The following is an 84,345-nucleotide window of genomic DNA, read 5'->3' as shown; positions in this document are numbered from 1 at the left end:
CATCAAATATAGCGACGAAGCCAAAAAGACTCAGCCCTGAGTATCAGTAAATCGTCACTAACATGTTCTTTTCACAAGAAGAATGAGCAATCGAAGGCTAACCCATTTACCGTCGCAAGTCTTGAGAAAAAGTTTACCGTCAATGAGTCTTCCGGTTTTGTACATAGATAAGCTCCTTTACGGAATAGAGGGATTGTTGATATCTTCTATTCGTTTATGTGCTTCTCAAAAGGAAAGGCAGGATTAAAACTGGTTATATTTTGGGTAGTCAGATACATCTTCCCTTTATGTAGGTTATAGAGAGGTTAATATCCAGATGCCAAACCTCTTGTTTCATCCTCAGCACGTTCTATCGCCTGAATCAAAGTCATCAAAGGTTTTTCAAATTTGTATTGAATGGCTTTTTCACACGTACCACCAGCAGCTTCCCACTCCCAAAACGCAATGATGTCAACGGGTTCAAGAAAATATAAAGCTAAGGCATTCACTGGATTTGCAGTGTACAGTTTCATAAACTCTTCGTCTAAAAGTTGATTATACGTAAGATATTGCTCTTGCATCGCTCTTAGGAGAAAAAGCGTACTTTCCTCGTTCACATTAACCATTCGATTAACAAAAGCATTTCGTCTTTCAACCGTATTCAGTATAATTTGTATAGCATTTCGAGTACGCGAAGCTTCAGAAGTAATACCAAGCATATTAATTAGATCATTAGTAGTGAGATCAGAATTATATGGGGCTTGCTCTATAATATACGTCCATTTATCGTCACTTCCATTTTGAAATACTCGAATAGCATCGGAAACGTTATAGCCAATCGTTTGCCATTTTCGATTAAGCACGTCAAAAATGTGAAAATAGTACAACTCTGTTTCTCCGTTGCCTACTTCCTGTCCCCAGACCTTTTTCATACGAACAATGTTTTTAATATCTTGTTTATTGAACTTTTCTTTTAAAATCATAGGTGTCATCTCCAGTTCTATTTTGGTAAAATGTCCATAGCAAAGCTAAGGGTGTTGTACATCATTGTTTTAGGATGATATGATATAGCTTAGCTTTATTTCATCAGTTCCTCTTTATATTTTTTCACTTTATCGTAAATATTTACGACTTATTATAAATAATATCATCAACCCTTTCATTATTCAACTGTTTTAACGTAATTATTTCCGACTTATTGGAATTAAATCATATTTTCTATGTCATCTGGTATTAAAGAAGGAGAATGATAAATGATTAGTTTTGAACCATTACAAATAACTTTGATTAAAAAGAAAATCTCTAAAATGGAGTTTATAAAACTAATGAATATCTCCCCGTCAACTGCCGCTAAAATGTGGCGTAACGAGTACATAGCTATGAAAATTATCGACGATATATGTAACAAGCTAGAATGTAATTTGACAGATGTCATTGAACATACTCCAGATGATAAATTGAATCAAAGTACTCAATAGCTACCCCCAAATTAAACGTCAAAAAGAAGCCCATAACATTAATCGGGCTTCTTCTTTATACATATCAAACTATCCTTAACTCAAGAGGCATTGGAAGAAGATTTAAAAGATTCCAGCCGATAAGTATAGGATACTCCGGCTATTTTAAAAGTGTCTCCGTCCTTCATTGCATACTCCTTGTAAGGCACCATCGCCTCTCCGTTCAGAACGGTTCCGTTCGTCGAGGACAAATCCTTGACGATGTGACCTTGTCCTTCTGCATCTATACAAAGCTCAATGTGAGAACGGGACGCTCCCTCCATATGTTCTACAAACTGGACCAATTGCGAGTCTCTTCCGATGAAGAAGCTGCCTGCAACAAATTGATCTGGCTGCAATCGAATGCGCTCGTCCGCTCCACTTCCTGGTGGCTTGCGCTCCAGACAAGCCATCGGTGCTTGCTGAACGTGTGGAATATGTACTGCCTGATCAGCACGGAGCAGCACCGTTTCCTGCCTCGATGTAGCATTTAGCAGCTCCGTCACACCAGACAAGGACTTATAATATGCCTCGCTGGTATCACTGGCTTCCAAATCATTTCTTCGAGACATACCTATCCCCTGTGGCTCGTGCAAGTCGTGACGTGCAGAAGCTTTATCTCCTTGTCCCGTATCCCGGCTACCCATATTTTCAGATTCCTGGTCAGGAAAAGACCAGCGCCAGCTTTCCTGTCCTTGATCACCTGAATCGGAAGATTGCTTATCCTTATTATGACGTCCTGCTACGAATCCGGTTAGCTTATCGACCTGATAACGGTCATTTTTCCGCTGTGCATGAGAAGCTTCACCGAGCCATTCCGAATCCAGTATAGGGACTGAATCAGCATAGGTATGCGGCGAAGCGTCCTTGCGCCCCCATTTTCCCGTCCAGCTCATATAAGCAACGGCTACGAGTACCAAGGTCAGCACAACGGAAATAACGAGCGGTACCGTATCTGGATGATCCAGATAAATATAGCGCCACACAATGGCCGAAGCGAGAAGACAGCCTAAAGCAATGTAAGTTTTATATTTCTGCAATGCTGGCTCCATTTCTCCTATTTTTACATCTGCCTCATCATTCTCCTGTGGCTTCACGGACGGCTTGAGCCGATTAATCCGTTTAAGCTCCTGAATCTCCTGTAGCGTATCCTGATCCTCATGCATTTTTTTCTGGATTCTCGAATCCCTTGAAGCGAAAAATTTGTATTCCTCTCCTAGCCCACTTCCTTCTTGACTCGCTGAATAATCACGCGTTGATGAATGACCGGATAAGGATTGATCAGCATAAGGAAACTCTTTTCGATATGCTGTTGAATGCAATCCATCACGCTCTCCCTGAACTCCCATTCGAGCATGAGTATCTCTACTGCGTGCTTCTCCAGCTTCGCCTTGAACGCTAACGCTGTCTGCACCGACCGTCATCCCTTGCAGCAGCAGCTCCTTCAGCGCCCCCGGATCAAATTCATTCCTGTCGCACAGTTCAAATATGCGCTGCATATGGTGTCCTTGAAAATGAACCACACGCGTCATCAAGCGAATAACCAATTGCTTAAATTGGCTCCCAGCCTGTCCTTCATACAAAACACCCTGCAAAGGGACATAGGTTAAACTGACGTTTTCCCTTGAGCCTGAACCGCTAATAAAAATATAATCCTCATGAAAAATAAATTGGCGCATATCCAGCATATACTGCGGACTACGATGGAGGGCATCCGCCACTTCAAAAAGAATCCTATAGAAATCGGAAGTCGATACTCCTCCTCCCTTCCATACCTGGGACAGCATACGTTGACCCGAAATATCGTAGTGCAGCTCCACCTGAAAATCGACTTCCTTGATTCTTAGCTCCAGAAGACCGGGAATCCGATTGCCAGTCATCATTCCGGTTTGCACGGAATTTAAATCATCGGTCTTAAGCCCGCCTTCCTTGTTCAAAATCATAAATGTCCCGCCGTTGCGGGCAAAATCCCTGCTTAAACCAAACAATTCATGACCTCCTTAGCATTTTTTCCCGATCTCCGTGAGTACCATAATATCTACCTAACCGAACCTGTTATGGCAAAAAGTAAAGATAAGCGCTGATCGCTCCCGGAATGACAGCGGTCATAAAAGGAAACCTGAGGTGTGCCTCCCTCCCGTTCGTCAGCGCCTTGCCGCTGCGAAACAGAAAAAATCCTCCTAAATTAAAAGCCACACGCCGCAGTCTCATCATGGTTTCCCGTCTCCACAGCAGGATCACCACGCCAATAATACCCGCGAAAAAAATCGAATATAGAGCCGATTGCCATGCAAAAGCAGCCCCCGTCCATGCTCCGATCAAGCCAAACAGCTTCACATCACCAGCACCGACAGCTCCCATCCAGTACAGAATCAACATGAAGCCGAATCCCGTCCCCAGTCCAGCCGCTGCAAATAAAAATCCATGCCAGCCCCCAAACACCGTATTAAATAGCAAGCCCACCGCCATACCGGGCATCGTAAGCTTGTTAGGAATTTTCATACTACGTAAATCCGTGACCAGCGCAATCGCCAGCAAAACACCACATACGATATACATCCACGTCAATGCAGTTCCCCCTTAATGATAAGCATGAAGCGTTCCAAACCTTTTTCATCGTTGTTATCTCTATCTACTCGCGTAATGCCTATACATCCGGTCATGATCCATCTGTGTTCCTCTATCCGTCCGCCGTCTTCTCCACCGAAAATGGAACCTCGATACGTTGTCCATCCTCCGTTTCGATCACAAAGCTCCATTGACCGGGTGTCGTATTTGTACCTACAAACCAGTTCCATTCAATAATCCCGTCCGCATCGGCAGAGGTCCAGCCCAAGTGTTGAGCCGTGCTTTGACCCGACTTATAAAGTACAGAAAGATTAGCAGACGTTCCAGGTTCCACCTTGGCCTTGATCAAATTGTATACACCCTTCACAGCAGGCTCAGGCTTGGCAAGCAGTTGTATGGAACCCTGCGCATCCTTAGCCGATGTAGCTCCTGTACCTGCTCCCTCTCCTGTATCTCCGATCCAAAGACGTTCCTCTGCCGCCGCCTGAAGCACAATGCTACGATACAGAAAGGGAACCTTCATCGGCAGCTCATAAGACAGCTCCACCCTAAAATAAGGGTCCTTAGTTCCCGTAAGAGACGGCACATGCACGCTCGTTACGTGTATACGGTCATACTCCAGAATGCTATCCTCTATAAAAGGCTTTAAGAGCGGCTTTAGAGCAGGATCAAGCACGGCTTCCGTCAAGCGTCCTCGTAGCTCCTCCATGGGCTTTTTGCCCCCCTGCACAGCGCTTTCTACCCAATCACCGATGGGAGGTGGCAGTTGGGCAGCAAATTGGCTTGCATATTCACTCACAGATAACTTGGGCAGCTCATCCAGCGGTTGGCGGACCGCATCTATTTTCGCAGATGCCGCATCCACAGCCAGAGACACCGGATAGATTTTAGCCGAGACTTGTTTAACCGCTTCTGAAGCGGTGGTCTGCAAGGCCGTAGATACCAGCGTCATCTGTACCATATAAATCAGAAAAATAATAAAAAACAGAAACAACGGCAACACCAGCGACGCCTCTAAAACGATACTTCCTTGTTCACGGCAACTCCGTCCACCAATCCGCTGTAAATACCGATTAATAAGAAAAATGCGCTGTTTTCGTAACATAGTACACACTTCCCTTAATGCTTTCGCCTTCCTCTGAGGCCAGTCCCAGCATCTTCATCACCCCAGGTAAAAACAACAGCCGCATCCCGTTTTTAACCTCTCCCCTTGCATACGTTTGCCGTTCGGCAGGATTGACATCTGTATTCAGGCGGATCAGGGCCAGCATACGAGACATTTTCCGTTCATTATTACTATGGAGCATGAGGAACAATCTCAAATGATCCTTGTACGTCATTCGAAATTTCAGAAAATCAGACAAAGGCACATACCCCTTCTGAGCCAGCATAATCATATCTTCAATCGCCTTCTCTACCCCATATAGAAGAGCTGCCGCCAAAACGACCAACGGATTGCCTTTGGAGCTATTTTTGACCAATCCCTCCATCGTACGAATGGCCAGCCTCATGGCAAAAATCTCGCCATAAGCGGAGGCCAGGTTTCCTGTCGGATTATGGAAACCGTACAGAATGTACTCGACTTCCTGATTATTCAACTCCAGTTGGTCTCCCAAAATTTGCGCTGCGTTTCCCACACTTCTGCCTGATCCGGCTAAACTGCCAAATCGACTAAAATTCACGTGATTAAAGTAAGAAAGCGCATATTCATTCTGGAAAAATTCATCCCCCAGTTGCGTCAGCAAGCCGGATGCTGCCCCGTATAGACCATCCATACTGTCCATGGATGCTCCTGCCGCATCATAGGTGTCATAGGACAAATCAGCCGATACAGACGGACTGGATGCAGACTGGTTAAAAGAAATACTTTCATTGTAATACTGCTCCAGCTTTTGAAATTGTCCGGCACCTTGCGTACCTTTGGAGAGCATTTCAATGATCTTATAGGCTTGCTTGAGCTTGTTCTTCGCCTCTTTTTCCATTTTTTTACGTTCTTTATCAGATCCACGTCGCATGTCCATTGTTCTGGCTTCATCATCGAGTACATTAGAAGGCCCCGACCAGGCATACGCATTCAAGTATTTATCCATTTCCTTGAGCGTTGAGATCACTTCTTGTCTGAACATATCTGTATTGAGATTCGGATCTGTATAAAAGGATAATGTGCGGATCATACTCGTTAATCTGTTGTTAACCGTATGAATAGCCGTTCGTTGCTCTTCTATAGTCGCTTCCATCTGGTCAAATTCCTTATCAGGAATCAATAAGTCGTCGGCCTCCTGCCTTGCGCTTCCTACAGACGGATCAGCACTGGAGGTCCCTCCACTCGGAGTAGGGGCTGAGGAAACCTCATCATACCCTGCATTGGCAGCCCTCTGTTTATATTGAGCAATGACTTGACGCATCTCTTCGTTAATCTGCCTGGCTTCATTCAACGGCTCCTTAGCCTCTACAAGCAGCTCATCGTGCTCTTCCCCAATGTTAGTCATGGCTTGGCCCAGACGATCAAGCGCCGATCTCGCCCTTCTCGCATATTTCTCGATCTGCATGATTTTAACGTCGTCTACACTCTTTTTATTATCCTCATACACATGAACATAATGCTTATATTGAGCGGCAATATCGGCTACAACCTCAAGTGAATCCCAAATATACTGATTAGGGATATACGCGCCCCTCTGTTTAATAATCCGTTTGCGAACCTCTTCCATATAAGCTCCTGCCTCACGCTGCTTCTCCAGCATGTCATCCAGCTTAGCCTCGCGTTTGTCATACAGCTTTTGCAGCCGTTTCAGCAAATCAACCGTATGGGAAGCCTCTTTCATATTCTGAGATAGCGGCTTCAGCTTTTCGAGCACTTCCACTGTAAAATCAACAGGCGCTTTATACTTCATTTCTTCTCGAATCTGCTCATTAAATATGGCATATCTACCAAGCTCTCTTTCCATATGCAAAGAGCTTGAATCCAGCTTCGTAGTCATAAGCGGCAGTGTGTCTGCCCGCGGCGTGCGCTTGGCGCTGTCGTTCAGCACTTTGACCATAATTTCTTCTCCGCTGCTCTCACCATAAGCAAACAGACCGTAATCCTGTTGCAATGTTGGATCATAGGCAGACATGACTGAACGAACCGCCGCATGGGTCAACCGTTCGGTTTGCACATGCAGCGCGGCAATTCGTGCATAATCAATAAAAACAGCAATAAAGCCGAACATGACCGCCATAATCAGAATCAAAAAGACCGTGACAGCACCTGACTCTCCATCCTTTGCATTACGTCCTTTTCCAAACACCCGCTTCCTCCCTTCCAGTCCATTCGCGTTCTCCGCTCCTTACGGACCGTTCTGTCCATATTGCGTCAATACTTGTCCTGCAACTGCCGGGTTTACCTTTTCCCCCGATCCTCTGCCCATAAACTTTGCTCCATAATATCGAGTCAGCTCCACCGTGCGAATCCATTCCACAGGCTCCACTACCCCTGAACTCATGGTCCCCTGCAAATCCGTCTGATCCAGAAACTGATTCAGCAAAGGCACTTTCACTATTTTATTCAACTCTGTAGTCACCTTACGGCTGATCAGACTGTTCTCATATGTCATCTGTCCCTGCATACCAGCAGGCATGCCTCTCTCAGCATTGGACAGCTTCTGACTAGGCAAATCGCCTCCCCCGCCACCACCGGGCACCTGCACACTTGCCCGATTATGAGCTCCAGCCCAACCAAACAAAGCTCCCAGCATCACATCATCCTTCAAGCGCCAATAAAGCGAATCCCGTTGTCCTTGGGTGAATGCGCCTGTACGCGGTTCCTTGAAGCTGTTATCCCAGCTATAAGCAGCTCGTTCCGAAGCAGTAGAAGCGACCTGCACCAAGATGGATTTTTGATATATGTACAGGCAAAAAAATAACATCACAAAAATGACCAGCAACAGTATAGGAAAGACGAGGGAAGCTTCCAAGGAGAAGCTCCCTTCTTCTTTGTGTGCCAAATTGCGCAGCATTATGAATCCATGAAGTCGTTACTCTTTTTATCCGCTTTTTTCAACAGACCTTCTACAATCTTCTTGATCTGATCCTTGAAAATAATTGCCACCGCAATCAGAATCGCGATAATCAAAATCATTTCCAACGTACCCAAACCGTCCTCATCCTTGTACAATTTACGAATACTGCCTGTTACTAATGTCATCATCGTTGTATTCCTCCTACATATTCATCATCATTAAAGCGGGAGCACCCACAAGCACAATAACCGTTAGCAAAATCAGCGCCATCGGAAATACCAGCTTAGATGAAGCCTGCTCTCCTCTTGTGCGGCTAATCGAAGTCCGCTTGCTCCACAACGTCTGGGACAACTCACGTAAAGCCATCACAAAATCGCTCCCGCCGCGTCTCATATTCAGCAACACCGTTGTCGTAAACACCGTCATTTCCTGAATGCCGCAGCGCTTGCTCAAATGCTCAAATGCCTGTTGAAAGGAATAGCCACTTTCCCATTCCCCCACTGTCTGACGCAGCTCCCGATACAACGGATGTACCGTATCCGCTCCTTTGCGCTCCACGCAATGAAGCAATGCCCGCTGTACCGTCTCGCCTGCGCCGACCAAAAGCATGATTTTACTCAGCAATTCAGGTAACTCCATTAAAATTTGCTGATCCCGCTTCTGTACCTTTCCGTGCAGATCCTTGACCAGCGCTATGGGTACCAGAATGCCCAGCCCCAATCCGAGCACCAGCCCGGTCGCCTCCCCGCCCATCATGAGCGATATTAAAGCTCCACCAGCGGCCATCATGTATCCATAACCCACCATCTCGGCCAGAAAAAGCATCGTTTTCTCCCCGCTGTTGCGCATACCGTACAGCTTTTGTACCGAGCGCTGGAGCTTAAACATCAGTAAAGGCAGTCTTTGGGCGGCACGTGAAGCATGGATCATGTGTACGAAAGGAACCGAGAGCCTTTGCAGCCGCAGTCCCTCCAGCTTCATATGACGAAAGCTCGCATACTTAGCAGCGTACATCCGGTTCAGCACCACCCAACCTCCCACTTGCAGAACCAGCATGACCAGACAAACCAACATCACCATGCCTATCTCTCCTTACACCTCAATTTTCATAATGTGGTTGATCCACACGAGACAGCCACCAAGCACCAATAGGCAAAAGGTAGACAAAATCATACCTGTCCCGCTGTATAGCGGCATCATGTAATCTCCCGCAGTCATGGTCATAAACAGTACAAACAGAAAAGGCGCCGCAAACATAACCCTCGATTCAAAACGTTTCTGCGCGATCATCACACCGATCTCTTGCTGAATTTCCAGCTTCTCCCCTATAACACTTGAAGCCCGTCGCACGACCTCCACCAGATCACCCCCGGTTCGTTTGCAAGCTGCAAACACGTCCGCAAAATTCGTAATATCCTCCATCTGCGCCCGATGAGCAAAATCCTGTAAAGCCGTCTCCACGGGTTGTCCAATTTCCAGACAGGCTGTAATAATGTTAAATTCAAAAATCAGATCATGATCTCCATCCGGGCTAAGCAGCCTTAAATCCTCCACGGCTTCACGAAAGCCGTTCTCCACCGACCTTCCCGCCGAAAGGGAAGACGAGAGCGAATATAAAGCCTGCTTGAATTGAATGCTTAAAGCCGACCTGCGCCGTTGCAGCAAATGCTGACGAAAATAACGTGGCGTCACCAAAGCCCCAGCAGCGCATAGCAACGACAATATCCATTGATGATAAAAAAGATAGCCGATCATCGCGAATAGCACGCCACTAAAGAGGATACACAAGCTTTTTTGCACAGGTGAAAGTGTATATACCGTATAGTCCGGCAGGGAAGTAGTCTGACTGGATGCTTGCTCCGGCTTCACAGCCGCTTTTCCTGGCTTCATACCGACGCTTCCCCCCTGCTCCAGCTTTCCGACTTCATCCCGGCCATTTGCAGCTTCAATGTATGCTGTAGACCTTCACCGCAACGCTCCAGCCCTCCGACGATACGTCCTTTACTTTCGCCCCGCTCCTGAAAACGATAGAGCGGATTAAGTATCACTTCACCGTTTTCAAAGCCAGTTACCTCACTAATTTCCAGCACCCGTCTGGATTTGTCTCGCAATCGTGACAGATGCACGAATATATCAATGGCCGAGCTGATCTGTTGTCGTACGACACCAAGCGGAAGATCAGCCCCGCCCAGTACCATCGTTTCCAATCTGCTGACCATATCGCGAATATTATTCGCGTGCCCCGTTGAAAGACTTCCATCATGTCCTGTGTTCATCGCCTGTAACATATCCAACGCCTCGCTTCCCCTGACCTCACCTACCACAATGCGATTGGGCCGCATACGCAGGGAGGAACGTATCAGATCACGAATCGTGATTTCACCCTTACCCTCGGTGTTGGCATTCCGTGTTTCCATGGAAACCAGATTAGGGACGGTTACAATTTGCAGCTCTGCCGAATCTTCAATCGTAATAATCCGTTCCGACGGCGGAATAAACTGGGATAATGCATTCAGAAAGGTGGTTTTACCGGAACCCGTACCCCCGCTTATAAAAATGTTGTACTTGCTGCGTACCAAGTCCTTGAGCATATGGGCGGCTTCTGCATCCAGCGCCCCCATTCGTATCAAATCATCCATCGTCATCGGACGCTCGGGAAACTTCCGTATCGTCATCGTCGGCCCTTTGAGAGCGACTGGCGGTAGCACAATATTTACGCGTGATCCATCCTTTAATCGGGCGTCGACAATCGGCGAAGACTCATTCACAATCCGGTTCACCCCGGCTACAATCGTCTGAATCAAATCCTCCAGTCGCTCACGGGATTCAAATTGATCGGGTGCCTGGATCACCTCACCTGCCCGCTCCACAAAAATTTCCCGGTGACTGTTAATCATAATTTCCGTAACCGTGGGATCATCAATCAACGGCTGGAGCACATCCAGCCCACGGAAGGAATTAAAAATTTTACGGACGAGCGCATGCTTTTCTCTGGAGGTCAAACCTGCCAGCTCTATGTCATGCAAAATTCGATTTTCAATATGCCGCACTAACTCTGCATCCCCTACTGAGGACGTGACGTCCAGGCCTCCCCGGATATCCGCTCGTAGTGCACGAAACCGTTCTTCATTCATGTTCATCGCCCCCCCCCTTAAGACCAAGCGGCGGGCGGCTGTGTTACAGTCTCCACATTCAGTAGCTCGCGGCACAGCTGGCGAATTTCCCGCTGATAAATCGGTGAACTAAGCAGCAGCTCACGATGCTGCATCTGCTTCCATGAAGGAATGTAAGGCAGCGCTCCGCTCAGCTCCATAAAGTCCCGAGGTAACGGATTGACCATAGTCCCCATATAACGGTTCACTACAAAACGGGTTTTGGTCAGCATGGCTTCAAGTCCTTCCGGCTGTGTGGCTTCCAGAGCATCCAGCCATAGACCGCACTTGTGCATACTCATTAAATCGTCCGCCAGCAGCCAAATCAGCTTATGGCTGGCTTTACACACAGCTTGAGCCCGGTCACCATTTTCAGACTCGCTATCTACGATTACGACATCATACTGTCCGCTTTCGGCAATCGTCCGAATCAGCTCTATCGCCTCATCACAGGTCATGTCCATCAGTTCCTTGCGGTTATTAACAGGCTGAAAGGTGTCGGCCTGAATTTCAGAACGACGCACACAATACGAAGTGACAGATAAGGGATTTCTCTCATACCCCGCTGCCTTGAGATCATAAAGCAGTCTGGACAGTCCCTCTCCTTCTGCTCCACCGGAACCCATGAACAACGAACTTGAATCCACCGTTTCCAAATTCAAATAAAAAACCGAATACCCCTCATTTCCCAACTGCTTGGAAATATTGAGCGCAGCCGTTGTCTTGCCCAGTCCGCCGGAGGCTGCAACCATGCCAATAATCATTCCGCCTTCCCGGCTGTTTACGCTCTGCTGCCCACTTGTCCGCTGTCTCGCCGTTTCCAAAATAAAGCCCACCAGTTCAGACAAGGGCTGATATTTTAATAAAGGTTGTCCGTATTCGCTCACCTGTTCCCCCTCGTGAAGCACAAGACAAGGGATATCAGAAGCCTCCCGATCTATCCAAAGACTCAAAAAAGCGGCTTCACCCACCACAACATCCGGCTTTTTCATTCCAGCCGTTTCCATCATGTATTGGCAAAATGCCTCAGGCTGCGAAAATGCCGTTACTCTCAGCCTTCTGGCGTACTCGCTTCCGTATACATAATTCAGCAGTGGCTCAATATAATCCCGACTACCTACAGCCAGAACCACTTTTACCGGAATCATGACGCTCTTCCCCTCCCCAAAAAACAACGCAAAAAAGCACCGTTCATCAAACCGTACAAACATACGGTTGGTGAACGGTGCTTCCGTCACGTGCAATCTATTTAATCGTAGAATAGCACAGCGCCTATTTTAGAGCAAGCATTTTTTATGTTAGAATTTCTTCACAATCCTTATGTAGCAAAAGGCGGGCATTCAAGCCCGCCTCCATTGCCTTAATCTTAGTAGAATTTGTGATGACAAGGACGATGACAGTGATGGTGACGATGATGACGATGTTTCCGGTGGTGATGTCCTTTCAGAACGCCACATTCTACATGAGTGAAACAACGACGCTTAACTTTAGGAACATACTTAACTGTAATCACCGTTGTTTTGGTAAGCTTCTTAAAGAAACGTTTTTTGGGCTTAGGAAAATGACAATGATGCGGACGATGTTTAAACATATTCAAATTCGCCTCCAATTCTTTGAGATAGAATATACTATGGAAGCACTGAACAATCGGAAACCAGCATCTGACTATTTATAAAAGGATTAGGCGATTCAATCCTCTTCCTCCAACTTGATGTCCGGATCATAGTCCGCCACGATCAGAACATCCATATGACGCGCTTGACGGAGAATTTGCGGGACGACCGCATCCTTTCCCCAACGGCTGCTTCTGGAGGACTGCCCCACAATTAACTGCGTCCCCATGTACCCTTCCACCGGAGTAATCAATATATCAGCAATCTTTCCCCGACTGGAAACAAGCCGGATTTCGAAGGTTCCTCCCAGACGGTGGGTTAGCATTTTCAATTGCTCCAGTCGCAAGTTTAGCTTCTCCGGTATGCTTATACCTACATGAACATAGGTCACGATCCACACCGCCTTCAAACGAAAAGCAATACGAAAGCCACGTCGAATCAGCCTTTCATCATTGTTACTAAGCGTCACCCCTACGAAGATTACTTCCTCTCTTCGCCACGGACCTCTAAGCGATTCGTGTCGATCCCACGATTCCAGCCGTTCGTCTACATCATCTGCCAATTCCCGCAGAGCAAGCTCACGCAGGGCAATCAGATTGCCTAATTTAAAAAAATGGCTAAGCGCCTGCTCCACTTTGACTGGATCGTATATTTTGCCATCACGCATACGCTGCTGCAACGATTTGGGAGCCACATCAATGAGCTGTACCTCATCGGCTAGCCGCATCATATGGTCGGGAACCGTCTCCCTCACCCGAATCCCGGTAATCTGCTCAACCGCGTCATTCAGACTCTCCAGATGCTGTACATTCATTGTGGAAATGACAGAAATCCCTTGTTCCAAAATCGTCAGTACATCCTCATAACGCTTGGATCTTGAACTGCCGGGAACATTGGTATGCGCCAGTTCGTCAATTAGGACCACCTCGGGATTGCGCCTGAGAATCGCTTCGGTATCCATTTCCTCCAAATGTACGCCATGCCGCTCCATAGTCTGACGAGGAACGGTATCCAGCGAGCCTACTTGTGCCAGCGTTTCCGCCCTTCCATGCGTTTCCAGCAGTCCGATAACAATATCAATCCCGCTTGTCAGCAGATCATTTCCCTCTCTGAGCATCGTGTACGTCTTGCCGACACCAGGAGCAGCACCAATATATACCTTGAGCCTGCCGCGCCGGATTTTGGCAGCCTCAGCCTGCGCTTCCTCATCGCTCAGACGATGATACGGATCATTGTCTCCCTCCTCCTGCCTCATCGTCGGCAAAATACGTTCGCCCTCCTGCTCAGCACGGTCGGCAATAAGCAGCAGATCCATATTTTTCATTCGCTTAAAGATTCCGTTTACCAGCGAGCCTCTGATCAGCTCCTGCCACCGGGTCTGCCGGGAATGTCCCATAACGATCCGGGTAACATTACGCGCCACCGCATAATGGATAAGCTGACGAGGCAATCTTCTGCGGGAAATGAGCGGGATTTCTTCAAATTCCGATCCTACCTTTTCAACCAGCTGCACAATTGAGCGCTTGAAGGCTGCCGATTCCTTGGACAGCTTGCCCTTCGGATCGACAAAGGAGGCCACCAGCATATCTCCGCCCAGTCTCTTGGCCACCTGCTCCCCCCTGCGTACATAAATGGACCCGTTCCAGTGATACTGGACAGGCACCAAAATACGCTCTGCGGCTCCTGACGCCCCGTGCAAACCCAATTCCTCCCGATGCCGCTCCAGTGAATCGTTCACATCCTCCGCTACCAATCGCAGAGCCAGCTCACGCAGCTTACCCAGATTCCCCCGATGAAACATCTCAGGATTGGGCGTATGCATGTACCCTTTCGCCAGCCGCTCCAAAATCGTTTCGGGTGTGACATCAATCAGACGAATTTCATCCGCCAGCTCCAGTGTATCGACAGGAACCGTATATTCTGCCTCTATCCCTGTAAGCTGATAAACCCAATCCGTAATCCCTTCCAGCTCATAGACATTGACCGTCGTAATGACGCTAATTCCTAGCTCTAGCAGATATTGAATATCCTCCAGCCGTGTTGGAAATGGGGCGCCTTCCCGGTTGCGATGTGCCAAATGATCCACCAGTACCACCTCGGGATTGCGATCCTCCAGTGCTTTCAAATTTAAATCCTTCTGCTCCACCCCATCCTGAACCCAATGGATACTGGGCACCCGCTCCAGTGTGCCTACCTGCTCCACCGTCTCACGCCGCTGCATGGTCGATACTGCACAAATTACAACGTCGATACCTTCATGCTGAAGCGATTGTCCTTCCAGAAGCATATGATACGTTTTGCCTGACCCACTGACCGCTCCAATGTATATTTTGAGTCTGCCCCGATGCAGTTTGTTTATGGAATCCAATATTTCCTCTGGTGATTTACGTTTAAAGCTCTCCATCTTTGTGCCTCCCTGCTACGTGACAGATTGTTCCTTCCGTTCTTGTATCGCTGTAATGAATGTACTCCCGTGTCCCCAACAATTCAAGATGCTCCGCTCCAGCTTGTGCAAAATAAGTCATACAGGGCAGCATACGCGCAAAAAAAACGCGCATTCAGGCGTTTTCTACCTGTCTGCACGCTATTTTAGGCACTCATAGATGATCGCTTTCTGCGAATTACTTGCTGTCTTCACGAACTAATCCTCGTTGCTGGAACAACTTTTGCCACACCACCCCATGGGACGGGGAGAAGAGGAAGGCCAACAGCAACAGCAAACCCGATACACACAGCATACATGCGGCAATAGAGGCATCCAGTACACTTGCTGTGTAAAAGCCTGCTACCGAACTGATCGCCCCCAACCCGACGCTGTACACAATCATACGGGATAGCTTCTCCGTCAGCAGATAAGCCGTAAGAGGCGGTACCACGAGCATTCCGACCACCAGAATCGCACCCACACTCTCAAACGATGCCACCGTCGTAAGCGAGACGAGACTCATCAGCAGATAATGAAAAAAAACAACCGGAATACCTAGCGAAGCCGCTAGTGCGGGATCGAAGGAAGTGATTTTAAATTGCTTGAAAAATAATCCTACCACGAGCAAATTAATCAAAAACATCGCACCCGTAATCCACACCGCTCTCGGACCGACATCTACGCCGGCTATCTCCAGCGTATTCCATGGCACATATGCAATCTCACCATATAGCACGTGATCCATATCCAGATGGACGTTGGAGGCAAACACGCTAACCAGCAGAACACCTATGGCAAACAGTGTCGTAAACACCACACCAATGGCGGCGTCACTTTGCAGACCGCTTTGCTGGAACAACTGAATCAGATACACCGTCAGGAGTCCCAATACCGCTGCACCAAACATCATCCACACTGAATCCCTAGACCCGCTGATCAAAAAAGCAATGACAATCCCCGGCAACACGGCATGGCTGATCGCATCACCGATCATGGCCATTTTCCGAAGCACGAGAAAGCAGCCAACCATACTGCATCCCCCTGCCACTAACATTCCCGTCAAGATCACATAAAAGGTACTCACAGCGCACGCTCCTTTCCATGGTGTGTAGCGGTTGCCTGCTCCAGATTTTTTCTGACGTTCAACCGAACGATAGCCTTGGAAATTAACCCGCGCTGCGGTGCAAAAACCAGACTCACACCGAACACCACGGTCGCGCACAGCACACACAACGGCCCTGTGGGCAGATTTTGCCCCAAAGCGCTAATGATTGTTCCACCGAAGCCCGCTATAGCACCAAACAAGCCTGAGAGGCACACCATGACACCCAGCTTCTCCGTCCAGTATCTTGCAGACACCGCGGGTGTAATCAACAGGGCCGCCATCATAATGACACCCACCGCCTGAATACCGGCAACTACCGCAATAACAATCAGCAGCATCAACAGCTTATCCAGCAAGCCTGCCGGAAAACCAAGTCCACGAGCAAAGCCGGGATCAAAGCTAAGCAGCTTAAATTCCTTAAAGAACAATATACAGATCCCGATCAGCACCACCGAAATGGCCGCCATCGTGTAGACATCAGACAATACCATCGCCGCTGCCTGACCAAACAGGAACTTATCCAATCCGCTCTGATTCCCCGCCCCGCTGTGCTGGATTTCCGTCAAGAGCATAATGCCAAAGCCGAAAAATACAGACAGCACGGCTGCAATCGCCGAATCGCTCTTGATTCGTGAGTACCGGGTCAGCGCACTGATGGCAAAGGTCGCAGCAATCCCTGCAATGGCGGCCCCGATCATAAATCCAAACACGGATTTTGTGCCCGTTATCATAAACGCTACACATACCCCCGGCAAAGCTGCATGTGCCAAAGCATCCCCCATGAGCGACTGCTTGCGCAAATACATAAAGCTGCCAATCACGCCGCTGCTTAAACCGAGCAAGATGCAGCCCAGCAAAATCCACTGCATATTCGGATCGGTCAAAAGCGTAGCCAAACTTGTCATAGCGCTCACCTCACTCCGAGTATCGTGCCGGAATTCGCACCTGTTTTGAGTATACTCAGACGTCCGCCATATGTACGTTGCAGATTGTCCTCGGTGAAAATATCTGCCGTTTCTCCGAACGCCATCAGATGCCCGTTCAGCAGCATGACCTGATCAAAATATTCTGTGACCGTAGACAAATCATGATGAACGACCAGTACGGTTTTTCCTTGCCGCTTCAGGTCTGTGAGCAATGAAATAATAGCTTTTTCTGTTGCAGCGTCTACACCTACAAACGGTTCATCCATAAAATAAAGCTGAGCGTCCTGCGCAAGTGCTCTGGCCAAAAAAACACGTTGCTGCTGCCCGCCAGATAACTGACTGATCTGTCTGTCCGCATAGTCGCTCATGCCTACCTTGTCCAGACTTTCCAGCGCTGCCTGACGATCAGCGGCTCCCGGCCGCTTGAACCAGCCAAGTCTCCCGTAACGTCCCATCATGACCACATCCAGCGCGTTCGTCGGAAAATCCCAATCTACCGACTCACGTTGCGGCACATAACCAACCTTGAGCAACTGCTGCTTATAAGGCTTGCCGTAAACCAACACCTCGCCCCTAAGCTTTGGTATTAGTCCCAGCGCAGCCTTGATCAGCGTGGACTTTCCGGCCCCGTTCGGACCAATAATACCAATCAGCTTGCCCTCCGGCACCTCGAAGGATATGTCAAGCAGAACGGGCTTTTTTTGATAAGCTACAGATAAATCACGAACCACAAGCGGTGAATGCCTCATGTGTTGCCTCCTCCTTTAATTAAGAGCTTTAACAATTGTATTGACGTTATGCTTGACCATACCAATATACGTACCGTCCTCCGTGCCCTCTTCACCCATCGCATCCGAATACAGCTCGCCGCCAACCTTGATCGTATGATCCTGCTGAGCCGCTCCCTGAATGACCGCATCTATGGCCTTTCTTGGAACGCTGGATTCTACGAATATAGCCTTGATTTTATGTTCAACCAAATAATCACGCAGCTTGGTCACATCCTGAGAGCCCGCTTCTGATTCTGTACTCATTCCTTGAAGCCCTTTCACTTGAATGCCGTAGGCATCTCCGAAATAGCCAAAAGCATCATGGGCCGTGACAAGCACACGCTGGGCTTCCGGTATGCTGGCAATCTGCTCCCGCGTGTAATCATCCAGCTTCCGCAGCTCAGCGAGATAGGCTTCTGCATTAGCCTTATAATCCTCAGCATGAGCAGCATCCAGCGCCGACAATTCATCTCTGACGGTTTCTACCGCAGACATCCAGTTTTGTACGTTAAACCAGATATGCGGATCATGCTCCGATCCCATTTCCGGGCTACCTGAGCGCAATTGATCCTGAGCCATATTTTTGGATACAGGTACGACAGGTTTTTGCTTGCCGATCTTCTCCAAAATGTCCTGCATTTTTCCTTCCAGATGCAACCCGTTATAAAAAATAATATCTGCCTGATCCAGTTTGCGCATATCTCCCTGAGAAGCCTTGTACAAATGCGGGTCAACGCCTGATCTCATAATGCCTGTGACCTCCACATGATTACCGCCTACCTTGCCGGCAATATCAGAAATCATGCCAATAGTAGCTGTGGCCTTTATTTTTTGCCCCGCCTCCCCAGCAGCTCCCTGCTCCGCCTTCTTACCATCAGTGCATGCACTTGCTGCAACTAAAACCAGGAACAATGTTCCTGCAATCAAAGCCCGACGCGGTACAGCCGCCTTAAACCGTTTATTCATGTTTCAATATCCTCCTCTATTTATATGCATTCAGGACAAAGTATTTCATGATGTAAATTATTTTTTCCTAATACTATATTTTAGAGTATACACTAAAATGTTTCCCTAAGGAAACATTTTAAATATAAAAGTCTATTTATCCTGTCAGTCCGTTCGATTTTAGCTCTCCGAATGTGTAATATATAGAAGATATCCAATCGTTACATGAAAGAACATATATAAAGAAGGTGAAGATCATGGAGCAAACAGAATGCGACCCTTACCGGAACAAGCATCAACAACATCGAACACGGAAAATGCTACTCATTTTTGTGCTGCTATGCTGTCTGGTCCCTCTCACTTCCTGTGCACGTGGGGATGTCCATGTAGACGTTCATCTGGATCAGAGCGTGGATATGGATGCTTCGTTCAGTGTGAACAATCAGACGCTGTTGATACTGAATAATCCCGGGCTGCTGGACCGCTTGGCCAAGCGGATTCAAGGCAACAATCTAAATGTCCAGCCACTATCTGAGCAGGGAAGAAAGGGTTATCAAATCAAGGGGCACTATCAAGGAGATTGGAGTGCAAGCGGAAAAAATCCCAATCAGGATTTAAATCTACCTGCGGGATTGGAATTTAAACGCACTGTGACCCAACATTTTTTCACAACGAATGTTGATCTTACGATGAAGCTCGATCTGCCACAAATGCTACCTGAGGAAGCACGGGGACTGAGTGACAAATTGGAGCAAATGAATGTGTTCGCACGTAAAATACTGGAGCGGCAGCTTGATCTTAATTTTAGCCTGTCCTTACCGATCCAGCCCGCTGCGAGCAATGCCGACAGTGTATCGGCAGACGGGAAGATACTACATTGGGATATTGCCCCATTAGAGCCTAATGAGCTAAAGCTATCCGTCAACGTACCCAATGTGCGTCATATCATATATGTAGCCGTTGCGGGCCTGATCCTCATTGCGGCAATTGTGATATGGCTGATCCGTCGTCATCGCTCCAAAAAGGGCTCTAATAAGGAAGCTGCTCCTCCGAAACCTGAATCCTGAACAGTTAAAAAAATCGTTGCCTCATTTCTGCTGGGGGGATCTGACATTGATCCTCCTCATCCTTGCCAAACCAGCGGTATCGGTTACGTGCCACCCAGCTATAGACTGCATTGCGTATAAAGCGGGGGACGAGGATGAAGACATAGGCCAGCGGATATGGAAAACGAAGATGTCTGGCAATCCGCAGAGCTGCGGTTGACCTCGTGTAATACATACCGCCTTCAATGAGTACGAACGTATCCAGCTTATCCGTTGACAATCCTCCTGCACGCAATAGTTTTTGTCCCTGCTCGGATTGCAAGGAACCAAAATGAAACGTCCCCTTCGGGTCACGCTTAATAATGAAGCGGGCCGCCCCCTGACAAAAATGGCATACACCATCCACCAACACAATTGAATAATCTTGCTGAGAAGGATTTTGATAAGCATCGTCAGATTGCTTCATAAATGCATTTCACCTCCAGGAAATAAACAAAAAAACGCCGAAATCATCCGACGCTTGTTTAACAATGTATAGGCTTTTACCTGTTTTGAGAACTAGCTCAATGCTTTCTCAAACAGCTGTTTCGATTTAATTTGCTCTAAAAACTCATCATGGAACTTATCCATACACTTACAGATAAAATCCTTATGACATACCGGGCAAGGCGTCGTTAGCAATCGACTGATATTCGTCAAGATCCACTCCGGATTACGTTGAGAAAAAACGCGGCATTCCGTTCCATCGGCCAAACTCATTTTAAACTCATAAAGCCCTTCTTTTTCGTTGCTGCCAGCCAGCGTGAAATTAACAATATTCGGTCTGTAAGACATCATATCACCCGTATTTTTCAAATTTGTTTCGTACCTGATGACCAGAATCACCTAAGCCATCTTAATGAATTTTGGCGATGATGTCAAATGGCCGCGGATCTCGACGAATCAAGGTCTATATGCAAAAGCCGCCGATCAATCAGCGTAAAACGTAGAGATGATGTGCTTCACGATCAAATGACGTTCAGCTCAACGTCAATATTGCCGCGAGTCGCTTTGGAATATGGACAAAAATCATGCGCCTGACGTGCCAAATCTTCGGCCTGAGAACGTTCAATTCCCGGTATTTTCACATCCAGACGCACTGCCAATTGGAAGCCGCCGTCGCTCGGGTCCTTACCGATGGACACATGACTGGTTACCTCAACGTTGTCCACTTTTACCTTGGCTTTGCGAGCAACATTGGCCAGTGCGCTCTCATAACAGGCGCCATAGCCTGCCGCAAACAATTGCTCCGGATTCGTAGCCTCTCCACCTGCGCCACCTAATTCCTTGGGCGTACTGAGCTTATGCTTCAAAACTCCGTCGGAGGAAGCGACAGAACCGTCTCTTCCACCATGTACCGTTGCTGATGCTGTGTATAATGCTTCCATGATTTCATCTCTCCTTCTTTAATATGTTTTACATTCTTCCGGGATCATCGTCATGTTAATAATGATTTCCTTCTCGTATGTACTTTAAACAAACCACACCAAATGAATCATTTGAAATATGGATGAAGGGAAGCTTGGTTTTTCATTATATCTATACAATAAGAATAATTTGCTTGTCCACACAAAAGTTGTACTAGACAAAAACTATTGTGAGTGTACAATATGGATAAAGCGATCATTATGTCACTAATAATATATTTCAACATGAATAAAGAAGGTGAAGCGTATGAGAAATACAAAAGGTAACTTGGCGGAAATCGCTTCACTAGCGGAAGTGAATCGTTCCTTGAACGTCCCGAAGAACGGCACGTGGTTTCGGAAATTCCTCGCCTTTGCCGGACCCGGCTATATGGTCGCTGTCGGCTATATGGACCCCGGCAACTGGGCTACAGACATTGCGGGCGGATCGAAATTTGGCTATACACTGCTCAGTGTCATTCTGATCTCTAATCTAATGGCCATCTTGCTGCAGGCTTTATCCGGCAAGCTCGGCATTGCCACAGGTAAAGATTTGGCTCAAATGTGCCGTGAAGCCTACAGTCGCCCGGTTGCGATCGGCTTATGGCTTCTATGCGAAATCGCTATTGCAGCCATGGATTTGGCCGAGGTCATCGGTTCAGCCATTGCACTCAAGCTGCTGTTCGGCATACCGCTATTGTATGGTGTCCTGATTACTGCCTTCGATGTCATGCTCATTTTATTACTGCAAAACAAAGGCTTTCGTGCTCTGGAAACGCTGGTCATTGTACTGATGGTGACGATTGCCGGCTGCTTTGGCATCAATCTCATTTTGGCTAAGCCGGAATGGAGCAGCGTGTTAGGTGGCTTTGTGCCGGACTCGCAAATCTTGACCAACCCAAGCATGCTGTATATCGCCATTGGTATTATGGGCGCTACCGTGATGCCCCATAACCTGTACCTGCATTCGTCCATCGTACAAACTCGTAAATTCGAGCAGACGTCAGCAGGCAAACGAGAGGCTATCAAATTCGCGACATGGGATTCGAGTATAGCGCTCATGTTCGCCCTGTTTATCAATGCCGCTATTCTGATCGTGGCCGCAGCCGTGTTCCATACCGCAGGAAAAACCGATGTGGCGGAGATCAGCGATGCTTTCTATCTGCTGTCGCCATTGCTCGGAACCACACTCGCGAGTATCCTGTTCGGGGTGGCGCTGCTCGCTTCTGGTCAGAATTCAACCGTAACCGGTACCTTAGCCGGGCAAATCGTCATGGAGGGCTTTCTCAGCCTTCGTCTCGCGCCTTGGCTGCGCCGTCTCGTGACCCGACTCATTGCTATCATTCCGGCGGTAATCGTCACAGCTATCGCGGGTGAGAAAGGGGCCGAAGAACTGCTGGTACTAAGTCAGGTAATTCTGTCCATCCAGCTTCCCTTTGCTATCATCCCGTTGCTGATCTTCACCAGCGACAAAAAGCGTATGGGTGAGTTTGCGAACAAAACATGGCAAAAAGTATTAACCTGGATCGTGACCGCCGTCATCATTGTTTTGAATGTGGTGCTTATCGTTCAAATCGTTTCAGGTCATTGAGAGCTAAGCAACACTTAATAAAATCAAAAAAAGGTATCTCACCAGCCAAATGGCTGCGGGATACCTTTTTTTGATCACTCTATTCCAACCTCTAGACTTACCACTTGGCAGGCTGTGCCTGCGTTTGTGCTTCAAGCGCGAGGTTCAGCTTGAGCACGTTCACACGTGGCTCACCGAACACTCCGGCACTGCGCCCTTCGGTCTGCTCCTGCACCAGTACCTTCAGCTTATCCTGCGCAATACCGGTCAAGCCGCTAATACGCGGGATCTGAACCTGTGCCGCCTGCGGCGAGATATGCGGGTCCAGACCAGAGCCAGAGTTCGTAATCAGGTCCACAGGAACCTGATTGATCGGTACATCCGGGTTATTTTTCTGCCAATCCGCTATGGAATCCTTGACCCGCTGTATCAAGGCCGGATTGGACGGTGCGTAATTACTGGAGCCTGAACCGGCCCCATTATAATCTATGCTCGATACCCTCCCCTGAAAAAATGCCGGATTCGCAAAGGACTGCCCGATCAGCTCGGAGCCGACTACCTGACCCTCGGCATTACGAAGCATACTGCCATTCGCCTGCTGCGGAAACAATACCTGTGCCACGCCCGTGCTAACCAGCGGATAAGCGAGGCCGCAAAGGAGGATCATCAGTACCGAGGTACGCAAGGCTACTCCTATAATGGTGCCTCCCCGCATCTCTTCTCTCTCCGGCTGTCCATTCGGCACAGCCCCCGTCTCTGGACGCTTGTTATTCCCCTGCCGGGCAGACCCGGCTTTTTCGTGGGCAGCAAATCTGCGTCCAGACATCATCCGATAAAAGCCACTCATGTTGCTCACCCTTTCCGCTTCCATTCAGTATCCAAAATGCACACCTTCACAGGCTGCGTTAAATCCACAAATGTACTAGCAAATCAATAGCTTTAATGCCAACAAACGGCACCACCATACCGCCCAAACCGTAAATCAGCAAATTCCGTCCCAGCAGACGATCCGAGCTCATGGGCTTATACTTCACGCCCTTCATGGCCAGCGGGATCAGAAGCGGAATAATAACAGCATTAAAGATCAGCGCCGACAAAATAGCAGATAGCGGAGAGCCAAGCCCCATCACGTTCAATGCGCTCATTTGCGGAATCGCCAGCATGAACATCGCCGGAATAATGGCAAAATATTTGGCAACATCGTTCGCGATACTGAATGTCGTCAATGCACCGCGTGTCATGAGTAGCTGTTTTCCGATAGCGACCACCTCAATAATCTTGGACGGATCGGAATCCAAATCCACCATATTGGCGGCTTCCTTGGCTGCAACCGTGCCACTATTCATGGCAAGCCCCACATCAGCCTGCGCCAGCGCAGGAGCATCATTCGTCCCGTCCCCGGTCATGGCAACCAGCTTGCCCAGCTCCTGCTCACGACGAATAACCGCAATTTTATCCTCTGGCTTGCTTTCAGCCACAAAATCATCCACACCCGCTTCCCGCGCAATCGTCGCAGCCGTCAGCGGATTATCCCCGGTACACATGATCGTATGGATACCCATTTCCCGGAGCTGATCAAACCGCTCCTTCATGCCCGGCTTCACCGTATCCTTCAAATAAATAATGCCATATATCCGATCATTCAGCGCGACAGCCAGCGGCGTACCTCCTTCAGAGGCCACCTGATTCGCTTTTTCCTCCAGATCGGCTGGGACGCTACCGTTTTGCGATAGTACCCACTGCCGGACAGAGTCCACCGCGCCCTTGCGTACCTTTCGTCCATCGGCCAGATCCAGACCACTCATCCGGGTTTCCGCCTTGAACTCGATAAAGGTCCCGCCTGCTGCCAAGGATTCATCCAGTGTGTACTCCTGCTTGCGCATCAACTCCAGAACTGAGCGCCCCTCGGGCGTCTCATCCTTCATCGAGCTCATCGCAGCCCACTTGACTAGCTCTGCCTCTTCTACGCCCCCTACAGGCACGAATTGGCTCGCCATCCGGTTACCGAAGGTAATTGTACCCGTTTTGTCCAGAATCATTGTATTGATGTCTCCAGATGCTTCTACCGCCTTGCCTGACATCGCCAGCACGTTAAACTGGGTGACCCGGTCCATACCAGCAATCCCGATGGCTGACAGCAGTCCTCCAATCGTGGTCGGAATCAGACAGACCAGCAACGAGATAAGCACGGGAACAGGCAAGTCAATGTTAAAATGACGAGCAATCGGTGCCAGTGTCACCACCACGATCATAAAAATAATCGTTAAGCTGATCAGCAGGGTATTCAGCGCAATCTCGTTCGGCGTCTTTTGGCGCTGTGCGCCTTCCACGAGCGAAATCATTTTATCAATGAACGTTTCGCCCGGTTCTGTCGTAATCCGCACCTTAATCCGGTCACTGACCACACGCGTCCCGCCGGTTACCGAGCAAAAATCACCACCCGATTCCTTGATCACCGGGGCCGATTCTCCCGTAATCGCCGATTCATCCACTGAGGCAAGACCTTCAATCACCTCACCATCGCTCGGAATCATCTCGCCCTGGGACACCATCACAATGTCACCCTTGCGCAGCTCGGTCGAGCTGACCACCTGAATCTCATCCCCGACAAGCTTATTGGCTTGAGTATCCTGCTTGGATTTTTTCAAAGAGGCAGCCTGTGCCTTACCCCGCCCTTCCGCGAGCGCTTCGGCAAAGTTAGCAAAGAGCAGCGTGAACAACAGAATCATAAAAACCGCCAGGTTAAAGCCCATTTCGTTACCCGTTCCAAAATAACCGGGGAACAGCAGCATCAGCAGCACGACCAATGTGCCGATCTCCACGACGAACATGACTGGATTTTTCATCATGATCATCGGATTTAATTTCATAAAGCTATCCTTGATCGCATGCTTCAAGATGCTTTTATCCAGCATGCGTTTGCGTTGTTCCTTCATGATCAAGCACCCCGTTCATTCATTCTCATTCTCATTTTCTTCTTCCTGTTCATCTTCTTCACATGGTCAAAAACTCAGCCACAGGCCCCAATACGATGACGGGCAAGAAGGTCAACGCACCAATCAGCAGCACAACCCCGATCAGAATCGCCCCAAACAGCTTGTTGTCTGTGCGAAGTGTGCCCGTCGTCACTGGAGTCGGTGCTTTGGCATTCAATGAAGCCGCTACAGCTAACAGTGCAACAATAGATACATATCGTCCAAAGAACATAACCACACCCGCTGTCGTGTTCCAGAATACGTTGTTATCCGCAAGACCCTCAAATCCCGAACCGTTATTAGCCGCAGATGACGCATATTCATATAACACCTGAGTCAACCCGTGATATCCGGGGTTCGTGACCGCATCGTATCCCCAATGACTCATAAAGGCGAGCGCAGTCGGCACCAAAATGAGAAACGGATGTACCAAAATGGCAATCGCGATCAGCTTCATTTCCTTGCCTTCTATTTTCCTGCCCATAAATTCCGGGGTCCTGCCGACCATCAATCCACATATAAACACACCCAGAATCGCATACATCAGCATATTCATCAGCCCGACACCCTTACCGCCGAAAATGACGTTCAGCATCATTTCGCCCAAAGCAGCCATACCGCCCAATGGAGTCAGTGTATCGTGCATGTTATTGACCGAGCCTGTCGTAGCCGCCGTCGTCACCGCCGTGAACAATGCCGATTGTCCGATGCCGAAGCGGACCTCTTTCCCTTCCATGCTACCCTGAGAAGCATCCACCCCCAGTGCCTGAATCAGCGGATTACCCGTTTTCTCTGATACGTACGTAATGGCTAGGAATACGAGAAACAGTACCATCATGGAGCTAAATATAATCCACCCCTGCTTGCGATTACGAGCGAATAGCCCAAAGGTATACGGCAGTGAAGCCGGCATCACCCACATCGCCAAAATTTCCAGCACATTCGTCCAGGGGTTTGGATTTTCAAAAGGATGCGCCGAGTTGGCCCCATAGAAACCGCCCCCGTTCGTCCCCAAGTGCTTGATTGATTCCAGCGAAGCAACGGGTCCCAAGGCCATTTGCTGCTGTGTTCCGCTCAGCGTCGTGATATCCGCCGCAGGCTGAAGCGTCTGCGGTACTTTCAATCCAACCAGCACCAGTGTAAGTACAAAGGCCAGTGGCAGGAAAATCCGTATAATCGCTTTGATAAAATCCTGAAAAAAGTTGCCCATTCCTTCTCCGCGCCGCGTCAATCCTCTCATAAAAGCCGCAGCAACCGAAAAACCGGAAGCAGCCGAAGTGAACATCATCATCGTAACAAACGCCATCTGTGTCAGATACGTAAGCCCGCTTTCTCCGCTATAATGCTGGAGATTCGTATTGGTCATAAAGCTGATCACCGTGTTAAAGGCCAGTGACGCCTCCATATTGCCGTTTCCAGTCGGGTTACCGGGAAGCAGTCCCTGCAAGCGCAGCAGCACATAGCTGATCGCTACAAGCACGACATTCGTAGCAATAAAGCTCATCACATACGTGGTCCAACGCATGCTCTCCAGCTTTTTCAATCCTATAACCTTATAAATCAACTTCTCCGTCCCGCCAAAGACTCGATCCGTCCGATTTGGTTCATTGGAGAACACATGATATATATAGGTGCCCACTGGTTTCACCAGGAGCAGCAATATCACAATCACAATTCCAATTTGCAGCAGCTCCATCATCTATTTCCTCCCTCAAAATACTCCTGCGTTTGGACAACAGACGGGTTCATCGCACCAGTCGAATGCACACGTTTGCGAAAGCCCGCTGACTCTGATGTTTCATCCATGATCTGCTGTCCCCCGCCCGCTTGATCCTGCTTAGCTGATTAGAACTTTTCAGGATTCAGGAGTGCGTAGATTAAATACACAAATACAATAGCCGTAAGCGCAAGCACAACCATCATCCCTTTCGCCCTCCTTTGGAGGTCTGCGCATCACACCAGCGTACAAGCATCAGTATCATTCCATAACTCACAGCCATCACCAGCAGCATGTATATATCCATCATGTTCATACCCTCCCGTATCCGTTCTTAATTCATCATTCTGACACTCTCGTAAAATCGCTATGCAACTAAATTCGCAAATTTTAATGTATACCAGCACACCGTAAGCGACTATCCGTTCAGCAGGAAACCCACCTCTCCGTTCAAAGTGTAGATCACATGGTCCGCTCCCAAACCTCGATAAATCCCTTGAGGATTACAGCCGTGTGTAATGACATAGATCGGATCTGCTGTCAGCGGCCGGCATATTTGCAGAAAACGGCACGTCAGATTCAAGCTGTTCTCGAACAAATACACGCAGCCAATTTCTTTTTTGGGAAAATTCCATTTCCCCGCTTGCATCGTATTGATGCGCACAACATGCTCCACACCCATTTTTTTGAGCTGTCGTTCCTCCTGAGCGCTATTCGTCAGAACCGCAAACGCCAGTTTTTTGAACATAAGCAATTTCACAAAATTTCTGCCCGTTTCATTTGGTGCAGTGACAATGATTAGCCGACCTTCCATCAGTAGCTCCTCTCCCGGTATAAAAAGACAACAAAAAGAAGCCAAAGGAAAAAGGCTTTCCTCCGGCTTCTTACGTAACCATGATAAAATAAACCATGGCTGCACACGGCGGTTTGTTGCCTCTCCCTGTACGCTTACGAGGTTAGCTGTCGGATTCGGACGTGAGAGTCGCCCTATTTCTGGCACTTGGCCAGAAAATTCACCCCATGAGACACACGGCCCTCTAAAAGCCGCATAGATCCCGTTTGGTTCCCCCGCTTTTGCAACTGCAAAATTCAGCGCTATAGACAATTCGTTGCTGCTTCATTCACTTCATTTGAAATTACGTCTTGAATCATACACCCGCGCAAGGAACACTGTAAAGCTCACCTGCGGGGTTATAAATCGGTCTTTAGAGCATAAAAGATTAATAACAGCGCTTACAACATAAATATTCTTCTCCCAGCTCCTTCAAGCTCGGTTTTTCATCTCTTTTCGAAAATGAAGAGGCATGTCAATATTGACGTATGGGGAGCGTTTTTTGTCCTTTATTTGTAAAAGAGAAAGAAAAAGTGCTGTATGCACCTGATAAACGGCGCATTACATCTATTTATAGGTTTGCAACTCTTCGTTAAATTTCTTACAATTTAATTGTAGAATATCAAATTAGGAGGAAAACCATGACCGTTTATGAATATGATGCACAAACCCTGCAAGGGAACGTAATTCCGTTGTCCACATACGAAGGAAAAGTACTGCTCATCGTGAATACAGCCAGCAAATGCGGGCTAACCCCCCAATACAAGGCGCTACAAGAACTATATGACCAATACCAAGAGCAGGGTCTTGAAATCTTGGGGTTTCCCAGCAATCAGTTTGCCAAGCAAGAGCCAGGTTCCAGCGAGGACATTTCGGAGTTTTGCCAGATCAACTATGGAGTTACATTTCCGATGTTTGCCAAAATAGATGTCAATGGCGATCAGGCGCACCTTTTATTTCGCTACCTCACCCAAACAGCTCCCGGCGTATTAGGCTCCAAAGCGATCAAATGGAATTTCACTAAATTTTTGATTACACGCGAAGGTAACGTATTTAAGCGCTATGCCCCACAGACAACTCCAGATAAACTGACGGGGGATATTGAGAAGCTTTTACAGCAAAGCTGACAGGCTATTTCATCACCTTCTCACAAGCAGCCGATCCAGGCAACTGCTCCTGCGGCTAGGAAAAAGGATATTTTAGTTCAGCTTATATAACAAAAAAAGCATCCAATCACGTCAAAAACGTGTCAGGATGCTTTTTTAACTGTGTCTTGCATGTAATGCGGTCGAGAGGACTCGAACCTCCACGGGCGTACGCCCACTACCCCCTCAAGATAGCGTGTCTGCCATTCCACCACGACCGCAAATTCTAATGTTTTGAGGCAACAGATTTATTATACTCCCTTGTATTCTATTTGTAAACATAAATACAACAATTATTTTAAAGTCATATAATATAACATGTAATAGCTATAAAAATATTTAATTTGACATGTCAGCACTATGAGTGTAAATATATATTACATAATATCTCTATTTTTTCTAAGTACTTTTCTGAATGCGCTTTTTAAAGTTATTTAATTTAACATGAACATTCTATTCCAAGGAGGCGAACCGCATTGCACAAAGGCAATCGTTTGCTGAACTACGCATTGCTGTTGGACCCTTCCCTGCCTGTCGGTGGCTTCACTCGTTCCTACGGGCTGGAGGAGCTGTTTCGCAATGGCCGCTTAACCTGTTTACAAGACTTGGAACACTATGTACGCACTGATCTGCTTCCTCAGTTCACATCCCTCGATGGCATGGCTATCAAAAGCCTCTATATCGCTGTTCAGCAAAATGATGGTTGGCGTATCGCCCTCATTGATAAAATGCTGCACGCCCAGCGCTCTTCCCTACAGCATGTGAAAGAGTCACGCCTATCTGGCCAACGCCTGCTTAAGCTCGCCAAAGCCTTGTACCCTTGGCTTGAATTTGACCAACTCGAAGCTACACTCATCCAATACAATGCGATTGGTACACTCGCAACCGTTCATAGTTGGATTAACGTTTCCCTTGGAAATAATGTAGAGCAGACCATTCACGGCTACCTTGCTGCGGCAGTGTCCTTCTGTGTCGAAGATGCTTTTAAGCTGCTCAATCCTCCTTCTGAGGAAAAGAACCCTGTTATTCAGCGAATGACCAACGAGCTGCTAGCCGCATGGAAACAATACAATGTCCCTGAGTCAGAGCCAACCGCATTTCAGCGCGGACTTCTGTATAGGCATTGGTCCAGCTCCTACATTACTCAGCCACCCTATATGAGCAGCAGCCACCAGCGCGGGTGAACTTCACTGATTCCTTCGTACGCCCTCGTTATACGCCTCCTGCATCCCCCTGATGCCTGTTTTCAAAATTCCAGCACCAATGCCAAAAGCACTCCCACCACTTTTTCCAGTGGCAGAGTGCTTTTTTTATCCGGAATACAACTGCAATTTCGCACAATTAACAGGCTTCAGATGGATCATCCAGACCATTCATCACTTAATTAAGTTATATTTTTATCCGAATTACGTATTTTAGATTGTAAAAACACGTATAAACGTGTATCATAGTTTCAGATGGTTAATTCTAACATGTTTACTGATGATTATTATAACACACCAATTATTCCGCAAGAATCCGTAAGGGGCGATTTCACTTGAACAACAAAATGCCTGTCACCTCCCTCGGGTGGGCCATCAAACAAAGGCTTGTCGAACTTCGGCTGGATCAGAAAACATTTTGTGAAACGCATAACATCCCGCCTTCACGCTTGTCCAATCTGATTCACGGCACCCGCAAAGCACAAAGGTACAGAAAACAAGTTGCTGCAATCCTCAACATTGACGATAACGATTATAAGGAGGCACCACCACTCTGAAACCAACGATGTGAGCGTCTTTCCAAGTATACGAGACGCTACAACATCGACAACCCAAATAAACTCGTCAATCGAACCCGCCAGTCCGTTTTACGTGTTTTCAACCTGAGTGATCTTTAGAGAGAAGATCATTCAGGCTGTGTTTTGTCATTCTCACCTTTTTGCTTACGATATTTCGCAAATTCCACATATTCTAATATGAAATTCTGTTCTTCTGTTTCCAGATCCTCTGCCTGGCTATTCAATGGCCCCATCACTCCAAAAAAATAAGCAGCCTTTTGCTCCTGAAGTACACCCTGACCAGGCTTGACGCCTTTCATTAACCAATCCAGCGATACATAAAAAAAGTCCGAAATCTGGATTAAATGCATCGTTCCCGGCGTTGTTTTTCCTCTTCTCCAGTCTCCAAGATTCCCCGAGCTGATTTTGAGCTTTTCACAAAACGCCTTCTTCGTCATTCCCCGATCCTTAATCAAGGCTTCAATCCGTTGATAAATCGTTTGGTCTCCCACAATTATCCCCTCCGACACCCTAACTTTTTATTGAACTGTTCCCAAATTTTAAATATCATTGCAAACATACTTATTCGGTAATCAATACTTTAATTCTGCACCCGTTTATTCTGTCATTGAATCTTCCTGATTTTTCTCTTTACGAAAGCGGGTAAATTCAATATACTCAAGTATAAAATCCTTTTCCGCCTCACTAAGCGATCCCCCCTGGCAATCCAGTTGCCCTGAAACTCCAAAAAAATAAGGGTCTCTCGACTCCCTCAGCGCCTCACCCTGCACATCGCGCCCCAACATGATCCAATCCAGACTGGCATTAAAAAACGAAGCGATTTCAATGAGTTTATTCGTGCCTGGCGTCGTTTTTCCTCTTTTCCAGTCCCCAAAGTTCCCTGTACTAATACCCAACTGCTCGCAGAACGCTTTTTTTGTCATTCCACGTTCCTTGATAAGTTCTTCAATACGTTGGTAAATAGATTGCATAGAAATTCCTTCCTCCCCAGCAGACTCTCAAATAACGATATCATGTCTCCTGTTCCCATTTCAAAGATCACGTGTGCCAAAATTGCCGAATTATGTATGTTGGCTTTCATTATACCACAATATACAACAAAAACCGCCTATTTTCCGAAGAAAATGGCGGCCCTCAGTCAGCTCGTGTACACCCATTACAAATTATAGTTGTCAATTTTAAGTAAAATCTGCTTCAATTCGTTCAGAGTTTCACCCAAGTGCAATAAATCTTCTTCTGGCAGAAGCACCAGTCTCTCTTGAATTTTATTGGAAAAGGTATGAAATACCTGTTCACAAAAAGCATCGCCTTCTTCTGTAATTGCCACGTTCACGACTCTGCGATCCGAGTCACACGAGTGGCGGTCAGCCAACCCAAGCTCCACCAGCTTGTCCAGCAAAGGAGTCATGTTCGGGCGTGAGACATTAAGTTGTTTGGACAAATCAGATACCGTAGACAAACGCACTTCTCGCAGCAACAGTAATGTCTGAAAGTTATTAGGCGACAAATGTAATGGGAAATCGAGCGGACCGTAGGCGAAAAATTTCTTCTTCACCATTGGAAACAAGCCCAAAATATTTTCTGATATATTCCCTAACAGCTGAGTGTCCATATTTTTCACCATCACTTCATCAGTTTATACTTATCATTCTATAACATTATGGCTTTATATTATACTATGGAATCATTATTTCTTCATAATAATCACTTTATTACATTACTGCACAAACAAAAAAAGCCTCTACTATGAGAGACTTTTCCGTTTATCCATTGATGCGGTCGAGAGGACTCGAACCTCCACGAGCATACGCTCACTACCCCCTCAAGATAGCGTGTCTGCCATTCCACCACGACCGCATAATAAAATATAAATGGTGAGCCATGAAGGACTCGAACCTTCGACACCCTGATTAAAAGTCAGGTGCTCTACCAACTGAGCTAATGGCTCATGCTGTTCATCCAAGATGTCCGCCATCAGACCTCAGGAATTTCCCTTAAGCATGTAACATGTAGTCCGTAAAGACAACAATGACCCGTAGGGGAATCGAACCCCTGTTACCTCCGTGAAAGGGAGGTGTCTTAACCGCTTGACCAACGGGCCGTATTTTAAACATCAACTTGGCGACAAGAAAGAGTATATCAAATAGAAGAATGTATGGCAATACTTATTTTAAAAAATGTAAAACAAGTAGTTTACCGAGAATTAAAACGCATTTTCACTTACGTAGAAATTATAAAGAGAGACTGCTCACCGTATCCTCAGAAAAACAAATTATCGGACAAATAGCTGCCGATATGGTTCGTGACGGGAATCGTATCATTCTCGACTCCTCCACCACTGTGCAAGCATGTGCCGAAAGACTCCATGTACAGGAATGCTCGGTCATTACCAATTCGATCAATCAGGCTGAGGTTCTTTCCGAAAAGGACGGTATGCTCAAGCACCAAATGATGAAACAGGCCGATCAGGTGATTATTCTTGCCGATCACTCCAAATTTGGAAAAAACCTTCCTTACCGCTTTGCCGATTTATACGAGGTGGATATCGTTATCACCGACCGCTTGCCAGACCCGGCCATGCTGGATGTTTTTCGCCGTTATGATGTTGAAATTATTGTTCCGTAAAGGAAGAAGTAGCATGAGACATAGAGAAGAAGACAGGAGATGGAGAAATGAAACTGTTTGCGATTGATTTGGACGGAACGCTGCTAAACGATGAAGGAAAAATAAGCAAGGTGAACGCTGACGCAATCCGCAAGGCACAGCAGCAAGGCATTCAGGTGACCATTGCCACGGGCAGAGCCGCTTATGATGCCTGGATCAAGCTGGAGGAAGCAGGACTTGTGGCTCCCGTCATCGGGGCAAACGGCGCGACCGTACACGATGCACATCGCCGCCAGCTAACCTCTACACCTATGGACCGGAATGAAACGTTTGAAGTGCTTAGCTGGCTGCGCGAAAACGATTTTTATTATGAGGTCATGACAGACCGCGCTATTTATTCTCCACAAAACGGTCATCAGCTGCTGGCTATTGAAATGGATCGCCTGCTAAGCGCCAATCCGGATATTTCGCTGGATACTCTGTTACATGCAGCCGAAAAACAATATGAACAGACCGGGCATACCCGTATCCCCTCGTATGAAGATATTCCGCTGGATGTAGAGATTTATAACGTGCTGTGCTTCTCCTTCGATCAAGCCAAGCTGAACCGGGGGCGTGAGCGTTACCGGGATTTTCCCGGCCTGAACATGGTCATTTCCTCAGACCGCAACTTCGAAGTCGAGCATAAGGATGCTTCCAAAGGAAACGCACTACGTTATCTTGCAGATTATCTGAGTATTCCCATGGAGGAAGCCGCAGCGGTAGGTGACAGCTATAATGATATTTCCATGCTGACAATGGTAGGTAAAGGCATCGCTATGGGCAATGCAAATGACGACATTAAGGCCGTCTGCTCTGAAGTTACCCTGACCAATGTAGAGAATGGCGTAGCACATACTCTCCTAAATATACTGGATCAACTTCCGAAGCCGACCTTGTAAACTAAAAATTCACATGCTGTGCCACTTTTCAGATCATCGTTATTTTCAGAATCGAATATAAACAAAAAAAGACGCTCGCAAGCATCATCCGATGCATACAAGCGTCCTTTTTCTGATTTGAAAAACCAACGGAGAGAGAGGGATTCGAACCCTCGCACCGCTTTCGCAGCCTAACCCCTTAGCAGAGGGTCCCCTTATAGCCACTTGGGTACCTCTCCATGGCTCCCCGAACAGGACTCGAACCTGTGACAACTCGATTAACAGTCGAGTGCTCTACCAACTGAGCTATCAGGGAACATTGCTGTAAATGTTCATACAGTATATTTAATTTACCATGATTCAGGGGGTTCCGTCAAGTGCCAGCAGACGAAGCTTACCTCCGCATTTGCCGCAGCGGTAACGCTGGGGGTTCATTTTACGCTTCCGCAAGTATTCCTGACTACATGAGGCGCACACCAGCTTGTAGCGATAGGGCTGCGGCTTCCGTTCCGCTCTCCCCGGCAGAGTTTGACAATGCCTGCTCCCTCCTACACGAGCCAACCATGCTTTGAAATCCGCATCTCGGTGCTGGTAGCCCATCCCGCGCAAATGCAAATGATAATGGCACAGCTCATGCTTAATAATTTTTTCCACCTCGGGCCGCCCGTAGGCTGCAAGCTGATGCGGATTAATTTCAATATGATGGCTTTTCATAAAATATCGACCGCCTGTGGAAGACAGTCGCGAATTAAAGCTGGCACGATGGCGAAACGGTACGCCAAAACTCTCCATTGAAATGTGCTCCACCCATTTCTGAAGCTCTTCATCGCTCATGGTATGGTTCATGGAATTGCTTATGGACTTGGACTCCATCCTTCCCCAATCCCCTCCTTTGCTCCATACTGCCAAGCATATTACAAAATAGCGTCCAAAGTCTAACCCTCAATTCATAAGCCATCCAATTGGTAAGCACACTTTAGGCACCCACCCCATATGCTAAACATACAGAAGTAACGCAGAGGAGGAGATTGGCTTGCCTCAATGGCTCAGCAACCAGCTTATGCGGGCCTTTTACAAAAAGGACCGGCGCCAGATCAAACTGTTGAATGACTGTTGGTTTTTTTATCATAAAGCACCGGGTGTAGAGTATGATGCCAACAATGGGTAGAGCTTCTGGACAGTAAAAAAATGAAAGCCGGAGTCTCCGAAGTGGTTCGGAAATTCCGGTCTTTGTTATACCCTAAGGCGATTATACGGATTTGTAGAGTATTATGCCTGCGACTGCGCCTCTGCCGGAGCTTTCATCGTCAGACCGACTCTGCCTTTTTTTAAGTCAACATTCAGTACCCACACGGTTACGTTATCACCAACGGATACGACATCCATCGGATGCTTAACGAAGCCGCTGCGCAGCTGTGAAATATGAACCAATCCATCACTCTTGATGCCGATATCGACAAATGCGCCAAAATCGATCACATTGCGGACAGTTCCCTGAAGCTCCATGCCCGGTGCCAGATCCTCGATCTTGAGCACATCCTTGCGGAATACAGGCAACGGCAGTTCGTCACGCGGGTCGCGACCCGGACGCTGGAGGCTGTCCAGAATATCCTTCAATGTCGGCACGCCAACTTCCAGCTTCGCGGCCAGCTCGTCAATGTTGGACACGTTCAGCGCTTCCGTCACAGCCTTGGTGCCCAGATCGTGGGCACTGATCCCCAGTTCAGCCAACAGGCGGTCAACGACGACGTACGATTCAGGGTGAATCGGTGTACGGTCCAGCGGATTTTCTCCACCCGGTATACGGATAAAGCCAACCGATTGCTCGTAGGTTTTCGCGCCAAGACGCGGTACCTTTTGCAACTGACGACGGTTGTTGAATTTGCCGTTTTCCTCACGGTATTTCACGATATTTTTGGCAATCGTCGCGTTAATGCCCGCTACATAGGACAGCAATGCCGAGGAAGCGGTATTCACATCCACACCGACATGGTTAACTGCCGATTCTACGACATCCTTCAAGCTTTCATCCAAATGCTTTTGTGACACATCATGCTGGTATTGGCCTACACCAATGGCCTTCGGCTCAATCTTGACCAACTCAGCCAGCGGGTCCTGCACACGACGTGCAATGGATGCCGCGCTGCGCTCAGCTACGTCCAGATCCGGGAACTCCTCCTGCGCCAGCTTGGAGGCGGAATAAACACTTGCGCCTGCCTCATTGACGATCAGGTACGCCAAGCTGCTGTCACCAATGTCTGCAATGACTTCAGCTACGAATTGCTCCGTTTCACGCGAAGCCGTTCCGTTACCGATGACGATCAGCTCAATGCTGTATTGGGCAATGAGCTGCTTGAATTTCTCGGCAGCCTCACGCTTCTTGTTGTTCGGCGGTGTCGGATACGTCACTGCCACTTCCAGCAGCTTGCCCGTATCATCTACGACCGCCAGCTTGCAGCCTGTCCGAAACGCCGGATCGACACCGAGCACACGGCGGCCCTTGATCGGAGCCTGTAACAGCAGGCTGCGCAAATTGCCGGCAAAGATAGAGATGGCCTGCTGCTCACCCTTCTCTGTCATTTCAGCGCGCACCTCACGCTCAATAGAGGGTGCGATGAGCCTTTTATATGCATCCTCAATGACGTTGCGCAGCAGCTCTTCCACGACGGATGAGCCTTTAATCACTTGACCTGCGACGTAATTGTGAATCGAATCGGACGCTACCTCCAGTCCGACCTTGAGAATGCCCTCACGCTCTCCGCGATTAATCGCCAAAATACGATGAGGCGGCATTTTCTTAGCCAGCTCACGATAGCTATAGTAGTTCTCGTAGACAGACTCTTGCTCTACATCCTTCGCTTCGGAGGTCAGCATGCCGTGGTCTAGCGTATATCGACGCACCCATTGGCGAATAGCCGCATCATCCGCTATATTTTCCGCTAAAATGTCCAAGGCTCCTTGTATTGCCGCCTCAGCGCTGTCCACTCCCAGTTCCACATTCACATAGGACTCGGCTTCTTTCAGAGCATCGCCCTGCGTCGACTGGCTCCAGATCCAGATGGACAACGGCTCCAGCCCCCGTTCCTTCGCCACACTCGCGCGGGTTTTGCGCTTTTGCCGATATGGACGGTACAGGTCCTCCACTTCCTGAAGCTTAACCGCAGCAGTGATGGCAGCCTGAAGGTCATCTGTCAGCTTGCCCTGCTCATCAATAATGCGAATGACCTCTACCTTGCGGTCCTCCAAATTACGTAAATACAGCACACGATCTTCAATTTCACGCAGCTGATTTTCATCCAGTTCCCCAGTCATTTCCTTACGGTATCGTGCGATAAAAGGAATCGTATTCCCTTCATCCAGCAAACTGATCGTCGTCCGGATTTGCTTGAGTGCCAGCGACAGCTCTCTCGCCACTTGTTTGACAATCCGCTCCTGGCGTTCTGCTTCGTTCGGCTCCTGCCGGATTTCCGTCTTCGTTTCCTCGTTAGACAAAGCTATCCCTTCTTCCTTACAACTCTTGTCTTTCATCATGTCTTTCATTATCACAAAAAAAGAATCAAAGCGCCAGCACGTAACGATGAGGCCAGGCCCAGCCTGCATTTTTCATCGGACACGCAAAAGGACAGCGCCCACGCGCTGCCCTTTTCCCGTTTCACTCGTCGTTCCAAAAATGCTAAAAATCAATCAAACCAAGACTGATTTGTAGCGAATCGCTCACTTTGCGCATGGTTTCTTCATCCAAATGGGTGATTTTGTCGGTAAGCCTTTGCTTGTCAATCGTCCGAATTTGCTCCAGAAGAACGACAGAATCGCGATCAAAGCCATGCGTCGCCGCGTCGATTTCCACGTGTGTGGGTAGCTTCGCCTTTTGAATCTGGGCGGTGATGGCCGCCACAATCACGGTGGGACTGAACCGATTGCCGATATCATTTTGGATGATCAGCACAGGTCTGACGCCACCTTGCTCGGAACCGACTACGGGTGAAAGGTCTGCAAAAAAAACGTCGCCGCGCTTTACGATCAATATGGATTACACCCCGCTAACTGTACGGCCCAAGGTGCTGTTTGCATCTTCCTCCGCATGAAAGGCTTCGGAGGCCATGGTCAGGTTAATTTTAGCCATCTCCATATAACCACGCTGCATGGCTTCACGAATGTAACGTTTCTTACGTTCGCCCACATACAGCTTCATGGCCTGCCTGATAAATTCACTGCGGTTGGAATTTTCCATGGCTACGATCCCGTCCACTTCCTGCAAGAGATGATCCGGCAAACTGATCATTATTCTTTTGGTGTTCTGCAAATTGGCCAACTTCTCTTCCACCCCCAAAACCTTGTCGCCATTGTACCATTATAACGTTATTCCCGGTAATTTATTCAAAACGGAATACAAGAGAATGTATATGATATTCGTATATCATCTATGCTGTATTCCATTATAAACTACGCAGTTCGTTTTCGTACAGGCGTTTGATCCCCGAAATACAAGTGTCAGCGGAGCCTGATGCGTCGTTTTGACAGTTACAGCGCTCTTTTCTTTCCTTTGTACATAATTTCGGGACGTTCTGCGAAAACTCCTGCTTTTATCCGGTAATTTGCGTCATGAAATTAATCCCAGCGGGTTGGAAGAAGCGAATTCACTCGAACGACAGGGATATTTCCCCGTGTATAAACACGCGGCACCCTGTGTGCGATCATGCAGATCACCTCATAGTGGATGGTACCCAGCTTGGATGCCAGCTCATCCGCCGCAATCGTTTCGCCGGACTGCTGGCCGATGAGAACAACCTCTTCGCCGATTTGAATTTCTTCCGCATCCTCTGCGAAAGATTGTAAGGATACCATACACTGGTCCATGCAAATGGTGCCGAGCACCGGGACGCGGCGGCCGCGTATCAACACTTCGATGTTCCCACTCAGCATGCGGGAGTATCCATCCGCGTAGCCAATCGGCAGTGTGCCAATTCGCTCTTCGTCGGAGGTCACGTACCGGGTGCCATAGCTAACCCCCCAGCAGGGAGGGAGCGTCTTGGTATAAACCACTGCCGTTTTCAATGACAATACAGGCAGTAGCTCAATGGCTTGCCGGTTAACCTCATCGGACGGATACAGGCCGTATATACTGATGCCAATCCGCACCATATTGGGGGAAAGCGCAGGGGTATCAATGGTGGTCGCGCTGTTGCCCGTATGTATAATGGGAATGGTGATGCCTTGTTCCCTTAGCGCCTCCGCCACGCCCTGAAACCGATTATACTGTTGCAGTGTATAGCTTTTGTCTTGTTCATCCGCGCGGGCAAAATGGGTGTACATGCCTTCCAGCAGCACTTGCTCCAACTGGTGAGTCTGCCGGACAAAGGCAACCGCCTCTTCTCCAGGCAGCAGGCCCAGTCGTCCCATGCCACTGTCTATTTTGATGTGCACCTTCAGCTTGCGTTCGCTTCCTTTGCGGTCCAGTCTACGGATACCCTCCAGCACTTCTTCACTGAACACAGTCAGTGTAATATCCTGCTCCCAAGCCGTCTGCACAGCTTCGGGCAGGGTATAGCCGAGTACAAGGATAGGCAGTCTGATCCCCGCCTGCCGAAGCTCCAGGGCCTCGTCCAGAAAAGCGACGCTCAAGTAATCCGCACCAAGGCGTTCCAATTCCTTGGATATCTCCACGGCACCGTGTCCGTAGGCATTAGCCTTGACACAAGCCAGCAACAGCTTATCCGCTGGCAATGCCTTACGGAAAGTCTCATAGTTGGCGCCAAGGTGATCCAGGTTGATCTCGGCCCGGGTCGATCTGTATTGTGCTTGCAAAATCCAGTCACCTTCTTCAATTGTTAGCCTGTAACATAGCCTCTTACCATTCGGAATGGACAAAATCCTTACTTCCAAAGGTTAATGGTAATGTTCAGAAACGTGGCTGTCAATGGCAGATGGCGTTTGTCAGCATCCTCCACAAAGAACATGACTCCCAAGCGAGAAGTGCACCCTCCTAGACCTTGGATGAATAAAAGACGGATACGGGCGGAAGCAGAGTAAAATACACTCTAAACCGTCTGCATCCGTCTATAAAGTTTTATTTACCCGATTGATCCTGTATAGAAGCGGCAATTTGTATCATTTCGCTCACAGGCAGGTCAGCACTGGTAATACGGAACTCTATACCGTCATTCATCCACGTCATCGTCTGCTGCTCGCTTCCCGCCAGAACGGCAAAGCTTCCTCCAATATCGACCAGTTCACCCGCAGCCAATGATACGGCCCGATCCTTCGGACGCGCCTCCACAATCGTATAGTTATACGTTCCACTATACCGCAGCATCACCGCATGTGTACCATTATCCTCCAGTTCTGGCGTATCCTTGATCTGTACTCCGGCTGGCGTATAGGACGGTTCGATCAAGCCGAATTCACCCATTACCGCTTCAGCATCATCCGTGCCTGTGGATGTCCCTGTGGCTGCATCTGATGCACCCGGGGTTTGCTGCTGCGTCTCTGTGTTGCCCGCTGTATCCGGCTTGGCCTCCGTATCCGTGCTGGACATTACACCTGTCATACCATCAATCGTATCTGTAGGATCTAGTTGCCCGCTGGAATCCACTGCTCCGGCTGAAGGCGTTCCTTCATTTCCCTTGCCTGTTTTTCCAGAAGCCATATTACGCTCCATATCAAAAGAGTCCTTGTCGAACTTCGTATCAAACGCAAATTGATCAAATTTCAGATCCACAACTACCTTGGCGTTCGCATCAGATACCTGTACCTGAGTGGGTGCATAGTTATTTTTGGACAGCCATATTTTTTGCCTTACCAGCGCGTGGCTGTTGTAGTTTGCCGCTACATCGAATACATAGGATTTATCGTCCGAAGCCAGCTGACGTGATGCATCGCCGATAATACTGCGAACCAGCGTTTCATACAAATATACCTGGCCCTGGTTGTTCGGCCAATCGCTTTTAAAGCGGAAGCTCTTATTCAGACTGGGCGTCAATACGAATACACCCTCATCATTTCGCAACACGATCTGAGTAACATCCTTTTTCTCGTTCGTCATGGCAATTCGGTAATAGGAGGGCTTGCGGTAGGAAATGTCCACCTTGTACTCCTGCGGCGTGTCGCCGGTATGCAGCGTCATCAAAGCTGTACCGTGGTAGCTGTTCAGGTCACTCACCACGTCACTCAAATCCTTAACCACATCGTCCGCGCTCTTCTTGCCGCACCCGGCCAGCAGCAGCGTTACACACATGACCATGGCAAGCATCCATGAAATCCGGCGCATATCATCAACCCCTTCAGCACATGTTTTAAATGAATTAGTACATGTCTATGAAGGACTTGTTCAATTTATGCAGACTGGCATGACAAGCTTAAACGTAGCTATTGCATTTCCTCCATCAACTCGATTACTTTTCTTATGATTAGCTCTTCTTCGTGACTAACCTTTTCTGTGGCCAACTGTGAAAGGTCTACATGCTCTCCCACACATACGGAATGGAGGGCATGTTTGAACATTTCCACATCGTTGGCATCATTACCAAATGCAATAAATCGTTGCGGCTCTACACCTAATTGTTGCAGGCCCGTCCATTTATTCACGCCTTTAGGACTGATATCTATAATATCTTCTTGCCCATGTCTATATGTAATGACGGGTAGCTGCTGAAGCTCTTCTATGAATAGCTGCGTATGAAGGCTGCGCAATATGACCACTTTTACGATCTCATTCAACTCATCTAAATGTATATTTTTGGCTCGCAGCTCAGGGTCCACATTCCGCCGAATAGGATGCTCGCTATCTCCTGAATAAACATAATCCCAACGGCCATCCATTAAATAATCTGCCTCGAATTTCTTGATTAGCTTGATGATATCGTCAGCTGTGTGTGGGTCAAAATGAATGGTTGAAATGATTTTCCCATCCTTGGAAACAAACGCGCCATTCCCGCCAACCATTGGAAAATACTGCATATGAAGCGGCAACACAGGCAACAAATCACGGATCGGTCTAGCGGATGCAAAGATAATTTCATGGCCTCTTTTTACAAGTGCGTCTAGAGCCTGTACTATCGCTTCACTCAAAGGCTTGCCGTGAAAACAAATGGTTCCATCTAAATCAAAAACAAATTTCACTGTGATCAACCTCCTCCTTTTTCCCTATCGTAGCAGTTCCCTGTATAATGAAAAGGACCGATGTCCAAAAAGGAGAAGACGATGAAATCCACTCAAGAGCAAGCTCTCATCGAATATTACATCTCACAATTTAATCTCACTCAAATATTTTCCTCCCCTGAAGCTCTTCCGATTCAGCTTCGTGTGTATGAACGCAATGAGTTTGTTTTAAAGGAGGGAGATGAATTGGACGGAATTTATTTTCAAGTGGAGGGTCGAACAAATCAACAAACGTTTCATTGAAACCAATCTAATGCAGAATCACAGATTTAAGAATGAGCTGTTAAAGCATCTCTCATATAAGCTCCTGACCTGTACAACCGCTTCACGAATAAATCTATTAGCTTCTGTAGAAGAGCGTTTGGCAAGCTATCTATTAACAACACAACTTCAGAATGAGTTTGGAAAAGAAATTCAGACACCGCATATACCTGAAATAGCTTCGCTGATCGGCACAACTGCCCGACATGTCAACCGTGTCATTCAAAAGCTATCTGACGACAATATCCTGCGTAAAGAACAGAAAAAAATCACGGTTTTGGATTGGGATCGTTTGGACGAGCTGTCAAATGGACTGCGATATGAATAAAGGACTGACGGTCTTCCGCCAGTCCTTTATATTGTAATGCTATAAAATCTTTTGTAGTACTATAGAAAAGCCTAGTAAAACATATGTAAGAAACAGTCCCATCTCAAAAGCCTCTTTCATTAAGAATGTATAAAAAAATAGGCGGTATCTTTATAGCTATATTAGTTGAGATAAAGATGTACATACGGCACAAAGGCGAACGCGATGAATCTGCCTTTGTACAAAATCGAATTGCGTGACCAAGTTTGTCCATTGAGTATTGGAGGTGCATCGCTTATCATTGCTTCTGTGATAATAGTTCTCATTCACAAAATAGTGAAGCCATCAATCATACGGAGGTTAACATGATTCATAAGAAATCCACTCGTCAATATACCAGCCTGCTCATCCTGCTCTCTCTTATGGCAGCGCTGCTGCTGGGATGCGGCACCCCGGAGAAACCTGCTGCAAGCAGTAACACAACAGCACCCACAGCAGGAACGACAGCAACTACCAAGACTCCAGTAGCTGCTACAATACGCTCTTATACAGACTATATGGGGCACACGGTAAACATCCCCACGACTCCACAACGCATTGCCTATTTCGGTGAAAACTATGGCGATCTGTTGGTTTTGGGTGTACAGGCTGTAGGCACATCCACTTCCATGATTGAGGGCAAGGTATATGAGAAGCAGGTTCAGAATGTAGCCGATCTGGGATTTCCGATTGATTTGGAAAAAGCATTGACGCTACAGCCTGACCTGATCATTACAGGCAATACAGACGAAAAGCAGTATGTAGCTCTGAGCAAAATCGCGCCTACGATTGTATTCGACACCTTCGCTCCGCTGAACGAGCGATTGCTGCACCTCGGAGAAATCGTAAACAAGAAAAAAGGTGCCGAGGATTGGCTTGCACAGTACAAAATCAAGGAAACCGAGATGTGGAGCAAGCTGCATGCCAACGGCGTCAAACCGGGAGAAACAGCTACGGTCTTCACCTACTATCCCGGTGATCGCTTGTTCGTGATGGGAAAGACAGGGCTGTCACAGATATTGTACGAAAAGAATGGCCTCAAGCCTACGGCCCCTGTCCAGAAAGTGCTGGATGAAGACCAAGGATTTGTGCAAATTTCACCTGAAGTGATCGGACAATACGCCGGAGATCGGATTTTCATACTCAATACCCCAATTGCTGAAGCCAAGCAATCTACTGAGCAGTTGATGAATAGCAAGCTGTGGCTCCAGCTTCCTGCCGTCAAGCAGGGACATGTGTACGCTCAGGATATTGGCAAGACCGAAAGTGATGCCACCACTCGGGAATGGTTGCTGGAGGAATTACCCAAGCTGATCAAATAAGAATGGGGAAGCATATCGACACTTGTTGATGTGCTTCTTTTTTGTTCATCCAAAAGGAGGTATACTTATGTACATATGATAACGATTCTCAATAAAAGGAGTGTTACACAGTCATGCAGCCTCAATCGCCCGTCTGTCCTCCCTCGCCCAGCTCGTTGCTTTTTCACTTTAAGGGGATTGAGTGGGTTCGGAAGCCTGCTGAAGTGCAGTCCTCCAGCCCTTCAGCATCTGCATTTACATCTTATTCACATGTGGTTCCATATCACTGCCTGCTTATGTTCATTGAAGGCACAGGTATGGTGGACATTGGACCGGAGCAGTATCTATTCCATGCGGGTCACGGGTATTGGCTGACTCCCGGTGATTCCTATCGGATCGCTCCCCTGAATGGAACTGTACCCGAATACTACAAGCTCATGTTCGAGGTCATCGTCATGTCATCGGAATCAGGATCAGACACGGTTCTGGCTGAAAATACAAATAGTACTTTTTCCATATATAAGGGTCCCCTCCTACCGGGGTCACGTGAGCATATCGTTACCTCTTCTTCCAAGTCCATTCGGTTGGCTGGAGAGCTATTCCATAGCGCCCATCAACCGGTACACCTGCATAATGGCATTTCTGAATTGAGGCAGCAAATTCTCTTTCAGGAGCTACTGCTATTGTGGCAGGAGTCGCATGTCAATATGGAGTATAAAGATCATTCTTGCCCGGCGTTGCCAGCATCAGTCGAGGGCACCATTACCTACATGGAGAAACACTATGAAAAGCCAATTACCGTCAAGCAGCTTGCCGAACACGCGAATGTTTCCATATGGCAATACTCGCAAATGTTTCGCAAAAGGACAGGAAAAAAGCCGCTGCATTACCTCACTGAGCTGCGCTTGAATCATGCCAAGCGGCTGCTGCGGGAATGCAAACGGCCTTTACGTGAAATTGCCCGTCAGGTTGGTTTCTCTGACGAATATTATTTTAACCGACGCTTTCGGCAAATGACCGGGATTCCACCGGGGCAGTATGCGCTTAACGTTCCCTGTTCTGTCCGCGTTAAGGATTGGACAGGCCACTATATCCATATTCCACGCCGCTCCAGCCGCATCATTTATCATGGGGAAACGATGGGTGATCTGTTCGCACTGGGGGCCAAAGCTATCGGCGGAAGTCTACGATTCAGTGAATACAGCGTCTATAAACATCGTCTAGCGAACGTTGCCGATGTCGGTCTTCCACTCGATACTCGCTTGACCCGTGCTCTCGATCCCGATCTGATTATCATCGCTAATTCGGATGAACAGGAATATGAGCGCATTGCCGGGATTGCGCCTACCGTCACCTTCAACTCCTTCGCCACGCTGGAGGAACGTCTGCGGACGCTCGGCTCCTGGCTTGGCAAGGAGCGCAACGCCGAACAATGGCTGTCTGCCTTCGCCGCCCGCAATCTGAGCATGTGGCAGCAGCTTGGCACAGAGATTACAGCCGGAGAAACGGCCTCCGTCTTCATCTTCGATCATGGTAATCGTCTATTTGTGATGGGGATGTCCGGCTTCGCGGCGGCTCTTTACCACCCGCAGGGCTTCCAGCCTGTGGAGCCGATCCAAAAGATACTCGACGAAGGACATGGCTTCGCGGAAATCGAGCCAAACCAGCTCCCCGATTACGCCGGGAACCGTATTTTTATGCTCATACCCACAGCCTCGGACTCCAAACGTACGCTGGAACGTATGCTGAACAGCACTCTCTGGCGCAGCCTGCCCGCTGTGCGTCAAGGCCGGGTGTATTTCGTAGAAGCAGACCGCTGGAATTGGAACGATGCCATGACCCGGCAAAAGCTGCTCACCGAACTGCCCAAGCTGCTCGGTGCTTCTTCTTAAAGCGCCGAGCATTTTTCGCAATAAAACTACATCAAGCCCTGAATGCTCCCATCCGGCTCCAGCGACATATGCTCAGCTGCCGGGGTTTTAGGCAGACCGGGCATGGTCATGGTGCTGCCTGTTTCCACGACCACAAAGCCTGCTCCTGCGGACAATGACACTCTGGACACGTGGATCGTGAAGCCCTCCGGTGCACCTAACAGAGACGGCTGATCTGAAAAGGAATACGGCGTTTTGGCCATGCATACAGGCAGTTGCCCGAAGCCAAGCTGCTCCATACCGGACAACGCTCGTTTAGCCGCTGGAGTATATACTACCTCTGCCGCACCATAAAGCTCCTTCGCAATGACACTAATTTTCGCTTGCAGATCAAGCGTATGATCATACAACGGTGCAAAATGAGCCTTGTCCTCTTGGAGCAGATGTAGCAGACTTTGGGCCAGCTTTTCTCCCCCTTGGCTTCCCTGTGCCCACACCTGCGATAGCTCTGCGGGTACACCCAGCTTGCCACACTCCGCAAAAATCAGTTCCAATTCGGCTTCGCTATCTGTTACAAAATGGTTGACAGCTACCAGTACAGGCACGCCGAATTTTTGCAAATTCCGTACATGCCGATTCATATTGGCTAATCCAAGCTGTAATTGCGCCAGATTTTCCGCGTCCAGCTCATTTTTAGCTACACCGCCGTTATATTTCAGCGCTTTGGCGGTTACAACCAACACAGCCGCATCTGGCTGCAAACCGGACTGACGGCATTTGATATCAAAAAACTTTTCTGCCCCCAGCTCAGCCCCAAATCCGGCCTCCGTCACGACAACCTCCCCTAGCTTCAATGCCAGCTTCGTACCGATCAGACTGCTGCATCCGTGCGCAATATTGGCAAAAGGCCCACCATGCACAATGACGGGCGTTCCTTCCAGCGTTTGCACCAGATTCGGCTTTAACGCTTCCCGAAGCAGCACAGCCATGCCTTCTACTGCTTGCAAATCCTCCGCCGTTACCGTTTCGCCCGCTTCATTATATCCGATGACCATTCGACCCAAGCGCACTTTGAGATCGTTGATATTCTCGCTCAGGCACAATACCGCCATCACTTCCGAGGCTGAGGTAATCAGAAATCCGCTCTCTCTCACTGCTCCATTACCTGTTCCCAATCCGGTTACTATACTTCGCAAACTCCGGTCATTCATATCTACAGCTCGTTTCCACATGATTCGTTCCGGCTTCAAGCGCAAAGCATTGCCATGAAACAAATGATTGTCAATCATCGCTGCCAGCAAATTATGCGCAGCCGAAATCGCGTGAATATCACCCGTAAAATGCAGATTAATATCCTCGGCCGGAACGATCTGGGCTTTTCCTCCCCCGGTTGCTCCTCCTTTCATGCCAAAGCAGGGGCCAAGTGACGGCTCTCGCAGCGCAGCTATGGTCTTGTGCCCCAGCGCATTCAGCGCCTGCGACAGTCCAATGGTGGTTAGCGTTTTGCCTTCTCCCGCAGGAGTCGGATTCATTGCTGTGACCAGCACCAGCTTTCCATTCGGATAGTCCTTCACCTGCTCCCACAGAGACGGATTCAGCTTCGCTTTATATTTTCCATACGTCTCCAAATGCTCTTCTTCGATTCCTGCTTCCTTGGCTACCTCAATAATTCGTTTCATGCTCGTTATGTACCCCCTGTTTTTAAGTCTGACCGATGGTGTCAAACACTGTATCGTTTTATTTTACCAAAGTGTAACGCTTTTTGCGCTGTGATTCATTTCATCGCAAGCTTTGCTTTCCTGTGAGTTGTAAAAAAAAAAGCATCCCCCGCCCAGATGGACTTTGGTGGATACTCACAGCTTAGGATTTCATCGTCACAGGACCATAGCCCTGGGATAACAGATCATTAATATGTAAGCGATTATAAAAAAACAGTAGATTCCCTTAAACATTCTCTAGTTTATAATGCTTTTCCAAAGCTTCTTTAAAAGCATCGACCGGATACTGGTATTGAACCGTTTTTAACACAATCCGGTTATTGCATTGGTTTTTTTCCAACTCGCATCCATGCTCCATATCCAGTTCCTTCATGACAAAAATAATCTCATCCAAGGCTACCATCACACTATAGCTGTTCGTCGTAGTAGCCAGCATCTGTGCGCCTTCCTGTGTGTACGCCTCTACAATTTGTTCATCAAAACCCTCACTGAGCATGAGCTCCTTCAAGGCTTGGACAAAAAGAGTTGGTAGATTTTTGTACTGCGCCTTTTTGATTCCGAACAGTGTGACACTCAAGCGGGATGCATCATGCATAAACACAATATTTTTTCTTCGATTAAGCAAAAACAAGTTGGCATGCCAACTATTCAAAGGCGGATAAATATCAACCTGTAGTGGTTCGACATCCCATTCCTTCAGCAGTTTTTGTGTTCCTCGTATGACAAACATCGTTGCTCTCCTTTATGACGGTCCTGTGCCGTAGCTCATGTTTCGATCATGTCCAAGCTTTCGTATAAGGCATGTCCCGGATATCATAACACTGTATTCCATATATCGGATTGTAAACTCTTTCAGTATAATATAGGAAGGTGGCGAATTTCCAGTAATTTGATTACAGCTTATGCTGGGTATGGAGAAAAAAATCTACTTCAGTGAAGGTTGCCGAGATGCTGGATGCCGATCCGCATATTTTGCCAGAAGAACATGCAAAGCTGCTATCCAGGATTCATCAGAAGACAAGCGAAGCAATTGAGCTGATTAGAAGCTTCCTTTGCGCTTGTGCAGATCGGCTTTGCCGTGCTGGGAATGCTCGTAGCTTATGCGGCCATCCACCGCATCGAGTACAAAGTTATTACCTTGTAATATGTCATTTTGTAAAACGCTTTCAAGAAATAAATGAAAACCACTGCTCGATGTACACATATTTTTCACTGGACTTCATTCTAAAACAGGTATATCCTATAGGAGAAATTAAAAAACGGAATAAGGATCTTCGGGGTAGGGTGTGATTCCCAACCGGCGGTATGGCTCATGGAGCTAAGCCCGCGACTCTGTATCTGGCAACAAGATACGGACTGATTTGGTGAGATGCCAAAGCCGACGGTAAAGTCCGGATGGAAGAAGATCGAAGCATGAACATGCCGCAAAGTGAATGAATGCTGTGTTATTGGTTATGCAGCAACTTCATTTAACTTGCATAAAGCGGCAAGTTTATTTGATCAACCCCCGTCTTGCATGGCTTATCGCCATGGACGGGGGTTTTTGTGCCACCGGTCCTGTATTCGCAAGGAGCTAATTGAGTATGAGTCAATCATCAACTGTACTAACATCCAAAGGTTTTGATCGTAGCTCCCACATGAAAAGCGGTTTTTGGCTAGTCGCGATTGGAGCAGCCTTGTGGGGCGCGGACCCGCTATTTCGCATTATTTTGCTTAAATCATTTACCTCTACACAAATTGTGCTGATGGAGCATGTGCTGCTCTTTATCGCCCTGGCACCAGTGCTATGGAAGCATCGCGAGGAGCTTAAGGCGGTACGGCTTCGTCAGATTTTGGCTATCTTGTTCGTCTCGTGGGGCGGTTCTGCTCTGGCCAGTGTGATTTTCACGATGGCACTCAGCAACGGTGATCTTAACGCTGTGCTGCTGCTCCAAAAGCTTCAGCCGTTGGTCGCTATTATTCTGGCCCGCGTTATATTGAAGGAAATGCTGCCGCGTAATTTTGGAATATTAATTGTCGTCGCTCTGTTGGGGACGTATCTGCTTACCTTCGGCTGGTCGCTCCCTTTTGGACATGTTCATGATTTCGTCCACGTCGGCAGCCTGCTTGCACTAGGAGCAGCGGTCCTGTGGGGCGGTTCGACAGTGATGGGAAGCTACTTGCTTCGTTCGATGAAATATGAGACGGTGACCTCCCTGCGCTTCATGGCGGCTCTCCCACTGCTGATCGTTCTCACCTCTGTGGAGCATGCACCCTGGAATATGCCTGCTGGCACATGGGCGGGCGCAGCCGTGATTATCAATCTGTTGTTGCAGGCGCTGCTCCCCGGTCTTCTCAGTCTGTTACTGTATTACAAGGGCTTGAGTACGACCAAGGCGTCTTATGCCACGATGGCAGAACTAAGCTTCCCGATGGTCGGCGTTGTAATTAACTGGATCGCTTTCCAGCAGATCGTTACGGTAGCGCAATTGACTGGCTTTATGCTTATCTGGATTACACTCTTTATGATTTCTCGTCAGCAAAAAAACGAATAGGTTCAATGTCCATTTTATCCCTCACCCAAGCCAAATCGAGAAGATGCTTTTGCATCTCCGATTTGGCTTTTTATGTATAATTATTTATATATATTATGATACTTTAGAACTATTTTTAGAAAAAAACGTACAAAACAAGCAGCTATTTATCTTTTCCCATAGATTACATCTATAAAATCCATCGGTTTTTGTCGAATAAAACAATGTAGTGATTATCAGACACAGAGGAGTAACAACTATGACTAATAAAGCAAAACAAACAGTTCCATGGTGGAGCAGGTTTCTCAAACAGTTCTATTTAATGCGGACAAAATTGATTGTATCTTTTTTGGCGGTGCTATTGATTCCAAGCGCTCTTATTGGATACTTTTCGTATCAGGGGGCCACAACGCAACTCACTCAGCAAGTGGCTGGTTCTGTGTACACGAATCTGTATCTGATCCGCAGCAATGTCAATCAGTATGTATCGCCCATTATGAAGGACCTGGACGTGTTTGCCACTGAAATCGAATCCAATTCCCTTGTTTCCAACCAGGAGGCCCTTCAGGCAAAATTGGATGTCATCGTCAAAGCCCATCCCGAGTTGGATGGCGCGTACCTCGGCAATACGAAAGGAGAATACGTTCGTTCGCCGAAAAAATCGACCGATTATGATCCCAAGGAGAGACCGTGGTACAAAAATGCGATGCTGCAAAAGGGTAAAGTATCCGTTGGTGCTCCAATTGTGAGCCCTACGACAGGAAATCTGGCGCTTGCTGTATCAAGAACGCTGGAGGATGGTCAAGGAGCTATTGCGTTGAGTTTGAATCTGGACAAAATGAATGAAAACCTCCAGTCTGTTAAGATTGGCGAACGCGGGGGACTTTTTATTGTCGATTCTAATCATAAAATTGTATCTGGAACTGGAGCAGCCTTTAACAATTCAGGCAAAAAACCGGCAGACACCATTGAGGGACTTCCCGAAGTAGAGAAAACCGCTCAAAATGATACCCCTTCCATATTACAAATGAAATTTATGAATAGAGATATGCTGGCCTTTACACTCAAGGACCCTGTCACCGGGTGGAACATTATCGCACTATCGGATATGGAGGATTACAGTGATGCTACCCAACCGATTTTGAAGCAAAGTCTGATTGTGATTATTATTTCCATACTGGTCGCTGCTGTTATCATCTTTCTCATGATTCGCTCTTTCCTGATCCCGCTGCGCAAGCTGCAAGCAGGAACACGTATCGTCCGTGACGGCAACCTTACCGCACGGGTCAATCTGTCCGGCAAGGATGAATTCAGTGAGCTTGCGCAAAATTTTGACCAGATGACACATGCATTGCATACGATGGTTTCCGAGGTCAACCAGACGTCATCACGACTCGCGTCCTCCTCCCTGATGATCAAGGAAAGTACGGAGCAAACGACGGAATCCGTACAGCATGTAGCGGAAACGGTTATGGAATCCGCAGAAAATGCCACCACCAGTGCAGAGGCATCCGAACAAACAGCCAATGCCGTTGAGGAAATGGCCAAGGGCGTCAGCACTATTGCGGAATCAGCAAGCTCTATTGTGGATTCGGTAGGACAGACTGAGCATGACGTAGCCAAAGGCAGCCAAATGATCGGCAGCGTACGCACACAGATGGACCGTATTTTGGAAGCTGTGACGCAAACCGCCAGCCTGATGGATGAGCTGTCACAGCTCTCTGACGATGCGAAGCAGATGAATAGCGCGATTGCTGCCATTGCCAAGCAAACCAACCTGCTGTCGCTGAACGCGTCAATCGAAGCCTCCAGAGCAGGCGAAGCCGGGCGTGGATTCGCCGTAGTAGCCATCGAGGTTCGCAAGCTATCGGAGCAATCCAAGGAAAGCGCGGATTCCATCAGCCAGATCATTACACAGATGCTGGATCTGATCCAGCGTTCCACGGCTACGATGAACGGTAATGTTCGTAACCAGGTGGGTGAGGGACTGCGTATTAGCCAAGATGCAGAAGGTGCCTTCACGAATATTGAGCGCTCCACATCTCATATTGTGGAACAGATTCAAAGCGTGTCCGCAGCCGCTGAACAAATTTCGGCCAGTACGGAGGAAGTTTCGGCTACTGTTACCCATCTGGCAAGCCTGTCCCGCAATTCGGCGGATAGCTCACAGACGACTTCCGCAGCCGTTCAAGAGCAAATGGCTGCGATGGAAGAAATCGCTTCTTCCTCTCAGGAGCTGTCCAATATGGCGCAGGATTTGCAAGATCTGGTGAAGCGATTCAAGATTTAGTTCCTTCAATACATCTGCACCTGTTCAACCTAAAAAAGCCTTCGTCCGTATACAAAAATGCGGGCGGAGGCTTTTAGTATGTTAGGTTATTGGATGGCATCTCAATAATTGGCTCAGATCCTCATCTGTCCGGTCAACTGGCGGCGTTTTTCCCCTTCCGGGTCATGCTGCACCGAGATGCCTTGATGAAAAATGGTCGTAGCACGCGATTCCCTGTCGTATACCGTCCATTCCCCTTCCGGCAGCACAGGCTTTCCGTCACGTGCAAAAGCAACCCATGCCTGCTGCATATCGTGAGCCAGTGTCCGCATAGAGGGATGAACGTCCAACCCCAGCTTGCCTAGCAGCTCCAGATTATCAAAAACAAACGCAATTTCCGCGCCGTGAACCGCTTGTCCGAATACAGGATGTCCCGGCAGCGTCCAGTCAAAACGGTACATCCACACCGAGGCATACACTGCTTGTGCAACCGCTAGAGCCAGCGCAGGCCGCCAGAAGAACAGATCGGTCAGCATCTGCGCTTGCCCCTCAATCGTAACAGGGAAAGGTTCCGTCAAATCGCCAACATCTGACATGCCCGTCATCATTTCCAAGGCCTGACTCGCCATTGACTTGTTCATCAGATGGGATTCCTTGCGAATAAAATAGGCACCCTCGTGCAAATTCGTTCCGATCAGAACGGATACCTGCTTGGCTGATCCTTTGGCAATCGCAGATAAGGGTACTTCTGGTAAGGTCACACCATCCACAACGGGTTGATAAAGCATCGCCAGCCCCGAGCCGATCATTTCATGCGTCTTGGCCATGGCAAGCATGAGCGCTTCCGTCGGTAGCGTAAACAATCGTTCCGGATGCAGGGTGTCCACCCCCAACTGCTGGAGATATGCAGCCGTGACTTGCTCCGCCTGTGAAGTCGGCAGCACCTGCGATGCTCCGCTTTGTAAAATAGCACGCTGGAACAGGCCCTCAGCGGCTGGCATGGCCAACAACGCGGCAATGCTCATGGCGCCCGCCGATTCACCGAACACCGTCACCTCGTCCGGGTTACCGCCAAATGCGGCAATATGGTCCCTGACCCATTCCAGCGCAGCAATCTGATCCAGCAGCCCTGCATTAGAGGTCAGTCCGTCACCCCGCGGAGTCAGGTGCAAAAAGCCCAACGGCCCGAGCCGATAATTGAGCGTAACGACGACAACATCGCCATTTTCCGCCATCCGTGCCCCGTCATATAATGGAATCATTCCCGATCCTGTTACAAAAGCTCCGCCATGAATCCACACCATCACCGGACGTCCCCTCGCAGGTGCCTCCGAAGCGGGCACCCAGACGTTCAGGTACAAGCAGTCCTCTGACTGCTCAGGCGGTTCCACCAGATTCCCGGTCATACTCTCAGCAGATGGCATAGGCTGCGGACAGATCGGTCCAAAGCTCGTCGCATCCCGCACTTCTTCCCAAGGCTTCAAAGGCTGAGGCGCGTGAAAACGCAATTCTCCCACAGGAGGCTGTGCATATGGGATGCCTTTCCATACATGATATCCATTCACCGTTTCCCCACGAAGCTGACCCAGGCGGGTATGTATTGTAATACTCTCCATAATGAAGCCTCCTTTAACTCTATTATACCCTTAGGCAGGGCCAAACCAAAATCGAACAAAACAAATCCAAAGTTTACAAAGCCAAACACAAAAAAACGCCGGGAACGCTTTTTACGCTCCGGCATTTTTATGGAAAGAAAAGAGGATAAACGATTAATCACGAACCTCTTCCTTCGGGATTAGCTTGTATATTTCTTCGCTTTCCATCGAATCAATCAGTCGGTCCAGCCACTTGTAATAGGCAACAGCCTGCTTCATTTTCAAACGATCCTGCTGGAGAACAGCCTTAAATTCCTCATATTCCCCGCCCTGCTCCAGCAATCTGTTCAGCTCCTCAATGGCCTTGCGCAGCACCAGCAAATTCGTTTCAACCGCTTTTCTCCATTTAATAGCAAAGAAGTCTGTGAACGTTTGATGCCAGTCATATTCGACTTCATACAAATCCTTGCGCGAGCCTTTACTCCACACCTTGTTGACCATTTTCAGATCCAACAGCGTTCGGACTCCAGTACTCATGCTCGTTTTGCTCATTTCCATTTCACGGCCCATTTCGTCCAGCGTCATCGGTTTATCCGCAAAAAAAAGCAAACCGTACAAATGCCCCGCAGACAGGGTGATCCCATACAAATCCATATTTTTACCTATAGCTTCAATGACACGTTTGCGAATTTTTTGCAGCGAAGCCTGCTGCTCATCACCTAACTGGTACAAGCTCATGCTTGCATCCTCCTAATTTTAGAGCATTTTGCCTAAGATCGTATGAACGACTTTTACCCGTAACCGATTGGCTTTGACACAACACATGAAATCTTTCAATAAAAAATGAAATGTTTCAAAAGCAAAGCCCCTGTCTATATTACAACAGCATGGGTCGTTCAAAATCATAATTCGCAAAATTGCTAATGATAGTAAACTTTTTAAATTATGGATATACATAAATCTTTTGCTTATGGTTATATTTCATTGTCTATTTTAAAAAAAGAGCTATCGGTTGTAAAGTTTCGGATGTTTGAGCATTCTAAAGAACGAAGGAGCATATGGTAGGAAACTTTGTACAGTTTTTACTGTACGTACTTTATGAACAGTTTTTTTGTTTGAAAAGTAAGTAATGCTTCTGTTACAATTAATTTTGTCATTAACCGTTCAGGATGTTCAAAATAATGATTTTTATACTTGATCCTTAATGCAATACGGGGTTAATACCAAGCAAAGTATAGAAAGAAGAGGTGTATGTATGACGATTTTGGAAGTCAAAAATGTCAGCAAACTCTTTGGTCCTCACGCAGAGCAAGGTGTTCCGCTCCTGGAGCAAGGCTGGGGCAAGGAAAGGCTAGCCAAAGAAAAACAAATTACCGTTGGTGTCAATAAGGCCAGCATGGAAATTAAGCAAGGTGAAATTTTCGTTATTATGGGTCTTTCGGGCAGTGGCAAGTCCACTTTAGTGCGAATGCTAAATCGCTTGATTGAGCCTACCTCCGGTGAAATTCTGGTCCACGGCAAGGATCTCCGCAAGATGAACAAAGAACAACTCCGCGAAGTTCGCCGTAAAACCATCAGCATGGTTTTTCAAAAATTCGCCCTGTTCCCACATCGGACTGTATTGGAAAATGTAGAATACGGCCTTGAAATACAAAAGGTAGAAAAAACGAAACGCCAGGAAAAAGCACAACAAGCGCTGGAACTGGTTGGTCTTAAAAACTGGGGCGATAAAATGCCCGATGAACTGAGTGGCGGTATGCAGCAGCGTGTCGGTCTGGCACGGGCGTTGGCTAATGACCCTGAAGTGCTTCTGATGGATGAAGCATTCAGCGCACTGGACCCCCTCATTCGCCGTGACATGCAGGATGAGCTGCTGGAGCTTCAAGATAAAATGAAGAAAACGATTGTGTTTATCACCCATGACCTGGATGAAGCGCTACGGATCGGTGACCGGATTGCATTGATGCGGGACGGATCGGTCGTGCAGATCGGTACACCGGAAGAAATTATGATCCAACCGGCTAACTCTTATGTAGCCCGCTTCGTCGAGGATGTGGATCTGTCCAAAGTATTGACGGCGGCTCATGTTATGCTTCGTCCAGAAACGATCACAATGGATCGCGGTCCACGTGTTGCTCTGGAATTGATGCGTGAACGCGGGATTTCCAATCTGTTCGTCATTGATCGTACCAAGAAGCTGTTGGGCGTTATCAATGCTGAAGATGCTGTCCATGCGCTGCGCAACAATTTGAAAATTGAAGATATTCTCATGACGGACGGACCGCAGGTTGCTGCTGAAACGGTCATTAATGATTTGTTCGAAATTACAAGCTCGGCCAAGGTCCCTCTGGCTGTGGTCGATGACAAACAGAAGCTGTTGGGTGTTATCGTCCGTGGAGCTTTGTTGGGCGCACTTGGCGGAGATGTAACCACCACGAAGGAGGTGAATGCCCTTGATACCGAAACTGCCAATCGCTGAGTGGATTCAGACTATTGTAGACTGGATGGGTATTCATCTGGCCGGATTGTTTAATGTTATCTCTTCTATCATTGAAGCTGTTGTAGGCTTTTTCTCTGGGCTGTTCATGCTTCCGCACCCTCTGGTGTTCATCGTGATCATCGGAATTATCGCATTTATGATCGGCCGGGTTCAGCTTACGCTGTTTACCGTCATTGGCTTCCTGCTAATTGACAATCTCGGCTATTGGAGCGAAACGATGAATACGCTCGGGCTGGTCATCACATCCGCACTCGTATCCATTGTCATCGGGATTCCGATCGGGATCTGGTGTGCATATAGCAAAACGGCGTCACGCATTATTACGCCTTTGCTTGATTTCATGCAGACAATGCCTGCGTTCGTATATCTTCTGCCTGCGGTTACCTTTTTCAGCCTCGGTGTTGTACCAGGCGTTATCGCATCTGTTATCTTCGCGATCCCTCCAACCATTCGCATGACGAATTTGGGGATTACGCAAGTGTCGGGTGAATTGGTCGAAGCCTCCGACGCATTCGGTTCAACCTCGGCGCAAAAGCTGTTCAAAGTACAACTGCCGCTGGCGATGCCAACCTTGATGGCTGGTATTAATCAGACAATTATGCTCTCACTGTCTATGGTCGTTATTGCTTCCATGATCGGTGCAGAAGGAATCGGTGCCGTTGTATACCGTGCCGTGACACAGCTGCAAATTGGTAAAGGTTTTGAAGCCGGATTGGCTGTCGTTGTTCTGGCTATCGTGCTTGACCGTTTCACGCAGAACCTGTTCAAACCAGCCAAAAGAGGCAAAAGCCGCGTATCCACCAAGCAAAAGGTATGGATTACCTCTGCGGTTACCGCTGTCATCCTGATCGCTGGCGCATCGCAATATTTTGTTGGATCGAATCCTTCTGCATCTGGCAAAGGAAACGCTTCTGCCAACCCGGTTGGCGAAGAAGTCGGTTACAAGATTATTGGAATTGATGCCGGGGCAGGGATTATGAAATCAACTGCCAAGGCGTTAAAGGACTACAATTTGTCCGACTGGAAGCTGGTAGAAGGTTCCGGTGCAGCGATGACTGCAACACTGGACAAAGCCATAAAAGCGAAAAAACCGATCATTATTACAGGTTGGACGCCACACTGGATGTTCAACAAGTATGATCTCAAATATTTGGAAGACCCTAAAAAATCTTATGGCGAGGCTGAGGGTATTCATACGATTGCCCGTAAAGGGCTGCAACAGAACGCCCCTATCGCTTACGAGTTTCTGAAACGGTTCAAATGGACACCGGAAGATATGGGTGAAATGATGGTTGCTATTCAAGGCGGAACCAGTCCTGAGCAAGCTGCCAAGGATTGGGCTGAGAAGCATGCCGATAAGGTGCAGGAATGGACCCAAGGACTGCAACCTGTCCATGGTGACATCTTCAAGCTCAGTTATGTGGCTTGGGATTCTGAAATTGCCAGCACGAATTTGCTGAAATATATTTTGGAAAACAAATTGGGCTACAAAGTAACCGCGTTGCAAGTTGAAGCAGGTCCAATGTGGACGGGTGTCGCCAGTGGTGATGTGGATGCTTCTCCGGCGGCATGGCTGCCACTGACACATGCAGATTACTGGGCTAAATACAAGGATAAGCTTGATGATCTCGGCGCTAATATGACGGGTGTCAAAACGGGCTTGGTCGTGCCAGCTTATATGAATGTTAAATCTATAGCTGATTTACAAGGCAACGAAACAGGTTCGACTGCTCCTTCTGCCGCTGCGGAGAACTTTGGCAAGGAGGTCGGATACCGTATTGTCGGTACCGACCCCGGTGCCGGTCTCATGAAGCTGACTGCCAAAGCTATGAAGGAATATGACTTGTCTGACTGGAAGCTGCTTGAAAGCTCCGGGGCTGCTATGACAGCTACACTGGATAAGGCGATCAAGGCCAAGCAGCCCATCGTTGTAACCGGCTGGACCCCTCACTGGATGTTTAACAAGTATGATTTAAAATACTTGAAGGACCCTAAGAAGGCTTATGGTGATAAGGAAGAAATTCATACCATTGCCCGCAAAGGCTTGAAACAGGATGCACCTGTTGCTTATGCATTTCTGAGCCGCTTCAAGTGGACTGCCGAGGATATGGGTGAAGTGATGATCGCCATTCAAGACGGTGCTGCTCCACAACAAGCTGCCAAGAGCTGGGCTGACAAGCATCCTGAGAAGGTAAAGGAATGGATCAAGGGCTTGCAGCCTGTCCATGGCGATCCTTTGAAGCTAAGCTATGCTGCATGGGATTCTGAAATTGCCAGTACGAATGTATTGAAATATGTATTGGAGCAAAATTTAGGCTACAAAGTGGCTGCCCTTCAGGTAGAGATCGGCCCCATGTGGACAGGCGTTGCAGGCGGGAGTGTGGATGCTACCGCTGCTGCCTGGCTTCCACTGACACATGCCGATTACTGGGCAAAGTACAAGAATCAGGTGGACGACATCGGAACCAGCATGACTGGCGTTATGTCCGGGCTTGTGGTTCCATCCTACGTACCCGTTGATTCTATTGAAGACTTAAAAACGCAATAATAATTCATTCAGCCAATACCATATACACTTAAAACCGAAAGGCAGATCAGGAGTAAAAACCTGGTCTGCCTTTTTAATATGCGTATTTAGTGACTCTTAGCCTTTTATCCTTTAAGTGTAACTCCCTCTTGCGTTGATATATCGGCATGCTGGTCTGCCGTCTGACGCTGTCTAAAGAATAGCGGATAGATCGCGAAGGATACCAGCAGACTTACACAGCCAATAACGCCCAACGCAATCGTATCCTTGAAGACATACGTGATATCCAGTCCTTTGAGCGTGATATTCCGTACAGCATCCAGATAATACGTCAGTGGCAATATTTCGGCAACCCCCCGCAAGAAGCCGGGCATCGCTTCCAGCGGCCACGTATAGCCTGACAGCATAAAGGAAGGAACGGCAATCAGCATGAGGGTTTGGGTCGCTTCCACTCTGGTCTTGGAAAAGAGGCTGAACAGGAACCCTAAACCGCACAAGGCAAAGTTAAAGGCCAGCGACACCAGAATCAGCGGCAGCACCTGCCCCCTGAACGGAATATCAAAGCTTAGGGCGCTAATACTGAATACAGTCAGCACATTAAAGGCTCCCGCCACATAATACGGTGTCAGCTTGGCAATAGCGAGTCGCCAAGGAGTATTTCTCCATGCGGCGAATCTCCCCCAAGTCCCTGCTTCCTTATCCCGCGTACAGGACAAAGCAATACCGAGCAGCAAGCACTGCTGGAGAGCCGCAGAAATGACCCCGAGAGGCATGAACAGCTTGTAATCATATACCGGGTTGAACAGCACTCTGGACCGGAACGGGATGGTACTCAGCGTCGAGGCGGCCTGATCGGCGTTCATTCCCTTTTGCTTCATGGAATTGACTGATACCCCGGCGCTCACGCTACTAATGACCTGATTGGCAATTCGGCTGGCGCTGTTGGAATACATCATGTTACTTCCGTCAATCAGGGTCAGCACGGGCGGGTTCTCCCCATGCTTAAGCCGGGTGGTGAAATTGTCGGGAATGACGATGCCTACCTTGGCTTCCCCGGTTTCCACCTGACGGACCACATCCTCCTGATTGGTGGCCTGCCGTGTAACGGCAAACGAATCTGTCGCATCGAACGCCTGAATGATCTGGCGACTGAGCTGAGAATTATCTCCATCATATACCGTGACAGGCATCTCGGTAATCCGCTGATGAGAATACAGGAAGCCGAACAAGATGGTATATACAATCGGTGTAATTACCAGAATAGCCAAAAAGCGTCGATCCCGGAAGATGCTCAGCCATTCCTCACGAAATACATCGCGGATACGAAGTCTTTCCTGCTGATCCTGCATATTACTGCGCCCCTTTGCCTGTAAACAGAACCGTGGAGCCTGTCGGAACCGAAGCCGCAAGATCCGGCAAGGCTATTTTAACGCCAAAGGAACGGACATCCTTATCACCGGAGCTTTGGCTCGGTTTTTGAATTGCGAAGTCGGCAGCCGATTCCAGCAAAATGACTTTACCTTTCAGCTCCTTTCCGCCCGACAGCAGTTTAACTTGTACAGTATCCCCTGCCTGGAGACCATTCAAAGATGTTTCCGGCACATAGAATTTAGCCCAACGCTGAGTCGAAGTTTCAATCGTATAGACCGGGAAGCCTGCGCTGGCCATTTCACCCAAGCTGAGCGATTTGGATTTTACAATACCATCCTGGGATGCGCGCAGTGTGGTGTAGCTCAAGTAGGTCTGAGCTTCCTGAAGGGCAGCTTCGGCCTGTGCTACCTGTGCATGGGCACCTGCAACCGTCGACTGTGCCTGCTCTACCGTGGATTGCGCCGCCTTTACAGCAGATTGCGCCTGTTCTACCGAAGCCTGCGCGGCTTTGACATCCTCCTGCTGCAAAGTAACCTTGCCTGCTCCTGCCTGTGCTTCCTTCACCGCAGCCAATGCCTGACGGTATTGTGCTTCAGCCGCCGTAATTTCTTCCTTGCGGCTTCCCTCGCGTACCATATTCAGTTGCTGAGATGCTGAATTGTACTTGGCTTCCGCCTGTTGATGGTCCAACGTCGCTTGATCCAATGAGGCTTGGGTTGCTGCCCCGGCTTCTTGAAGCTTTTTGGCACGCTCCAGATTTTTAGTGGTCAAATCCAGCGTTTCCTTGGCAGCCTTCACACTCACTTGTGCTTGCTCCAGCTCTTGCGGTCTTGCGCCGCTCTTGAGGGCATCCAGCTTCGCTTTGGCCGCAGCCGCAGCCGCTTGTGCCTGTTCGATCTGACTGGAGGAAGCCTGTGCAGTCACGCCGACTGCTGTGGTGCCCTGGCTCTTTTTGGCCTGAGCTGCACTCACGGTAGCCTGTGCCTGCCCCACTCCCGCTTGAGCCTGCAATACGCCAGCCTTCGCTTTGGACACATTACTCTGGGCTGCCAGCAATGCCGCCTGTGCCTGTTTCACCTTGTCTTCCAGCTCACGGCTTTCCAGATGGGCTAACACCTGCCCTTTTTTCACCTTGTCGCCCTCATTGACGAGCATCTGATCAATACGTCCCGCCATCTTTAAGCTGGCATTGAGCGTATCCGATTCTACATAAGCTGTTGGAATGGAAGAGGACTGATCCGCAGACAAGCTACCCCCCCCCCTTTGAAAAGCGGTCAAAGCATAAATCCCTATAGCGATTAAAACAATAAGTACGGCGTAAATCGTATATTTTTTAGCTTTCATGTTTTCATCACTCCATCTGTCTATTTATGATGCATACCCAGCGCATTACAAACAAAAATTTCAATACTCTCCCGAACTACCTGCAAGTTCATCGTTTCGCCCCAAACCATGGATCGCATCGGTGCAAAAATGTAAATACCAAATAAGCAATTTGCCGTCGTTTTCGCATCCAGCTTACTCGAAATTTTCCCGTAAAACTTACCAGAGTCGATCTCCGCTTCCATAAAATCAAAATAGTCAGCCAATACCTGCCTGATATTAAAATGCTGCTCCTGCGAAACCCATCCCTTGCTAACTAGCAAACGACAAAAATCCGGCTCTCTTCCAATAAACTCAACGTGTACTTGAATCAGCTTGTGAATCCTCGTTTCTACCTGATCCTTCGGAACCTGAGACATGGTTTCACGGATATCCTGAACAAAGCGCTCCATCCCCATCTTCAAAATATAAATGTACAGATCTTGTTTATTTTTGAAGTTGTAATACAGAGTTCCTTTAGCAATGCCGCATACCTTGGCGATTTCCTCCATATTGGTTTCATTGAAGCCACGCTCGGAAAAAGCCTTGAGCGCACCATTAAAAATAATTTCCTTCGTCTGGTTTTTCATGCTTCCTCCTTTTTTGAACTGACCGTCCAGTACAAAAATATGTATTCATTATAAGCCTATTTTTAGTTATCCAGCAATAGGAAATGTACAAAATAAACAATTTTAGACAGTTCGTCTAAACGGACGTTCTAAAAATGGGAGAATTCAGACATACAAAAAACAGACCGAACAAGTGAGGGGGTCACTTACTCGGTCCGTTATTTTATAAAATCGGCTGGTAAAGGGGTCTCGTATTAAGTTTACCAGCCGATTTTAAGGGAAGGCCGATTATTTTTTTACCGTTTGATTGTATTGCGCAATTTTGCCTGTAATCTCTTGTGCGGCTTGATCCAATGCCTGTTTGGGCTGTTGCTGTCCGCTCAAGACGGCCTCGATTGCACCCTCTACGATTTGACGCGCTTCCGGGAATACGCCCATCACTGCGCCTTGCGTAGCCATGGATTGCGCCGATGCGTGCAATTGGTCAACAGCGGTTTGGAATTGCGGGTATTTCACCATATTGTCCTTGAGTACCTGCTCGTCATAAGCTGCTTTGGTGATTGGGAAGTACCCCGTATTCACACTCCATTGTGCCTGTACAGCCGGGGAAGCTACGAATTTAATGAACTCCCACGCTGCTTTTTGCTGGGCTTCAGGCTTGTTGTTCATGATGTACAAGCTCGCGCCGCCTACAACCACGCCGCCTTCTTTCGCTTCGTTCGCTCTTGGTAGAAAGCCAGTGCCTACCTCGAATTTATCGCCCACCTGCTCCACAATATTACGCAGCGAAGCGGTGGAATCCAGTGTCATGGCAATTTGTCCTGCGGAAAAAGCTTTGGCAGTATCATCGGAGTTACGTCCCAGATTGGATACAACCTTTTCGTCGATCATTTTCTTCCACCAAGTCAGGGTTTTCACACCTGCATCCGAATTCAGCAGCGATTCCGTTGCTGCCTGATTGCGTCCGTTGCCATTATTCACATAATCCGCATTCTGATTAGCAAACAACTGCTCCATAAACCAGCCATAGATAGCGATGGAGGCACCGGATTTCCCGTCCTTGCTCAAGGCTTTGGCAGCCTTTTCGAATTCATCATAGGTTTTTGGAGGATTAGCCGGATCAAGTCCCGCCGCTTTAAAAGCATCCTTGTTATAGTACAAGATTGGATTCGATGTATTAAATGGCATTGCATTCAGCTTACCGTCAATGGTGTAATACCGCGTAATATTAGGCTCAAGCTGCGAAAGATCGAACTTGTCTGCATCAATAAATTGTTGTACAGGAGTAATCATCTTGGAGTCAATCATGAATTTACTGCCGATTTCATACACCTGAATGATGTCCGGGCCGCTGTTGGAGCCAAGCGACGCTTTCAGCTTGTTCAAGCTGTCATCATATTTGCCTTGGTATACTGGCTCTACCTGAATGTCCTTGTGGCTGGCGTTAAAGTCAGCGGCGATTTGCTTGATCGCTTTTTCGCCGTTACCGGACATGGAATGCCACCACGTCAGCTTCACCGGAGAACCTGCTGCTGCTCCCGCATCACTACCGTTGCTTGGCTTCTCAGCCGTCGTGTTATTGCTACAACCTGCTGCAACAACGATTGCAGTGAGGATAAGCAAGGTCAAAGCACTTTTCAGACGAAAAAATCTCATAATCTCTCTTCTCTCCCTTTGATTAAATGATTCTCGCATACAGATTTTCTTGCAATATTCTTTGGTGATAAAGCTCTGTATATAGGCTGCTTGCGCAGGTGTTACTGTACTTGTGGGCTTGTTTAGCCTTTAAGCGCACCCGCTGCCATCCCGCGCACCAACTGCTTCAGACCAAAGATCAACAGAAGCAGTGACGGTAAAATAACGAGGGCCGTACCCGCGAACACGAGGTTCCATGAGGTCGATTCCTGAAATTCGAGCATGGAAATTCCGATCTGTACTGTGCGCATATTCTCGCTATTCGTGACCAACAACGGCCACAGGTACGAATTGTACATGTTCAGGAACGAATATACAGCCAGTGTTCCGAGCGCCGGACGTGATAGCGGAAGTACATGAAACAGGAAGTAACGAACATGTCCACACCCGTCCATACGAGCCGCCTCGAACAATTCCTTGGGAAGCTGGAGAAAAAATTGTCGTAGCAGGAACGTTCCGAATGCCGTTGCCAAAAATGGAACCGTCAGCCCTTGATAGGTATCCAGCCAATTCCAGCTACGTACGGTCAGGTAGTTTGGAATAATGGTCACTTCCCACGGGATCATCATCGTCGCGACAAACATGCTGAAAATGAAGTTCTTCCCCTTGAATTCCATTTTGGCAAAGGCATAGGCCGCCAAGCTGGCTGTAATCAACTGACCGATCATGGTTAAGCCTGAAATGAGAAAGGTGTTACCAATGAACGCTGCAATCGGAACGATTTCAAATACGTCGGTAAAATTGGCCATATGAAAGGAATGCGGGAAAAAGCTCGGTGGATAGGCGCTTGCTTCCTTTGGCGACATGACAGCCATAAAAAACGTATAAATAACCGGATATAAAATCAAAGCAGCCGCAATCGTAAGCAACATGTACACGAGTGTTGAATTAAGCTGTCGTTTCATTGGTAATGCACCTTTCTTTCCACCCATTTGAACTGGATCATCGTAAGCAGCAGGATGACGACAAACAGTACAATTGCCTGTGCGCTACCCGTTCCGAATCGGAAATTAACGAAGGCCTCCTGATAAATGGAATACACGAACACATTGGTGCTGTTCACTGGACCGCCCTTGGTCAAAATGTTAATTTGAGCAAAGGACTGGAAAGCTCCAATAATGGATACGACCGTTACAAAGAAGATCGTTGGCGACAATAGCGGCATGGAAATTCGCCAGAACGTCACCAACGGGCCTGCCCCGTCCATTTTCGCACTCTCATACATGTCATCCGGAATCCCTTGAAGTCCGCTTGATAAAATAATGTAATTAAAGCCCAGATTCATCCAGATGGTCATGATCGCTACAGAGAACAATGCCCAATCCGGGCTGGTCAGCCACGGAACCGGATTGATATGTAGCAGGGACAGAACGTAGTTAAACATCCCCAGTGTCGGATGAAAAAGAAATTTCCAAATGACCGCAGATGAGCCGACCGACAGCACCATCGGCAGCGAAAAAGCGAACTGGAAGATACGCATCCCCCACAGCTTGCTATGTGTGAGTGCAGCCAGCACCAGCGCCAGTAAAATGCCTACAGGCACCGTCAGCAGCGCAAACAAGAGCGTAACCTTGATTCCTTGCAGGAATTGACCCGAGCTGAAAAGTGTAGCAAAGTTATCTAACCCAACATAAGCTGCAACATTTCCTGCGGGATCTGTAGAGTGCAAGCTGAGATAAACCGACTTGATCATCGGGTAAAACATAAATACAGCAAACAAAATGAGCGATGGAGCCAAAAACGTATACGCCAGCGCGTTTTCACGCAGTCTCTGAATTTTTAGCGACCCCGTGCGTATGCGAGCCTTAGACGAAGCCTGTTGCTGGCTCCTCGTCCTGAGTCCCATAGATTTGTTAAGCTCACCCAAAAAGGAGCGCCCCTTTCTTTTCAAACCAACCTCAGTAAGTGTATCGTTTTGATGTAATGGGAACATCAAACGGGCTGGAGCAGAATGTTAATGTTTCATGCATTTGTAAAACTCTTATTACCTGGGTAGCCGCACAATGGCACAGACTCCTGCATACGATACATCATTATACGAGTATGGAGGTCAGAGGCGAATGCCGTACAACACTGTCAATCCGCAAACCTTATATCAGGCCAGACCGGAATTTCAGACAGAGCTCAAAAAGGTCCGCGATCATCTGCATCACCAGTTGGATCCTTACGTCAATCACACCTTCCGGGTTCAAACAATGGATCATCATGTGTATGAAGGAAGAATTGTCCACATCGATGCGGATCACTTGTATTTGAGCGTGCCTCAGCCGCACCACACGCCCTCCCCAGGCATCCCTACCCCCTATCGTTCCTATGCCTACAGAGATGTCATTCTGCCGCTGGTGCTGTACAATCTGTTGGTGGTGACACTGCTGAGCTAACACTCGATCCATTTCGTCCCAAAACAAAAAACCTCCAAATTCGTGAACAGCCGAACCCTCGGCATATTACGAAGCTGGAGGTTTTTACGTATTTATTTTACATTTTGGACAGGAATTTAACTGAATTAGAAGCAGATAAATTTGGGGAACGAGGAATGGTATGTGCTCCTTCTTGGCAAGCTAATATGAGAAAACGTCAGAACGGAGAAGAAGCCTAATGAAATATAACCGATTACTGTCTGCAAGTATCGTTGTTTCGTTGTTCTGTGCCAGCTTTTGCGCCACACCCTATACCGAGGCCGCCTCGTATGCCTCCCCTGCACCAACAAAGGGTAGAGCCTATTATGAAGAACGTGGCGACATTGTATGGGAAGTTCCTACCCAGCGCAAGGTAATTGCCCTCACATTCGACGACGGACCGGATGAAAGCAAAACGCCCGCTATTCTGGATTTACTCAAGCAATATGACGCCAAAGCGACCTTCTTTGTCGTCGGTAGCCGTGTAGAAAAACTCCCTGACATTGTCAAACGGGAACGAAAAGAAGGCCATGAGGTTGGCAACCATACTTTCCACCATCCATCCTTCCATAATATTTCCCGAAACAAAGCTCTGTCTGAAATGGATCAGGGCCAAGCCAGCATTATTCAAGCAACAGGGGGAGAAACTCATCTTTTCCGTCCACCGGGTGGTTCCTATACCGACTCGCTCGTCAAACTATCTAAGGAAAAAGGGCTTAAAATAATTTTATGGTCCTGGCATCAGGATACCCTGGATTGGCGGAAACCCGGTGTACAACGGATCGCCAATAAGGTACTTCGTAATGCTCGCAATGGCGATATCGTCCTCATGCACGATTATGTATATAAAAGTACACAAACCGTTGAAGCCCTCAAAATCATTTTACCTGAGCTGAAAAAAAGAGGCTTTACCTTCGTCACCGTATCCGAATTGCTTGCCAATCACGAGACTCCTGAAGGACTTATTGAGGTGAATAAATGAAGGATGAGAAATAAATTCCAAGCCAATCCTTTCCTTTGAAATCATTGGCTACATAAAACGTTCTTCTTAAGGAAAATATATTTATGAATTACCAACTATCTCAAGGAGGCAATAACATGAAAAAAGCAATATTGACTGTAGCGTCCCTGGCTGTACTTCTGTCAGCAGGATCAATGGTATCTGCAGCACCCGCAATGGAAAAGCATGAACACAAAATGCATCAACATAAGGTTAAGGCTCATTCGAAACATGAACACAAGCTGCACGCCAAGAGCAAACATGAGAAAGTCCACAAGCTACATGCGCGTGAAGCTGCACCTGCCAAAATGATTGGAGAAAAAGGCATTCATACGAAAAGTATAAAAGCAAAGGCTACTAAACTTCCAAAAACAGGATTCGGTGGCGCGAGCGAGCAAATGAATTAGGGAGGGGTAAAAGGAGAGGGTTAGCTTGTTGACCCTCTCTCTTTCTTCATATGAACAATAAGTGGATTATTCGTATCATTGTGCTATTGATTTTGCTGGGTAGTACGAGCTGTTCATCTTCGGCTAAACCTCAAGGTAGCTCCCATGCTAACTCCAGCCAGACCCCGGCTAAGCGTGAAATTCAACAAACTAAAACGACGAAGCCCTTACAGGTTAAAAGTAAACCTTTCCAAGGGAGCATTCCACGTAAAATCGATATTCCTGCGGTTCGTATTCATTCGATTATAGAACCGGTAACCTACTTAAAAAATGGTCAAATGGGCGTTCCAGACAACACGGATCGAGTAGGTTATTTATCTACTGGTATATTGCCAGGAGCGGCAGGTAATGCAATTATGGATGGTCATGTTGATACATACACGGGCCCGGCAGTTTTTTATCCTCTTAAAAAACTGAAAAGGGGGGATTTTGTGTATGTGACTGGCGATGAAGGTTGTAAGCTACAGTTCGTTGTGGAGGAGGTAAAGTTTTACTTAACCTCTGAAGCACCGATTCAAACGATTTTTGGCCCTACAGAAGAACACCGTTTAAACTTGATTACCTGTGCCGGACGCTACAGTCGAAGCAAGAAGGAGCATGAAGGAAGGCTGGTCGTCTTTACGAAATTAACACACATGAATTCAGTTTGTAAGAAAATTACGGTCAAACCAAGAATAATTCCCAAAAACAACCCAATTATTTTCAAGGAGAATGAATAATTGTGCTTAGGATCAGAAAATTACAATTGCTGTGCATGATCTTGATAATAATTCCAATTAACAGCTTCTCTTTATTTCGTGCACAAGCCGATCCAGCTGAACAGGCTAGCGTTACCCCCTTTCTTCAAGAACTGTTTGCTGACCGTACCCGGTTGTTAATGGATCAGGACAAAACACATATCGAAGACTATTACTTATTCAAAGATAAACGAAGCAGCCAATATGCGTACCTTCATGAAGTAAACAGGGGCGAATATATTCATGAATGGGCCAAGCTTCGAAAAATAAAATTTGTGAATGCAGAAAGCTCCATTCGGATAGCCCGGGCCATAGTGTTAGGCGATACGGCAAAGGTGTCACTTGTTCAGTCCTTGAAATTGAGCTACGAGTATATCGACAGCTATCCCGGTCGGCATGATTTTGGAATTGGAACACGTCATGGCATGACACTGAGAAAAAAAGATAATCGTTGGTACGTGGAACGTGAATGGTATTCAGATCCTCTGGAAGAGAATTCAAAAAAGATTCAAAAATCCGACTTATTTTTTACTCCCCATAAAGATCCGGCAACACCAAAAAGGGTTATTCATAAATACAACAGGGCCCGCGCCGTTGACTATGCCAACAAGTATGCAGGAACGACATGGGGAGCAGGTAATGGGCAGCGATATAATCAAAAATACCTGGATTATAACTCCAAAGGCGGCGATTGTACCAACTTCTCCTCCCAAGTGATCGGGGACAAGGAGGAAGGCGGAGGGCTTCCTATGAAATCAGGGTGGCACTACTTGTATCGCAACGGTGGAAGCCAAGCCTGGGTTCAAACGGACGCATTTAAAAATTTTCTGTTACGCTCCGGTTATGGAAGGATTATAGGACAAGGAAGCTTCTCCGATATTGTCCAATCGGTCAATGAACGACAACAGCATCTCAACAAGCCCCGGTTGCTTCCAGGTGATTTAATTGCTTACGTATTACAAGGAGATGTAGACCACTTCTCGGTTGTAGTCGGATTTGATCAGAGCGGCTATCCCTTAGTCAACTCCCATACCGCAGACCGTTTCAGAGTTCCCTTCGATTTAGGGTGGGATAAAAACACCAAATATTTGTTGATTCATATACAAGATTAAGCATCACGCCCCTTAAGACTTGTTCATATCCCGGAGGTTGCTGTCATAGGAATAATGTGGACAGCTTCTAATGGGGTGGAAAATGATTTGAAATTACCTCTTATCTTAAAACAAACCATGGTGAGAGCTAATGCGATGATTGTTGTAAAAGCCATCGGTTTGGTTGGAAAAGTATTTATGACACGACTTGTTGGAGCTGAAGGAATGGGCCTTTATCAGCTTGCCTATTCCTTCTATAGCTTAATATTGATGATTATTTCAGGGGGATTGCCGACAGCTTTGGGTATGTTTACAGCTAAGCATACTGTAAGAGGCTGGCGGTTATTCAAAGTTTTTGCGATATTCCTGATTCTCACAGGATTGGCATCCAGTATCTTAACCTTTTGGCTATCAAAGCCAATCGCTAATTTGCTCGGCTATCCACAGCTCGATTTTGTAATTCGATGCCTCTCCCCTGCTATACTGACCGTTCCCTTGCTAAGTCTACTGCGCGGATATTTGCAAGGGCTTGAAAGATACACCGCAATTGCCCTCTCGGAAATCATAGAACAAACCGCCAGGATCGGTACTTTAATGTGGCTAGTGCCACTATTTATTCAATCCGGCATCGAGTTTGCTGTAGGCGGAGCGGTGCTGGGAACTTTTTCAGGCGCGTTGCTATCCTTTGCTGTGCTTACTGCTTTTTTTATGTACAATCGTCCCTCTGTAGCTTTATCCCCCCCATCAAGTCGAGCAGATTTACCTTTAGTGGTACAAGCTTCCTTTGCTATTGCGCTTACACGCTTGCTTATCCCGGCTTCCGACTTTATGGATGCGATCATCATCCCTCAACGATTACAGGTTGCCGGGGTTTCTTCCAAGGAAGCAGCGGAAATGTTCGGTATTGTCACAGGTATCGCCCTTGTCGTCGCTTATATGCCTACTCTGATTACAGGCTCGTTAACACATACGCTCACGATGAAAATAACTGCGGATTGGCAAAATAAGGAGTATAGCTTATTCAACAAAAAAAGCCATACCGCCCTTCAGGTAGCATGGGTGTGGGGACTAGCCTCAGGCTTTTTCATTTTTGAGTATGCCTCAGAAATCTCCCTATTTGTTTTTGGTATACAAAGTGCTGAGATCCCCATTAAATCGTTGGCAATGATACCGTTACTCGTCGGATTGCGGGAAATTACAACAAGCATCTTATGGGCACAAAATAGGAAGAAAACTCCCTTTATTGGCCTTGGAACAGGAGTCCTTATCAATTTCATCATTCTGTATTCCTTAGTTTCCATTCCCGGTCTTGGATATGCCGGTATGTCCCTGGGAATCATCATGCTGGAGCTAATTGCAACGGCCTGGAATTTCAAAGCCCTCCACCCCTTCCAACGAACCAAATCCCGAACAGCCATTGTGCTGTTGATGGACATATTAGTTTTTGAAGCCATTCTTATCGTTGGTACGCTGTGTTCCAAGGCGTTATCCTCATTGGGCTGGCCGGAGACGGTTCATATGATTGCAGAGATACTTCATTACTGCTTTTGGTGTGCTATGTATTTGAAAGTGCGATTAAAGAGTGTTTTCGAAGAGTAGCTGTAAAAAGGAAATTAAGTAAAAAGGCCTCCCACAAGTTAATTGAACTCGTGAGAAGCCTTTTTTTCTACTGCAATGTTAACATTTCGTTAACAAAATGTGGCCAATCAGGGATTCTACTCACAGAAACCCTAGATGCATAAAGGGTTCATCACCCTATTACATCATGCCGCCCATTCCACCCATGCCGCCCATATCAGGCATTGCTGCCTTTTCTGGTTCTGGCTTGTCAGCGATAACTGCTTCGGTAGTCAAGAACATTGCTGCTACGGAAGCAGCGTTTTGCAGTGCATAACGAGTTACTTTTGCAGGGTCAACGATACCAGCGTCGATCATGTTTACCCAGTCGCCAGTAGCTGCGTTAAAGCCTACGCCAACTTTTTCACGTTTCAGACGCTCAACGATTACGGAGCCTTCTTCACCCGCATTAGCAGCGATCGTGCGGATTGGAGCTTCCAGAGCGCGCAATACGATGTTCACGCCTGTTTGCTCGTCGCCTTGCAGTTCAACGGCTGCAACAGCGCTGTATACGTTCAGGAGCGCTACACCACCACCGGATACGATACCTTCTTCAACCGCAGCACGGGTTGCGTTCAGGGCATCTTCGATGCGCAGTTTGCGTTCTTTCAATTCTGTTTCAGTAGCCGCACCGACTTTGATAACTGCTACACCGCCGGACAATTTAGCCAGACGCTCTTGCAGTTTCTCTTTGTCGAACTCGGAAGTCGTTTCTTCCAGTTGCGTACGGATTTGGCTAACACGAGCGTCGATGTCGGCTTTATTACCAGCGCCGTCAACCACAATCGTATTTTCTTTTGTGATACGCACTTGACGTGCTGTACCCAGTTGATCTACGGAAGCAGTTTTCAGGTCCAGACCCAGTTCTTCCGTGATTACTTGACCGCCTGTCAGGGCAGCGATATCTTGCAGCATTGCTTTACGGCGGTCACCAAAGCCTGGAGCTTTAACAGCCACAGCGTTGAATGTACCACGCAGTTTGTTAACAACGAGCATAGCCAGCGCTTCGCCTTCGATGTCTTCAGCGATCAGCACGAGTGGTTTGCCTTGTTGTACGATTTTCTCAAGCAAAGGCAAAATTTCTTGTGTGTTCGTGATTTTTTTGTCTGTGATCAGGATATACGGATTGTCCAGCACAGCTTCCATTTTGTCCGTATCTGTAATCATGTACGGGGAAATGTAGCCACGGTCGAACTGCATACCTTCAACCACTTCCAGCTCTGTTGCAAAACCGCGGGATTCCTCAACCGTGATCACACCGTCTTTGCCCACTTTTTCCATAGCTTCAGCGATCAGTTCGCCTACTTCGTCGTCAGCAGCGGAAATACCGGCTACTTGTGCAATGGATTGTTTGCTTTCGATTGGCTTGGAGATCGCTTGCAGTTCAGCAACAGCTGCTTTAACCGCTTTGTCGATCCCTTTACGGATACCGATTGGACTTGCACCGGCAGTTACGTTTTTCAAACCTTCTGTGATGAGGGCTTGAGCCAAAACAGTAGCGGTTGTCGTACCGTCACCAGCTACATCGTTGGTTTTAGTTGCTACTTCTTTAACCAGTTGAGCGCCCATGTTTTCGAAAGCGTCTTCCAGCTCGATTTCTTTTGCAATCGTTACACCGTCATTGGTGATGAGCGGGCTACCGAATTTTTTCTCCAGTACAACGTTACGGCCTTTCGGTCCGAGTGTTACTTTAACAGCGTTAGCCAATGCATCTACCCCACGAAGCATGGAGCGACGAGCGTCTTCACTAAATTTAATGTCTTTTGCCATTTGCGATAAACCTCCCATGGATTATGAATGATTTGTTCGATTCCTATATTCAGGTCTTGTCCGGATTCCGGTTAACCAATGATCGCGTGGATATCGCTTTCTTTCATAATCAAATATTCTTTACCTTCATATTTGATTTCCGTTCCAGCGTATTTAGAGAAGATTACACGGTCGCCTTCTTTTACTTCCAGAGGAATACGGACACCGTCTTTCAATGCGCCTGCGCCAACCGCGATAATTTTGCCTTCTTGCGGCTTTTCCTTAGCAGAGTCAGGAAGTACGATTCCGAAGGAAGTCGTTTGTTCTTGCTCAATTGCTTCCACCAATACGCGTTCACCCAAAGGTTTGATCATGAAAAAATAGCCTCCTTATTAAGTGTTTTATTCCGTTATACGGTTGTTATGTTGTATGTATTAGCACTCGACACTCGTCAGTGCTAACAACCAACTTTATGATACTCAACTTGAGATTGAATTTCAAGTCCCTAATGTATTTTTTATGGGAATTTTTATGGCCGGCCCTTCTCGATTATATCCATCTGCCCTAAAAATAACCGTTACCTCAGGCTAATGGTTATTTTTAGGGCAGCTAAGCTGCTATCTTTTATGATCAGAGTTCCCACCAGTTATCGTTCTGGCGCTACACGCAGTTGTGCCTCCCGTTCCTCGTCCGCACGCAGTTGCTTGCGGTACACCACTGCTGACATATACACACTCACTTCATACAGCACCAGTAACGGGATCGCCACCAGGAAGTCGGAGATAAAATCCGGGGGAGTTATGACGACAGCGACAAAAACAAGCAAAAAATAAGAAATTTTCCGCCATTTACGAAGCCTCATTGGAGTTAACACCCGAATCCCCGTCAGGAACATGATGAGCAGTGGCAGTTCAAACAACAGAGCCACAGGCAGCACAATATTAAACATGAAGGTGAAATATTGGGCGATGCCGTACGTTTCATGCAGTCCCATACTTTTGGTGACAGACGACGTAAACTGAATCGCCATCGGGAAAATAATAAAATAGGCAAAAGCTGCACCGATCACAAACAACAGCAGCACATAAGGTACATACCGCAAAGTCGCGTTCTGTTCTTGCGGTCGCAAGCCTGGACTAACAAACTTCCACAGCTGGTAGCATGCAAACGGCAGCGCAACCGCAATTCCGATCAGCATGGCGATCTTCATGTAGATGCCTATTCCGTCCCAGAAGGAAAATGCATTCAGCTGAAAAGCCTGCGCCGAACCGGAGCGAATAAGCCAGTCATAGACAGGACCTGCGGCGAATAAACCACCAGCCAGTGCCAAAACAAATACAATCAGCACATAAATGATTCTGCGACGTAGCTCTCCCAGATGCTCCATGAGCGGCATTTCATGCTCTGGTGGGGTCACACTCGCTCCTCCTTTCTGGATTGGACGCAGCTGCGCCTCCCAAAAAATAAAGCCCTTCCCTGGAGAAGAGGCTCTTCTTGAAATTATAAAAGCACCCAAAAATAAAATTTATCTAAGACAACTGCTTATCCTCCGGCTGGGGCTGCACTTCTGAAGCCGTTGTATGGGATGCCTTGACTACGCTATCCTTACTGTCTTTGTGTTCAGTCCGTTGGTCTTCAGACAAAATATCACGTGCTCCGTTTTTAAACTCACGGAATGTACGCCCCACAGCGCGACCCAACTCAGGCAGCTTGTTCGGGCCGAATAGCAACAGCGCCAGAATGATTAACAAAATATAACCCGGTGCTCCGATATTAGGCATGAGTGTTATCCTCCTTATGTTGACGGGCAAAAACTAAAAACAAGAACCAGCATCTGGTATACAGACGCAGAAACAACCGTGGGTACCCTGCTTGTCCGTTGTATATTTCTTGTATGTTTGCTCGCATACAGTCATGTAAATTCTTACGGATATCATACCACACTCAGCATACTGCCTTCTACCGGAACTGGCCTGTCACCATAAGAAGCGCCTCTGGCAATTGATCCATAATAGCCGCCAAATTTTCGTGCACGCCCTTGGGCGTTCCCGGCAAATTTACAATTAGCGTACGTCCCCGAATTCCTACGATTCCACGAAAAAGCATGGCTGTCGGATTTTTCTGCATCACAATCATACGCATCGCTTCCGCCATGCCGGGCACTTCCCGTTCCACGACCCGCCGAGTCGCCTCGGGTGTCACATCACGGATCGCCAGCTCGGTTCCACCCGTCGTCAGCACCAGGTCTGCATGAAAATAATCGGTCATTTCGATTAAAGCCGCAATAATTTCATCCGGTTCATCGGGAACGATCCGGTACTCCACAATCTCTCCGCCCAGCTCTTCTTCGATGAGTTCCCGGATGACCTGTGCGCTTGTATCCTCACGCTCTCCCCTCGCCCCTTTATCACTGGCTGTCAGGATCGCCGTTTTCCACACCATATGATCACCCTTCTCCTATCATGAAAGAATACTTTCTCTTCTGAAAATCAGAAACAGCTACGCTGCATTCTCCATCACATCACAGTACCCTCTCCGCGACATGTTGTCTATGTCAAGGTTCCTGGTGGTCCTCCCTTTGAAAATCCCCATGCTTGCCACCTGTTTTCGATTGCAGCATGGTAGGGCCGATGATCATATCTTTTTGCAGCGCCTTGCACATATCATACACGGTTAACGCTGCGGCTGAAGCCGCTGTCAAAGCTTCCATTTCCACACCTGTCTTGCCCTCAGTCTTCACTTCGGCTTCAATATGAAGCACATCATGTCCATTATCGGAAAACGTAATATTTACGCCCGTCAGAGCCAGCGGATGGCACATGGGAATCCAGTCCGACGTTTTTTTCGCGCCTTGAATCCCGGCGACCTGGGCCACAGCAAGAACATCGCCCTTGCCGATCCTACCCTCTTTCACAGCCGTGAGTGTAGCCGGATTCATCGTAATCCGCGACACGGCGACTGCTGTACGAACCGTGGACGCTTTGCCCGAAATATCCACCATACGAGCTCGTCCCTGTTCGTTAAAATGAGTAAAGGAATCCACGACTCCCTCACAGCTCCTTTCACATGCCATACTTCGCTTCATTCATCGTTTGTTTTTTTCTGATTTTGCAATATCGCAATGTATGTGGCCTTCCGGGGTAAAAAGCACTTCCACCCTCAAATCCCCCGGCTCCATGGGTACCTGCTCCTGCAGTTGTCCCGGCAGCAGCAGCGAAACATACAGCGGACCTGCATTGCCGTTGGCACGCTTCTCTGCTTCTACCTGTACGGTGAAACGATCATAGTAGCCTCCGCCGTAGCCGATTCTGCCCCCATGACGGTCAAAGGCCAATCCCGGCACGACAACCCAGTCGATTTTCGACCACATTTCAGGCGCCCATTTCTCGCATGTGGGCGCAGGCTCAGGAATGTTCCACATGCCGGGCACGATATCGCTGTGCTGCCCCATCTGCCTCAGCTCCATGGTCCGGGTTACCGGGTCCACTCTGGGAGCCAGCACACGGTCCCCCCGTGACCAGCAATGCTCGATAAAGGGAGTCGTAGAAATCTCGCTGCCAAAAGAAAGATAGCTAAATATCGTCAGCCTATCTCCGTTTCTGTCTATTCTAAGCTGCTCCCATGCCTCAATTGCATGCCGACAGGCCACAGCCGATGCCTCCTGCCGCGTCAGCGGGTCCATGGAGTCCCGCGCCTCCCGTTGCTGCAAGCGCAGCGCGTTCTTCACACTCCAGACATCCAAAGAATATCCGTCCTCCCGCACAATCGTCGATAATGCTTTAAAACGTTACTATTTATCCAATTGTCAGTAAGTCTTGTACCTTGCAAGCTTTTTTCATTTTTTTTCAGTTCTCGTTTAAGTTTATCATTGTTTATACAAATTGACTACACGCGGCTCAAGGGTTTACAGGGTGATAGCAGTGCATTAGTGGGTATTTTCATGTAAACTGGAAGGAAGACACCCTGCGGAGGAAGCGGGGAAAACTGTGCATAATGTAATGGAGGAACGATACGCGATGCTATTGCAAGTAACTGGAATTACGAAATCCTATGGAATTGAGCCCGTTCTGGACGGGATTAACCTTCAAATATTGGAACGTGAACGCATTGGACTGGTAGGTGTGAACGGCGCGGGCAAATCAACATTGCTCAAGATCATCGCTGGAGAATTATCCTATGAAGGTGGACAAATTTTCAAGGCGAAGGAGACCAGCATTGGTTATTTGGCACAAAACAGCGGCTTGAACTCCGACCGATCCATCTGGGCAGAAATGATGCTCGTATTCACTCCACTGATCGAAGCCGAGCGGGATTTGCGGCAGCTGGAGCAGGAAATCGCCGACCCGACCAATGCGCAGAACGAGAAGCGCTATGCAGATCTGCTGGAAAGATATGCGAGAAGATCAGACTGGTTCAAGGATCACGGCGGCTACGAAATGGAGACCCGGATTCGCAGCGTGCTTCATGGCATGGGCTTTGGCTCATTTGCACCAGAGACGCCTGTATCCACACTGAGCGGCGGACAGAAAACACGTCTCGCGCTGGCCCGCATTCTGCTGCTCGCCCCGGATGTACTCATGCTGGATGAGCCGACCAACTATCTGGATATTCAAACACTAACCTGGCTCGAAGATTATTTGCGCGGCTATTCCGGCTCGCTGCTGGTCGTATCCCATGACCGTTATTTTCTGGATCGACTGGTGACGACCATTATCGAAATCGAGCGTCATCGTTCGACCCGATATACAGGTAACTATAGTCGATATATGGAGCTGAAAGCTGCCGAGTACGAAACCAATCTCAAGCACTATGAGAAGCAGCAAGGGGAAATTGCCCGTCTGGAGGCATTCGTACAACGCAATATCGTGCGAGCTTCCACCACCAAGCGTGCCCAGAGCCGCCGCAAGCAGCTGGATAAAATGGATCGAATGGATCGGCCGATGGGGGATCTGAAAAAAGCCCATTTTTCCTTTGAAACAGCTTATATGTCGGGGAAGGAAGTGCTGGAGGTACGCGACCTCTCCGTAGCCTATGAAGGTAAGAAACCGTTATTTCAGCATGCATCCTTCGACTTAAAACGCGGCGATACCGTTGCGCTGATTGGTCCGAACGGGATCGGAAAATCGACGCTGCTCAAATGCCTCACCGGAACATTAAAGCCTGCCGCCGGGTCCATTGACTGGGGCACGAAAATCAAAATCGGCCTGTATGATCAGGAGCAAACGAACCTGAACCCGGCCAATACGGTGCTGGAGGAGCTATGGAGCGAGTACCCCCATATGGAGGAGGCACGAATTCGCACAGTGCTGGGTAACTTCCTGTTCAGCGGTGACGATGTGCTGAAAAAGGTAGCTACTTTAAGCGGCGGTGAAAAGGCCCGCGTCTCTCTCTCCAAGCTGATGCTGCGCGAAGCCAATGTGCTGATTCTTGATGAGCCTACCAACCATCTCGACCTGTTCAGTAGAGAAGTGCTGGAGGCTGCCCTAATCGACTATGACGGCACACTGCTGTTCATCTCCCATGACCGTTATTTTCTTAACAAAATGGCGGAACGTGTCATTGAGCTTCATCCTGGAGGAATAGAACATTTCCTGGGGAATTATGATGACTATGTAGACAAAAAGCAGGAGCTGGCGGAAATTGCGCAGGAAGCTCTGGAGTCCAGTCAGGCAACGCGAAGCAAAGTATCATCTATATCCGCAACGAATGAGACAGCATCCAAAACAGGTGCAGCAGCCTATGCCGCAGACAAACAAGCCAAGAGCGAGGAACGCAGTCGCCAGCGCAAGCTGGAGACACTGGAGAATCAGATTAAAGAGCTGGAAGAACAAATTACCAAGCTGGAGGAGCAAATGACTCTGCCAGAGGTTTATCAGGATTACACGGCGCTTCAGGATATTCAGACACAACTTGACGCACGCAAGCAGGAATTGACAGCAACCTACGCTTCATGGGAGGAACTGTTAGAGGAGTAAGATCTGCTTCACCATTATGGCCTTAAAAATTTCACATTTGCCCCATTCATCTTTTTATACACAAAGATATCCACAGAATATGTGCATGGAATGTATTGAAAAATGGCCTTTGGGGCCATTTTTTTATTGATAAAAAGCCATTTTCATATGAAAACCATTTTTATCCACCCTTTTATCCACATTATCCACAGATTTCACAAAATCTAAAGATACATAATGTCCCCTATTCTTGTATCCTAAAAAAGTCTTAAGCTGCTTGCTTTGAGCTTAATTATCCACATTTCGGACGGGATATGTGGATAACTTTGTTCACAACTTGACAAATCATATCATTGTTCGAGGAGTATTAAATTTTAGTTTTTTTTGATGAATGCTGAAAAATCGTGCAGCATCATGACGAACGATGCGGGGGAAATTAGACACGAAGCTTCACCTGCTCAAAATCCTGTATTTATACCTATTGAATTTTATATATAGATCTGAATCCAATTCATAAATGATTAAGTCAACGAAATGTAGAGTACATATAGGCATTTAGCTTATTATGAAGCATAAAAAGACACGACCCAAACGAGCCGCGTCCCAATCTACTTTCTTCACTTACCTTCTACTCACCAGCACAATGCTTCTCCATTTAAGATTGAACGGACCACTCCTCCAGAGACAGCCCGGGATCAGCTTTCATGTCCAGCGAGGTGAATTCTCCGCGCTTCCACTTGGCGTAAGCTGCGGCACCAATCATGGCTGCATTATCCGTACAATATTTCATAGATGGCACAAGTAACTCGATACCTTCACGCTCGCAACGTTCGCGAAGTACCGTCCGCAGTCCGCGATTGGCAGCAACACCGCCGCATAGCAGTAGCTGCTTCGCACCGTATTCACGCATAGCACGAATCGCTTTTTCTACCAGCACCTCGACGACCGATTCTTGAAAGCCTCTTGCGATAGCTCCGGCATGAACAGTTTCTCCGCGCATTTTCGTCTGGTTGATCACATTCAGCACCGCCGATTTCAAGCCGCTGAAGCTAAAATCATAAGAATCCGGCTCCAACCATGCACGGGGCAAAGTGATTGCTTCCTCCGATTCATGAGCCGTTCGGTCTACGTGCGGACCACCGGGATACGGAAATCCAATAGCCCGTGCTACTTTGTCATAGGCTTCCCCAACCGCATCATCCCGCGTGCGCCCAATCAGGTGAAAATGACCCTCGGACTCCATCCATACCAGCTCCGTGTGCCCACCCGATACGACCAGAGCGATGCACGGATATACAATTGTATGCTCCAGCTGATTGGCATAAATATGTCCTGCGATATGATGTGTTCCAATCAACGGCTTGCCGAATGCCATAGCGGCGCTCTTGGCAGCAACAATGCCCACCAGCAACGCACCAACCAGTCCCGGCCCTTGCGTCACGGCTACCGCCGAAAGCTCGCGGGGCGTAATTCCCGATGCTTGCATGGCCTCGTCCAGCATGTAGGTAATGCTCTCCACATGCTTGCGGGATGCCACCTCCGGCACAACTCCGCCAAAGGCTTTATGTGTTTCAATCTGACTGGAAATCAGGTTAGAAAGCACCTCAGTGCCATTTTTCACGACGGACACAGCTGTCTCGTCACAGCTCGTCTCCACTGCCAATATATAGCAAGGCTCACCAGAGGCGGCGCCTGTACCTGCTTTTTCCTCTTGCGTCATTGCTTCTGCACGCTTCCTTCCTGTTCACCGGATGCCTCATGTGTGGGAAGATCCGCCCACATGATCACGGCATCCTCGTTATTATCCGAATAATAGCCCTTGCGAACACCCGCTGGCTTAAAGCCCTTTTTCTCATATAAGCCCTGAGCAATCCGATTCGTCACTCGTACCTCCAGCGTCATGCGTTCCATCCCCAGATAAGAGGCGGTTTGCATTAACTCGTCCAGCAGCTTATTTCCAAGCTTGCGCCCGCGATAGGCCTCACGAACAGCAATATTCGTAATATGAGCCTCGTCCATAATCGTCCACATCCCTGCGTAGCCGATCGCCTGTCCGTTCAGCTCCATAATCATATATTTAGCAAAATGATTCATCGTCAATTCATTGCGGAACGCTTCCTCCGTCCACGGTAGCGTGAACGCTTCATGCTCAATCGCCAGCACATCGGGAATATCGTCCAGCTGCATCAGTCGAAACTCCAGCTTTTCTTCCCGTTGTATGTTCTTTGCCATGTTGTTCACCGCTCTCTTCAGCGCTGACGAAGCAGATTGGCTTCCGCCTCCGCCAACTGGGTATAGTTTGGAACCAGCGTATGTAGCTCGTCATGTTCCTGACGAAGCAGCTTATCCGCCCCCAGGCGGCCAACCCATCTTCCTTCCAGCTCATAAGGTACGATACGAAGCTCGCTCCATGCACGCAGGCGCTCGGCTGTTTCTGCGTGAACCGCCGTTTCACCGACCAGCCAAATGACCGCAGGGCGCTCTTCGGACGGCAAAGCCTCCAGTCGTTGCAGCAGATCCTCGGTCCAAGTGGCCATCAGCCGGATCGCATCCGACTCCAGACGCTGTGGAATCCCTCTATCGCCGTCCATATTCACAGCGAACAAGCCTGTGTAAACCTGCCCACGCCGCGCATCCAGCACTGGAACGATCCAGTCTGTCGCCTGCTCTCCAGCCAAGTGCTTACTTGCTGACTCATTTCCAGCTTCTTGCTCCTGCGACTCGGTGCCGCGACTCCAACCGCCCCAGGCCAGCGCATGCAAAGTGGATACGGATGTCACCGGGACGCCCCATGCCCAAGCGAGTGTTTTCGCTGCGGTCACGGCAATGCGAATACCTGTGTAGGACCCCGGTCCGACACCCACCGCAATGCCGTCTACATCATCCCGTGTCAGCCCGTCTTCGTTCAGAAGCCGTTTTAATTCGGAAATCACGTGCACCGAGTGATTGCGTTCGCCATAGACATTGCTTTCTCCCAGTAACTCTTTTCCGTCCATCAGGGCTGCCGCCATCACGGTCGTCGCTGTATCTAACGCCAAAAACCGCTCACGCGGCTTTACATTCTCATTTGTATGCTCTCTTTGCATGGTTCAAACTCCATTCTCCCGCAAACTGCGGCACCATTGTTCATAAGGCTCGCCGTACCCGGTCAGGTGAATCAAGCGCTCCTCCACATCCGTTGTTTCTATATACATGTGAAGCCGCTGCTCCGGCAACATATCCGGTATAATACTGCCCCATTCCACCAGACATACGCCTGTCCCGTAAAAATATTCGTCCAGCCCAAGATCCTCTGCCTCATCCTGTGTAATACGGTACACATCCATATGGTACAAGGGCAATCGGCCTTCATACTCCTTAATGAGCGTAAAGGTTGGGCTGTTTACGATACCCGGGACACCCAGATAACTGGCAAAGGCTTTGGAAAAAGCGGTTTTGCCCGCTCCCAGATCTCCATCCAGCACGATCACCGTTCCGGGTACCGCTTTGGCTGCCAAAAAACCTGCCAAAGCCCCGGTCTGCGCCTCCCCGGCAGAACGGAACGTTAACTGTTCCTGCGAAATTGTCATATATTTTAATCACCTTTCGTCCGAATCGGACCGTTCCAACTTGTCCTTTATTATATAGTTCACCTTATGTCGCCGCAAGACATGAAGACATGCTACGGTAAGATGGGTGTAACAAAACATTTTACTCATGATTGACGTACAGCAGGCTATGTTTATGTATGAATTGTTCGTAAATCGTCCTGGGACAGCTTTTACCAAACCGAATTGGGCGATGTGCTAAAGGAACTGGGGGCTGAGTGGCGAACAAATCGTTGCCCACCACAATGAAATGCTCGGTAAGCGTTTTGTACGTTTGCTTGCAACGCAGGCTGTACATTTTTAATATGAATCATTCTGATTTAAGGGATGTATGATAAATAATAGAGCGAGTCACCCGCCAAAAGTTTCTCGCTCAGAGGTCGATTGCTTTTAAGCAGTCGGCTTGTTTATATGTGTATAGAAGGTCCGATTGTATTGGTTGATGAGTTCGTCGAGAAGCATAGATTGCTTGAGCACACGGGCATCATCCAATCCGTGTTCTTTTTGAAGATCGTAGAGCTTCTGTCTGTTCTTTTCCAAGCGATATCGTAAAATTTCTTGCTTTTTCATCACAATTCCTCCCACTATAAATTAATATTTTCTCTTGTTTACTCACTCATTCTTCGATTTTCAGCCATTGACAGGTCGATAATTGGAGAAGTCATGTAAGGATGACATTATTTTCTGACAGAGCCG

80 protein-coding genes, 6 tRNA genes and 2 riboswitches are annotated in these 84,345 nt (G+C 47.9%); of the genes, 24 read left to right on the top strand and 62 right to left on the bottom strand.

Features of this window, described 5'->3' with window-relative positions; all coding sequences use genetic code 11:
* Positions 1–305 precede the first annotated feature (305 nt).
* Complete coding sequence (locus ACIFO6_RS07315; RefSeq protein WP_430039488.1) at positions 306–962, bottom strand: hypothetical protein; 657 nt, start codon at positions 960–962, stop codon at positions 306–308.
* A 270-nt stretch (positions 963–1,232) separates the two neighbouring features.
* Between ACIFO6_RS07315 and ACIFO6_RS07310 the strand changes: the two genes are divergently transcribed.
* A complete protein-coding gene (locus ACIFO6_RS07310; RefSeq protein ID WP_283655091.1) occupies positions 1,233–1,457 on the top strand; it encodes a helix-turn-helix domain-containing protein in 225 nt (74 codons plus the stop codon).
* An 80-nt stretch (positions 1,458–1,537) separates the two neighbouring features.
* Here ACIFO6_RS07310 and ACIFO6_RS07305 read toward each other — a convergent pair whose 3' ends face one another.
* The 15 genes from ACIFO6_RS07305 to ACIFO6_RS07235 form a co-directional block, all read right to left on the bottom strand.
* Positions 1,538–3,463, bottom strand: coding sequence for a DUF6382 domain-containing protein (locus tag ACIFO6_RS07305; protein ID WP_430039485.1), 1,926 nt, complete (start codon positions 3,461–3,463; stop codon positions 1,538–1,540).
* 67 nt (positions 3,464–3,530) lie between these two features.
* A complete protein-coding gene (locus ACIFO6_RS07300; protein ID WP_430039483.1) occupies positions 3,531–4,043 on the bottom strand; it encodes an A24 family peptidase in 513 nt (170 codons plus the stop codon).
* A 112-nt stretch (positions 4,044–4,155) separates the two neighbouring features.
* Positions 4,156–5,148, bottom strand: a complete 993-nt coding sequence (locus ACIFO6_RS07295; protein WP_430039481.1) for a pilus assembly protein — start codon at positions 5,146–5,148, stop codon at positions 4,156–4,158.
* Positions 5,117–7,333: a hypothetical protein gene (locus ACIFO6_RS07290; protein ID WP_430039478.1), complete on the bottom strand. Its 2,217-nt coding sequence runs from the start codon at positions 7,331–7,333 to the stop codon at positions 5,117–5,119. The genes ACIFO6_RS07295 and ACIFO6_RS07290 overlap by 32 nt, the downstream gene beginning before the upstream one ends.
* Before the next feature lie 39 nt (positions 7,334–7,372).
* The gene (locus ACIFO6_RS07285; RefSeq protein WP_430039475.1) at positions 7,373–8,041 is read right to left on the bottom strand and encodes a TadE family protein; all 669 of its coding nucleotides are present in this window, start codon (positions 8,039–8,041) and stop codon (positions 7,373–7,375) included.
* On the bottom strand, positions 8,041–8,232 hold the full coding sequence (locus ACIFO6_RS07280) for a Flp1 family type IVb pilin (RefSeq protein WP_013309278.1): 192 nt from the start codon (positions 8,230–8,232) through the stop codon (positions 8,041–8,043). The genes ACIFO6_RS07285 and ACIFO6_RS07280 overlap by 1 nt, the downstream gene beginning before the upstream one ends.
* A gap of 13 nt (positions 8,233–8,245) precedes the next feature.
* Positions 8,246–9,124 (bottom strand): type II secretion system F family protein, encoded by an 879-nt coding sequence (locus ACIFO6_RS07275; RefSeq protein ID WP_430039473.1) that lies wholly within the window; start codon positions 9,122–9,124, stop codon positions 8,246–8,248.
* Between the two features lie 12 nt (positions 9,125–9,136).
* Positions 9,137–9,934, bottom strand: a complete 798-nt coding sequence (locus tag ACIFO6_RS07270; protein ID WP_430039470.1) for a type II secretion system F family protein — start codon at positions 9,932–9,934, stop codon at positions 9,137–9,139.
* Entirely contained in the window at positions 9,931–11,178 is a 1,248-nt protein-coding gene (locus ACIFO6_RS07265; protein WP_430039502.1) for a CpaF family protein, read from the bottom strand. Before ACIFO6_RS07265 ends, ACIFO6_RS07270 begins: the two co-directional genes overlap by 4 nt.
* A gap of 17 nt (positions 11,179–11,195) precedes the next feature.
* Entirely contained in the window at positions 11,196–12,344 is a 1,149-nt protein-coding gene (locus tag ACIFO6_RS07260; RefSeq protein ID WP_430039467.1) for a ParA family protein, read from the bottom strand.
* Positions 12,345–12,885: 541 nt separating this feature from the next.
* Positions 12,886–15,213, bottom strand: a complete 2,328-nt coding sequence (locus ACIFO6_RS07255; RefSeq protein ID WP_430039464.1) for a histidine kinase — start codon at positions 15,211–15,213, stop codon at positions 12,886–12,888.
* Between the two features lie 217 nt (positions 15,214–15,430).
* Positions 15,431–16,318 carry a metal ABC transporter permease gene (locus ACIFO6_RS07250; RefSeq protein ID WP_430039461.1) on the bottom strand — a complete coding sequence of 296 codons (888 nt, stop codon included), beginning with the start codon at positions 16,316–16,318 and terminating at the stop codon, positions 15,431–15,433.
* Positions 16,315–17,244: a metal ABC transporter permease gene (locus ACIFO6_RS07245; protein WP_430039459.1), complete on the bottom strand. Its 930-nt coding sequence runs from the start codon at positions 17,242–17,244 to the stop codon at positions 16,315–16,317. Before ACIFO6_RS07245 ends, ACIFO6_RS07250 begins: the two co-directional genes overlap by 4 nt.
* Positions 17,245–17,249: 5 nt before the next feature.
* Complete coding sequence (locus ACIFO6_RS07240; RefSeq protein WP_430039456.1) at positions 17,250–18,014, bottom strand: metal ABC transporter ATP-binding protein; 765 nt, start codon at positions 18,012–18,014, stop codon at positions 17,250–17,252.
* A 15-nt stretch (positions 18,015–18,029) separates the two neighbouring features.
* Positions 18,030–19,001, bottom strand: coding sequence for a metal ABC transporter solute-binding protein, Zn/Mn family (locus tag ACIFO6_RS07235; RefSeq protein ID WP_430039454.1), 972 nt, complete (start codon positions 18,999–19,001; stop codon positions 18,030–18,032).
* A gap of 236 nt (positions 19,002–19,237) precedes the next feature.
* On the opposite strand from ACIFO6_RS07235, the gene ACIFO6_RS07230 reads away from it, so the two are divergent.
* Entirely contained in the window at positions 19,238–20,047 is an 810-nt protein-coding gene (locus ACIFO6_RS07230; RefSeq protein WP_430039451.1) for a DUF3153 domain-containing protein, read from the top strand.
* Between the two features lie 4 nt (positions 20,048–20,051).
* Here ACIFO6_RS07230 and ACIFO6_RS07225 read toward each other — a convergent pair whose 3' ends face one another.
* From ACIFO6_RS07225 to ACIFO6_RS07215, 3 genes are all read right to left on the bottom strand, one after another.
* Positions 20,052–20,492, bottom strand: coding sequence for a thiol-disulfide oxidoreductase DCC family protein (locus tag ACIFO6_RS07225; RefSeq protein WP_430039449.1), 441 nt, complete (start codon positions 20,490–20,492; stop codon positions 20,052–20,054).
* A 92-nt stretch (positions 20,493–20,584) separates the two neighbouring features.
* On the bottom strand, positions 20,585–20,911 hold the full coding sequence (locus ACIFO6_RS07220) for a hypothetical protein (protein ID WP_137062016.1): 327 nt from the start codon (positions 20,909–20,911) through the stop codon (positions 20,585–20,587).
* 122 nt (positions 20,912–21,033) lie between these two features.
* Positions 21,034–21,453, bottom strand: coding sequence for an organic hydroperoxide resistance protein (locus ACIFO6_RS07215; RefSeq protein ID WP_134910699.1), 420 nt, complete (start codon positions 21,451–21,453; stop codon positions 21,034–21,036).
* A 286-nt stretch (positions 21,454–21,739) separates the two neighbouring features.
* Here ACIFO6_RS07215 and ACIFO6_RS07210 point away from each other — a divergent pair, with 286 nt between their 5' ends.
* Positions 21,740–23,062, top strand: a complete 1,323-nt coding sequence (locus ACIFO6_RS07210) for an Nramp family divalent metal transporter (protein ID WP_430039446.1) — start codon at positions 21,740–21,742, stop codon at positions 23,060–23,062.
* 97 nt (positions 23,063–23,159) lie between these two features.
* Here ACIFO6_RS07210 and kdpC read toward each other — a convergent pair whose 3' ends face one another.
* The 5 genes from kdpC to ACIFO6_RS07185 all read right to left on the bottom strand — a co-directional run bounded on the left by kdpC (position 23,160) and on the right by ACIFO6_RS07185 (position 28,547).
* Positions 23,160–23,888 (bottom strand): potassium-transporting ATPase subunit KdpC, encoded by a 729-nt coding sequence (gene kdpC / locus ACIFO6_RS07205; protein ID WP_430039499.1) that lies wholly within the window; start codon positions 23,886–23,888, stop codon positions 23,160–23,162.
* Between the two features lie 58 nt (positions 23,889–23,946).
* Positions 23,947–25,977, bottom strand: coding sequence for a potassium-transporting ATPase subunit KdpB (kdpB, locus tag ACIFO6_RS07200; protein ID WP_430039443.1), 2,031 nt, complete (start codon positions 25,975–25,977; stop codon positions 23,947–23,949).
* 58 nt (positions 25,978–26,035) lie between these two features.
* Complete coding sequence (kdpA, locus tag ACIFO6_RS07195; RefSeq protein WP_430039496.1) at positions 26,036–27,712, bottom strand: potassium-transporting ATPase subunit KdpA; 1,677 nt, start codon at positions 27,710–27,712, stop codon at positions 26,036–26,038.
* A gap of 149 nt (positions 27,713–27,861) precedes the next feature.
* On the bottom strand, positions 27,862–27,936 hold the full coding sequence (kdpF, locus tag ACIFO6_RS07190) for a K(+)-transporting ATPase subunit F (RefSeq protein ID WP_420795084.1): 75 nt from the start codon (positions 27,934–27,936) through the stop codon (positions 27,862–27,864).
* 215 nt (positions 27,937–28,151) lie between these two features.
* The gene (locus ACIFO6_RS07185; protein WP_430039441.1) at positions 28,152–28,547 is read right to left on the bottom strand and encodes a hypothetical protein; all 396 of its coding nucleotides are present in this window, start codon (positions 28,545–28,547) and stop codon (positions 28,152–28,154) included.
* A gap of 115 nt (positions 28,548–28,662) precedes the next feature.
* Positions 28,663–28,838, bottom strand: a riboswitch (cyclic di-AMP (ydaO/yuaA leader).
* 368 nt (positions 28,839–29,206) lie between these two features.
* Between ACIFO6_RS07185 and ACIFO6_RS07180 the strand changes: the two genes are divergently transcribed.
* Positions 29,207–29,692: a glutathione peroxidase gene (locus ACIFO6_RS07180; RefSeq protein ID WP_430039438.1), complete on the top strand. Its 486-nt coding sequence runs from the start codon at positions 29,207–29,209 to the stop codon at positions 29,690–29,692.
* A gap of 156 nt (positions 29,693–29,848) precedes the next feature.
* Here ACIFO6_RS07180 and ACIFO6_RS07175 read toward each other — a convergent pair.
* A tRNA-Leu gene (locus ACIFO6_RS07175) sits at positions 29,849–29,931 on the bottom strand.
* A 273-nt stretch (positions 29,932–30,204) separates the two neighbouring features.
* Between ACIFO6_RS07175 and ACIFO6_RS07170 the strand changes: the two genes are divergently transcribed.
* Together ACIFO6_RS07170 and ACIFO6_RS07165 are read left to right on the top strand one after the other, a co-directional pair.
* Entirely contained in the window at positions 30,205–30,894 is a 690-nt protein-coding gene (locus ACIFO6_RS07170; RefSeq protein WP_430039493.1) for an urease accessory protein UreF, read from the top strand.
* A 353-nt stretch (positions 30,895–31,247) separates the two neighbouring features.
* The gene (locus tag ACIFO6_RS07165; protein ID WP_137062010.1) at positions 31,248–31,469 is read left to right on the top strand and encodes an XRE family transcriptional regulator; all 222 of its coding nucleotides are present in this window, start codon (positions 31,248–31,250) and stop codon (positions 31,467–31,469) included.
* A 128-nt stretch (positions 31,470–31,597) separates the two neighbouring features.
* On the opposite strand, the gene ACIFO6_RS07160 is transcribed toward ACIFO6_RS07165, so the two are convergent.
* The 6 genes from ACIFO6_RS07160 to ACIFO6_RS07135 all read right to left on the bottom strand — a co-directional run bounded on the left by ACIFO6_RS07160 (position 31,598) and on the right by ACIFO6_RS07135 (position 33,591).
* On the bottom strand, positions 31,598–31,981 hold the full coding sequence (locus tag ACIFO6_RS07160) for a helix-turn-helix domain-containing protein (RefSeq protein ID WP_430039435.1): 384 nt from the start codon (positions 31,979–31,981) through the stop codon (positions 31,598–31,600).
* Positions 31,982–32,086: 105 nt separating this feature from the next.
* Positions 32,087–32,461: a helix-turn-helix domain-containing protein gene (locus ACIFO6_RS07155; protein ID WP_430039432.1), complete on the bottom strand. Its 375-nt coding sequence runs from the start codon at positions 32,459–32,461 to the stop codon at positions 32,087–32,089.
* Positions 32,462–32,646: 185 nt separating this feature from the next.
* Positions 32,647–33,102, bottom strand: a complete 456-nt coding sequence (locus ACIFO6_RS07150; protein WP_430039430.1) for a MarR family winged helix-turn-helix transcriptional regulator — start codon at positions 33,100–33,102, stop codon at positions 32,647–32,649.
* A gap of 162 nt (positions 33,103–33,264) precedes the next feature.
* A tRNA-Leu gene (locus ACIFO6_RS07145) sits at positions 33,265–33,347 on the bottom strand.
* 15 nt (positions 33,348–33,362) lie between these two features.
* Positions 33,363–33,438 (bottom strand) — tRNA-Lys (locus tag ACIFO6_RS07140).
* 81 nt (positions 33,439–33,519) lie between these two features.
* Positions 33,520–33,591 (bottom strand) — tRNA-Glu (locus ACIFO6_RS07135).
* 50 nt (positions 33,592–33,641) lie between these two features.
* Here ACIFO6_RS07135 and ACIFO6_RS07130 point away from each other — a divergent pair.
* Positions 33,642–34,115, top strand: coding sequence for a DeoR/GlpR family DNA-binding transcription regulator (locus ACIFO6_RS07130; RefSeq protein WP_430039428.1), 474 nt, complete (start codon positions 33,642–33,644; stop codon positions 34,113–34,115).
* A gap of 47 nt (positions 34,116–34,162) precedes the next feature.
* A complete protein-coding gene (locus ACIFO6_RS07125) occupies positions 34,163–35,035 on the top strand; it encodes a Cof-type HAD-IIB family hydrolase (protein ID WP_430039426.1) in 873 nt (290 codons plus the stop codon).
* A 129-nt stretch (positions 35,036–35,164) separates the two neighbouring features.
* On the opposite strand, the gene ACIFO6_RS07120 is transcribed toward ACIFO6_RS07125, so the two are convergent.
* The 3 genes from ACIFO6_RS07120 to ACIFO6_RS07110 all read right to left on the bottom strand — a co-directional run bounded on the left by ACIFO6_RS07120 (position 35,165) and on the right by ACIFO6_RS07110 (position 35,887).
* A tRNA-Ser gene (locus ACIFO6_RS07120) sits at positions 35,165–35,253 on the bottom strand.
* A gap of 1 nt (position 35,254) precedes the next feature.
* Positions 35,255–35,330, bottom strand: a tRNA-Asn gene (locus tag ACIFO6_RS07115).
* Between the two features lie 44 nt (positions 35,331–35,374).
* Complete coding sequence (locus tag ACIFO6_RS07110) at positions 35,375–35,887, bottom strand: SprT family protein (RefSeq protein WP_430039423.1); 513 nt, start codon at positions 35,885–35,887, stop codon at positions 35,375–35,377.
* Between the two features lie 160 nt (positions 35,888–36,047).
* Between ACIFO6_RS07110 and cmpA the strand changes: the two genes are divergently transcribed.
* Positions 36,048–36,182: a cortex morphogenetic protein CmpA gene (cmpA, locus tag ACIFO6_RS07105; protein ID WP_430039422.1), complete on the top strand. Its 135-nt coding sequence runs from the start codon at positions 36,048–36,050 to the stop codon at positions 36,180–36,182.
* 101 nt (positions 36,183–36,283) lie between these two features.
* Here the strand turns inward: cmpA and ACIFO6_RS07100 are convergent, their stop codons facing one another.
* The 6 genes from ACIFO6_RS07100 to ACIFO6_RS07075 form a co-directional block, all read right to left on the bottom strand.
* On the bottom strand, positions 36,284–38,506 hold the full coding sequence (locus ACIFO6_RS07100; protein ID WP_430039419.1) for a Tex family protein: 2,223 nt from the start codon (positions 38,504–38,506) through the stop codon (positions 36,284–36,286).
* 181 nt (positions 38,507–38,687) lie between these two features.
* Positions 38,688–39,038: a type II toxin-antitoxin system PemK/MazF family toxin gene (locus ACIFO6_RS07095; protein ID WP_007429335.1), complete on the bottom strand. Its 351-nt coding sequence runs from the start codon at positions 39,036–39,038 to the stop codon at positions 38,688–38,690.
* A gap of 6 nt (positions 39,039–39,044) precedes the next feature.
* Entirely contained in the window at positions 39,045–39,326 is a 282-nt protein-coding gene (locus ACIFO6_RS07090; RefSeq protein WP_007429334.1) for a CopG family ribbon-helix-helix protein, read from the bottom strand.
* A 296-nt stretch (positions 39,327–39,622) separates the two neighbouring features.
* On the bottom strand, positions 39,623–40,819 hold the full coding sequence (gene alr / locus ACIFO6_RS07085) for an alanine racemase (protein ID WP_430039417.1): 1,197 nt from the start codon (positions 40,817–40,819) through the stop codon (positions 39,623–39,625).
* 262 nt (positions 40,820–41,081) lie between these two features.
* The gene (locus ACIFO6_RS07080; RefSeq protein ID WP_430039414.1) at positions 41,082–42,281 is read right to left on the bottom strand and encodes a LolA family protein; all 1,200 of its coding nucleotides are present in this window, start codon (positions 42,279–42,281) and stop codon (positions 41,082–41,084) included.
* A gap of 98 nt (positions 42,282–42,379) precedes the next feature.
* Complete coding sequence (locus tag ACIFO6_RS07075) at positions 42,380–43,132, bottom strand: HAD-IIB family hydrolase (RefSeq protein ID WP_430039412.1); 753 nt, start codon at positions 43,130–43,132, stop codon at positions 42,380–42,382.
* Between the two features lie 220 nt (positions 43,133–43,352).
* Between ACIFO6_RS07075 and ACIFO6_RS07070 the strand changes: the two genes are divergently transcribed.
* The 3 genes from ACIFO6_RS07070 to ACIFO6_RS07060 all read left to right on the top strand — a co-directional run bounded on the left by ACIFO6_RS07070 (position 43,353) and on the right by ACIFO6_RS07060 (position 46,971).
* On the top strand, positions 43,353–43,760 hold the full coding sequence (locus ACIFO6_RS07070; protein ID WP_430039409.1) for a Crp/Fnr family transcriptional regulator: 408 nt from the start codon (positions 43,353–43,355) through the stop codon (positions 43,758–43,760).
* Positions 43,761–44,104: 344 nt separating this feature from the next.
* The gene (locus tag ACIFO6_RS07065; protein WP_430039406.1) at positions 44,105–45,100 is read left to right on the top strand and encodes an ABC transporter substrate-binding protein; all 996 of its coding nucleotides are present in this window, start codon (positions 44,105–44,107) and stop codon (positions 45,098–45,100) included.
* Between the two features lie 113 nt (positions 45,101–45,213).
* A complete protein-coding gene (locus ACIFO6_RS07060) occupies positions 45,214–46,971 on the top strand; it encodes a helix-turn-helix domain-containing protein (RefSeq protein WP_430039403.1) in 1,758 nt (585 codons plus the stop codon).
* Positions 46,972–46,997: 26 nt separating this feature from the next.
* On the opposite strand, the gene ACIFO6_RS07055 is transcribed toward ACIFO6_RS07060, so the two are convergent.
* A complete protein-coding gene (locus ACIFO6_RS07055; RefSeq protein WP_430039400.1) occupies positions 46,998–48,629 on the bottom strand; it encodes a formate--tetrahydrofolate ligase in 1,632 nt (543 codons plus the stop codon).
* A 265-nt stretch (positions 48,630–48,894) separates the two neighbouring features.
* Positions 48,895–49,398, bottom strand: coding sequence for a DUF6933 domain-containing protein (locus ACIFO6_RS07050; RefSeq protein WP_430039397.1), 504 nt, complete (start codon positions 49,396–49,398; stop codon positions 48,895–48,897).
* 203 nt (positions 49,399–49,601) lie between these two features.
* Between ACIFO6_RS07050 and ACIFO6_RS07045 the strand changes: the two genes are divergently transcribed.
* From ACIFO6_RS07045 to ACIFO6_RS07035, 3 genes are all read left to right on the top strand, one after another.
* Entirely contained in the window at positions 49,602–49,958 is a 357-nt protein-coding gene (locus ACIFO6_RS07045) for a hypothetical protein (RefSeq protein ID WP_430039395.1), read from the top strand.
* Positions 49,935–50,079, top strand: a riboswitch (FMN riboswitch). Its footprint overlaps the gene before it by 24 nt.
* Before the next feature lie 172 nt (positions 50,080–50,251).
* Positions 50,252–51,202 carry a DMT family transporter gene (locus ACIFO6_RS07040; protein WP_430039393.1) on the top strand — a complete coding sequence of 317 codons (951 nt, stop codon included), beginning with the start codon at positions 50,252–50,254 and terminating at the stop codon, positions 51,200–51,202.
* Positions 51,203–51,440: 238 nt separating this feature from the next.
* Positions 51,441–53,471, top strand: coding sequence for a methyl-accepting chemotaxis protein (locus ACIFO6_RS07035; RefSeq protein WP_430039391.1), 2,031 nt, complete (start codon positions 51,441–51,443; stop codon positions 53,469–53,471).
* Between the two features lie 113 nt (positions 53,472–53,584).
* On the opposite strand, the gene ACIFO6_RS07030 is transcribed toward ACIFO6_RS07035, so the two are convergent.
* Together ACIFO6_RS07030 and ACIFO6_RS07025 are read right to left on the bottom strand one after the other, a co-directional pair.
* Entirely contained in the window at positions 53,585–55,066 is a 1,482-nt protein-coding gene (locus tag ACIFO6_RS07030) for a carboxylesterase/lipase family protein (RefSeq protein ID WP_430039389.1), read from the bottom strand.
* Between the two features lie 153 nt (positions 55,067–55,219).
* On the bottom strand, positions 55,220–55,783 hold the full coding sequence (locus ACIFO6_RS07025) for a GbsR/MarR family transcriptional regulator (RefSeq protein WP_430039387.1): 564 nt from the start codon (positions 55,781–55,783) through the stop codon (positions 55,220–55,222).
* 517 nt (positions 55,784–56,300) lie between these two features.
* Between ACIFO6_RS07025 and ACIFO6_RS07020 the strand changes: the two genes are divergently transcribed.
* Together ACIFO6_RS07020 and ACIFO6_RS07015 are read left to right on the top strand one after the other, a co-directional pair.
* The gene (locus ACIFO6_RS07020; protein ID WP_430039386.1) at positions 56,301–57,524 is read left to right on the top strand and encodes a quaternary amine ABC transporter ATP-binding protein; all 1,224 of its coding nucleotides are present in this window, start codon (positions 56,301–56,303) and stop codon (positions 57,522–57,524) included.
* Complete coding sequence (locus ACIFO6_RS07015; RefSeq protein WP_430039384.1) at positions 57,499–60,093, top strand: glycine betaine ABC transporter substrate-binding protein; 2,595 nt, start codon at positions 57,499–57,501, stop codon at positions 60,091–60,093. The genes ACIFO6_RS07020 and ACIFO6_RS07015 overlap by 26 nt, the downstream gene beginning before the upstream one ends.
* 104 nt (positions 60,094–60,197) lie before the next feature.
* Here the strand turns inward: ACIFO6_RS07015 and ACIFO6_RS07010 are convergent, their stop codons facing one another.
* The 6 genes from ACIFO6_RS07010 to ACIFO6_RS06985 form a co-directional block, all read right to left on the bottom strand.
* Positions 60,198–61,421 carry an ABC transporter permease gene (locus tag ACIFO6_RS07010; protein WP_430039382.1) on the bottom strand — a complete coding sequence of 408 codons (1,224 nt, stop codon included), beginning with the start codon at positions 61,419–61,421 and terminating at the stop codon, positions 60,198–60,200.
* 1 nt (position 61,422) lies between these two features.
* Positions 61,423–62,787 (bottom strand): HlyD family secretion protein, encoded by a 1,365-nt coding sequence (locus tag ACIFO6_RS07005; RefSeq protein ID WP_430039380.1) that lies wholly within the window; start codon positions 62,785–62,787, stop codon positions 61,423–61,425.
* Positions 62,788–62,807: 20 nt separating this feature from the next.
* Positions 62,808–63,395: a TetR/AcrR family transcriptional regulator gene (locus ACIFO6_RS07000; RefSeq protein ID WP_283655035.1), complete on the bottom strand. Its 588-nt coding sequence runs from the start codon at positions 63,393–63,395 to the stop codon at positions 62,808–62,810.
* Between the two features lie 267 nt (positions 63,396–63,662).
* On the bottom strand, positions 63,663–65,030 hold the full coding sequence (locus ACIFO6_RS06995; protein ID WP_430039378.1) for an ABC transporter substrate-binding protein: 1,368 nt from the start codon (positions 65,028–65,030) through the stop codon (positions 63,663–63,665).
* Between the two features lie 122 nt (positions 65,031–65,152).
* Positions 65,153–65,974, bottom strand: coding sequence for a carbohydrate ABC transporter permease (locus ACIFO6_RS06990; protein WP_430039376.1), 822 nt, complete (start codon positions 65,972–65,974; stop codon positions 65,153–65,155).
* Entirely contained in the window at positions 65,971–66,936 is a 966-nt protein-coding gene (locus ACIFO6_RS06985; protein WP_430039374.1) for a carbohydrate ABC transporter permease, read from the bottom strand. Before ACIFO6_RS06985 ends, ACIFO6_RS06990 begins: the two co-directional genes overlap by 4 nt.
* Before the next feature lie 193 nt (positions 66,937–67,129).
* On the opposite strand from ACIFO6_RS06985, the gene ACIFO6_RS06980 reads away from it, so the two are divergent.
* The 6 genes from ACIFO6_RS06980 (at position 67,130) to ACIFO6_RS06955 (ending at position 72,341) form a co-directional block, all read left to right on the top strand.
* The gene (locus ACIFO6_RS06980) at positions 67,130–67,450 is read left to right on the top strand and encodes a hypothetical protein (protein ID WP_430039372.1); all 321 of its coding nucleotides are present in this window, start codon (positions 67,130–67,132) and stop codon (positions 67,448–67,450) included.
* A gap of 217 nt (positions 67,451–67,667) precedes the next feature.
* A complete protein-coding gene (locus ACIFO6_RS06975; RefSeq protein WP_430039370.1) occupies positions 67,668–68,450 on the top strand; it encodes a polysaccharide deacetylase family protein in 783 nt (260 codons plus the stop codon).
* 116 nt (positions 68,451–68,566) lie between these two features.
* On the top strand, positions 68,567–68,875 hold the full coding sequence (locus ACIFO6_RS06970; protein ID WP_430039368.1) for a hypothetical protein: 309 nt from the start codon (positions 68,567–68,569) through the stop codon (positions 68,873–68,875).
* Between the two features lie 50 nt (positions 68,876–68,925).
* Entirely contained in the window at positions 68,926–69,633 is a 708-nt protein-coding gene (locus ACIFO6_RS06965; RefSeq protein ID WP_430039367.1) for a class F sortase, read from the top strand.
* A gap of 2 nt (positions 69,634–69,635) precedes the next feature.
* Positions 69,636–70,763 carry an amidase domain-containing protein gene (locus tag ACIFO6_RS06960; protein WP_430039365.1) on the top strand — a complete coding sequence of 376 codons (1,128 nt, stop codon included), beginning with the start codon at positions 69,636–69,638 and terminating at the stop codon, positions 70,761–70,763.
* Between the two features lie 54 nt (positions 70,764–70,817).
* On the top strand, positions 70,818–72,341 hold the full coding sequence (locus ACIFO6_RS06955; RefSeq protein WP_430039363.1) for an oligosaccharide flippase family protein: 1,524 nt from the start codon (positions 70,818–70,820) through the stop codon (positions 72,339–72,341).
* A gap of 159 nt (positions 72,342–72,500) precedes the next feature.
* Here ACIFO6_RS06955 and groL read toward each other — a convergent pair whose 3' ends face one another.
* From groL to ACIFO6_RS06920, 7 genes are all read right to left on the bottom strand, one after another.
* Entirely contained in the window at positions 72,501–74,129 is a 1,629-nt protein-coding gene (gene groL, locus ACIFO6_RS06950) for a chaperonin GroEL (RefSeq protein WP_025685232.1), read from the bottom strand.
* 71 nt (positions 74,130–74,200) lie between these two features.
* Positions 74,201–74,482, bottom strand: coding sequence for a co-chaperone GroES (groES, locus tag ACIFO6_RS06945; RefSeq protein ID WP_014280320.1), 282 nt, complete (start codon positions 74,480–74,482; stop codon positions 74,201–74,203).
* A gap of 272 nt (positions 74,483–74,754) precedes the next feature.
* Positions 74,755–75,525 (bottom strand): twin-arginine translocase subunit TatC, encoded by a 771-nt coding sequence (gene tatC, locus ACIFO6_RS06940; protein ID WP_430039360.1) that lies wholly within the window; start codon positions 75,523–75,525, stop codon positions 74,755–74,757.
* Between the two features lie 112 nt (positions 75,526–75,637).
* Positions 75,638–75,889 (bottom strand): twin-arginine translocase TatA/TatE family subunit, encoded by a 252-nt coding sequence (locus tag ACIFO6_RS06935; protein ID WP_430039358.1) that lies wholly within the window; start codon positions 75,887–75,889, stop codon positions 75,638–75,640.
* Positions 75,890–76,067: 178 nt separating this feature from the next.
* A complete protein-coding gene (locus ACIFO6_RS06930) occupies positions 76,068–76,550 on the bottom strand; it encodes a MogA/MoaB family molybdenum cofactor biosynthesis protein (RefSeq protein WP_025685236.1) in 483 nt (160 codons plus the stop codon).
* Positions 76,551–76,662: 112 nt separating this feature from the next.
* Positions 76,663–77,151 (bottom strand): cyclic pyranopterin monophosphate synthase MoaC, encoded by a 489-nt coding sequence (gene moaC / locus ACIFO6_RS06925; protein WP_192510293.1) that lies wholly within the window; start codon positions 77,149–77,151, stop codon positions 76,663–76,665.
* A gap of 42 nt (positions 77,152–77,193) precedes the next feature.
* Positions 77,194–77,850 (bottom strand): 5-formyltetrahydrofolate cyclo-ligase, encoded by a 657-nt coding sequence (locus tag ACIFO6_RS06920; RefSeq protein ID WP_430039356.1) that lies wholly within the window; start codon positions 77,848–77,850, stop codon positions 77,194–77,196.
* Positions 77,851–78,124: 274 nt separating this feature from the next.
* On the opposite strand from ACIFO6_RS06920, the gene ACIFO6_RS06915 reads away from it, so the two are divergent.
* Positions 78,125–80,083, top strand: a complete 1,959-nt coding sequence (locus ACIFO6_RS06915) for an ABC-F family ATP-binding cassette domain-containing protein (RefSeq protein ID WP_430039490.1) — start codon at positions 78,125–78,127, stop codon at positions 80,081–80,083.
* A 634-nt stretch (positions 80,084–80,717) separates the two neighbouring features.
* On the opposite strand, the gene tsaD is transcribed toward ACIFO6_RS06915, so the two are convergent.
* The 5 genes from tsaD to ACIFO6_RS06890 all read right to left on the bottom strand — a co-directional run bounded on the left by tsaD (position 80,718) and on the right by ACIFO6_RS06890 (position 84,219).
* The gene (gene tsaD, locus ACIFO6_RS06910; RefSeq protein ID WP_430039354.1) at positions 80,718–81,782 is read right to left on the bottom strand and encodes a tRNA (adenosine(37)-N6)-threonylcarbamoyltransferase complex transferase subunit TsaD; all 1,065 of its coding nucleotides are present in this window, start codon (positions 81,780–81,782) and stop codon (positions 80,718–80,720) included.
* Entirely contained in the window at positions 81,779–82,294 is a 516-nt protein-coding gene (rimI, locus tag ACIFO6_RS06905; RefSeq protein ID WP_430039352.1) for a ribosomal protein S18-alanine N-acetyltransferase, read from the bottom strand. Before rimI ends, tsaD begins: the two co-directional genes overlap by 4 nt.
* A gap of 17 nt (positions 82,295–82,311) precedes the next feature.
* Positions 82,312–83,148: a tRNA (adenosine(37)-N6)-threonylcarbamoyltransferase complex dimerization subunit type 1 TsaB gene (gene tsaB / locus ACIFO6_RS06900; protein WP_430039350.1), complete on the bottom strand. Its 837-nt coding sequence runs from the start codon at positions 83,146–83,148 to the stop codon at positions 82,312–82,314.
* 3 nt (positions 83,149–83,151) lie between these two features.
* Positions 83,152–83,631 (bottom strand): tRNA (adenosine(37)-N6)-threonylcarbamoyltransferase complex ATPase subunit type 1 TsaE, encoded by a 480-nt coding sequence (gene tsaE, locus ACIFO6_RS06895; RefSeq protein WP_430039348.1) that lies wholly within the window; start codon positions 83,629–83,631, stop codon positions 83,152–83,154.
* Positions 83,632–84,039: 408 nt separating this feature from the next.
* The gene (locus ACIFO6_RS06890; protein WP_430039346.1) at positions 84,040–84,219 is read right to left on the bottom strand and encodes an aspartyl-phosphate phosphatase Spo0E family protein; all 180 of its coding nucleotides are present in this window, start codon (positions 84,217–84,219) and stop codon (positions 84,040–84,042) included.
* Positions 84,220–84,345 lie beyond the last annotated feature (126 nt).

The organism is Paenibacillus sp. NRS-1781 (assembly GCF_050467745.1).
GTDB classification, from domain to species: domain Bacteria; phylum Bacillota; class Bacilli; order Paenibacillales; family Paenibacillaceae; genus Paenibacillus; species Paenibacillus terrae_A.
Note: the sequence above shows the minus strand (reverse complement) of the source record. Positions and strands in the feature narration are given on the sequence as shown.

Excerpts from the sequence above, each read along its gene's own strand:
- ACIFO6_RS07255 (WP_430039464.1), bottom strand. The coding sequence starts at position 15,213 with ATGGAGAGCTTTAAACGTAAATCACCAGAGGAAATATTGGATTCCATA.
- ACIFO6_RS07130 (WP_430039428.1), top strand. The coding sequence starts at position 33,642 with ATGTATGGCAATACTTATTTTAAAAAATGTAAAACAAGTAGTTTACCG.
- ACIFO6_RS06970 (WP_430039368.1), top strand. The coding sequence starts at position 68,567 with ATGAAAAAAGCAATATTGACTGTAGCGTCCCTGGCTGTACTTCTGTCA.
- ACIFO6_RS07070 (WP_430039409.1), top strand. The coding sequence starts at position 43,353 with ATGAATTGGACGGAATTTATTTTCAAGTGGAGGGTCGAACAAATCAAC.
- ACIFO6_RS07230 (WP_430039451.1), top strand. The coding sequence starts at position 19,238 with ATGGAGCAAACAGAATGCGACCCTTACCGGAACAAGCATCAACAACAT.
- ACIFO6_RS07035 (WP_430039391.1), top strand. The coding sequence starts at position 51,441 with ATGACTAATAAAGCAAAACAAACAGTTCCATGGTGGAGCAGGTTTCTC.
- groL (WP_025685232.1), bottom strand. The coding sequence starts at position 74,129 with ATGGCAAAAGACATTAAATTTAGTGAAGACGCTCGTCGCTCCATGCTT.
- ACIFO6_RS07235 (WP_430039454.1), bottom strand. The coding sequence starts at position 19,001 with ATGAATAAACGGTTTAAGGCGGCTGTACCGCGTCGGGCTTTGATTGCA.
- ACIFO6_RS07065 (WP_430039406.1), top strand. The coding sequence starts at position 44,105 with ATGATTCATAAGAAATCCACTCGTCAATATACCAGCCTGCTCATCCTG.
- kdpB (WP_430039443.1), bottom strand. The coding sequence starts at position 25,977 with ATGAAGGAACAACGCAAACGCATGCTGGATAAAAGCATCTTGAAGCAT.
- ACIFO6_RS06965 (WP_430039367.1), top strand. The coding sequence starts at position 68,926 with ATGAACAATAAGTGGATTATTCGTATCATTGTGCTATTGATTTTGCTG.
- ACIFO6_RS07245 (WP_430039459.1), bottom strand. The coding sequence starts at position 17,244 with ATGACAAGTTTGGCTACGCTTTTGACCGATCCGAATATGCAGTGGATT.
- ACIFO6_RS07125 (WP_430039426.1), top strand. The coding sequence starts at position 34,163 with ATGAAACTGTTTGCGATTGATTTGGACGGAACGCTGCTAAACGATGAA.
- ACIFO6_RS07040 (WP_430039393.1), top strand. The coding sequence starts at position 50,252 with ATGAGTCAATCATCAACTGTACTAACATCCAAAGGTTTTGATCGTAGC.
- ACIFO6_RS07020 (WP_430039386.1), top strand. The coding sequence starts at position 56,301 with ATGACGATTTTGGAAGTCAAAAATGTCAGCAAACTCTTTGGTCCTCAC.
- ACIFO6_RS07030 (WP_430039389.1), bottom strand. The coding sequence starts at position 55,066 with ATGGAGAGTATTACAATACATACCCGCCTGGGTCAGCTTCGTGGGGAA.
- ACIFO6_RS07315 (WP_430039488.1), bottom strand. The coding sequence starts at position 962 with ATGATTTTAAAAGAAAAGTTCAATAAACAAGATATTAAAAACATTGTT.
- ACIFO6_RS07280 (WP_013309278.1), bottom strand. The coding sequence starts at position 8,232 with ATGATGACATTAGTAACAGGCAGTATTCGTAAATTGTACAAGGATGAG.
- ACIFO6_RS07000 (WP_283655035.1), bottom strand. The coding sequence starts at position 63,395 with ATGAAAAACCAGACGAAGGAAATTATTTTTAATGGTGCGCTCAAGGCT.
- ACIFO6_RS07285 (WP_430039475.1), bottom strand. The coding sequence starts at position 8,041 with ATGCTGCGCAATTTGGCACACAAAGAAGAAGGGAGCTTCTCCTTGGAA.
- tsaD (WP_430039354.1), bottom strand. The coding sequence starts at position 81,782 with ATGACGCAAGAGGAAAAAGCAGGTACAGGCGCCGCCTCTGGTGAGCCT.
- ACIFO6_RS07240 (WP_430039456.1), bottom strand. The coding sequence starts at position 18,014 with ATGAGGCATTCACCGCTTGTGGTTCGTGATTTATCTGTAGCTTATCAA.
- ACIFO6_RS07225 (WP_430039449.1), bottom strand. The coding sequence starts at position 20,492 with ATGAAGCAATCTGACGATGCTTATCAAAATCCTTCTCAGCAAGATTAT.
- ACIFO6_RS07005 (WP_430039380.1), bottom strand. The coding sequence starts at position 62,787 with ATGAAAGCTAAAAAATATACGATTTACGCCGTACTTATTGTTTTAATC.
- ACIFO6_RS07025 (WP_430039387.1), bottom strand. The coding sequence starts at position 55,783 with ATGAGCTTGTACCAGTTAGGTGATGAGCAGCAGGCTTCGCTGCAAAAA.
- ACIFO6_RS07060 (WP_430039403.1), top strand. The coding sequence starts at position 45,214 with ATGCAGCCTCAATCGCCCGTCTGTCCTCCCTCGCCCAGCTCGTTGCTT.
- ACIFO6_RS06990 (WP_430039376.1), bottom strand. The coding sequence starts at position 65,974 with ATGAAACGACAGCTTAATTCAACACTCGTGTACATGTTGCTTACGATT.
- ACIFO6_RS06930 (WP_025685236.1), bottom strand. The coding sequence starts at position 76,550 with ATGGTGTGGAAAACGGCGATCCTGACAGCCAGTGATAAAGGGGCGAGG.
- rimI (WP_430039352.1), bottom strand. The coding sequence starts at position 82,294 with ATGGCAAAGAACATACAACGGGAAGAAAAGCTGGAGTTTCGACTGATG.
- ACIFO6_RS07080 (WP_430039414.1), bottom strand. The coding sequence starts at position 42,281 with ATGCGCCGGATTTCATGGATGCTTGCCATGGTCATGTGTGTAACGCTG.
- ACIFO6_RS06890 (WP_430039346.1), bottom strand. The coding sequence starts at position 84,219 with ATGAAAAAGCAAGAAATTTTACGATATCGCTTGGAAAAGAACAGACAG.
- ACIFO6_RS06955 (WP_430039363.1), top strand. The coding sequence starts at position 70,818 with ATGTGGACAGCTTCTAATGGGGTGGAAAATGATTTGAAATTACCTCTT.
- ACIFO6_RS07050 (WP_430039397.1), bottom strand. The coding sequence starts at position 49,398 with ATGTTTGTCATACGAGGAACACAAAAACTGCTGAAGGAATGGGATGTC.
- ACIFO6_RS07210 (WP_430039446.1), top strand. The coding sequence starts at position 21,740 with ATGAGAAATACAAAAGGTAACTTGGCGGAAATCGCTTCACTAGCGGAA.
- groES (WP_014280320.1), bottom strand. The coding sequence starts at position 74,482 with ATGATCAAACCTTTGGGTGAACGCGTATTGGTGGAAGCAATTGAGCAA.
- ACIFO6_RS07185 (WP_430039441.1), bottom strand. The coding sequence starts at position 28,547 with ATGGAAGGTCGGCTAATCATTGTCACTGCACCAAATGAAACGGGCAGA.
- kdpA (WP_430039496.1), bottom strand. The coding sequence starts at position 27,712 with ATGGAGCTGCTGCAAATTGGAATTGTGATTGTGATATTGCTGCTCCTG.
- ACIFO6_RS07270 (WP_430039470.1), bottom strand. The coding sequence starts at position 9,934 with ATGAAGCCAGGAAAAGCGGCTGTGAAGCCGGAGCAAGCATCCAGTCAG.
- ACIFO6_RS07260 (WP_430039467.1), bottom strand. The coding sequence starts at position 12,344 with ATGATTCCGGTAAAAGTGGTTCTGGCTGTAGGTAGTCGGGATTATATT.
- ACIFO6_RS06915 (WP_430039490.1), top strand. The coding sequence starts at position 78,125 with ATGCTATTGCAAGTAACTGGAATTACGAAATCCTATGGAATTGAGCCC.
- ACIFO6_RS07155 (WP_430039432.1), bottom strand. The coding sequence starts at position 32,461 with ATGCAATCTATTTACCAACGTATTGAAGAACTTATCAAGGAACGTGGA.
- ACIFO6_RS07010 (WP_430039382.1), bottom strand. The coding sequence starts at position 61,421 with ATGCAGGATCAGCAGGAAAGACTTCGTATCCGCGATGTATTTCGTGAG.
- ACIFO6_RS07265 (WP_430039502.1), bottom strand. The coding sequence starts at position 11,178 with ATGAATGAAGAACGGTTTCGTGCACTACGAGCGGATATCCGGGGAGGC.
- ACIFO6_RS07055 (WP_430039400.1), bottom strand. The coding sequence starts at position 48,629 with ATGAAACGAATTATTGAGGTAGCCAAGGAAGCAGGAATCGAAGAAGAG.
- ACIFO6_RS07180 (WP_430039438.1), top strand. The coding sequence starts at position 29,207 with ATGACCGTTTATGAATATGATGCACAAACCCTGCAAGGGAACGTAATT.
- kdpC (WP_430039499.1), bottom strand. The coding sequence starts at position 23,888 with ATGAGTGGCTTTTATCGGATGATGTCTGGACGCAGATTTGCTGCCCAC.
- tsaB (WP_430039350.1), bottom strand. The coding sequence starts at position 83,148 with ATGCAAAGAGAGCATACAAATGAGAATGTAAAGCCGCGTGAGCGGTTT.
- ACIFO6_RS06935 (WP_430039358.1), bottom strand. The coding sequence starts at position 75,889 with ATGCCTAATATCGGAGCACCGGGTTATATTTTGTTAATCATTCTGGCG.
- ACIFO6_RS06980 (WP_430039372.1), top strand. The coding sequence starts at position 67,130 with ATGCCGTACAACACTGTCAATCCGCAAACCTTATATCAGGCCAGACCG.
- ACIFO6_RS07310 (WP_283655091.1), top strand. The coding sequence starts at position 1,233 with ATGATTAGTTTTGAACCATTACAAATAACTTTGATTAAAAAGAAAATC.
- ACIFO6_RS07295 (WP_430039481.1), bottom strand. The coding sequence starts at position 5,148 with ATGTTACGAAAACAGCGCATTTTTCTTATTAATCGGTATTTACAGCGG.
- ACIFO6_RS07275 (WP_430039473.1), bottom strand. The coding sequence starts at position 9,124 with ATGGTGATGTTGGTTTGTCTGGTCATGCTGGTTCTGCAAGTGGGAGGT.
- ACIFO6_RS07150 (WP_430039430.1), bottom strand. The coding sequence starts at position 33,102 with ATGGACACTCAGCTGTTAGGGAATATATCAGAAAATATTTTGGGCTTG.
- ACIFO6_RS06975 (WP_430039370.1), top strand. The coding sequence starts at position 67,668 with ATGAAATATAACCGATTACTGTCTGCAAGTATCGTTGTTTCGTTGTTC.
- ACIFO6_RS07110 (WP_430039423.1), bottom strand. The coding sequence starts at position 35,887 with ATGGAGTCCAAGTCCATAAGCAATTCCATGAACCATACCATGAGCGAT.
- tsaE (WP_430039348.1), bottom strand. The coding sequence starts at position 83,631 with ATGACAATTTCGCAGGAACAGTTAACGTTCCGTTCTGCCGGGGAGGCG.
- ACIFO6_RS06995 (WP_430039378.1), bottom strand. The coding sequence starts at position 65,030 with ATGAGATTTTTTCGTCTGAAAAGTGCTTTGACCTTGCTTATCCTCACT.
- ACIFO6_RS07215 (WP_134910699.1), bottom strand. The coding sequence starts at position 21,453 with ATGGAAGCATTATACACAGCATCAGCAACGGTACATGGTGGAAGAGAC.